This window comes from Mycobacteroides sp. PCS013 (genome assembly GCF_049532645.1).
In the GTDB taxonomy this organism is placed as follows: domain Bacteria; phylum Actinomycetota; class Actinomycetes; order Mycobacteriales; family Mycobacteriaceae; genus Mycobacterium; species Mycobacterium gwanakae.
Map to the genome: position 1 here is coordinate 3,311,645 of NZ_CP150131.1, position 114,831 is coordinate 3,426,475.

Genomic DNA, 114,831 nt, shown 5'->3' on the forward strand with positions numbered 1-114,831 from the left:
CGTAGCGGTACTCGTCGACGTTCTCCCGCTTCTTGGGGTCGATGGCCTGCACCGCCACCGAGGTGTATCCGCTGATCGTGAACATCAGATAGTCGGCCGGGCTCGCGCCGATCTTGTCGTTGATGGCCGTCAGGGCCTTGGTCAGCTCATCGGTGTTCCAGCGTTCGACGGTGTCCTTACTCGGCGCTCCGGCAGCCTGCGAGGCAACGGAATCGAGTGCGTCGGTTGCCTGCCGACGAATGTCGGAACATCCCGCCACCGTCAGACCCAATGCGACACCCAGCGCGATCACACGCATAACCACCCGACGACTCCTCCTGTTGGCCCTTCACAGCATTCGGTAAGGAAACTAGCGGAAGGTTCGCAGCCGAAGGCTGTTCAGTACCACGAAGACAGATGACATCGCCATCGCCGCGCCCGCGATCATCGGGTTGAGCAAACCCAGGGCGGCCAACGGAATGGCGGCGGTGTTGTAGGCGAAGGCCCAGAACAGATTCGCCTTGATGGTGCCGAGCGTCTTGCGCGAAAGCCGCAGTGCCGTCGGCACCGTGGTCAGGTCACCGCGCACCAGGGTCACATCGCTGGCCTCGATCGCAGCGTCGGTACCGGTGCCCATGGCCATCCCGATATCGGCCGTGGCCAGCGCGGCGGAGTCGTTGACCCCGTCGCCCACCATCGCGACCTTCTTGCCCTCGGCCTGCAGACGCTTGACGACATCGGCCTTCTCGGTGGGTTTGACTCCCGCGACGACATCGCTTGCGGCGATACCGACTTCCTCGGCGACGCGTGCGGCCACCTCCGCGTTGTCACCCGTCAGCAGCACCGGAGTAATGCCCATGGCCTTAAGTTCGTCGATGGCCTGCCGGCTCGACGGCTTCACCGTGTCCGCCACCTCGATCTCACCCCGGCGCAGGCCACCCCAGGTGATCGCCGCGGTGGTGTTCTGACCCGCGATGGCCTCGATCGACACCTCGTGACCGTCAACGATGCCGGTTACCCCGATGCCGGGCTCGTTACGGAATCCGGTCACCGGTGACAGCGACATCCCATGCGTCCGCGCCGCGTCCACGATGGCCCTGGCGACCGGATGCTCGGAGGCCGACTCCACCGAGGCGGCGATACGCAGGATCTCGTCGGCGTCGGAGACACCTGACCCGATGTTGCGGCGCACAGCCACAACGCTCATCACGCCGGTGGTCACGGTGCCTGTCTTGTCGAGTACAACGGTGTCGATGCTCTTGACGTTCTCCAGCACCTCCGGACCCTTGATCAGCACACCCAGCTGCGCCCCACGCCCGGTACCCACCAGAATCGCTGTGGGCGTGGCCAATCCGAGCGCGCACGGGCACGCGATGATCAGCACCGCGACGGCTGCGGTGAACGCCGACGACAGCGGGTAGCCCTGAGCCACCCAGCCGACGAACGTCAACGCCGCGATTACGAGTACAACGGGCACGAATACCGACGACACCCGATCAGCGAGCCGCTGCACCTGTGCCTTACCGGTTTGCGCCTCCGACACCAGCTGCGCCATGCGGGCCAGCTGTGTATCGGCGCCCACCTTGTCGGCGCGTACGACAATCCGCCCGTGAGTGTTGACGTAGCCACCGACCACCAGGTCTCCCGCGCCGACCTCTACAGGTACGGACTCACCCGTCATGGTGGCGGTATCCAAGGCCGAGTGACCGTCGACCACTACGCCGTCGGTCGCGACGCGCTCCCCCGGCCTCACGACGAATTCGTCGCCCACCGCCAATTGCTCGACGGGGATGCGCGTCTCGTGCCCGCCACGCAACACCGCGACATCCTTGGCACCCAGGGATAGCAGCGCCCGCAGCGCCGAACCTGCCGAGCGCTTGGCGCGTGACTCGGCGAACCTGCCCGCGAGCAGGAACACGGTGACCGCCGCAACGACCTCGAAGTAGACGTGGACATCCCCGTGGGTGTGCCCGGCGCTCGCGAACAACACCCACAGCGACCACACGTACGCCGCGATGGTGCCCAGTGACACCAGGGTGTCCATGGTCGAGGCGCCGTGGCGTGCGTTGACGAACGCGGCACGGTGGAACGGGTAGCCGCCCCACAGCAAGATCGGTGTGGTCAGCGCCGCGACCACAATCTCCCAGCCGGAGAAATGCCAGGGCATCACCATCGAGATGGCGACCACCGGGATGGCCAACAGCAGTGAGCCGAGCAGACGCGTCTTGAGCTGATTGTCGGGCACGTCGTGGTTCATGTGATCGTGCGGATCGGCGCCGTCGTGCTCGTGGCCGCTCTGCGCAGCGCCGCTGCGTGAGCCGCCGACCACCTGGGCCTTGTAGCCCACCGACTCGACAGCCTTGACCAAGTCCTCATCGGAGATCGAACCGTCGTGCTCGACCCGGGCGCTCTCCAGCGCCAGATTCACGCGCGCGGTCACACCCTCGAGCTTGTTGAGCCCCTTCTCCACACGGGACGCGCATGAGGCACACGTCATGCCATGCAGCCGCAGATCGGTGGTCTCCATGCCCGTGTCCGTGAACTCCATGCCTAAATCATACCCCTAGGGGGTACCAAACGATAGGGTGACCTGCGCTACAAGTCGCGCCGCGCCACCACGATCTGCAGTGGCATCGGCAGCTGAACTCTGGCGCGGAGTTCGACAGCTATCGACGGATCCGCGTGTGCAGCCAGGCTACGCAACGCCTTCGGGCCATAGGCGCGCAGCTGGCTGATCGCACCGTCGTGCAGCACCGGGCGTACCCAACCCACAGCCGCCGCGAAGAGATATGACGGCGCCAGCAGTGGAGCCGGCAGGCGCAGCAAGTCGATGATCAAGAGCGTGCGTCCCACCCGAGTGCCCTCGGCGAAGACCTTGGCGGCAAGCGACGGCGGCAGATGATGAAACGACAGCGCGAACACCACCAGATCGAACGCACCGTCCGGGGCATCGATAGCTGTCGCATCCATGGCGCGCACGGTCACCCGAGAGTCCGAACCCAGATCCGACGCCGCGATACCCGCGACCGAGGAGGGCTCGATATCCGTCACCGTGATCGAGGCGTCAGGACGTAACTTCAGCAGTTCACGAGAGAGGCCGCCATGGGCGGCGCCGAGCTCGAGCACGCGCGGACTGTCGATACCGGCCAGGAATCCGGCCGCCTGCTCCGCATTCCACCTGTGCAGCCCCTTCTTCTCACCGAGGAGATCAAGCGCCTCCACGACGGCGCGTTTCTTCGCCGGGACATCGTCGCGGTCCAGGTACTCCAGCCGGTCCGTTTGCAGCTTGCGGTCCCACAAGCGCGCACCGAATCCAGCACGCGGCATCAGGTCGATATCTGCGGTTGGTGTCATGACACCAGGCTATCCCGATATCAGGAGACCTGATATTAGAATTAGCTGTGAATCGCCCGATCCGCGTCACGACGGGCCCGCACACCCCGCGACACCGCGGAAACCAGGAAAACCCCAGCCAACGCGGTGAGCACAAGCGCCCGTGCCACGCACGCGCCGTCCAGGGCGGTGAAATACAGCGTCGGCTCGCCCTTGGCGATGGGCGCGACCTCGGTGGGTATGCGCGCGGCCACCGCCGCCCACACCGCGAGCACCATCGCCACCGCCGCGATGGCCAGATCCAGCACTACGCGCTTCCCGAACTTCACCACTGCTCACTCTCGATATCGATTTCCGGATCGTCACCCAGATCCATGCCCGCCGGTGGCGCCGGCACCAACGTGGTGAGCGCGCTGCGCAGCTCCTCATGCTTCTTGGCCCACGCCTGCGCGCGACGCCCCCCGGTCAGGCGCAATCCGACAGGTTTGCGCCCCTTCGGCACACCCGTCAGCTCGCCCAGCGGACGCGATTCCTCCCATACGTGACGGTCGGCGTCGGGATATAGCCACTTGATCTGGCTGACCGCCAGCGTCTCGCCACCCTGACGAAGTTCGGTGGGTGTCAGCTCCACCGTGGCGTGCACTCGCGCGGCGTAAATCTGCAGCGCGATAAAGAAGGCCACGATGGCCGCTGTGATCAACGGCATGACCGGACTGAAGCCCCCCTTGCCCCACACCTGCAGGCCGAACATGATCAACCCGGCGAGGGGACCGAGCAGCAGCCACCGCCACCGCCCACCGGGCTCATAGAACAGACGCGGTTCAGCGTCGGCCACGTCAGCCATGTTCACCCCCTTCGAACCAGTTCTGTGCGGTCGGCCTGATGATCAGCACATTGGCCACTATCAGCGATAGGGCGGCGATGAGCAGCAGCGGGCCCACCGAACCGGTGCTGGCCATCGCAATGGCACCGAGCACCGAGACCACCGAGAGCGTGATCAGTGCCCGCCGATAGCGCATGTCACCTTGCCTGGTCCGCCCGGCCAGAAATGCGATGCCAGCCGCCAGCAGGATGCACAACACACCCCACGCCCGGAAGTACGTGACGAGATTTCGTACGTCGGCGTCGGTGAGCTCCGGCTTCGCGACCGCCCGCACCGCGTCATAGCGCTGAGTCACTCCGGCCAGGCCGTTCAGGAACAGGGCCGCCGACGACACCACCCAGAACCAGAACGCCACATCGACGATGCGTGGGCGCGGCTGTTCGGGTGTCATTCAGGCAGCGTATCGGGGGTGTTTAGCGCTGCCTTGTCAGGTACGCGGTGGAGTCCTCACGATGCAGCAGAAACAGGCCGCCACAGATCAAGACGGACGCGGTGATGCCCGAGAGCGCCTGCACAATCGCCGGCACCCCTTCCAGGTCGATCAACCGGGTCGCGGTGAACACCACCGAGCCCACCGCACCTCCGGTGAGGAAGGTGCGGGCCAGCCGATATCCCGCGCGCATGAGGAAGATCCCGGTGACCACGAGAGACCCCACCACAACGACGATGAACCCGTTGAAGGCGTACACCGTCCAGAGCGGGGCGGCCTTACGCACCTCCGGGTCCTGCTGCCATTGACCGACGTTCGCGGCCATGTAACTCACGATCATCAACGGCAGCGCGGCCAGCCACAGCCAGCAGCCGGTGTCGATGTCGTCGGGTCGCGGCTTGGCCGGACCGCCCGGGGGTTGTCCAGCCAATCCGCCGGGTTGGTGCGGATCGGGATACGTCACGCGACCACGGTAGTGGAGATGCGGGCAGCAGTGGCCGCGGCAACCTGGTCACCTACAGATGTAGTGGCTGAAATCCCCGGGAGGGGCAGTTGCGGCCCCGCTGCCAGCTACTATTGCGCGCTATGGGGACGCCGACGACTGCCGGCGCAGGGGGCGCGCCGATGGACAAGTGGCGCGGGTGGGTCACGCCGAAACGCTTCTGGTGGGGGCTACTTGTCGTCGTACTTGCCGTCTCGAGCCTTTTCGGTGGTTTGCGAACCGCCAGCACGAAAGACAGGTACACCGAACTCGCTGCCGGTCAGACCTACAACGCCGGCCAGTTCGATGTCACAGTCCAGAACGCTCGCATCGAGCTGCTGGGATACGGAACGAAGTTGGATATCCGTTCTGCCGGAGCGGGATACGTCCTGCTCGTCGTGGAGGCGACGATCAAGAACACGTCTGCCGAGACTGCGGCGCCGCCGAAGGTGCAGGATGCGTCCGATCCCGAACTGGTGCAGGCCGGCATAAAGCCCGACAAGCTCTTCAACGCCGAGTACACCAGACGACTCGACTACACGCCGGCAAGCGCCCTGACCATTCAACCCGGAATGACCGACCGAATTGTTTTCGTCTGGAGCGCCACTCGCAGCTCACTCACCATCGGCCAACCGATTGTGGTCCAGATCAACGGCTTTGAGCGCGAGTACACGGCGGGTTTAAGTGAGCGATGGCAGTGGAATCCCGCATCGCACCACGGCGTCTACCACCTGACGTTGGAAGACAGCGCATGACGTGGCGCCGCGTCCTGAACTGGGGCGTCTTCGCGGTGCTGGTCGTCTGCGCGATCCTGGTCAGGAACCATCAGATCGACAAGGTGGAGCTGCAAGAACCCATCGACGTGCGCGGAGCCGAAGGGCAACGGCTGATCGGCCGTAACATCGCGGCGACCCTCACCGGAATCACGATCACCGATTCGGTGATCGGTGACTATGGCGATGACCACCCCGAAATCTATGCAGCACATAAAGGTTGGGTGCTGGCCATCTTCAGCATCGATGCCCAATCCACGGTTTCCGATGACAAGACAAACACCGATCTCGTCATCGCCGAGAACACCTACGGCACGCGCTACATGGGTATCGTCCCCGAACTGCAGCTGACCCCGGGCATTCCCAACCAAGGCTATGCGGGAACGTTCGAAATCCCCGCGTCGGCACTGCAGTCGCGCGCGTCATTCCGGGTGACCGGCTCAGGCAACCCCAGCCGTGACTCTCGCCTGGTATTCGACGTCACGCTGGCCAACGCACAGCGTGTTCCGTCGCTGACCGTGAAGAAGCGCATATGAATCGGATGCTCCGGCGAAACGTCCTCGCGCTGCTGGTAATAGCGCTCCTGATTCCCGCATATCTCTTCTGGGTCATCCAGGCCCGCTACGACGAGTACGCCAAGGTCTGGCATCCGGACCCAGATATCGTTGTTGCCCACCACCAATCGGCCACGTTGCACGGCGTCATCTGGTCGGTCAAAGGCATCCTCCGAGAGAACAAGTCGCGCAGCTATTCCGACCGAAACAATCCGTTACCGCAGGACACCGAAATCCTCCGGGTCGGGTTCGAACGCACGATCGTTCCCGGCCAGCAGCCACCAAGTCCCCAGGCATGCACACCGACGCTGATATCGGGTGCGACGCGATGGGGCAGACAGACCAACGGGTACAGCGTCACGATCGACGGGACCACCACAGAACTCGACAGCGTGACGGTAGGCCCCGAGGGAACCAACGGCACGTGTCGGGAAGACGGGGTCTTCCAAAGCGGATTCCTGGTTCCCAAGGGCACCCGTCCCGACGCGATCGACGTCCACATTCTCTGGGGAAAGTCGGACAGCCAGACTGTCCGGTTTCAGCTCGTAGGCTGACGCTGAGACTCACCTGTCTCGCTTCGTGTTCCCCGTACGAACAATGCATAGACCGCGGTGATGAGGCAGATCTGCAGCACCGCGGCGACAGTGTCCGGCACGATACTCAAAGCATCCTTCATGCCCAGCCACCAATCCGCTTCATGCGGACCCATCAGCACCGAAATCTCACGTGCCAACCAACCAGCTTTGCCCGGAGCTTCACTTGCGTTGCCAAAGAGCCAGCCCAGACAGTTGAAGGCCAACACATAGGTGGCGATGGGCACGGCGCCGGTCTTGAAGATCACGTACACCGCATCACGTACCGCCTCGGCCTGCACACGAAACGGCCACGCAAGTATCGCGAAACTAGACCTGCCGGAAACACGCTCGACCATATCGGCCCCGGGTCGTCCGCTCAGCAGTTCCCGACGCGCCTGTTCCCAGTTCGTTTTCGGGACAAGGGCATACACCACACCGGCGATCGTCAGCCAACCCAGCGGAACCACCATCACGCCGACTACCTGCCCGATGCCCCATCCGAGCGCATCCCAGACCGCGTTGCCGAACGGCAGGTGCGCCGCCAAGTCGTGTCCGGTTTCCTTGGCCCACTGGATGACTCGCCGCGACTCGACCCAGTGCTTCAGATTCAGATCGGTCAGCCAGTTCCCTATCAACAGGTAGATCCAGGCGGCCTCGAGATAGAACTCGATGGCGATCACCCAGCTGGGCAGCCGATCGCGGGTCCGGCGCAGGACCGAGCGGACCAGGAAGATGCCGCCTGCGATGGCCAGCGTCAGGTAGGTCTTTTCGATGATGGGGGCGGGCGTTCGGAACACGGAGTTGTCGAACGCGACCACCATGAATCCGGCCCAGTCGTTCACCAAGTATCGCCATGCAGAGTAGAAGGCGATGAACGGCAGCACTGCGCCGGTCAGCGCGCCCGCGGTGGCACGGAAGCCGCTTCCTCCGGATTGTGGAAGCTGCACGGGCGCATCGGCGATGGCGGGGCGCATGAGCAGCAACATCCCGATCAGAGCAGCCAGTTGTGACAGCATCCCGAATGGCAGGATGACGGCGGCCAGATACGGTCGCCCGGGCACCGCATGCGCGGCCCACCAGAAGATGAGGTCATGGGCGAATCGTCCGCTGAGATACACCGCGACGAGCTGAGGCAGTACTGTCCACGCGCGCGCACCTACGGTTCTCAACACCCCCAGCATGAGGCGATCCTAAGCGCTGTACGGCGCCGCAGGCTCGCGCCCGGGCAAACCCGGCACTACACCTTTAGTCGGCGAGCCAGCCTGCGACGTCCGCGGCCCAATAGGTCAGCACGATGTCAGCCCCCGCGCGCCGGATCGAGGTCAGCGTCTCCAATGCCATGGCCGGTAAGTCGATCCAATTGTTCTGAGCCGCAGCGCAGATCATCGAATACTCACCCGAGACCTGGTATGCCGCAACCGGCACCGGCGATACGTCGGCCACTTGCCGGAGCACGTCGAGATAGGCCATTGCCGGTTTCACCATGAGGATGTCGGCACCCTCCTCGACATCAAGCTCGGCCTCGCGTAGGGCTTCCCGGCCGTTCGCCACGTCCTGCTGGTAGGTGCGCCGGTCTCCCTGCAGTGACGAGCCCACCGCCTCGCGGAACGGCCCATAGAAAGCCGAAGCGTACTTGGCGGCATACGCCAAAATGATGACGTCGGTGTGCCCGGCGGCGTCCAGTCCGTCGCGAATGGCGGCCACCTGACCGTCCATCATGCCGCTCGGACCCACCACATGCGCACCCGAATTGGCCTGCGCTACCGCCATATCCGCGTACTGCTTGAGTGTCACGTCATTGTCGACCCGGCCCGCGGCATCCAGCACCCCGCAGTGGCCGTGATCGGTGAACTCGTCGAGGCAGGTATCGGCCATCAGCACCGTGGAGTTGCCGAGGTCGGCGGCCAGGGTCGACAGTGCCCGGTTGAGGATGCCCTGCGGATCCAGCCCGGCGCTACCGGTGGCGTCCTTGTCCTTCTCCTTGGGAACTCCGAACAACATGAGTCCGCCGACACCGGCCTTCACCGCGTCCTCGGCGGCCCGGCGCAAGGATTCGATGCTGTGCTGCACCACGCCCGGCATGGACGCGATGGGGCGTGACTCGGTAACGCCGTCTGCCACGAACATCGGCAGCACCAACTGCCGCGGTGCCAGCGTCGTCTCTGCCACCAGCCGACGGATCGCCGGGGTGGACCTCAGCCGACGCGGACGCTGATAAGGAAACGACACCGCAATGGCCTCCGCTATCTGTCCGCTGCTTCTCCGGCTATCTCTCCGCTACTAGCGCCGACGGCTCTTCTTGCGCGGCGGCGGCAGCGCGCCCTCGGTGCGCAACCGCGCGGCATGCTCGGCGAGGGCCTCGACCAGCGGGCCGACGGCGGCGGTCTCCGGCTGCACGTCCACACGCAGCCCGAATTCGATTGCGGTCTCCGCGGTTTTCGGTCCGATGCAGGCCACGATGGTGCGCGCATGCGGCTTCCCGGCGATACCCACCAGATTACGAACCGTCGAGCTCGAGGTGAAGCACACGGCGTCGAATCCACCGGTCTTGATCATCTCGCGGGTCTGCGCCGCGGGCGGCGCCGCACGCACGGTGCGGTACGCGGTCACGTCGTCGATTTCCCAGCCGCGCTCCCGCAGCCCCTCGGCGAGGGTTTCGGTGGCGATGTCGGCGCGAGGCAACAGCACCCGGTTCACCGGGTCGAAAACGTCGTCATAGGGCGGGAACTCGTCGAGCAGACCGAGCGAGGACTGTTCGCCCGCCGGCACCAGCTCGGGGTTGATACCGAACGCGCGCACCTTGTCGGCGGTGGCCTGACCCACGCACGCGATCTTCACACCGGAGAACGCGCGGGCGTCCAAGCCGAATTCGGCGAACTTCTCCCACACCGCACGCACCGCATTGGTGGAGGTGAACACCACCCACTGGTAGCGACCGTCGACCAAGCCCTTGACGGCCCTTTCCATCTGAGCCGGGCTGCGGGGAGGCTCGACGGCGATGGTGGGCACCTCGACCGGCAGAGCGCCGTAGCCGACCAGCTTGTCGCTCATCTCGCCGGCCTGATCCTTGGTGCGCGGAACCAGCACGGTCCAGCCGTACAGTGCGCGGCTCTCCCACCAGTTCAGCTTCGAGCGACCACCGACCACGCGGCCGATCGTCAGCACCAGGGCGCCGGTCATCGGTCCGTGCGGATCGTTGGCGTCCACCGGGACACCGTCGATCAGTGAGGCCAGCGTGGTCTCCACGGTCCGCTGTGCGCAGGTGGTGCCCTGCGCGGTGACCGCGACCAGAGTCTGGTCGGACAAACCGTGCTCGATGAGCGCCTTGGCGGCATCGGGCACATGCGTGGGGGTGGCGTGCAGGATCAGCGGACCCGGAGCAGCGGCCAGCGCCGCCCAGTCCACATCACCGCGCACATCGGCGACGGTGTGCGCAGAGCCCGGAGGCAGACCGGCGTAGGCGGGCACCGCGGTGCTCGACGACAGCCCGGGCAGAATCTCGAAGGCGACCTGGGTACGGGTGACCGCGGTGACCTCGGCCAGCACCGAATCGATCGAGAGCGGATCGCCGGCGACCAGCCGCACGACGTCCACACCGTTCTTGGCCTCAGCCACCAGGGTCTTGGCGACATCGGCCGGATCACCCAGCGCCGGACGGATGTCGATGGTCAGCGGCGGCTCGACAACGGCCTCGACGTCACTCGACGTGGGCGCCTCATCGTTGCCGGTCGCGGGCTTGGCGGGCGCGGGTTCAGGAAGCTCGACCGCAGACCCGACGAGATCGAGCACCGCTTGCGGCACATCGGGGTCGGTGAACGCGACCGTGGCGCCGGTGAGTACCGCGCGCGCCCGGACGGTCAACAGACCGGGGTCGCCCGGGCCGGAACCAACGAACAGGATGCGCCCTGGCTTCTTGCGCCCTCGGGTCACTACTGCCTCCCATATCGGCGGTTTGCGCCGCCTATTCAGCTGTCATCAGTGCTCGCGCACCGAGATCGAGCAGCTCCCTCGCGACCGCGAGCCCAAGCTCTGCGGCCCGATCGGGGGTGCCAATCCCGGAGGCCCGAATCACGTCAGATCCGTCCAGCGCCGCCGCACATCCGCGCAACGACAGTTCGTCGAAGACGCGGCCATCCTCATCAATCGACTCGACCACCTCGGCGATCGCGCCAACCGGTGCGGTACAGCCCGCCTCCAGCTCGGCAAGCAGAGCCCTTTCGGCAGTCACCGCGGCGCGCGTGTCGGCGTGATCGAGTTCCGCCAGTACAGCCACCAGATCGGTGACCTCACTGCGGCACTCCACCGCCAGCGCTCCCTGAGCCGGCGCGGGCAACACCTGCACCGGTTCCAGTGTCTCGGTGATGCGGTCCAGACGTCCGATACGGGCCAAACCCGCCCGGGCGACTACCACAGCATCAAGATCACCATTGGAGACCCTGCTCAACCTGGTATCCAGGTTGCCTCTTAGGGGGCGAATTTCCAAACCGAGACCCAGTGCTCTAAGCTGCGCGGCCCGCCGCGGGGACGAGGTACCGATCACCGAACCCGTCGGCAACTCCCCCAGCACCAGTCCGTCCCGGGCCACGAGGGCATCCCGATAGTCCTCACGAGGCGGAATGGCGGCGATGACGAAGCGTGGGTCGGCCGCCGTTGGCAAATCTTTGTAGGAATGCACGGCAACATCGACGACGTTATCGGCGATGGCCTCGCGCAGAGCGGCCGTGAAGACCCCCACACCGATTTGCTCGACGGGTGCCGACGACTGGTCCCCGGCCGTCGTCACGATTACCAGCTCTGCCTCGTGTCCTTTGGCGCGCAGCGCATCCCGGATAACCCCGGCTTGAGTCGTCGCTAACAGACTGCCGCGGGTACCAATTCGGATCATCGGCTCTCTTCGTGTAATTCCTTTGTGGCAAGCGGCAATTCGCCGGCCGTGGCCACCGCCTCGACAGTGTGCGGATCAAGCTCGAACAGCTCGCGCAACGCCTCGGCATAACTGTCGCCACCGGGTGCCGACGCCAGCTGCTTCACGCGCACCGTGGGGGCGTGCAACAGCTTGTCGACGACTCGGCGAACTGTCTTGGCGACCTCGTCGCGCTCGGCCCCCGCCAGGCTCGGCAGCCGGCCATCGAGCCGCAGCAGTTCGGCCTCCACCACCTCAGCGGCCCGTTGGCGCAACGCGGTAACCGTCGGGGTGACCTCGGCCATCCGCTCACCGGTCAGATATCGGGCCACCTCGTCGTTGACGATCTGGCGAGCAGCGCCCGCATCATCGGCTGCCGCGCGCGCGGTGGGCTCACGCTGGATGCGCTCCATGTCCACCACGACGACGCCGGGTAGCCCGGCCACCGTCGGATCGACGTCGCGCGGCATGCCCAGATCGCAGAACACGAGTTCACGGCCGCCGCCCAGGGCGCGGTGAACATCGGCCAGTGAGATCACCGGCCGGACCGCTCCGGTACAGGAAACCACCACATCGGCTTGTGCCAGCGCCTGGTCAAGATGGTCCAGGGTGATCGCCTGCGCGTTCACGCCCGCCTCGCGCGCCGTCGCGGCGAGCCGTTGCGCACGCTCGGCACTGCGGTTCACCACCCAGAGGTTGTCGATCCCGGCGCGAATCAGCTGCGCGGTCGCCAGTGAGCCCATCGAACCGGCGCCGACCACGGCGGCGGTACGTCCCGGCAGACCGTCGAGCTTGCCGTCCGCAAGATTCAGGGCCACCGACACCACCGAGGCGCCGGCCGCGTCGATACCGGTCTCCGAATGCACCCGCTTGCCCACGCGCAGCGCGCTTTGAGACAGCTCATGCAATACCCGGCCCACCGCTTGATGCGTTTCGGCGGTGGCATACGCATTGCGCACCTGACCCAACACCTGCTGCTCGCCGATCACCATGGAATCCAGGCCGCTGGCCACCGCGAACAGGTGCTCGACAGCAGCCTCGCTGTACCGGACGTAGGCGTACTTGGTGAGCTCGTTCATGCCCATGCCGGCGTGGCGGGCGATTGCCTCACCGATCACGGTCAGGCCGCCGTGGAAGGCCTCAACCACGGCATATACCTCGACCCGGTTGCAGGTCGAGAGCACCATGACCTCTGTGACCAGGGGCGATTGCAGTATGTGTTCGATGATCTTGGGCTGATCGGCCTCGCCAATCGCCAGCTTCTCCAGCACCGGCACAGGCGCGCTACGGTGCGAGGCTCCGAACAGCAGGACACTCACCGCAGGTCACTCCGCTGACATCTCACTGTCCAGCTCCCTTGCTTTTGGTGAGGCTCGAACTTCATGCACGGTAGCCCGAAAATGGCCACTGGGCAAAATCCAAACAGCCTGTTATCGGTCACGTTTCAGGTCCGCCCGGAGCCGAGGCTCGTCTACTTCCCAATAGCTGTGCTCCTGACCGTCCAGCAGCACCACCGGAAGCCGGTCACCGAACTCCGCTCGCAAAGACGAATCTGTGATCGCGGCCTCATCTACATCGGTGACGGTGAGTGGGACCCCGAACTCGTCGGCCAGGGCCGCCAATTCACGCTGCGCACGCTCGCAGGCAGAGCACCCCACGCGTGTCAGCAGCGTTAGTGACGTCATATGTCAATTCTGCCACCGGGTCCCCCGAGTTCCCGCCACCCTCAGTAGGGTTAAACGGCATTCGGAAACGGCGGACAGGAAGGGCGGTTAAGCCGGTCATGACCAGCCCCCAGATCAACGGCGACCCCCCTACCGAAGGCCCCGCGGAGGACCAGCTGCTGGCCGAAGCGTTCGCCGAAGACGTCGCACGCGCCGCCTCCTTCGCCGAGGCAGACGCCGCGGCGGCCACCGAGCAGCCCACGGGTCCGCCGCCCGCTGATCTGACCGCGGCCGCGTTCTTCGACGTCGACAACACCCTGGTGCATGGCTCCTCGCTGGTGCACTTCGGCCGTGGCCTGGCGCAGCGCGACTATTTCCAGTACTCGGACATGCTTCAGTTCGTCTGGGCGCAGGCGAAGTTCCGGCTGACCGGCCGGGAGAACTCCGACGATGTCGCGGCGGGCCGGCAGAAGGCGCTCTCTTTCATCGAGGGCCGCAGTGTCGACGAACTCGTCACACTCAGCGAGGAGATCTACGACGAGACGCTCGCCGACAAGATCTGGCCCGGCACCAGGGCGCTGACTCAAATGCACCTCGACGCCGGCCAACAGGTGTGGCTCGTCACGGCCACTCCCAAGGAGCTGGCCGAGACCATCGCCCGGCGGCTGGGCCTCACCGGGGCGCTGGGCACCGTCGCAGAATCGGCGGACGGGGTGTTCACCGGCCGGCTGGTCGGCGACATCCTGCACGGGCCGGGCAAGGCGCGGGCCGTGCGCAACCTGGCCATCCGCAACGGGTTGAATCTCAAGCGCTGCACCGCCTACAGCGACAGCATCAACGATGTGCCGATGCTCTCCTTGGTGGGAACCGCGGTGGCCATCAATCCCGATGCCGAGCTGCGGGATGTGGCACGGCGCCGGGGGTGGGAGGTCCGCGACTTCCGTACCGCGCGCAAGGCGGCCCGAATCGGCGTGCCCTCGGCGGTGCTGCTCGGCGCCGCGGGTGGAGCCCTCGCGGCCGCACTGGCCCGTCGTGAGAAGTAATGATCGGCATTACCGCTGCTGATAGGCTCAGCGCCGCTTGAACTGTCTAGATTCGTACCTGACCTGCAGCGAAATGGGTTAATGCATGGCCATCCGCCAAGACATCGTCGGAACGCACTACCGCTACCCCGATTACTTCGAGGTCGGCCGCGAGAAGATGCGTGAATTCGCCGCGGCCATCAAGGACGAGTGCGAGGTGAACTCGGGCGTCGTGGCTCCCATCACCTTCCTGGCGGTCGCGGGCCGGCGGGTGCAGCACAAGATCTTCACCGAGATGGATCTGCCCATCAACGTGGCACGCGTGTTGCACCGCGATCAGAAGCTCAAGTTCCACCGCCCCATCAAGGCAGGCGACCGGCTCTACTTCGATAGCTACCTGGACAGTGTGCTGGAGTCGCACGGCATGGTGACGGCCGAAGTACGGGCCGAGGTGACCGATGCCGACGGTGAACGCGTCGCGACGAGCATCGTGACCATGATCGGCGAGGCCGAGGGCCACGAAACCGACGCGGCTTCCATGGCCGCGAACATCGCCTCACATCGCAAGGCTTAGCGGCCTCGACGGTCCTGCCGATAGGTGCTCGGGGTTGTCCCGAACCAGCGCTTGCAGCTTCGGGTGAACACACTCTGCTCGGCGTAGCCGAGCTGCCTGCTCAGATGATCGAGACTCAGATCGGTATCGGACAGCAGTCGCTCGGCAGCTTCCCGACGGGTTTGGTCGACGAGCTCGGCAAAGGTTGTGCCCTCGGCGCCGAGTCGCCGTTGCAGCGCCTTCGGGTGCACCCCGAGGTGTAAGGCGATGTCCCCCAAACCAATCGCTCCGGTCGGGAGCAGCTGCCGAATAAGGACACGGGCCAGCTGACTGGAATCCGGTTTGCGGTTGGCCTGAGTGCCCGTCAAGTAGTCGACGGCAGTCTGGTGGGCCAGATGATCCTTGGGCAACGACTTCTGCATGTCGGTGGCCCGCAGGGTGAAACCACCGACAGGCTCGCAGAAGAACGGTGAACAGCCGAAATAGCGCTGATACCCCGCGGCCGCGGTGAGTGCCTGGTGCGGTAGATGAACGGAAACAGGCCGGTAGCCCCCACCCAGGAAGTGATGCAGCACCCGCAGTGTGACACCCAGCGACAGTTCGACTGCCTGCGCCTGCGGAGGGGCGGGGGTCAAGAGATACTCGAACTCGAACCGGCACAGCGACGGATCCCGGTGCGCTGTGACCCGAGCGCCTATCGCCGGACAGTATGCGCCCATGAACTTTTCGAGAATCGCGAAGGCGTCGGCAACTGTGGCCGCCGTGCGCGCCGCCAAACCCACCGGCCCCAGGATCTCGATGCCTTGCCGCCGGGCCAGTCGGCGACCGAAGTCCGGCGCGTTAAGGGCCGCCGCGGTTTCCTCCAGTGCGCGAGCGCCGTTGCGCAGAGAGATGAACCGCTCGTAGGATCCGGCATCTGCCGGTGAAACCCGCGCTCTGCCAAGCAGTTCACTGCCGTCCCCGCCGAGTTCGGCCACCAGCTGGTGATAGTTGGTGAGCGCCGAACCACGGATCACCGACATGTCTCAAACTGTCAAATATTTGTCTTCCAATGTCAAGACAAGCAGGTGGGATGTGCTGCACGATCAACGTTCGGCGAACAAGATCGTCACAACAGGAGAGGGTGAGCCCGTGAAGGTTTGGTGTATGCAGTGGACCAAATTATTGGTCGTGATGAGCACCGTCGCATTGGCGGCGGGACTTACCAGCTGCTCGAAAGAGTCTGGTTCCCAGAAGCTTTCCACCGACGAGGCCAAGTCCATCGCCATGGACGCGTATGTATTTGGCTATGCCCTTGTCACCATGGAGATGACCCGCCGCGTGATGACCAACGTGGAGAAGGTCGAATCTCCGCGCGCCCCAATGGGACAGCTCATGCGGATGCGCGAGTATCCCAACGCGGCCTTTCGCGATGTCACCGCGCCTAATGCCGACACCCTCTACACGAACGCGTTCCTCGACGTTGGCAAGGAACCGTGGATCGTGAGCCTGCCCGATGCCCACGATCGCTATTACCTGCTTCCCATGCTTGACGGGTACACCAATGTCTTCGAGGTGCCCGGCAAACGCACGACAGGCACCGGCCCCCAGACTTATGCGATCACCGGCCCTGGCTGGAAAGGCGAACTGCCCCAAGGAATCAAGGAATACAAGTCACCGACGTCGATCGTGTGGCTACTGGGTCGCATCTACTGCACTGGAACCCCGGAGGATTACGCCGCCGTCCATAAGATGCAGGACGAAATCTCGTTGGTGCCGTTGAGTTCGTACGGCAAGCAGTACACCCCGCCCGCTGGCACCGTAGCTCCGAGCATCGACATGAAAACGCCCGTCCGTGACCAGGTCAACAATCTGAGCACCAAGGCATACTTCGACATGCTGGCCACCCTGATGAAGGACAATCCGCCCACCGAGGCCGACAAGCCGATCGTGGAGAAGATGGCCAAGATCGGCATCGAGGCCGGAAAGCCCTTCGACATCGACAAACTCGGTGCCGACACCGTCAGCGCCCTGCAATCGGTGCCCAAGGAAGCATTCGGCAAGATCATGGCGCACTTCAAGGACGCCGGCGAGAACATCAACGGGTGGGTGTTCACCACCAAGACCGGCGTATACGGCACCGAGTACCTACAGCGCGCAACGGTCGCCGCAATCGGGCTCGGCGCAAACCGGCCCGAGGATGCCGTCTACCCCACCTCGGAGGTCGACAACACCGGGAAACCGTATGACGGGTCACGTCAGTACGTGCTGCACTTCGACAAGGATCAGCTACCACCTGCCGAGGGGTTCTGGTCACTGACGATGTACGACGCGGGAATGTTCTTCGTCGAGAACCCACTGAACCGGTACACACTGAGTCAGCGCAACAACTTCGCGACCAGCCCCGACGGATCGGTGGATCTGTATCTGCAACACGACAATCCCGGACCAGGAAAGGAGTCGAACTGGCTCCCCGCACCCGAGGGAAAGTTCAACCTCATGCTCCGCCTGTACTGGCCGAAGGAAACGCCGCCGTCGATCATTGACGGCACCTGGAAACCACCCGCCGTACAACAAGTCCCGTAAGGAGATGTCCATGAAACTCGTTGCCACAAGCCTATTTACAGCCCTGAGCGCCGCAGCACTCTTCACCGCGGCGGCCGCGAATGCCGAACCCGAGCGTCCGCCGAACTGTACGGCGGCCGACCTCGCTGGAGTCTCGGCGGGCGTCGCCGCCTCCACCTCGAGTTATCTGTACACCCACCCGGAGGTCAACGACTTCTTCACGAGCCTTGCGGGCAAGCCGCACAGCGAGATGCAGAGCGCGGTGAAGGCCTACTTCAGCACCAACCCCGAAGCCGAGAACGATCTGCGCTCCATCCGCCAGCCCGTCGTCGACTTCCGCGAGCGCTGCCAGCTGCCGCAGGAGCGGCAGCCGTGAGGCCCGGTGTAGCCGCGGCAACAGTCGCGGTGGCCTTCGCGGGGCTGCTGCCCATTGCGCTGCCCACGGCCAACGCCGATGTCTGCGTGGGCGGCGGGCGCCGAGTCTCGGTGAGCGGCTGCATGAACGTCGCCGACACCGTGCAGCGATACGCACCTCCGCCCGAGGACTACGCACCCTTGCCGGACGATCCTCCGCCCCCTCCCCCCGCACCGAACGTTCACGCGTGCGTGGGCTACAACGGCCGCTGGGTAAGCGCGAGCGGCTGCAACCCCTGACGGTGAGCGGCTAGCCGTCTTTTCCGAGGCCGGCGATGTAGTCGACAAGAGCCGGATGTAGTCGATGCCGCCGGAAATCGGCGGCTGGGTCGGGCCGCCAGAAGATCGGCAGTTCGTTATCTTCGGCTGCGCGATGACACTTCAGCAGCAAGTCGTCGTTCAGTGGTTCGGCAGCCCGTCGACGCAGCGCCGATTTGAGCTCGTCGGGAAGTGCCTCCCACACCGCTTCCGGCTTCAGATCCACGCTCACTGCGCCAGGCCGCTGTTGCCCATATCGGCCAAACTCAGCTGAGTGCCCGGGGCTGCCGGTGAGTCGCGGAGGATGATCGCCGACGGCTCGGCGCCCTCGGGAATGTCGAACGCGATGGACGCCACGATGCTGTCGCCGGGATCGATATCGGCACCGAGCACAGGCTGAGAGGCGTTCTGGTCCGCATCCACGGTTTGATCACCGGCGACAAGTTGCTGAATGGCCGGCTCGAACCGCTGGCGATCGGTGCCGTCGTTGATCACGCGCACTCCGACCAGAACGTGGCCGCCCTGCGCATTCTCGGGCAGCCCAGGATCGCCCGCGACCAGATACGCCGTGACGTCGGTCACCGCGATGGCTAACTGGCCCGAACGCCCCTGATGCCCGAGGTCGGCCGCTTCGGGCGTCACCGAAGCAACTTCACTGACTGGCATCGATCGAGGGATGCTGATGTTTCTACCGTCGTCGAGACCCAACAGTGTGGCAACCACAATGAAGGTCGCAATAACGCCGCCGAACAGCATCGGCGCTGCAGGAAAATCGCCACCCCGGGAGAAGTGGGCAATGCCACCCTGACCCTCCAGCGAAGGTTGAGTCACAATACTAATCCTCAATTCGGGGTAGCGGTACAACAGCTGAGCGCCCCCGCGATTGACCAAAGGCTAACACTAATAGAGCCTATCGGCACGTCGGTACATTCGTTACCGACGAGGGCCAGTCGTTTGCGAGGAAAGGTCGCCAACGCGGGGCTTCGCACCGATGTGGCTTTGCTGATTTGAGCGCAGCCCAGCAGGCCCCCCGGCACGACGTGCGATGACGGCAGCAAGTGAGCAGCGAGGGCGCCGCACAGACGGGCTAGTTAGCGGTTGGATCTCCGTGGGCACCCCGGACCGCAGGCGGCAATGACGCGGCCGCCCCCACTCGGCGCCGAATCCTCGTCAGCTGTATTGAGCGGCGAGCTTGCCGATCACCGCGGTGAACTCGTCCATGGTGGTGTCGAGAATGTCCCGCACAGACTCGACCGCACCGATGCGCCCGGCCACCTGCCCGCCGAGTGGCACGAAGGTGTCCATATCGCCCCCGAAGTAGAGGTCCAACGGATTCCCGGTTTCCATGAGCGATACCAGATCCCGTCGTTCCATCTCTTCGGTGCGCTCGCTGCGCAAGGCGCGCAGGCCTGGCTTGGTCAGCCTGTTCAGTAGCACGGTGTCGGTCTCGCGCGCAGCGACCACCGCTGCCTTCCAGTTGCCGTGGATGGGTGACTCGGCGGCCGACATCATCCGGGTACCCATCTGCACGCCCTCGGCGCCGAGCGCGAAAGCCGCCGCCATGGATGCACCGTCACAGATACCGCCGGCGGCGATGATCGGAACGTCCACCCGCGAGCGCACCAGTGGCAGCAACACCATGGTCGACGCACCCTTGGGATCCTTGAAACCGCCGCCTTCGACGCCTTCCACCACCAGACCGTCCACTCCCGCGTCGACAGCCTTGAGGGCGGCCGCGAGCGTCGGGACGACATGAAAGACGGTAAGGCCATTGGCCTTGAGGATCCGGGTGTACTTGTTGGGGTCGCCCGCGCTGGTGGTCACGAACGTCACGCCCTGATCGACCACAAACTGCGCGATGGACGGATCTCGCACGAAAGCCTGTGCGATGTTCACCCCGAATGGTTTGTCGGTGAGCTCACGCATGAGGCGAATCTCGCCCTTGATGGCATCGAGCTCGCCCGAGCTTGTTTCGATGATGCCGAGCCCGCCGGCTTCGCAGACGGCGCTGGCCAGCTGGGATCGCGCGATCCAGCCCATCGGAGCCTGCACGATCGGCCGCTCGATACCCAGCAGTTCGGTTACCCGGTTGGTGATCACGCATCGAACTTACGCCGCCCGCGCTGCGCCCCGCGGCGAGGATCTGCGATACGAAACCGCCGGTACACGGCGTATCGGCGTAGAGGGAAGGCCTAGCCGAAGAACATGTTGCGACGACCCGCGAGCAGCCGGTACAGCGTCTGCTGGATGGTCTCGCGGACCTGGTCGGTGACCTCGAATGTCACCATCGGATCGTCAGCCGCCGTCTCGTCGAACCCGTCCGTGGGGATGGGTGTACCGAATTCGATATGCCACTTGGACGGCAGCGGCACCAACCCGACGGGACCTGCCGCCGGGAACAGCGGGGTCACCGGGAAGTAGGGCAGACCGAACAACCGGGCGATCACCTTCAGGTCGGCGATCATCGGGTAGATCTCCTCGGACCCGACGATCGAGCACGGGATGATCGGCGCTCCGGTACGAATGGCTGCCGCGACGAATCCTCCACGGCCGAATCTCTGCAGCTTGTAGCGATCCTTGAACGGCTTACCCAGTCCCTTGTATCCCTCGGGGAACACAGCAGTCAGCTCGCCCGCGGACAGTAGCCGGTGCGCGTCGGCGGTGCACGCCAGCGTATGGCCCGCCTTTCGCGCCAACTGTCCCAGGAACGGTGCATCGAACACCATGTCGGCGGCCAGGTTGCGCAGGGTGCGGTTGCCGGGGCACCGGTCGTGCACGGCCACCGAGAGCATCAGCCCGTCGAGCGGCAGCACACCCGCATGGTTAGCCACAACCAACGCCCCACCGGTCGCGGGAATGTTCTCGACCCCGGTCACGTCCACCCTGAACCATCGGTTGAACAGTGGCCTGAGCAAAGGAAGCAGCAGCGATTCGTTGAGGTGCTCGTCGAATCCGAAATCGTCGACGCTGTAGTCGCCGCCGACTCGGCGGCGAATGAACTCAGCGACGGCGGCAATGTTGGCCGCGAGGGCAGTCAGCGACTCTTCATCGCCCAGAGGGGCGTTGCCCTGTGCCGCGCGAATCTCGTTGAGGTCGTGGATGACTGCGGCGGTATCCGCGGAATCTCCAGCCGGCGCATCGTTGGCCAACGATGACGGATGCCGCCGGCCGGCATCGGCCCGCGCCTCGGCCCGGCGAGCGCGTGCAGCATGGCGTTCCGAATTAACCTGCAGTTGAATGACTTTCGCCTTTGTGTCGCCTGCCATGCTTCTCACCTCCGCCCTATGTCTACGAACTGATCTTCTGCGCGAGAGCCACCGCGCGATCTCCCAATGAGCGTACCCACTCCGGCTCGATTACTGGAGTGATCCCGCGTCCCCGAACGTAGTCACCAAAGGCCCCAACGGTCGTCCACTTGGGCTGATACCCGAGTTCGACCTTCATACGGGTGTTGTCGATCGCGCGCCCATAGGCCAGCCAGTCACGCTGTTCGGAACTCAGCTCGGTGTACCGGGTGCCCTTGGTGAACGACGCAATTCCCGCCACCGCAAACGACGGCACCGGGATGCCGAGTTGCCCGGAACGGCGAACCGCCTGCGACATCATCATCATGCCGTCGGCCGCGATGTTGAAGGTGCCCGCCTTACCTGCCATGGTGGCGCGCTCAAGCGCACCCAGCGCATCCTGCTCATGCAGCAGCTGCAGGCGGGCGTCGCGCCCAAACACGGTGGGCACTAGCGGGCCCGCCAGATAGCGCGCCAACGCGGTGTCCATACCGGGGCCGATCAAGTTGGCCAACCGCAGGATCGTCACCGCCACATCGGGGCGCCGCCGGGCCAGACCGCGGGCATAGCTCTCGATATCAATGCTGTCCCGTGCGAACCCGTCGGACGGTGGACGGCGCGCACCCATCTCCTCGGTGAACATCACCGGATCCCGGGGACCGGCTCCATAGACCTGTGCGGTGGACTTGACGACAACGCGCTGCACTGTGGGCGCCTTCTGGCACGCCGCGAACAGCTGCATCGCACCCATCACGTTCAATTCCTTGAGCGCGGCGCGCCCACCCGAACGCGGCGAGAACGAGGCCGAGGCGGTGTGCACCACCGTGTCGACCTCGCCGTTCCGGATGACCTTCGCGATGAACGGGTTGCGGATATCGGCCCGCACGAACTCTGCCCGCCCCATCCTGCGCAGCAGGTCCTTGCTTGGGGCGACAGCATCTACCGCGATGACACGGTTGATCATCGGGTTCTGCACCAGACGCGCAGCCAGATAACCCCCGAGGAATCGGCTGGCTCCGGTGACCAGCACCACCCGCGGGTAGTGCAGATTGGTCTCACCGGCGCTCACGGACGAAGCCTATCCATCACGGCACCAATGGGCATCCCGAGCGGATGCCCACTAACGCAAGGTTTACTTACCGAGTTTTCTGCGCTGAACCCGAGTGCGGCGAAGCAGCTTGCGGTGCTTCTTCTTGGACATACGCTTACGCCGCTTCTTGATAACTGAACCCATGAACTCCTGCTAACTACTTTGAAATCGTCTTTACCGTGGACGCGTGCACAGCGGCTTTTTCCCAGCCGTACACAAGGCGCCCTAACCCAAAAAGGCTTACGCCAGGGTGCCGCATGACTCTACCTGCTGCGGCCTCAGGTCAGGAAACCGGCAGAACCGGCAGCCCCCAAGGGGGCATCTCCCGCTTCGAGGCGCCTTATCCGGCGTCGAAGTAGGAGGCCTGCAGCAGATCGTTGACCGCCTTGGCATGCACACGGAACGACCGGCCGACCCGCACCGCGGGCAGCTCGCCGTTGTGCACCAACCGGTAGACGGTCATCTTGCTCACGCGCATCAGCGCGGCGACCTCGGCGACCGTAAGGAACTGAGCCTTGCCGGATTGGCCAGCGGCCGCCGCGTCCCGGCCCGGCTTGGCGCCGGCCCCGTCGCGCGCGGATGGCCCGTTGATTGACGTCATCGCATACCCATTTCCCTAGGCACGTGTCGTGCCGCCAATCTTCCCCATCGGCGGTACGGACACGCACGTGCTAGAAGGAGAATAGCGGGACCAGTGGGGTTACTGATACCCGTGTGGGCTAATTGATCAAGATTTGGTTAAATTACTCTGATGTGATTCCGAGCTGCTCGGAGCGTGTTTTTGCGGCTTCAACGGCGGCATAGACGCTTGCCCGCAAACCTCCACGTTCCAGTTCGCGCAGCGCAGCGGCGGTAGTACCACCCGGCGAGGTAATCGTTGCGCGGAGCTCGGCGGCGGTCGTATCGACCTCCGTGCGGGTCTGCAGCCCGGGGGCCCGATTTTCGTCCGTCTCAGCCCGTTCGAGCAGCATCGCGGCGGATCCGGCCATGGTCTGGATGACCAGATCGGTGGCGACGGGCCGCGTGAGACCCGAGGCAACCCCCGCATCGACCAGCGCCTCGACGAGCAGGAAGAAGTAGGCCGGGCCCGATCCGGACAGCGCGGTAACGGTGTCCATCTGCGATTCGGCCACCTTGATGACGCTGCCCACCGACTCCAGCAGCTCGGCGACGGCACTGAGCTGCTCGTCGGTCGCGAATCGGCCCTTGGCGACAGCGCTGACCCCGGCGCCGACAAGCATCGGGGCATTGGGCATCACCCGCACCACCGGAGCCCCGGCGGCCAGCTTGGATTCGAAGAAGCTCGCGGACACTCCCGCGGCCACCGAGACCAGCACCTGCTCGGTCTCCCGGTCGCTACCTTCGGCGTCCAGTTTCGCCAGCGCCGCGGCGATCTCGCTGGTCGCGCTCTCGACATCGGACGGTTTGACCGCCACCACAATGAAATCGGCACCTTCGACGGCATCCGCCACCTCGCTGACGCGGATGGAATACGCCTCTGCCAGAGCCTTTGCGCGGGCGGGGACCTTCTCGGACACGACGATGTCCTTGGCCTGCCGTCCGGCCCTCAGCAGCCCGGAGATAAGTGCTTCGCCGATATTGCCGCCACCGATGATTGCGATTCTGGACATGGCGACCAGCATGGCAGACCCATTAGCGCACCCGGAAACGGCTTTCTAAGCTCCAGAGCAAGGTGCCGCAGCGGTATGTAGACAGCGATATGCACATTCGCGCCGATTTGTGACTATTCGCAGATCTGCGCGCAGATGGTGGCGCACAGTGGGATAACCGGACTACAAGTTACATATGTCACAACCGCAGCGTCGCGCGCAGACCTCCCCCGTTTTCGCGCCGGAATCCTGGGGCACCGGTCTACCGGACGGGGTACAGGGCTGGGCACAACCCGAGTTCGACCGGGTGGTCCGCAAGTTCGCGTCGATGTATGTCGGCCATACCGGGGGCGGCGCGCTCTGCGCCTACGTCGATGGCGAACCCGTGCTCGACATCTGGGCCGGTGAGGCGCGTCCCGGTGTGCCGTGGACCCGCGATACCGCACCGATCGTGTACTCGGCCTCCAAGGGGGTGACCGCCACCGTTATCCATCGCCTGGCCGACCGAGGGCTGCTGGCCTATGACGCCCCGGTCGCCCGCTACTGGCCGGAATTCGCCGCCAACGGCAAGGAGTCGGTCACGGTGCGCGATGTCCTGGCGCACAAGTCGGGACTGGCCGCGCTGGCTCCGATCGCCTCCACTCCCGAAGAACTTCTCGACCACGAACTGATGGAGCAGCGACTCGCCGCAGTGCCTGTCGGGCGCTACTACGGGAAATCCGCGTATCACGCGATGAGTTACGGCTGGATCCTGGCCGGACTCGGGCGTGCGATCACCGGTAAGGACATGCGCACGCTCTATCGCACCGAACTCGCGGAGATCCTCGGAGTGGACGGCATTCACCTGGGGCGCCCGCCCGCCGATTCACCGACAACTCCCGCGGGGATCTATGCGCAGCTCGACAAGGCCGTGAAGACGCCATTTCTTTCTCGCGGCCTGTCCATCGGGGCACGCGTGGTGGACGCCCTGCCGGGCGCGCGGGGGGCCACCGGAGCGATCCACGTGCCCGGAGCCGAACGGATCGTGGCCGACGACGGGCATGCGACCGCCCCGCTGTACGACACCCAGATGGGCGCGGGCAACGCCATCTGTACCGCACCGGCCCTGGCCAAGCTCTACGGCGCACTGAGTAACCGGGGAAGCGTGGACGGGCGGCAGCTGCTGTCCGCGGAGAAGACCGCCGAACTGGCTGGCGGGCGCGGGATCAGGCCCAATGTCGCTCTTACCCGCGATATCTGGGAGCTCGGCTATCACTGCATCCCCGCGCCGGGATTGGCGGGAGGTTTCGGGCATATGGGGGCCGGCGGCTCCACCGGATGGGCTGACCCGAACCGCCACATAGCTGTTGGGCTGGCACACAACCATTTGATACTTCCCAACCCGCTGCACAATGTGGCGTTCCCCCGGTTGTGGGCGGCGACAGTGCGGAGTGCGCGCTAAGCCGTGGCCGCAAGCGCCTCCCGATCCTCGGCAGCGAACGTGTCTTCCAGTTGCAGCGGCGAATAGTCGAGGTCGATCTCGCCGAGCGGACGGCCGCGCGCGCTGCTGATGGTCCCGAACCGGCGCATTCCCTTGTCGGCGGAGTACTGCATGAACTCGTCCAGCACGAGCCCGAACGGGGTGTCGGCGCCGTACAGTCCGAAGCCTTCCTCGGTGAGACGCAACGCGATCGGGACGAGTTCGTTCATGCGGGCCTCGAAGACCGACCAGTTGGCGTCATCGGCGGCCACGTGACGCCGGCAGGTGAAGGTGCCCCAGGCCATGTGCCGGCGCTCGTCGTCACCGATCCGGCGAATCAGCTCCTGCATACCGGGCAAGATGCCCCGGTCAACGCAAATCTTGTGCCATGCAAAGTATCCCGTGAGTGCCAGCATGCCCTCGACCACGTGGTTATAGGTCACCGAGGCGCGCACCTGTGCCGCCGGCGACGGGTCGCTGGCCAGCGTGCCCAAGGCATCCGGCAGCTCATCGAAGAAGATCTCGCGGTAGGCCGGAAGGTCGTCGAGGTACCCGTGCAGGTCGTCGCCGACACCGACTGCATCAAGCCAGAGCCTGAAGACTTGTGTGTGCTTTGCCTCTTCAAAGGCGAACTGCGTCAAGTACATCTCGTCACCGAGTCGCCCCTCGGCACGCATGGCCGTCATGAACGGCTGGATGTCCTGGGTCACCGACTCCTCGCCGGCGATGAACTGCGCGCAGAGCCGCGTCGCATAGTCACGTTCCCGATCGGTGAGCGCGTCCCAGTCCGCCCGGTCGCGCGAGAAGTCGATATCGGCCGGATCCCAAAATTTCGCATTGCCGCCAACGAACAGCTTGAGCGGCAAGGAATCCCAGTTGAGCCCTCCCTTGCGTAGCGATCCGTAATGTGTCCGCGCCATGGGGGCCTCCTAGTGTCGACGTTGACCTAGTGACCATCTTGAATGTGAGGCAGCTCACAATCAAGGGGCTAGCCCACTGGAGCCTGGTCAAGGATCACGCGGGTGGCCAATTCCGCACTCTGCGCTGCCCCACCGATGGTCGAGGGGAAGTCGGTCGCGGTCCAGTCACCCGCCAGTGCCAGCCCGCGCACACTGGTGCGCTGCGGCGGACGGGCGCCCGCCGTTCCCGGACGCTCACTGTAGGTGGCACGCGGCATCCGCACCACCTTGGCGTGCACTAATTCGGCGTCCCGCGCGGCCGGATAGTAGTTGCGCAGGAAGCGCATACACGTCTCGATGATCTCGCCGCTCGACGACAGCGAGTTCAGTTCGTACGCGGCGCTGACCGTGATCTCGTACGAATACAACCCACGTTCGCTACCGTCGTATCCCACCATCTTCTGCCGATCGAAGACCTGCTCGACCACGCCCTCACCACCCACGAGAGCATCGAGGATGGTCGTCAGCCCGAGCGACTTGTTGAGGTACAGGTAGACGCTCACCAGCGGAGCGGGAACGAGCTTGGCTGCCGCACTGTACAACTGCTCGTGGCCGGGGACGGCGTCAAGCAATCCCTCCACGGCCCACGGCGGGACCGCACAGATCACCGCGTCGGCCGGTATGAACTCACCATCGGTCAGCGATACACCAGAAACAGCATTGCCGTGCAACACGATTGATTTCACTCCTGCGCGGCCCCGCACCTCGCAACCGTGATTGGCGAGCACCTTCTCGGCACCGGTGACGAACAGCGAGGTGAAGTCGACTGTGGAGTACAGCAATGTTCCGTTGCGGGCCGCCCCGCGCCCCCGCCGGGCCATGGTGACCAGAAGATTCCGGAAAGCGCTGGCGGAGATCAGATCCGGCTTCTCGTTGTGCGCACCGATGATCAAGAAATCAATCCAGGTGTCACGCGCGACCTTGGGCATCCCGATGCGGTCGAGCCACTTTCGCGCGGTAATGGCGTCCAGATCACCGGGTGGGCGAACGCAATCCCTGACGATCCGCAGATAAGCGCGCCATACCCGAAGCCGATCCCCGATGCTCGCCGCGGGCAGCCACGCGAATGTGCGGAACAGTGAGGTGTCGTCCACCTCTCCCCCGGGCAGCAGCCGTCGCGCATAGGTTCCGGACTCAGCGGCCAAAAGATCTCGCGCCCCGATGGTTTCGAGGTAACGCAACAGCTCTTCCATCGAGCCGGACATGACGTGGACACCGTTATCGGCGACGTCGTCGACCTGGGGTATCTCGATGGAATGAGTGCGCCCACCGAGGGTGGCCCGCCGTTCCAGCAGGGTCACCCGGAACCCGGCCTCAGCCATCCACACCGCCGAGGCGAGCCCCGCCACCCCGGCGCCGATCACCACGCAGTGTTGGGAAGTGTCAATCACGCGCGGCACCCAGTCCATGCGTGATGTAGTCGGCGAAGTAACGGCGCACCGCTGCCGGATCGGACAGATCGATCACGATGGGTGGCAGCACCTCGATGCTCATCAGGGTTCTGATGATCCACTCGGCGGCCTCCTCCGGGACGATGCGACCGGGAATCTCCTTACGCTCCTGCGCTTCCCGTATGCGGGGTGTCCAGAACGCGACCGAGCGCGCCATCAGGTCCTCGCCGCGCTCATCCAGGATGAGGTCCAGCAGATCGGTGGTGTGCAGGGCGAGATGATCCGTCCATCGGCGGTGCTCACAGATTCCCGAGGCGGCGGCCGCGACCTGATCGACCAGCGTGGTCTCCGCACCCACCGCCGCTGCGAAGAAGTCGATGAAAGCGTCTGCGAGATAACCGAATGCGGTGTCGATGGCGGCCTGCTTACCGCCGAACCAGTTGTAGAGGGTGCTCCGCGACACCCCGGCCTGCTCCGCTGCGGCAGACAGATTGAACCGCTGCATGCCCGATCGCACCAACGTCATGGCGACTGCGGCCACGATGGGCTCGGGGATGTCCTCGCGGGGACTATCGGACGCCGCCACCTTCATGTTGGACACAATATGAAAAAGTGTCCAACCCGTCAATGATCGTTTTCGCGGGACGGCCCGCGGCGGTTAGGCAGGTACGCAGATGATGACCGGGATGTCCCGGTCGGTGTTCTTCTGATATCCCGCATAGCCGGGGTTGGCCTTGACGATCGCCGGCCACAGCGCGGCCTTTTCTTCGGGCGAGGCGGTGTGCGCCGTGAAGGGACGCGCGACATCGTCCACCGCGATCTCGACGGCCGGGTTGGCCACCAGATTCTTGTACCAGGCCGGGTTCTCGGACCCTCCACCGTAGGAGGCCACCAGCACCACCTTGCCGGGTTCGTAGATCGGCGCGGTCAGCAGCGTGCCGCGACGCTGCCCCGTCTTACTGCCGATGGTGTACAGCTCCACCGGCTGCATACCCAGCAGCCTCTTGGGGTACCGGCCGCCGGTCAGCGCCAGCACGAGGCGGTGCCCGTTCTCCAGACCCCAGGCGCCGAGCCGGATGGCCCAATCGGGTTGCTTGCTCATCGAAACTCTCCTTAGACCGGTTCGCAAATGACGACGGGGATGTCCCGGGTGGTGCTGCGCTGATATCCCGCGTACGGGTTACCGAATCCCCGGGTGATCTCCGGCCACAGCTCGGCCTTCTCCGCTGCCGACGCGGTACGCGCGATGTACGGCTTCGTCTCGCCGCGCACGGTGATCTCGACGTTCGGATTGGCAACGAGGTTCAAGTACCAGGCCGGATTGTGCGAGGCCCCGCCCAGCGAGGCGATCACGACGATCCGTTCCGGCGTGAAGATGGGCGAGCTCAACAGGGAGGAGCGGCGCTCACCGGACTTGCGCCCGATGGTGTGCAACTCCAGTGTGGGCATGAAACCGAGCTTGTGCGGCCAGCGACCGCCGGTGAGTTTCAGCAGGGCGCGGTGCCCATTCTCCAGCACCCAGGCGCCTCCCTCGGCGGCCCAGTCAGGCGTCTTCTGCTTGTCACCCATGCCTGATACTCCTTTGACGAGATCCCCTACGGAAGGTACACCGATCAGTTCGCCGGCACCATGGCGAGCTGGCGAGACTGCACCACCAGAGCGCCCTCGGAGTCGATGACCGTGTGTTCGGAATCAAACCAGTGCTGGCCGATCTGGTTGGTACTGCACAACACTCGCAGCCATCCGTCCGCGGGCAACGTACGCAGATACGTGGTCAGCTGCACGGTGGGTGCCCAGCCGAAACGCCCCAGCGGGAACGTCACCGGTACCGAGATGTCACCGCACACCAATGCGAACAACCCGTCTGGCGCCATATCGCGCGGTCGTGCCCACAGCACGATCTCGGGCTTGCCCCGCTCGCTCAGGTCGCTCATGGACCGCAACGAGGGCCGAACGTCGATCCCGCCGAACAGGTGAAAGATCTCCCCCATCGGATGACCCTCGGCGATCGGGGCCACCCCCGGCGGCGGTTCAGCGGGCAGCTGCGTGAGTGCGGGCGGCAGGGCCGTCAGCAGCGGGCCCACGTGCTGCTCGGGCGTGCCCAGGGTGACCACGGCGTGCACCGCGGTGCGGCCGTCCTGGACGAGTTCGGCATCCACGAGCGAGATCTGCCGTCCCCGCTTACGCACCGATGTGCGCACCTGCATGTCACCGGGCGAGGGCGCGAACAGATAGCTTGCGCTGACGGCGATGGGCTCGCTCTCGCCGAGCGTCTCGCGCGCCGCACCGGCAAGCAACGCAAGCATGACGCCGCCGTGCAGCTTGGGTCCGATGGTCCAGGTGTCATTCAGGTGCGCGTCAAACAGGCCGTCGCCCGCGGGCGTGAGGGCCATTGCTTGCGCGAAGGGAGCGTTAACCACGCCGCCTATCGCACCAGATGCGTTCTGGCGAACTCCAGCGACTCCCTCAGAATCGCCTCGCGCTGGTCCTCGGTACGTGCGGCCGAGGTGTGCACCTCGAGCACCACCTGCCCGGTGAAGTCACCGGCCGCCAGCTCCCGGCACACCTGCGCAACTGGCTGAGTTCCCTTGCCGGGCACCAGATGTTCGTCGACAGAGGCGCCCGTGCCATCAGTGAGATGCAGATGCGTGAGCCCAGATCCCATCCGGCGCATCATGTCCACCGCATCGGTCCCGGCGGTTGCGGTGTGTGACAGGTCAAGCGTGTAGTGCGCGTGATTGGCATCGGTCGGATCGAACGACGGCGCAAAGGCGGATACTCCGATTCCGGGCCTGCCACCGCGGCGCTTCATACGCTCCACCGATGTCTGCCCGGCACCGAACAGACGGTCGGCCCGCAACGGGAACATGTTCTCCACCGCGACGTGCACATCGCTCGAGTCCTCCAGCGATGCAACCTGTTCGGCGAAGCCTTCGGCGTACCGGCGCTGCCACCGAAATGGCGGATGTACGACGACGGTCTGCGCACCCAGTTTTTCGGCGGCCCGAACGCTGCGTTCCAGCTTGGGAATCGGGTTGGCGCCCCAGACGCGCTGCGACACCAATAGGCACGGGGCATGCACGGATAACACCGGCATGTCGTACTTGCGGGAGAGTTTGGCGACGGCGCCGACGTCCTGACTCACCGCCTCGGCCCACACCATGAGCTCGACACCGTCGTACCCGAGCCGGGCCGCGTACTCGAAAGCTGCTTCGGTTTTGAGTGGATACACCGAGGCCGTTGACAGACCAACCTTGATCGCAGGGCGCACGGTTGGATAACGCTACCTAATCAACCGCTTGCAGCATGAGCACGAGGGGGCCGAACGCGATCAGGGCTCCCACCACGATCGCGATCAGGATGCTGGCCAGGTCGACCGTCTTGCGGATCACCCACAGCGAGGCGACCAGAATTGCGATGAACAACACGCCCAGGAGTAACGCGAAGCCCTGGTTCCAGCTCCACAGTTCCCGGAACACGAAGAACAGGCCCGCACCCGCGGCGGCCGCCAGCAGGTACTGCGCGGCAATCCAGCTGCCCTGCAGGTAGGTCTTGATCTTCTCCCGGCGGTCGGCTTTCGCCTCGGCCTTGGATTTGTCGGTGTCGATCGCGGCGAGCTGACTGACCTCGGGCTCGGACGGGTCACCGTGCGCGCCGACAAGCTCCTGAAGCTCGTGCTCCAGCTGATAGTCGTCTTCCTGATCCTCGAATTCGTCGTCCTCGACGTCCTGCTCGGCATCGTGCGACGTCCACTCGACGGCCCGGCCGTACTCGTCGTACTCGCCGTCGTCCTCGTACTCCGCCTCATACTCCGCGTGGTACACGGTCTCTGGTTCGGGCGAGTGTTCCGGCTCCGGTGTGACGGGCTCCGGTTCGGGTTGGGGCTGTGCGACGGCCGCGGGCTCGGGTTCGGGCTCAGGTTCCGGCTCGGGCGTGACTGGCTCGGGTGTGACGGACTCGGGCTCCGGGCGAGACACCGGCGGGACCGGAATCGCGGGAGCCGGTGGCGCTGCGGGTACGGCGGGCGCGACTACCGCCGGCGCCGGTGCCGGTTCGGACTTGGGCGGCTCGGCGGTAACCGGGGAGATGACGCCGGTCGCGTCGTTGAAGTCGATGGACTTGCGCGGTTCTCCCGGCCGGGCGACTGGTGTGGGGGTCGGCGGGAAGATGCTCCGAAGCGGTGATTCCATCGCGGAAGGCTGAGCGGGCGCCGGGGCCGGTGCGGCCGTGGTGCCGCGACGGGCGGCCTCATCGGCCATGCTGTCGCCGCCGAACAACGCATCTTCGTTGGAACGCAGGTAGGAACGCGCTCCCGCCTCAGCTGCCTTGGGGGACTCGGGCGGCGCCGCCGTTTCCGGAGCAGGCGACGGTGCCGGGTTGGGGCGCGCGCGACCACCCTTCTTGTCACGGATGACGGGGATCTCACCGGTCAACTCGGCCACCGGGATGGCGTCGGCGTTGCCGCGCATCCGGCGGCGATGGCCGCTGATCTTGCCGTCGGCGGCACCATTGCGCGCCAGCAGCTCGGCAACCGATACCGGCCGCTGCGTGTCGTCTGAGTCGGTCATGTCCTCTCCTACCGTCCGAGGCTAAGCGGGACGGGGTCAGTCAACGAGTGCAGTGCCATCGGCTTCGCTATCCAGCTTGCGCAGAATTAGCCCTTCGCGCAGAGCCCACGGGCAGATGTCGACCGCCTCTAACGACAGAGCACGCATGCTTGCCTCCGCGACGAGTGCTCCGGCGACGATCTGAGGCGCCCTGTCGACACTGACTCCCTCCAACTCCGCACGGTCTGCGGTAGTCATTCGCGAGATGAACGCGATCAACTGACGCAGTCCGCTTGCTGTAAGTGTCCTCTTAACTCGTGGTCCTGCGCCGGAAGGTGCAGCACCGGTGAGTCGCGCAAGCGACCGGAACGTTTTCGAGGACGCTACGGCCAGATCGGGCACCCCTGCTGCCGCCACCTGTTTGGCAGCGTCCACCAGTTCCGATTCCAGCCAGTCACGCAGCATAGCGACGCGGCGACGTCCCGGCGGATCTTCGGCCAACCACTCTCGCGTCAACCGTCCGGCCCCCAGCGGCAGAGACAACGCGATGTCTGGTTCTTCGTCGACACCGCAGGACAGTTCCAGCGAGCCACCGCCGATATCGAGGTTGATGATGCGCCCGGCGCTCCAGCCGTACCAGCGCCGCACGGCCAGGAAGGTCAGCCGCGACTCGTTGACACCGGAAAGAACGGCGAGATCCACGCCGGTTTCCTTCTTGACACGTGTCAGCACCTCATCGGAGTTGGTGGCGTCCCGAACGGCCGACGTGGCGAACGCCATGATCTCCGCGCAGCCGGAGCTGCGGGCAATCTTGGAGAACTCCTGGATGGTGTGCACCAGGCTGTCGGAGCCCTTCCGGGTGAGCTTGCCAGACTCATCGATGGCCTCCGCCAGACGCAGTGCCGCCTTGGTGGAGCTCATGGGTGTGGGGTGTCCACCCCGTCGGGCATCAACCACCAACAGGTGCACCGTGTTGCTGCCGACATCCAGCACGCCTAATCGCACGCAGCACACGTTAGTGGGTCTACCGTTTACATCTGTGACGACGCTGCCAAAACAGCCCTTTGGACGTGACGCCTCCCTCGATGGCCAGGAGGTGGAGCTCGACTTCGCCCGCGAGTGGGTGGAGTTCTACGACCCGGAGAATCCCGAGCATTTGATCAAGGCCGACATGACCTGGCTGCTATCACATTGGACCTGCGTGTTCGGCACTCCCGCCTGCCAGGGCACGGTTGCCGGACGACCCGACGATGGTTGCTGCTCGCACGGGGCGTTTCTGTCCGATGCCGACGATCGGGCGAAGCTGGACGACTCGGCGAAACAGCTCACCGATGAGGACTGGCAATTCCGCGAGAAGGGGCTGGGCCGCAAGGGCTACCTGGAGAAGGACGAGCTTGACGGGGAAAAGCAATGGCGCACACGCAAGTACAAGGGTGCGTGCATTTTCCTGAACCGCCCCGGCTTCGCAGGCGGCATCGGCTGTGCCCTGCATTCCAAGGCCATCAAGCTGGGTGTCGAGCCGCTGACGATGAAGCCCGAGGTGTGCTGGCAGCTGCCGATCAGGCGGACGCAGGCCTGGGTGGACCGGCCGGACGGTTCGCAGATCCTGAAGACGACGATTACCGAGTACGACCGTCGCGGCTGGGGTGAGGGTGGCGCAGACCTGCACTGGTACTGCACCGGAGACCCGGCCGCACATGTCGGCAAGAAGCAGGTATGGCAGTCGTACGCCCCGGAGCTGACCGAGCTGTTGGGCGAGAAGGCCTACGCGGAGCTGGCCGCGATGTGCAAGCGCCGCAGGGGGCTGGGACTGATCGCGGTGCACCCCGCAACCGTTGCCGCGGCACCCCACTAGTGCCTCAGAGGCCGGCGAAGAGGTCGGTCTCGGGAGCGCTCGTCGCCACGCGGGTGTGCGCGAGCTCGAATTTCTCCGTCGGCCATAGCTGTTGCCGCCAGGTCCAGGGCACCAGGAAGAACGGTCCGCTGGGATCGACTTGCGATGCGTGCGCCCTCAGCGCCTTATCGCGTACGGGGAAGTACTCGGCGCAGGAGACTTCGGTGGTGACCCGGCGCCCTCGCAACCGCCTGGTCACCGAGCTCACGCGCCGCACCCAATCGGGGACCGCGACATCACCCGCTCGGGGACCCTTGGGTGCTGCACCGGATCCACGGCGGCTGACAATCCGCTCCACTCGTCCCACAAACTTCACCATCGCCGGTGTCACCCGGACGATCTCGTGGAAGTAGTAGAGCTTGCGCACCTCCTCACACGCCTCATATGCGGCGACGGCGAGCTGGTGACAGCGAATGTGGTCGGGGTGCGGGTAGCCGCCACACTCGTTGTAGGTGATCATCACGTCCGGCCGGAAGCGCCTGATCACCTCGACAAGGCGAGGCACCGATTCGGCCAGTGGCACCCGGGCGAATCCGTCCCCGGGTAACAGACTGGGGTCGAGTTGCAGACCCGAGTCCATGAAGCCCAGCCAGTGATGTTCAACACCAAGGGTTTTTGCTGCGAGCGCCATTTCCTGACGACGCACATCCGGCAGGTTCTCGTGGTTGCCCGGCAGGTTCATCGCCGGGTTGAGAATGTCGCCGCGCTCGCCTCCGGTGGCCGTGACAACCAGCACCTCGTGCCCCTCGGCCGCGTACTTGGCCAGAGTGGCCGCGCCTCGGCTCGATTCGTCGTCGGGGTGGGCGTGCACCGCCATCAACCGCATGTTGTCAGTGGACCACAGTGTGTCTGCGGTGCACCTGCCCGGTCGGGGCCGCGGTTCAGCCGGTGCGTTGCGGGCCACGCACCGGCAGCTCGCGGGCGAGCCCGCCCAGGCCGAACCAGAAGATGGGCTTGAGGATCGCGGCAACCGGGCGAATCGCGATATGCGATCCCGGAATGTTCGTCAGGTACCTCGGCGCACAGGCCAGTGTCCAGTCGACGGTAGCCTTGCCGGGATCGGACTCGGGAAGCACCCGGTACTCCTCGCACCACGACCCGAACACCGGCAAGGTGGCATCCAGCGCCGTGTATCGCATGACGTGGGGGGCGTCGAAGTGAATGATCTGCTCGTGCTGGGCGAACACCATCCAGGAGTGGATGTACATCTGGAAGTCCCGCACGGTGCCGGCGGTCGGTGTGATGTCCTGCGGATACCGGCAGCCCCAGACGGACGGCAGCCACGACCACATCCGGTCGCCCGACACGACCCTCCATACGTCTTCGGGTGGCGCGTCGAAAGTGCGCCGGACCCGGGTCACGAACGGCGCGGTGGCGAAGAACTCCTCGACCCCATCGACCGGGATGGGGACTGCGTCAAACCGCATGTTCGATCTCCTTCACCGGGCTGTTAATCCGCCTGAATTCGTAAGCGCCCGAAGGAAATTGGACACTGCGGCGGTAGGACTGCAGGACCGTCCACGGACGCACATAGGGGGTGTCGCCCTGCGAGTTGATGAAATAGCTGTTGGACCCCGCGCAGTTCACCGTGAAGTACCGATTCAAGTTTGCGCCACTGCGGGCGATGTTCGCCTGGAAGTCGTCCAGCGCATCCTGGGTGACCTCGACCCAGGTGGCTCGTTTGGCGCGAGCGAGTTGGAGGACGGCCCCGATGTGGCGCATCGAGTTCTCCAGGATGTAGTGGAAGCTGGTGCCGGTCCAGGAGTACGGACCCACCAGCATGAACCGGTTCGGAAGACCCGGCACCGATGTACTTTGGTACGCCTGTAGCCCGTTTTCACGGTAGAACTCGGCGAGGTCGAATCCCTGGGTGCCCAATACGGTTCCCACCCGGTAGGTTTCGGGATCGGAGAACATCTCGTATCCGGTGGCCAGCACCAGAATGTCAACGGGGCGTTCGACACCCGCCTTGTCGACGATGCCCGTCGGGGTGATCCGGTCGATACCGTTCGATACCAGTGTCACGTTCGGCCGGTTGAAGGTCGGTAGGTAGTCCGCCCCCAGCGTGCCGCGGGTACACCCCGCCCCGAACCGCGGCCGCAGCTGATCGCGCACCTCGGGATCATTCACTTTGTGCCGGAGCCAGCCGCGATACGCCCAGAGCGCCACCTTGTCGAAGATCGCTGCCCCCACCCGGAACAACGGCTTGGGCGTGTAGATCAGAACGCGTAAGCCAAGTTCTATGCCCGCCAAGGCAATCCCGTTGACTGTATTGGCGAATCTGCGCCCCGCCAACAGCCGCTGCAGTGGGCGCGGCATCCGGAAGTCTGGTTTCGGGAAGTACCATTGCGGCGTCCGCTGGTACACATCGAGGTGCTCCACCTCGCCGGCAATGGCCGGCGCTATCTGCACGGTGGAACTTCCCACGCCCACAATTCCGACCCGCTTGCCGCGCATGTCCACATCGTGTTGCCATCGGGACGGCACCTGGATCGGACCCGCGAAGGTGTCCAGCCCTGGGATGTCCGGCGCCGTTCGCGGGTTGATGTAGGCGCCTATCGCGCTGATCAGGAACCGCGACGAGATGACCTCACCGTCGGCGGTATGCACCTGCCAAAGGTGGTTCTCTTCGTCGAACACCTCTCGTTCGACACACGTACCGAACCTCGCGTGGGCGCGCAATCCGTGCTCGGCGACCAAATCCTGTGCGTACTGCTGTATTTCGGCGCCGGTGGCGAAGAATCGTTGCCAATCCCCCTTCGGCGCGAAGGTGAACTGGTAGGCGACGGTCGGGATGTCGGCACCCACCCCGGGGTAGGTGTTGCGCAGCCACGTGCCTCCGAAGTCCTCGTCCCGGTCGATGATGACGAAGTCCTGGATACCCATCTCGAGCAACTTGATGGCCGCGCAGATGCCACCCAACCCGGCACCGATGATCGCGACTTCGTAGTCGGGCTCGTCATGCAGACCCAGGGTTGGATCCACGGTTCGTTTCACGGCACGTTCCTTCCATTACTTGCGGCGTACGCACGGCTCTTCCCCACCCGTCCCCCGCTCACATATTTAATAGACTGACATGCCATTCACTAAATAACAAGTCCCGCCGGTCGCATAGTGCTGCGCAAACTCGCACATCACAGGCCTATGCGTGACCCGAAGTATCCAGTACTATCCGTTTCACTAATTTTGAATCAACCGATGTGCACTGGAGGGACCGTGGGCAACCAGCCAGATCTGACGCTCGCCGAGACGTTCGTGGATCCCACCCGGATCACACACTCCCCCACGCGCGAGCACGGCTATCTCGACGTGCTCGGCCCCGAGGACGACGAGCCGGTGTCCCTGGCCAACCGGTTCATGCAGAGCCGGCTGCTGGCGGCGATCTACGAGCGCGCCTGGCGGCCGATGTTCACCCGTGGATTCAGTTATGGCGGCAAGAGCACCCTCAAGGCCCACACCGCATTGATGGGCGAGATCGCCGGGCGCGGCGATCTGAAGATCCTCGATGTCGCATGCGGTCCTGGTCTGTACACCCGCGAACTCGCCGCGCAGCTCGGCAACGACGGCGCGTGCATCGGCCTGGACCTGTCAGGCCCCATGCTGCGGCGGGCAGTGCGCGACAACTCGGCCGAACACATCGACTACATCCGGGGGAGCGCGCACGCACTTCCGTTCGCCGACGCGACATTTGACACCGTGGTGTGCCTCGCCGCGCTCTACCTCATCCCGAATCCCGAACAGGCCGTGCGAGAACTGTGCCGAGTCGCGGGACCCGGCGGCCAGATCGTGATCTTCACATCTCTGCGCACCCCGGCGGCATCGCTACCGGGTGTCACCGGAGCCATGCGCATCGGCGGCTTCCGCGCGTTCGGCCGCGAAGAAGTCACCGGCTGGCTACGTGCTCAGGGGTGGACCGATATCGACCAAACACTCACCGGCCAGGGACAATTCATCCGCGCCCGCCGCGAGGCCGCGCTGCGCATCGCGACCTGACGGCGGAGCGCTCTCTACTTCTTGTTGGGCACCAATTTGATGAGATCGGTCATACCCGCCTTGGATGCGAAGTAGCGGGTAAGACCCGGCGCCAGCCGGTTGTTGAGATACTGCAGCCGGGCCTCGGGTGTCACGGGCACGACCTGCTTGTTCTTACGTACCGCGTTCACGATCTGGCGCGCCACCTTGTCGGGGCCGTATCGACGCATCGCATAGGCCTTGTCACCGGCCTGTTGCATCCGCGCCTCTTCCTCAGCGTCCACACCCGAAATCTTGGTGTTGGCAACAATATTGGTGTGTACCACGCCGGGGCAGATGGTGGTGACACCGATGTTGTTGGCGGCGAGGTCGGCGCGCAGGCAGTCCGAGAACATGAACACGGCGGACTTGCTCGTCGAGTATGCGGTGAAGGCCTTCTGCGGGCTGTAGGCAGCCATGCTGGAAAGGTTGACGATGTGCCCACCGAGTCCACGTTCGGCCATCTTCGCGCCAAATGCCCGGCTGCCGTTCACCACTCCGAACAGGTTGATCTCGATAACACGGCGGAACTCTTCCGAGGGTGTGTCGAGGAAGCCGCCCGCGGCACCCACTCCGGCATTGTTCACCAGGACGTCGGGTACACCGTGCCGCTTGACCACCTCCTCCGCGTGCGCGTTGACAGCGTCCTCGTCCGCGACGTTGAGCCGGTAGGCGTGCGCCACACCGCCGGCCTCTTCGATGAGCGTGACGGTCTCGTTGGCACCGTCGAGGTTCACGTCCGAGAGCACCACCTCGGCACCCTGTCGGGCGAATTCGAGGGCGGTCTCTCTGCCGATACCGCTGCCCCCTCCGGTGATGACCACCAGCTGGTCTTCGAACGGCTTGCGGCTCTTACCCATTTCTGCCCTTCGTAATGCGCGGTCGGGCTCCTTGCCCGATACCGCGTCGATGAGTTCGACAGCCGCCGTGGCGAGCACATTCGGGTGCGAGAACGGCAGCCAATGGCCACCGTCGACCACTCGCCGCCATGTCCGCTGGTTCCATTTGAGCTCGTCGTCGTAGTTCGACTGGCGCACCGCGGGATCACGGGTGCCGACAATCACCTGGACGGGCACACCGGTGTGCCGGTCCTGCGGGTGCAGCATCGCCGGGAGCGCGTTGGCCCGGTAGACACGCAATGTCCTGGTGATATCGCTCATGAACGTCGGCCCGAGGTGAATTTGCTCGACAGGTGCACCTTCGGCGACGGACAGTCCAGCACGCCAACGGTTTTCGTTCATGGTGAGCTTGAGCAGAACATTGGGAATGACGGGGGTCATGGACCCGAACATGTACAGCAACGAGCCAATCTGCCCGAGGGCAAGCGCCACATTCTTCGGAGTGGGACTGCCGAGTCGCGAGCGCACCCACCGGCTCATGTGATGCGCAGAGGGTCCGGACACGGAGGTGAACGAGGAGAACCGGTGTTCCAGGTCGGGATTGCAGATGGCTTCCCACATCGCGACACTGCCCCAGTCGTGGCCCAGGACATGCACGGGCTTGTCGGGGCTCACCGCATCCGCGACCGCGACGTAGTCGCTGGCCATCTCGGCGAGCCGGAAGTCACGGAAGCTCTTGGGGTTGGTGCTCTTTCCCGCACCGCGATTGTCAATGGCAACCACCCGGAAGCGGTCCCTGAGCAGCGGCGTGACACCGTCCCAGAGATGATGCGAATCGGGCCATCCGTGCACCAGCAGTAGGGTTTCCCCATCCGGGTTGCCCTGAATGAAGTACGCGACGTCGATATCCCCGTTGCGCACCACGTGCTCGGTGACGACGTCGTTCGTCACTCCGTCGGCGCGCTCTGTCGTGAGAGTCATCCCATGTCTCCGTTCTTAGATGTCCAGTACCAGTCGCCCGCCGTCGGCACGAGACACACATAAGAGCATCTGGCCTTCGGCGCGCTGAGTTTCGGTCAAGAGGGTGTCGCGATGATCGGGGTTCCCCGCGAGCACCTTGACTTTGCAGGTGCCGCAGAAGCCCTGCCTGCACGAGTACGGCGTGCCGGGCCGGGCCGCGAGAACCGCATCCAGTGCACTGTTCTGCGGTCCGACATCCAGCACCGGGCCGCCCCCGCCCAGCTGCACCTGGAATGGCACCCCATTCTCGATCGGCGGAGCCGAGAATCGCTCGAAATGCAGTTCTGCGCCCGGGTACTCAGCGACCGCATCGCGAATCACCTTCAGCATGGGGCCGGGCCCGCAGCAATACACCGCCAGATCGGGATGCAATGGCGGCAGCAGATCGGCTGCCGTCGGCATCCCGTCCTCGTCGTCGGTACGGACGGTGATCCGCTCGCCGTACCGGGCCAGCTCATCGCGGAACGGTATCGACTCCTTACTGCGCCCGGCGTAGGTCATCGTCCAGGGGAGCCCACGCTCTGTGGCGACCGCCAGCATGGGCAGAATCGGTGTGATGCCGATCCCGCCGGCCACGAAATGGAACTGGCGGACCCCGGCGTTCAGGTGACCTGTAGTGGCCAGCGGGAAGGCGTTTCGCGGCCCTTTGACGCCGAGCACGTCTCCGACGCGCACCGCGTCGTGCAGCTCGATGGATCCCCCCTTGCCTTCGGGTATGCGCCTGACCGCTATCCGGTACCGGTACCGGTCGCGCGGGTCACCGCACAACGAGTACTGACGCACAGCCCCCGACGGCAAGGTGACATCCAGGTGTGCGCCCGGTCGCCATCTCGGCAGTTCTCCACCACCCGCGGCAGCCAGCGTGAAAGCCACCACGTCCTGATCGGCAGCGACTACCGAACGTTCCCGGACAACCAGATTCAGTGAGCGGTCCACCCATGTGGGTTGACGCACGGGCCCCAACAACGGGCTCAGCCGCAGCACGGCGGGCAGCGTCTTACCCAATGCGGCGACGGCGGGCGGCCCCACAACGTCAAGAACTTTCATGCCCCAGCCCAGAGGGTGGCGACCCGTAGGGGCCGCCACCGGGAGTGCCCGCGTCATGCCACGGCCGCGGCTTTGGCCGCCGGAGACTTCGCAAGATACGCGACCGCCTGTGCGGTGTCCCCGATCGATTCCGGGGTGAATCCGGGCCGCAGAAAGCTCCGGAAACCCTCCCCCAGAACACTCCATTTCAGCGTGGCGCCGCGCTTCATCGCCCGGTTCGTCTCGCGTAGCCAGCGCGCCAGGCTCACCTTCGGCAGGCCCGGATCGGCACGTGCGAGCAGCCAGCTGAGCAAGACGAGCCCGACGGGGATTGTCGCGCAGGAGCCAATGAAGTACGCCAGCATCCGGGGCCGTCCGACCCCAAGGTGCCGAGCAAGATCCCAAGCCACACTGCGGTGTTCGACTTCCTCCGCACCGTGCCAGCGGAACATGTCGGTGATCACCGGGTCCGCACCGTAACTCTCGAAGTCGAAGTTGAGTAGCCAGTCTCCCGCGGTGGCGGTGAGGTGCTCGATGCCCGCGATGATGGCGATGCCTTCCACCATCACGCGATAGCGCACCTTCGCCGGAAGCCGATCCAACTGCTGTTTGAAGGTGTCGAGCACACGGTCGGTCAGATCGTGCAGCGGCTGTGCATCGATACCGTGCTGCCCGAAGTACTGCAGCAGCGCTTTGTCGTGCGTGTCGGAGTGCAGTTGCTCCTGACCGATAAAGCCGATGACCTCTTCACGCAGCTTGTCGTCCTTGATATGCGGCAGCGCCCGGCCGAACACCTCGACAAAGAACAGCTCGCCGGCAGGCAACATGAAGTTGAGCGCCGACAGTGCGTGTGAAGCCACCGGCTCATCCGGGATCCATTGCAACGGGGAGTTCGAGAAGTCGAACGTGACGTTGCGGGCATGCAGCGCCACATCGCCGATGTCTGATGTGTCGTTCATCTGTCTACCTCCTTGCTGCCGTGGGCTTTCGAGCCTCCTCGACGCCACCTTGGCGCGGAAGCAGATTCAGATCATCCAACTTGCCCAGCGCCCAGGCTCCCCATCGCTCGGCTCGTTCGATCGAGAACGCCTGGGTGGTACGACGGTTGATTCCCGGCGCCACTCGGCCCAGGACGTACCCGAGCCATGCCTCGGTGCGCACCGGCACCACCGCAAGGTCGTACTTCACCGCGCGCAGAACGGCGCGCGCCACCAGGTCGGGGCTCATCGGGGAAAACGGCAGGCTGGCCGCGAACTCCTGCACCCGGAGCATGATTTCCTTACCCCGATCGACCATGGCTTGGTCCACGCCCACAGTTATTCCGTTGATCCCGATATTGGTGTTGATGAATCCTGGGCAAATTGCGCTAACACCAACACCTTTCGGACCAAGTTCCAGGCGAAGACATTCGGTGAGCATCTTCACCCCGGCCTTGGACACCGAGTACGGAGCCATCACCGGCGTCGGCGTGAAGGCCGCTGCCGAGGCGATGTTGACGATATGGCCGCTGCCGCGTTCAACCATCTGCTCACCGAAGACCCGGCACCCATGCACCACTCCCATGAGATTCACCGAGAGCAACCGGTCCCAGTCGGCCGGACTGAGTTTCAGAAATGCCCCGCCCAAGGCGATTCCAGCGTTGTTCACCAGCACGTCGGCTACGCCATGGTCGGCGAGTACGTCCCGCGCGAAGGTCTCCCACTGAACCGGATCGGTAACGTCCAATTGCACCGCCGATGCCGTGTTGCCGTCGGCGCGGATCATGGCCGTGGTGGCTTGAGCAGAGTCAAGATCCATATCGGAAACGATCACGTGGGCACCGTGTTTGGCGAATCGAATGGCGGTGGCCCGGCCGATGCCGCTGCCTGCACCGGTCACCACCACCAGCTGGGGCTCAAGTTTGTTGAGTTTCACCTTGGTCTCCTACCGCACGCTCTCGACAAGAATCGGAGCCTGACGCTCAGTGTGTTTGGCCGCCGCACGCTCACCCAGACGCTCGAATCTGTCGATACCGAACGGAGCCATCAGTCGCCTGTTCAGGGCCGGGAACGCCCGCGACAGGAAGTACCCCAACCACGATTCGAGCTTCACCGGAACCACCACGAGATCCAGACGGACCGCACGGGTAACGGCCCGCGCGACGAGGTTGGGGCTCATCGGCGTCCACGGCAGCTTCTCCGTGACGTCGCGCATTCTCTGCATGCTGCGCTGGCTTGCGTCAACGATTTCCTGGTCGACGCCCACCATGGTGCCGTGCAGACCGATATTGGTGTTGATGAATCCGGGGCACACCGCGCTCACGCCAACACCCTTGGGCCCCAATTCAAGCCGCAGGCATTCGGTGAGCATCTTCACCCCTGCCTTGGACACCGAATATGGTGCCATCACCGCGGTCGGCGTGTACGACGCCGCCGAGGCAATGTTGACGATGTGGCCTCCCCCACGCGCGACCATCTGCTCACCGAAGACCCGGCATCCGTGCACCACCCCCATCAGATTCACGGACAACTGCTTATCCCAGTCCGCGGCGCTCAGCTTCAGGAATGGGCCGCTGACCACAATTCCGGCGTTGTTCACCAGCACGTCCGCCACGCCATGTTCGATGGACACGTAGCGGGCAACATCCTCCCAGTGGGCGGGGTCGGTGACATCGAGCTGCACAGCCGATGCGTTGCGCCCCTCCGCGTGGATCAGATCCACTGTCTCATTGGCGGTGTCCAGATCCAGATCGGTAACCACCACGTAAGCACCGCGTTTGGCGAATCGGATGGCGGTCGCTCGCCCAATACCGCTCCCCGCACCGGTCACCACCACCAACCGGGGTTCCAGCGGATTGTTTCTCATGCACTCTCGCCGACGGTCGATGCCACGATCTCGGGAACCACAGAGCCCGTTGAATAGCGATATACGTCGAGGTTGTAATGCCGGTTTTGCCAGTACATCTCGCCGTGCGTCGTCGGCCGGAATGGCGAGTCACCATTCTGATCCAGGTAGTACGTATTCGAACCGGCGCACACATCGGTGAACAGGAAATTCTTCTCCTGCCGCTTCAGGCACTTCTGGAAGTACTCGTCGTGGGCCTCCTGCCGGATCTCACAGACGGTGGCTCCGCGGCGCTTGGTCTCGGCGATGGCCCGCGCCAAGTGCGCCGATGTCGCCTCGATCATCCACAGGTAGGACCCCAGGACAAATCCATACGGCCCGGTGATGGAGAACATATTGGGGTACCCGGGCACTGAAACCCCTTGGTAGGACTGGAAACGGTGCTTGTCCCAGAAGTCGCCGAGATTCCGTCCGTGGCGCCCGAGGACGGGAAATGGTGGCACAGAACCCTTGTCCCACAGCTTGAATCCCGTCGCGCAGATCAGCACGTCGACGTCGTGCTCAACCCCGTCCACCGTACGCACTCCGGTGGGCGTCACGCATTCGATCGATTCGGTGATCAAACTGACGTCATTCCGGTTGAACGTCTTGAGGTACTCATTGGACATCGACGGGCGCTTGCAACCCAACCCGTACTGGGGGATCAACTTCTCCCTGATGACGGGATCATGGACCTGCTCGCGCATCCAGCGGCGCATCGGCGCCTCGCCGGCACGGCGAACCGCGTTGATCAGCCAGGCCGGACCGGCCACCTGACCGCTCATCGCAAGCTCGATGCCGACGGTCGCCACCGATCGGATGGCAGAACGAATCCGCCTGTTTCCCAGCACCCTCCGCCCAAGAGAGCCGATTTCGAGATCGAACTTCGGCCCCACCCAGATTGGTGTGCGCTGGAAGACCGTGAGATGGCTGGTGTGGTCGACGATGGCCGGAACCAACTGCAGGGAGGTCGCCCCGGTCCCTATCACCGCGACACGCTTACCCTCAAGCGCCACATCGTGATCCCACAGGGCGGTATGCAAGAGCGTCCCGGCGAAGTCATCGACTCCCGGGATGTCGGGCATCTTCGGGCGTTCCAGGCCACCGACCGCCATCACGCAGTATCTGGCGGTAATTTCCTTTCCGCCGTCAGTAGTCAATCGCCACAAGCTGTTTCGCTCATCAAACTCCGCGCGGATGATGCTTGTCCCTAATCGCAGCTTCTCGCGCAGTCCGTACTTGTCCACCATAAAATCGGCGTAGTGCTGTAACTCGTCCCCCGGCGCGAACAGACGCGACCAATCGCCACGTTGTTCATAGGAGAAGCTGTACACCACTGACGGGATGTCAACCGCGACCCCGGGATAGGTGTTCGCATGCCAGGTGCCACCCACCTGGTCCCATTTGTCGATGACGACGAAATCGTGGATACCTTTGCGTTGCAACGCAATGCCGGTTCCGATTCCACCGAATCCGGCCCCGATCACCGCTACCTCGTGATCGGGTTGTGTCAGTTCGGCCGTCGTTGAATGCCGTGCGGCAGTGCTCACCGTTCGCGTCTCCTTTGACGTGTCGCGGGCTACTTGAGATGGTCGACGAGAATGCCCTTGGTGCCGAAAAGCTCTTTCTGCCAACGATCCAGCAGTTCATCGGTGTTGATGTCGTCGGGATGAAAGCCCGGTCGCAGATACTTGCGGACGTCTCCCAGAATTCCCTTGAACAAGGGCCCGCCGAAAAGTCCCCGCGCTTCTTTCAGCAGTCGGAGCGGTTGACGCCGCGCGACCGGATCGGACAGCAGCGATCCCGCCAGGATGCCGAGCGTCAGCGGCGGGACGATGGTCATCGCGGCCAGCGTGAGCCCGATCCTCATCGTCTCGGTACCGCCAACCGCGCGATACACATCGAACGCCACCGACTTGTGTTCCAGTTCCTCCAAAGCGTGCCAGTTCAGCAGATGCCAGACCTCGGGATCACCCGGAATGGCCTGTACCTCATCACTGCCCAGCAGCCGCTCGGCCAGGATCGCGGTCATGTGTTCGGCCATGGCCGTGAACGCCAGATGCGCGTGGGCGGGGAGCATGTTCTCAAACCTGATCAACCGGTCAACCTGCTTCTGCGAATCCCACCACGCGATGGGATAGCCCATTTCGACCAGCTTCTCGTTGACCCGGCGATGCTCCTGCCCGTGCACCGACTCCTGCCCGATAAATCCCGCGACACGCTTCTTGAGCACTGGATCGGTGATCTGGTCAGAGAACTTGCGCACCGAACGGATGAATCCCTCTTCCCCGGGCGGGAAGCCCCCGGAAAGTCCCGCGACGAAGTGGCTGTACACGATGTCGTCTTCCACGAAGTACTTGTGGGCATTGCCGTCATCGCCGAACCGAAATCTGATCCGCCGAGTCTTGGGGTACGCCGCAGCTGGGCTCACCATGTCATCACTCCCTTGTGACGGTAAGTTACTAGTACTCAAAGTACTACCTGGAGTACACCATAAGACGGCGGCGGCATGGGACGCAATACACCGCGGCAGATGAAATAGGCGCGACACAGCGCCGGGCCGATCAGCGATAGACCCAGCGCGAGAAGACAAGAAGCGCCCTGGAACAGCGCTGAAAGCTATTCGGCAGGTACGAGGACGGGTTCGTCCGGATTCAGCTCGACGCCACGGGCCTTGGCCGACGCCGCGAGCCCACCCCACACGTAAACCACCAGCTCGTCGACGAGGGTCTCCTTGCTGATGACCGGCTCATCGAACCAGCGCAGTACGGCAATACCCGTGGAGGCCAGCATCGCGTCGATCACGTATTCGATGTGGTCGGCGTTGCCGCCGCGCGAGCTGAAGACCGACCCCACCAGCTGGGCAATGGCATCGGACAACGGGCGCCCGCTCTCGATGAGCGATGTCGCATTCGCATACTGAACGCTCAGCAGAAAGCGCACGAGGTTGGGCCGCTCATCGACGAGGTCGACATAGCCGGCCAGCCCTGAGCGGAAAAGTTCGAGCAGACTGACGGACAGGTCGATGTTCGAGACCAAACGCTCGACAACCAACTCCTGGACGCGCATCGCCACCGCGGCGAAGAGGGCTTCCTTGTCGGTGAAGAAGCGATACAGCTTGGGCCGGGATATCCCCGCAGATTTCAGGACGTCGTCGATCGAGAGGTCGGGACCGAGCTCGTCGATCGCGTTCAGGGTGGCCTCTACCAATTCCGCGCGAACCTTCGCACGGTGCTCGCGCCACCGGTCGACGCGCGCATCACCGGTCAGCTCAGGAAGGCCGCGATCGGGATACACCTGCGTTGACACGACCACATCGTAGACCGAATAGCTGGGCGTCCGAGGCGCATAGCACCACGTAGGAGGACCGATCTTCGCCGTGGCAGATCGTGACACGTGACCCTCTCCATACCGCCAGCAAATAATGCGGTTACCGCGACGAGATCGTGCACCCTAGATGGAGGTATGGACCATCTGTACCCCACCTCGGTATATTTATCCGACATACAGTTCAGCTAATGAAGCTGGTTGTGACTGCGCCCGAATGCGAGGCGGCAAGTTAGTGCATTTACCAAAATATTTGCCAGGAGTGGTTACTGTGTTCGCGTGTCCAGCACCAACGGAGACCGGCGAGGCCCGGGCCGCCCGCCGAACCCACAGCGTGCACGCGAACGCCAGCGCACCCTGACCGAGGCGGCCGCGCTGGAGTTCGCCGAGAAGGGCTACCACAAGGCCAGCATCACCGACATCACCCAGCGCGCCGGCGTCGGCCGGGGCACGTTCTATCTGTATTTCGATACCAAACGCGATGCGCTGGACGCGGTGATCGACAGCTACTTCCAGAGAACGCTCGCCGCGGTGAATGACACTAGCGACCTGTCGGGCAACGCGGGCGACTTTGAACAGCATCTGCGCACGGTGTTCACCCGCCTGTTCGACATGCTGGACAACAGCCCAGAGATCTTGCAGGTCATCCTGCGTGAGGGCTTGCTCGACTCGGCGATGACCAAACGCATGTTCGGCATCCTCGACCTCATCGAGTCCGTCAACATCACCATCATCGAGCAGGCCCGCGCCGACGGCACCATCACCTCGGCCATCGACGCCACCTTTCTGGCGCATGCCATCACCGGGATGTCGATGGCAGCCACCCTCAAGGCGGTCCGAGGCGAGCTCGCGGGAGATGCGCGCCAGGCATACATCGACTCGTTTATCGAGCTGGTGCGGTCGATCACCACCGTTCCCCCCGCACTCGCAAATTCTTGACAATTCGCGTCCCAAGATCTGGAACCTCCGCTAGCCTCTGCCCTAGCCAATAAACTGACCACTGAACCAGTGAATTGCTAGAGGACCGGGTCGGGGGACCTCCGACAGCCTCGTCATGACAGCGTTCCGACCGGGACGCATGGCATACCCACATGCGTGGGCACACGCTGCAACGTGTCAAACGCGGCAACCCCGCGCTTGACACGGACCATGACCTACACCACACTAAGCCACCGACTGTGATGTGGGGTACTAGATACCCACTGTTACACAGTTGTCCATTAAGCGGGCTGTTCGTCCAGGTCGGGCCCGAAATGAGAAGCCAGAGGAGCCACTGTTGAACTCAGCCGTGAGTCAAGTAGTGGCCGAGACGCGCGCAGAGACCGCTCCGGTGGACTGGTTCGAAGACTCCGATGGTGAATCCGACAGCAAATCGAGCGTGGACAGCGGGCCCGGTTCTCCCCCCGGCGGAGCATTCCAGCTACTCGATCGGGCGCCCGGAATCGTCCGGCGCCCCGCTGAATATGTGATCTCTCAGACCGATTCGATGCTGAAAACGCTCGGACGTTATGTCGATCTGGTGGCGCAATCTTTCGCGTTTCTTGTCAGCGACATCGTCCGGCTGCGCCATCCGTGGCAGGACACCGTGATCCAGTCCTGGTTCATCCTGACAGTCACGGTTGTTCCGGCGATCCTGGTGTCCATCCCGTTCGGTGTAATCGTCGCCGTTCAGGCGGGCAGCATCATCTCGCAGGTCGGCGCCTCGTCTATCTCTGGCGCGGCCGGCGGCCTGGGCGTGATCCAGCAGGGCGCACCCATCGTCGCCGCCCTCCTCCTGGGTGGCGCGGCGGGGTCGGCCGTCGCCACCGATCTCGGTGCCAGAAGCATCCGGGAAGAGGTTGACGCCATGCGGGTCATGGGTGTCAATCCCGTCCAGCGCCTGGTCACCCCGCGACTGGCGGCGATTCTCTTCGTGTCACCGCTGTTGTGCATCTTCATCATTTTCGTGGGCATCTTCGCTGGCTACCTGGTCAACGTGGGTTTTCAGGGCGGCACGCCCGGCAGCTACCTGTCTTCGTTCGCCGCGTTCGCCAACGTCAACGACGTCACCGTCGCGGTTCTCAAGACCTGGCTGTTCGGTGTCGTGGTCATCCTCGTGGCCTGCCAGCGCGGCCTGGAAGCCAAGGGCGGCGCACGAGGTGTCGCCGATGCCGTCAACGCCACCGTGGTGATCGGCGTGGTCACCGTCATGGTGCTCAACACCGTGATCACCCAGATCGTCGCGATGTTCATGCCATCGAAGGTGGGCTGAGAATGGCGACATCCCGTCCGGGCCGATACTTCCCCGACGAACTGCCCGCAGCCGCCAGGTCGATCTGGAACTTCACCAAGGGAGCAGGCGGCTCCGCCGAACATCTCGGCCACCAGATCACGTTCGTCGGTCTGGTGCTGGCCGCCATACCGCAGACCCTCAAACGCTACCGGCGACAAACCGGTGTCCTGCTCGTCGATATGACCTGGGGCAACGGCTCGATCATCGTCGGCGGCGGGGTCATCGGCGTCCTGGTGTTCATGGGCATCGCGGTGGGCGCATCTGTTGGGATCGTTGGCTTTTCGACCCTGGACATGGTGGGCATGGGATCTCTCACCGGATTCATCTCGGCCTACGTGAACACCCGGGAGATGGCACCGATGATCGCCGCCATCGGATTCGCCGCACAGGCAGGATGCCGGATGACCGCCGAGATCGGCGCCATGCGTATTTCCGAAGAGATCGACGCGCTGGAAGCTCAGGGCATCAGATCCATTCCGTTCGTGGTCACCACCCGAGTGATCGCCGGCGTCATCATCATCGTCCCGCTGTATGTATTGACCTTGCTGCTGGCCTACGGCTCCTGCGCCTTCATGGTGTTCTTCGTCCACAACCAGTCCCAGGGCGTGTACAAGCATTACTTCGACTCATTCGTCCATCCGATAGACGTGCTCTATTCGGTGATCAAGGCCGTGGTGTTCGTGGTCATCATCATCGCCATCCAGTGCTATCAGGGCTATTACGCCGGCGGCGGTCCCGAGGGGGTTGGGATGGCCTCGGGTCGCGCCATCCGGGCCTCCCTGGTCGCGATCGTCCTTTTCGACATGCTTCTCACGTTGCTCTTCTGGGGCAACAATCCTGGCGTTCAGATATCGGGGTGACGGATGGCCATCTACAAAGATCCGAGTGGACGCTCTGCGGGCCCGGTTGCTCTCAAGCTCCGCGGCGTTGCGGTCGCGGCGGTGGTTGCCGCCAGCGGCTACTCGCTGTATCAAGCTGGTATCGGCAGCTACGGCGAGCCCTTCGAACTCACCCTCATCACCAACACCATCGGCGAGGGCATGGGCCCGGGTGGCGAGGTCAAGTACCGCGGCTACAACATCGGGCAGGTCAAGTCGCTGCAGACCACCGGATACAACAAGCAACGGATGACCGTGATCCTCGACGGCCGACAGGCCAAGGCACTCACGTCAGATACCAAGGCGCAGTTCACTTCATCGAACATCTTCGGGACCGCCGCCGTCGAGCTGGTCAGCAGCGGTGTCGGCGAGCCGCTGAAATCCGGTGGCGTGCTGGAGATCAGCAGCCACGTCCAGGCCGCATCCATCACCGGATTCTTGCGGATGGGTCAAAAGCTCGGCGCGATCCTGGATAGTCCCGAATTCAATGCCATCATCGCGACGTTCGAGCGGCACGCCGACCTCACTGCCCCAGTGGTGAAGTCCTTCTGGGACCTGTTCGCGATGATCGCCGACGCACAAAAGGTGCCGTTCTCCAAGACACTGAACGTGATGGCGTCCTTAATGGAGGGAACCAACGAGTTCGTCCCGATTATCGCGTCCACCAACAGGCTGCTCGACAGCCTGACCTTCATGGCGGCACCGCCTGACACCGAGCGGGCCACCGCCGCGATCAATTCACTCACGACCATCGTTAAAGGGGTCGGCGATGGACTTAACAGAAACAACGACTGGATCGTTCCGTTGGTTCGATCTCTATTAGATCTTGCCATTCCAGGCTCCTTCTTCCTGGGGAGCCTCGCCCCGGCGTACGACAGGCTCAACGGTCTGTTCGATCGCACCACTGCCGCGTTCCCGGTCGACAACGGCAAGGTGCGCCTCAATGTTCAGCTGATCATGGACACTGCTCCAGGGCTGGGTGCGGCACTACCCATGACACCTGACGTCCTGGCCGCTCCCGGACCGCCCGCTGGAGGACAACGATGAAACGGATAGCGCTTCTCATGACGGGCCTCACCGCGATTCTCGCGGTGGCAGTGGTGCTGACTCTGATCATCGTGAACGCGCTACGCACCCCGGTCAACGGGCCGGTGCGGCGCTTCGATGCGCTGTTCACCGATGCCTCCGGCCTATTCGTCGGCAACGATGTCCGCATCTCCGGCGTACAGGTGGGCAAGGTCGAGAAGATTCACCTGGACGGCAGTAACGCACGCGTCACGTTCAACGTGCTGACCGATCATCCGCTATATCAGAACACAATCGTGGCGATCCGCTACCAGTCCCTGGTAGGCCAACGATACGTCGAGATCGCCCAAGCGTCGGCATCTAGTGCTCCCCTGGCGGCCGGCGCGACGATTCCGCTCGGCCAGACCATTCCCTCCTTCGATATTGCCAAGTTGTTCAACGGTTTTCGGCCCATATTCCAAACATTGGATCCCGCGCAATTCAACCAGTTGACCGAGAACATCCTGCAGCTCATCCAGGGCGATCAGCGCGGAATCGGTCCGATCTTGCGTGACATCGACGCAGTCCTCAAGCTCTCTGTCGACCGCCAGGCCGCACTGCAAACGATCATTACGAACCTGGGTAATATCTCGAAAGATTTGGGCGGCACCTCTGATCAGCTGTTCTATCTGATCAACGACCTCAACGACGTGTTGGAACCCTTCGAGAAGCAGGCTGACGAATTCAAGCGAGCCGGCAACGATGCACTGCCGATATTGCGCAGGGCGATCAGCATGCTGCGATACATCGAGAACACGGTCGACGGCGCGCAGCTGCCCTTGTACGACATAGCCAGCCGCACCACTCCGGGAACACCGACCATCATGGCCGGCCTCTCGCTGATCCCCGATCTCATACAGGGCATGCGCGATTCCTTGATCGAGGAGAAGACAGCGCCCCCCACCGCATTCGAATGCAAGAACGGCACCGTCAAAATGCCCGGTATCGGTGAAGTGTCCTTCGCCAATCAGGATCTGGTGGTGTGCAAGTGAGCTTCTTCAAGAAGATCTTCGCTCGAAACAATCCGATCCTCGACGAGCACGCGGCGGCCAAACGTAATCGCCGCAACGGCCTCATCGGTGTCCTCGTCATAGCTTCGGTGCTCGCCGCCACCGGGGTGGCATTCGTCAACACCAGCGGCATGAATTCGTATGCGCTGCTCCTGCGATCCTCCGGCGGGCTGCGCGCCGGCGACGACGTGCGCATCGCCGGCATTTCGGTGGGCAAGGTGTCGAGTGTACGTATCGATAAGTCCTTGGTAAAGGCCACTTTTACCGTGGATCACTCGATACCGGTCGGATCTGACTCGCGTGCCGACATCCGTATGCTTACCCCGCTGGGCGGGCACTACGTAGCTCTATACCCGGAAGGCTCCATCCCGCTCGGAAGCATGCCCATCCCGCCCGAACGCACCAGCGTCCCCTTTGAGATCAATGAGTTGTTCCAGAATTTCACGCCGGTGGTCAAGAAGGTGGACGCTAAGGTCATCCACGACAGCCTGATGGAAGTGGCGAACGCAGTCGACAAGTACCCCGATGGTTTACGCGACTTCTTTCAGTCATCGCAAACACTCATCAAAGCACTTGAGCCCACCACCGAGGACTTCCACGCCACGCTGAATTACGCCAACGAGTACCTCCGGGCCTTTAAGACAGGCAAGGCGCAGCTCGCCCAGATCGTCACCATGCTGTCCAAACTCGGTGCCAAGTATCGCAATAACGTCACCGACCTGATCGAGGTCTTCGTGCTACTCAAGGAACTCTTTCGGTTGGTGAACCGGTTCACCACCGCCTATGCGCGTGATTACGAGCCCATGCTCAACGGCCTCGACGATATCGTCGACACGCTCACTAAGTACCCCGAGAAGCTGGGCAAGGCCGCCGAACAGTGGGGCCAGCTTGTCGGAATCGTCCTGCCCATGCTCAGCGGCAACGGCATCACCATCAACGAGAACGACCGGGTGATCCCCGGACAAGACGTCTGCCTACCGCACTTCTTCAGGTTCTGTTGAGGCCCTTGATGACACAGCCAGCATTTGTCAGCAGCATTCGGACCCGTCTCGCGGGTATGCGTCCCCTCGCGCGCGCGGGTCTGGTGAGCGCCATCGGCGTGGTACTTGTCGCGGTAGTGGCGGTTGCCGGAATCTTCGGTGCGCGCACAGTGTTTCCCGCCGTCAAGAACATGGTGATGCCGTACCTGGGGAACGCTCATATCCCGTTCCTGGACGACACCCGGGCGCTCTGCGCGAATTTCCGCGACGGGTCCGGGTTGTACAAGGGCAACAAGGTCTTGCTTCTCGGTGTCGAGATCGGCACCGTAACAGCCGTCACCAACAAGCCCGACCACGTCGAGGTCGATTTCGAGATCCCCAGCGATATGGACCTGCCAGCCGATGTCGGCGCGGCAAGCTACTCGCAGTCAGTGATCACCAACCGCAGTATCGAGCTCACTAGGTCATGGAGTGAGGGCCCCAAATTCGACGGCAATCAGTGCATCGCAATCGAGAACACCAGGACGCCGGTGTCCGTCACCGAATCATTTTCGGCGATTGGTGAACTCGCGGACACTCTGATGCAAGCAGCTCCCGGCCAGGACCCAGTGAACTCGCCGGGCGTGCAGGCACTCAACCAGACGCTCAAGGGCGCGGCCAGATCACTCGACGGGGTGGGACCCGGGTTCAAGGAGATGCTAAGTAATCTCACCAAAATGGTGGGTGACCCGTACAAGGCAGACGCGGACTACCGCCAGCTGTTCGAGAACAGCGCCATCGTCACCTCGAACTGGCTGCAGTATTGGAACGAGTTCGCGACCATCATTGAGATGCTTCCCGACGTTGCCCGCCTGATCGCGGGCATCTCCGATAATTTCGCCAAGGGTCTCGACTACTTGCGTTCCGTCCTTCCGACGGTGAATGGCATGGTCCAGCGCGCCGCCGGCCGGCTCTACAAGAATGTATTCGACAAGCTGGTGCCCTTTGTGCGCGACATCCTCAACGCGTACACCCCGCATATCCTCACCTTCTTCAGCACCCTGCCTCCGGTGATCAATTGGCTGGCCGACGACATCTACCTGCCGAACACGAAGACCCATGGGGTCACCTATATCCCTCCGCGCGTTGCCATCTCGCCGGAACAAGCCAGTGCCATCTGCCAGAACCTGCGTGACCGCAACACCCCTGGCTCCCAGGCGGCATGTGCACCCGGAACCGCCTCGGACCCGGTGACCCTCGGTTTGACGAATCTGATCATGGGGGCGGCACTGTCATGATTCGACGTGTACTGATCGTCCTATTCGCCGCAGCATTCGCAGTGGTCCCGGCGTGCTCCACGGAGGCACTGGATCCCACCAAGATGCCGATGCCCGGCGCGTACATACCGAAGAACACGTACCGCCTCAAGATCGAATTCTCCAGCGTGCTCAATCTGCCCGGACGGGCGAAGGTCGACTCGGGCGGCGTGCAGGTGGGCCTGTTGGATCGGGTGGAGCTCAAAGGCACGACCCCCGTCGTCTACGTAGATATCGACGGCGGTGCGAAGTTCCCGGAAAACGTCAGGGCCGAGCTGCGGCAGGCCACCGTGCTCGGAGACATCTACATAGCCATGATCTCACCCACCGATCCGGCTCCCACCCATCTCAAGGATGGCGACACCATCACCCTGGCCAACACGGTGCCAGCGGCCAACGTCGAAGATCTCATGCGGTCCATGGCAAATCTGATCGGCGGCGGCAGCCTGAACACCATGCAGACCACCGTCGCAAATATGAACAGCGCCTTCCCGCCACCGGAGGAACTCGACCGCATTCATCGATCGCTCGCCGGAATCATCAATGACCTGTCCACGAATCAGGACACTCTCAACAAGATCCTCACGAACATGCAAACCGTTAGCGAGTCCTTCCGCGCCAATAAAGGCACGTACAGGAGGTTGCTCACCGAAGGGCCCACCAAACTGCCATCACTGGCCAAAGTGGTGCTGAGTCTTAGTGATCTAATCATCGAGGGTGCCGAACTTGGACGGCAGGTCGGAATGATCCTCGACTACCCCAATCTGATGGAGATCCTGTCCTATCTCACCCCATTCATTCACAGCACCTCGACGGCCGACACCACCATTCCGGTGCTAGGCGACAAGATGGTGCGAACCATTCGCGATCGGATCATCCCGTTCTTCAAGGACGGCGGTCCCAAGTACACCGTGACCGATATCCAAACTCCCGATGGCACATTGGGAGTCAGCCCCGGGGAACGCGCCGACTCGGTTATCCGGAACATGCAGACGATGGGGCTGGTGCGATGAGGCTCAATGTCCTACTCACTCTCGCGGTGCTCTCGATCATTTCGCTGGTGGGCGCCGTCTACATGGCCTTCGGTGTCTTGGACATCGCCTCCACCAACAAGACCAATCACATGACGCTCATGCTGGAAAGCTCTGGCGGGCTGATGTCCACCTCGCAGGTCACCCTGCGGGGCATCAAAGTCGGCCGGGTCACCAACATTCAGGCCACCCCGTCGGGGTTGGCGATCTCGATGGCCCTCGACAGCGGCTACCCCATTCCCGTCGACAGCAAAGTGAGCGTCCAGAACCTCTCAGCGGCTGGCGAGCAATATGTCGAGTTCAAACCCGCTCGCATCGAACCGCCCTACTACAGCGATGGAGCGGTGATCCCCGCGTCGAAGGCTGCATCTGTCTACACCGTCAGCGATCTGCTCCAAAAGGGCAATGCACTCATGCAGGCCATGAACGCCGACGATTTGAAAACAACACTCAACAATGTGGCCGCCGGCTTCGTCGATAACACCAAGACCATCGATCAGTTGGCTACCACGACAAGGCTGTTCGCGCACATGGTGCAAGACGACAAGAACTATCTGAGCCAGCTGACCGGCAACATGTCGACACTCACCAACGGCCTCGGAGAGATCCGGGCCGGGGAAATCATGAAACAGTCCGCCAAAACCGTGCCCGCCAGTATGGATGGTCTGGTGTCTTTGGTGAAAGTGCTCGAACGGCTCGAACCTCTCGTCGAAGCCGGCATGGGGGATGGGAAACCACTGACCGATCTGGTCGAAAAGCTCTTTGATTACGTCGACGCCCTGGCCGGGCCGCTCTCGGAATTCGCGACGGTCCTCGAACCCATCGTCGCGCCGCTGCGCGACGTCAAGCTGGATGCCGGACACTGGCTGGACTTCTGGGATTCCACCTTCAACAACCAGGGCGGACTGCGCATCCATCTCGGGGTACCCGAATGGCCACAGCCCGATACACCGCAGCCAGGATCAGCTCAGCCATCGCGGCCGGCTGCCACCCCACCCGCACCCAAACCCACATCGGCACCACAAACGGCAACAGCAGGAAGGCCCGGATCATGACCGACATCGATGATCGCACACTCACCCTCGATGACGCAGATCCCGATGAGCTCGCGGAATCGGAGACTAAGTCCACCACCGATTCCGCCGAGACCGAATCTGACGCGGAACCGAAAGCCAAGCGGGTAAAGCGGGCCAAGGCCGTTGAACAAGAAACGGATCCGGCCGAAAGCGATGGCGCTTCCAATATCTGGAAGTGGATCACCTTCGGTCTGCTCGCGTTGGGAATCATGGGAGCGGTCCTCGGCGGCTGGCAGTATCAGAAGTTGTCCGATGCCCTCGCCGCCACGCGCGCCGGCGATACCGAACGCACCGCGGCCACTGACGCGGCGTCGGCGTACGCGATGAAATCGCTCACCTATAGCTTCGAAGACCCGGACGGCTTCTTCAAGAACGTCAAAGAGAACGCTGCGGAACCGCTGAAGAACAAGTACAGCGATGCCGAGAAGCTGCTCAAGGCCATCATGCTGCAGGCCCAGGTGACGTCCAAGGGCGAGATCATCGCCGCGGATGCCGTTGCCCAGCAGAACGGCATCTACCAGGTGGTGGTCACCACCCGACAAACCACCCGGAATGTCCAGAACCCGGAACCGCGGGCTACCACACTGGTTCTGCAGATCACGGTCAAGAAGGATGGCGACAACTGGCAGGTGACCGATATCGGCCCCAAGAATGCCAACTCGACCGGCACCATCATGCACCCCGGCGACCAGAAGCTGCTTCCCGAAGAGGCGGCACCCGCACCGGGCAAGTCACCCGCGCCGGCCCTCCCGCCGCTGCCCACGCTCCCCGGTCAGAAGTAGGCAATGTCCCGGCACATAGGTGGTCTGGGCGCGGGTATCGCCGCTGCCGCCCTACTGGTTTCGGCGCAGACGGTCCATCCCGTGGCAGTGGCACGGGCTGCTTTGCCGCCGTGCCCGAGCAGAGCCACCACGATCGTCCCGGATAGCCCCAAGGCACATACAGACTGCCGGCTGTCTGCGGCCGACGGCACCGGGATCACCTTCGATGTGGAGTATTGGCGCCCAAACCGCGACAACAACGAGGCTCCGGACTATCCACCATTGTCAGTTCGGGTCACCATCAAGGATGCCGGCGGAAACACGTTACAAGAGGTCAACGAACTGCTGGAGCCGTCCAGCCCCTCGCCGGCCGGTCTGCAGGACATCGACGGAGACGGTCGCGACGAGATGATCATCCCGATATCGACCCGGGTCATGAATGGTGCTGTCAACACCCGATTTTCCGTATGGCGAGCCGAGAAGAACACCACCCACTTCGAGCGGGTCCAGATGTTCGGGCAGGCCGTCTATCCCAGTGGCGACGGGTACATCGTGGTCAACAGCGGCGCGTTCTCCAGCCGCGACCTGGATTTCTACCTGCCCACCGCGGCCGGCTACACCCACATCATCACGTTGACGATGACTGCCGAAGAGGTCGACCTGAATACCCGCAAGGTGCTCACCGCAAGCTGCATGGTGCATAAGCAGTCCGGCCTGGGTGCCATCGACATGGACTGGCAGGATTCGCCGGTGTTCTGTGATTCTCCTGCGGCCAAGTCGATTTGGCCGGATGCCGAGCGCGTCGAAACCAACAGAAGAGTGCAGGGCCGCTAAGCCTTACACCGCATCCCGGGATATGTCCGTGCCTTCCAGGAGCGCGATGAGCGACCGCATACCCGGCCGGAAACCCCACGCGAAGACCACCCGCAGCAGGGGCTGGAGCCAGCGCAAGGGCAACCCGGAAACAAAACGCGGGGTTATCGCCACCGTCCAATCGACGGTGCAGCCGTCGGGAGTGCTGGTCAGCACGTAGTCCTCGGCCCACAGCCGCAACAGGGGCCAGGTTCCTGCCACCGCTGAGTAGGTGAGCCGATGCGGCGCCTCGTACCGCCAGAATCTCTCGCGCTGGATCCACAGGAACCGCCACGGTGCCCATCTCTCGCTCCATGCCCACTCGCCGGCACGGTTCGTCATAGCGCACACCGCACCCGAAGGGCAGCCATGACCAGGCATGGTCACTGTCCAGCGCCGCCCACACCTGACCACGTGGCGCATCGAAGGTGTGGGAGGTGCGCAGCACGATGGCTGCCGATTCGAACGCGGAATCGTCCGCCGACATCGGGATCCGATACTTAGGGGCGAGCATCGGCCACCCCATCCTCAGACCACCACCTGTGAATCATTGAGGACCACAGTGGAATCAACACGTTGACTCTGTTGCGCATACTCGTAGTCATCCGCCGGGAACTTCTTCGCCGCCCGGCGGGCCTGCAGGGTCGTGGTCGGCCGCAACAGCGGTACATCATCGTCGGCGTTCTTCCAGTATGACCGCACACCTCGATTGAGTTCCGTGAAGTAGTACTTCAGGTTCCGCCCGTTGCGCAGCATGAGTTGGTGGAAACGGTCCAGTGCCTCCTGGCGCACTTCCATACGGCTGGCACCGCGCTCTCCCGCAAGGGAGATGGCCCGGACGATGTGCGTGACGGCGGTATCCGCCAGCCCGTGCCATCCGCCGTTGCCGGTCCAGGAGTAGGGCCCGACGATGATCCAGCGGTTGGGGAAGCCGGTGATCGAGACGCTCTCGTACGCCTGCATACCGCGAGTGTTGAAGAAGTCCCCCAGATCACGGCCACCGGCGCCGGTCACACGTCCTCGCTTGTAGGAGGCGGGTTCGGAGAACAGATCGAAACCTGTTGCGGTGATCAAGAAATCGGCCTCATGCACCGTCCCGTCCGAGGTCCTGACTCCCTCGGGAACGACCTCGTCGATGGGCGTGGTGACCAGTGAGCAGTGCGGCTTGTTGAAGACCCGCGGAAAGGCGGAGTTGAGAGTTGGCCGGTTCCCCAGCGGCCCGAAGTGCGGGAGAAGATCCCGCGCGACCTTCCTGTCCTTCACCACCGCACGCAGGTACGCCCCGTACAGTGCACGCCCGGCGGCATCGAACAACCGCATCAACGGCCGCATCACCGCGCCCGGGGTGTGAATCAGGAACCACAGACCCAGGCTCCCGCCGAGCAGGGCCCCCCACTCGATCACGGAGAACAATCCGGGGATACGAAGCGCCCATTGGGCAATCACCGGGATCCGGAAGTCGGGTTTGGGGATGCAGTAGACGGGTGTCCGCTGGAACACCACGAGCGACTCGGTCTCGTCGGCGATGGCACCGCACAATTGGACGCCGGTCGCCCCGGTGCCGATCACCGCCACGCGTTTGCCCCGCACGTCGTGCTCCGGCAGCCACTGCACGGGCGTCACCCGGGTACCGGTGAAGTTCTCGAGCCCCTTGATGCCGGGCTGCTTCGGATCGAAGAAGGGACCGATCGCCGAGATCACGAACCGTGCGGTGATCAGCGAGCCGTCAGCCAGATTCAGCCGCCACCAGTGGTTCTCCTCATCCCACTCCTCGTTACGAACCTCAACGCCGAAACGGAAGTGCGGCCGCAGATTGAACCGTTCGGCGACCTGTTGGTGGTAAGCCTGCACTTCGGAACCGGGCGCAAAAACGCGAGACCACTGAGGGTTTCGGAAAAACGGGAACTGGTAGATCACCGACGGGATGTCCACGGCGATCCCCGGATACACATTGTCGCGCCAGGTGCCGCCCAGATCCGCGGCCCGGTCGAGGATCACGAAGTCCTCGATACCCGCCTGCTGCAGGCGCACCCCGGCACACAGGCCTCCGATACCCGCACCGATCACGACGACGTGATGATCGGGAACTGATGTGGTCATGAGGGCTCCTCACTCGATGTCCGATACGGACTACTCACTGACAATTCCGGCGTTGAAAGCGACGGGCCTCCGGTCGCCCACTTGTGCATGTAAAACGTTGTGGTCCGCCACCGGCGTCCGAAGGGAATCCGCACCGGGATCCTGGCCAGGATGACGCGCCCGCCTGCCAGCGCAACCAACTCGCTGCGGGTGAGGTCCCATACGAACCACCGCACCAAGGGCAGCGCGGCGGCGGTGACGACACGATTCATCTTTCCCGGCGGAAGATGCCAGTCCAGCAGGGTAATCCAGTGCCCCGGCGTCTTCGAGTCCTCGACGGTCACGGTGCGGAAATCGAATACCTCCTCCCCACGGCACCCCGCAGGACGCGGATAGCCGGGAAACATCAGGCGCCACACCCAGCGGAACTCGCGGTGCGTGTTCGAGATTCCACACCGGCCACCGTCGAAGAACCGATGCCCCTGCCACCAGCGTCCGAGACCCCATCGCAACAGCGAATCGACCAGTCGGCCGTACGGACTGGCCAGGTACCTGGCCTGCGTCAGGCCGTCTGCGCCCTCCAGCGGGGTCCCCATCAGGAAGACCGCCTCTAATGCTGCGAGGTCCCCCGCCTTGCCCAGTTCATCGAGCCATTGCCACATCAGATCTGCCGCATGGCCCGGGTCGGACTGGTCTAATCGCGCCAGTCCGGCCCGGACCCCCTCCGACGCCGCCACGGCGTGACGTTGGTTCCCCCTCAACGGGCCGCCCTATTGGACATCGCAGCGTTACCCATCAAAAGCGGCATGGACACGGGTCTCCTTCTCGAAGGCTTGGCTAGTTCACCTGCACGGCAGTGGTTTCGGCCACAGGGGCGCGATCACCCGCCACCGGCAATCGGTCGAAGCGAAAATCATCGAGCGGAAAGCGTTTACTCGCACGCGTCGACTGGTACGCCGTGGTGGGACGCAGGAACGAGAAGTCGCCATGTCGGTCGATGTAATAGGAGTTGGCGTTGACACACGCACGCCCGTGCATGAGCGTCGATTCCGCCTTGGGCGCAATGAAATCGAAGAACCGGTTGTTCGCGTCTTCGGTTACCGCGAAGGCGGTGGCGCCACGCTTGCGTGCCTCGGTGATAACCCGCACGGCGATGCGCGTCGCGTTTTCCACCATCACGTGCCAGGAGCTGCCGCTCCACGCGAACGGCCCGAAAACCATGAAGGTGTTGGGCAGTTGGGGCATGGTGACACCCTCATACGCCCTGGCACGATTGTTCTCGTAGTAGTCGGCCAGGTCGAAGCCATTGCGCCCCTTGACGGGGCGGGCGCGATAGACCTCGGGGCTCTGCGACATCTCGAACCCGGTGGCCAGAACCAGGACGTCGATATCGCGGTGCGCACCGTCCGCCGTGACGATTCCCGTCGGGGTGATCTTGGCGATCGGATCGGTCACCAGGTCGACATGGGGCTGCGTGAACGTGCGGTAGTAGATGTTCGAGACACTCGGGCGTTTGCACCCGAATCCATACTGAGGTGTCAGCTTCTTGCGCAGCTCGCGATCGCGGACCTGACTGAACAGAAATGCCCGGCAGGCCCAGTTCGGAATGAGGGTTATCGGCGCAATCTGCTTGCCGTATACCGTGATCGCCACCAGGCCGACCTCCACCGCGGCGGCGGCGATCCCCCGGATCAGGGATTGCAGGCCCGGGACGTACTTCAAGGCCCACCGCGCGATACGCGGTATCGGGAAGTCGGGCTTGGCGAAAACCCAGATGGCCCGGCGCTGGTAGACGTCCACGTGGGAGGCCACCCGCGCCATCTGCGGAATGAGCTGAACCGAGGTTGCTCCGGTGCCGATCACCGCCACCCGCTTACCCTGCAGATCGAAGTCATGGTCCCAGTTCTGTGTCTGGATCACCTTGCCCGCAAAAGAATCCAGACCCGGGATATCCGGCACCTTCGGCTCCACAAATGCGCCGACCGCGGTGATGACGAACCTGGACGTGATGACCCGGCCGTCGGCAAGGGTGAGGTGCCACAGGTGGTTGTCCTCGTCCCATACCCGTTTCATGACCTCGTGGCCCAACCGCAGGTGGTCGTTGAGGCGGTACTGGTCGACCAGGCTTGCGATGTATTGCTGCACTTCCCGGCCTTTGGGAAAAGTGCGGGACCAGTTGGGGTTTTTTGCGAAGGAGAATTGGTACACGATTCCCGGGACATCTACTGCCACATCAGGATAGTGATTGTTGTACCAGGTGCCACCGATGCCCGCGGACCGCTCCAGGATGACGAAATCGGTCAGGCCGGCACGCTTCAATCCGATGGCAGCGCCGAGCCCGCCGATCCCAGCGCCGATGATGACGGTCTCGTGCTCGGGGGTACTCATATCGTCGCCTCGACCTGCCGGTCGATCCGGCCGTCATACTCGCTGCGGGCGCTCCGGTCTACGGGTCCGACCGTCCTGTCCGCATTCACGATCCGACGGCCCAGCAGCCACAGCCACTCGGGAATCAGATGCTGTAACCGCAGCGCGAGGACCGTACCTCGTGGGGAACCGACCACTGCCGGCCGATTGTGCACGGTTCCGACCGCGTCGCGTGCCACCCAGCTAGGAGGAATGATGCCCAGTTTCTCCCACCACTTGAACGGAATACCGTCGACGAGCTGGGTGCGGACCGCCGCCGGCATGACTGTCGAGATGGTCACGCCGGTACCGACCAGCTCCTCGCGGGCGCTGCGCGCGAACCCGGTGGCGGCATGTTTCGAGGCGACGTAACTAGCCAGGCCCGGTGAGTGAATGGCTCCCGCCGCCGATGTCACGTTGATGAAATGCCCTCTGCCCCTCGCGATCATCCGCGGGGCGAGCACCTGATAGGAGATGTAGTGGCTCCAGAAGTTGACGCGCATCGTCGCCTCGGCCACTCCCCGGGACTCTTCCAGCAGCGGCCCCACTGGCATGATGCCCGCGTTGTTCACCACAATGTCGATGGGACCGACGGTGTCCTCGACCTCGGCGACAACACGTCGATAGTCATCGGACTCGCCCACGTCCAGCGCGAAACCTCGTGCATCCGAACCAATCTCCCGCGCCGCCAGCACAGCGGCGTCACCGTCGAGGTCCGCGATGACCACCCGGGCCCCCTCACGCGCCAGCCGCTGTGCGATAGACAGCCCGATACCGCGCGCGCCGCCGGTGACCAACGCGACGGCGCCGTCGATCTGAATCTCGGTGAATTTCATGCGGCCCGCCGTCCAACATGAGCCCTGACGAATGCCGAGATCTCCCCCACGGCCGCCCTCGCATCGGGGAGCACATCCGCGGCGATCTGGAAATCGTGCACTTGATTCCTCCATATCTGCAGTTCGACAGGCACTCCGGCCTCGGCGAGCCGAGCAGCCGCGAATTCGGCGTCAGGGCGCAGGATCTCGTCACTGCCCACCTGAAGAAGTGTTGGCGGTAGGCAAGCCAGCGTGGCCGCGGCGCCCTCGACAAAACTGTCGAGGACCCTGAGCCCGGCGGTAGCCGTCTCCCCCGACATCATGAGGCGCTCCATGGCTATCAGCGCCGCCCGCGGGAACAACGGGTCGTTGGATTGCGCGGCCAGCACCAGCTTTCCTGCCGGGTCACGTTGCACCAGAGGTGAGATGCACACGAGAGCGCCGGGTGATTCCAGTCCGCGGCGCTGCGCGATCAGACTGGCGGCCAGAGCAAGGAATCCACCCGCGGAATCCCCGGCGATAACGATCTCCGAAGGCTGGTAGCCCATGTCGATGAGGTACCGGTATCCGTCGAGTGCGTCCTCGACCGCCGAGGAGACCGAGTGCCCGGGCAGCTTGCGGTAGTTGACGGCAAGCGACGTGACGCCCGCGCCCGTGACAATGCGCGACACCAGCCTGCGGTGCGTGTTCAGCCCGCCGACGACAAATGCCCCGCCATGCAGAAAGAGCATGGCACCGTGTGACGAACCGCCTCCGGCAGACATGAGCTCGGCTTCACAGTGGGTGAGTCGCACCCGGACACGACGCACTCCCCGAACGGGCCGCAGCACGATCGCCGCGAGGTCGATGACTCGGTACGGCCACGGCAAATGCGGAAAGCGCGCCCACAGTGCAATCACCGGATACGCGAAGAGGCGGATGGCCCACCGTCCTAATCGCAACAGAACCGTCAGAGAGCCTCGCTCGGAGCGAGTGAGCTCCAGACGCTCCGGATGTAGCGGCACCACGTTGGCCGTCATCGGCGCTCCTCGGTGATCTCGAACACGGGTAGGTGTTTTATAGACTGACATGCCATTCACAAAAATACAAGACGGCATTCCCACCTACCCCGAGATGGCTGTTATCGCTGCTGAGCCCAGCTTTCTATGGACTGCCCCATGGGGGTGGCGGTGTCGGCCATGCCGAGATACTCGCGCGCAATCGCCGACCAGGGCGCCTCTGCGCCGAGCCTGCCGAGGAGTGCGGCCACACACATTTCGGTGCGCCGCGCCATCGCATGCGTCTCCACTAGACGCTGGTTGCGGATGCCGTCGTAGAACCTGGACGAGGGCAATACGGCATCGGCAACCGAACGCCGCGCGATATCCGGCGTCATCCGCAAGATCCCGTCTCCGAGATGCCAGCTACTGACCGCGCGGATGTACTCGGTGGCGGCGCTTCGCTCCATGGACTCCGGGTCTGCCAGGAATCCCGCGGCCACCGCAAGCTCGAACGCCTGGTCGTCATCCCCGGAGAGCAGCGCCCGAAACACCTTGCGCTGCACCTCGGCGTCCTCGTAATCCATATCCATGCACAGTCCGAAGTCCACGAAACCGACCCGCCCATCGGGAAGCAGCATGATGTTGCCGGGATGTGGATCGGCGCAGAAGAATCCGGTTCGGTACATCTCACCGCAGTAGAAGCGATAGATCGCCTCCCCCACCAGGTTCCGCACCGGCTGATCCTGTTCGGCAAGGCCGTCGAAGGCCATACCGTCGAGGTACTCGGTCACCAGGACGTGCTCGGTGCACAATTGCGCGATCGGTTCGGGGATGCGCCATGCCGGATGCCCCTGGAACGCGTGGAAAATCCGCTGGTGGTGGGCTAGCTCGGCCCGGTAATCCACTTCCTTGATCATCTGCCGCTGTACCTCCGCGACGATGGCCTGGGTGTTGCTCGCGGGCATCTTCTTCGCCGCCAGCTTGGTGACCAGCTGCAGATTCTTCAGATCCGCGCGGACCTTGGACGCGATATCCGGGTACTGGATCTTGACCGCGACCATCCGTCCGTCGTCAAGTTGGCCGCGGTACACCTGGCCGATCGAGGCCGAGGCGATGGCACCCGCGTCGAGGCTCACGATCCGGGCACGCAGCTCACCCAGCTCACGTTCCAGCGCCCCGTGCATGGTCTCGTCGGGAATCCTTGGGGCATTGTCGAACAGGGGTGCAAGCCGGGCGGTGAACTCGTCTCTGGCCGATTTGGATGTGATACCCACGTCCACCACAGAAAGCAGCTGGCCAAGTTTTTGCGCGGCGCCCTTCATCGAGCCCGCGACGGCCACCAAGTCGTCGGCGAACCGCAGAATATCGGCGTCCCGCCGGGCCGCGACGTCCGCCGAGACCGGTTTCATCGCCGTCGTTATCGCCGAGCGGACGGCGTGACCGGCGACAACCTTGCCCAGCGCCGCCGCCCTCTTCGCACGCAGCGGCACGCCAGCTCGAGTTGCGTTGGCCTCGTTGTCAACTGGTTCGCCGATGGGATGCTCCTTCATTGCCGCACCGACCTAGGGCGCTGGATTCAGACCATAAAGCAAAAAGTGCGTGATGGCCCGCGCGTACTCATCAATACGGTCGGTCCGGCCGTCGTCATCGACGACGAGGGTGACGGCGCCGACCAGCAAGGACACAAATGCCTGGCCGAGGAACTCGGTATCGATCGACGGGTTTATCCGGTCGGCACCGATCATCGAATACACGGACTGCTCGCTGCGCACCGAGGCGAAGCGGAAGAACTGAATGATCGACTGCAATGCCTCCGGATCCACTCCTGCGGCCTCCGTGCAGACGAAGATCAGTGCGGGCAGCCTTTCGGCCACCGCCTCCAACGCGTTTGTAAATCCTTGCGCGAGAGCGTGTTCGATGTCCTGACGGGCGTCCAGACGGCCAACCGGCCGCGACAGGACGGGCTCCATGGCCGAGAACTCACGAACCATCAGCGCATCGAGCAAGTCGCGTTTGTTCTGGTAGTAGTTGTAGAACGTGCCGTGGCTGACCCCGAGTCGCTCGACGATCTCGTTCACCCCGACAGCGTGATATCCATCGGACAGGAAGCAGCCGAGCGCCGCATCCAGGAGTTCATTGCGGCGATCGGCCGCGACGGGCACCGGAACATGCACGGAATCAACGGTTTCCGCCGCGCCGCTCCCCGCGCTCGACTCCAGGACCACACCGTCGCGCAAGATGCCGCTTTCGGCGATCTGCGAAGCGGTACTCACGAAACGTTCTCGGGTACCGGGGTTGTCGTGCCGGCTTTGTGCGAGCAGAAAACCGGGCAGCACCAGGGCCGGCAAGAGCCGCGCGAGCACGGCGTGGTTCTGTGCGTCCTCGGCCAGCCATCCGGCCCGACGGCCGCCGTCCAGGCCCCGCTGCACGTAGGAGTCGAGCATCGACTGGATACCGAGGACTCGCTGCTTGAGCTCCTTGTCGGCGGCGGCCGACTGGACGGTGAGAAGTTTGAGCAGCGCAGGCTCCTGATCCACCAGCGCGTAGAGGCGGCGGCCGCCCTCCATGATGATGTCGTTTCGTTCTTCGATGCCGCCGGTTCCGCCGACTACCTCGAGAAAGTCGTCGAGCGCCAGGGTGTCGACGAGGCGTTCCACGGCATAGTCGAAGACCAGGTCGAGAACCTCGCGCTTGCTGTCAACGTATCGGTAGACAGTGCCTTGTCCCATGCCGGCACGGCCCGCTATATCGGACATGCTGGTCTGCTCGTAGCCGTTTTCGGTGAAGGCCGAGAAGGCCGCGTCGACGATCTGCTGACGGCGTTTGTCGGCAAGCCCGGACACCGGGGGGCGTCCTCGGCGAGGCGGATCCTGCGCCACTCGCTGCTCCATCGACGTGTCTGACCGAACCGAAACCGGAGCGTCCCACAATTACGAACGCCTCGATGCCGTCAAAGTCTAAACACGTACGTGATGGCCCCTGCGGTGAGCGGTCAGCCCTCCAGCTTGTAGCCCAGGCCGCGCACCGTCACCAGATGCACCGGATTGGCCGGATCCGACTCGATCTTGGAGCGCAGCCGCTTGACGTGTACGTCAAGTGTCTTGGTGTCGCCGACATAGTCGGCACCCCACACACGGTCGATCAACTGACCGCGGGTAAGCACCCGCCCGCTGTTCCGGATCAGGTATTCGAGCAGGTCGAACTCCTTGAGCGGCAGGGTGATCGCTTCCCCGTTCACCGACACTGTGTGCCGATCGACATCCATGCGCACCGGGCCGGCCTCCAAGACGCCATCGCCCGCGGTGGTCTCTTCGGAATCCGATCCGCGGCGCAACACCGCACGAATGCGGGCGATGAGCTCGCGCGCCGAGTACGGCTTGGTCACGTAGTCGTCGGCCCCGAGCTCCAGCCCGACGACCTTGTCGATCTCGCTGTCGCGTGCGGTCACCATGATCACCGGAACGCTGGACTTGGCGCGCAGCTGCTTGCACACATCGGTACCGCTCATTCCGGGCAGCATCAGGTCCAGCAGCACGATGTCGGCACCGGCACGTTCGAATTCGGCGAGCGCTGAGGGCCCGTCGTTGACGATGGTCGCCTCGAAGCCCTCCTTGCGCAGTAGGAAGGCCAGTGGATCGGCCAGCGAGTCTTCGTCCTCAACAATCAAGACACTGGTCATCGACGTACATGTTCCTCTCGTGTAGTCGCTTGACGCTCCTCGCGTAAGCGGCTGGTTGGTGCGTGCGGCGGGGCTTGGTTGGTCGCGTCTTTGCGGGGGGTGGGTTGATCTGCTTGCGGGCCGTCTGCGGATTCCTCGATCACGTCATCCTCTTCCTCATAAACAGGGAGGGACAGCGTGAAGGTCGACCCGGTGCCGGGCTGGCTCCACAGCTTGATGGCGCCGTTGTGATTGGCCGCCACATGCTTGACGATCGCCAGACCCAACCCGGTGCCGCCGGTGTCGCGGGAGCGGGCCTTGTCCACCCGGAAGAACCGTTCGAAGACACGTTCCTGATGTTCCTTGGCGATCCCGATGCCACGGTCGGTGACGGCAATCTCGATCTTGTCGCCCCGGCGCCGGCGGCTGATCGACACCGGCGATCCGTGCGGCGAGTAGGCAATGGCGTTGGCCACCAGATTGCTGATCGCGGTGATGAGCAGCGTGGGGTCACCGCGCACCTCGAAACCACTGGGCGCGTCCGTGGTGACCGCGATATCGGCGTTCTCGGCGGCCACCTTGGACCGGCTCAACGCTTCGGACACCACGAAGTCGACGTCGACGACCTCCAGATCGGGAAGCTTCTCGGCGCCCTGCAGCCGGGAGAGCGCGATGAGTTCGGTGACCATGTTGCCCAGGCGACGGGACTCCGCGAGAACCTGCTCACCGAAATGCTGCACCGTCTCGGGTTCGTCCGAAGATTCCAGTAGTGCCTCGGCGAGCACGCCCATCGCGCCGACGGGCGTCTTGAGCTCATGGCTGACATTGGCCACGAAATCGCGGCGGGTGGCCTCCATACGGACATGCTCGGAGTCGTCGTCGACATAGATGACGGCCCAGCGCGGATCGGCATCGGAGAGCCTGCGCACGTGCCCGCGCAGCGAGAACCCCGCGCGACCCGGCGCCTTCGGCTTGGTGGTCAGATCCACTTCGACGGCCTCACCGGTGGCCAGCGTCCGTTGGGCGGCGGTCCATGCCTGCTCGTCGAGCTGGCGGTCGCGTACCAGGCCCAGCTCCCGTGCACGGGCATTGACCAGGACGACGTCCTGGTGTTTGTCGACGACGACAATTCCGGTCGGTGAGATGGCGACGATGCGCTCGAGCATCTGGGAAACGGTCAAACCGCTCTGGGCTACCTGCGAACCTTTCCGGGCCGCGCGGTGGGTCGAGGAGCGGCGCGAGTACCACGCGCCCAGCACCGCACCCGCAGCAAGCGCCACGAGAGCTGCGATCGTCACGATCGCAACCAGAGAGCCCGATGAGGCGGTCACGCGAAAAGCGTACGCATTCGGTGAACGTCACCCCAGCAGCGTGCGGCTAAATGCCGAGCAAGTCACACATTCCCGCACAGGTGTTAGGCGTGAGTTCACCGAATATTCGCCGATTGGCGAAGTTTTGGTGGGTCAGGCTCACCGGGAAGGTTATTTGGCGCCCTGATTGGCTACCGCCGCGGCTCCTGCCGCAGCCGCCTCCGGGTCCAGGTAAACCCCGCCTGCCGTGATCGGTTTGAGGTTCTCGTCAAGGTCATACCGCAACGGAATACCCGTGGGGATGTTCAGTCCCACGATCTCCTCGTCGGAGATCCCGTCGAGGTACTTCACCAGGGCCCGCAGCGAATTACCGTGGGCGGCAACCAGAACGGTCTTACCCGCACGGAGTTCCGGCACAATGGCCTCCTCGTAGTACGGCACGAATCGCGCCACCACATCGGCCAGGCATTCGGTGAGCGGTCCACCGCCGATATCGGCGTAGCGAGGATCCTGATCCTGGCTGTAGTGGCTGCCCCGCTCGATGGGCGGCGGCGGGGTGTCATAGCTGCGGCGCCAGGCCATGAACTGGTCCTCGCCGTACTTGGCCTTGGTTTCGGCCTTGTCCAGACCCTGCAGCGCACCGTAGTGGCGCTCGTTGAGGCGCCAGTCCCGCACCACCGGGATCCAGAGCCGATCAGCGGTGTCGAGGGCCAAATGCGCGGTGTTGATCGCGCGGCGCAGCAGCGAGGTGAACAGAATGTCCGGCAGCAGTCCCTGCTGAGCCAGCAGCTCACCACCGCGCTGGGCCTCTGACCTGCCCTTTTCGGTGAGGTCGACGTCGACCCAGCCGGTGAACAGGTTCTTTGCATTCCACTGGCTCTCACCGTGGCGCAGCAGGATAAGGGTGGCTCCGTGTGCCTGATTGGAGGTCTCGCCGCTCATGAGCGCCAGTCTCTCATGTGGCTGCCCAGCTGCTCCCGACGTATCAACCCTGTCCCCTGTTCAGATCGGCGCAGCGCATGTCCCGAACCACCGCTGACGCATTGGTCATGAGTTCATGCACGGAGTATCGGCATGCGACCGGGTCGCGTACCACCCCCACGCGGACGCGCAGCACGTTGAGCGCATTCGCGACATGAAGTGCCACCACCGCGCCCGACCACCTGGCCGACGGCGGCTCCGGAACCCTCATTGCCGCGGACAACTTGTTCACCGTCCGTGCGGCGGGGTCATCACGATGGGTGGGCTGTGCGGCGTCGAGCTCCTGGACGACCATGTCCAGGAGGACCTCCTCGGCGATAGCCGCTTCAAAGAACTGGACGTGCTGGATGTAGACGGGGTCGCCGCCGTTCATTCCGGTATCGCAGGCGAAAAACACCGCGGTGACGGCCCGGGGCGAGAGGCCCGCGGACGCGGCGAGGCCCACCACCGCCGCCGCGACCTCGAAGAGTCCGGCGTCATCGGTGAATCCCATCTGCTCCCGGCCCCAGCCAGACGAGTCAAAGAGCGACTTCACTTGGCACCTCCTACACTCATCGAGACCACTGGCCACGGGATGCGTGTTTGACGATTCAGTCGAAAACCTTTACCGGAATCAACTTCTCGATCTCGGACTGCAGTATCTGCTCGATTCGCCGCGCAGTGTTCTTGCCGGTCACGAGCTTGGTGAAGTCGATACTCAAGCGCCCGTTGTAGCTGGTGATGAAATAGATGCGTCCCTCAACCATCGCGACGCCCCTTGTCGCGATGAATGCGCTCACGGCGTGGAGCTCGACGCCGCAACGAAAATCGTTGATATCTACCCCGTCTGGTGTTGCGAAATCCGACACGCGACCCCAGTTGGTGATCTGGATGGCGGTGAAGGTCGGGACCCAACCTCCCATCGGCACCAACAGGAAGTACCGTCTGGCCAACGCCAGCGCCCGCCGGAAATCGCCACGGAAAAATGCGGTTTGGTGAATGCGGGTGGTTCGCAAGCCCTCGCGGATATCCGCCATGACGTGGCGGGCGAGGTCAAGCGCGTCGCTACCGCGCCCGACCTCGAGGATCGTCTCGGCAATGCCCAGCACGTTGGTGCCCTCCGTCGGCGCGACCGGCGGATCAATCCGGGAGCGCAGATTCACAAATGAGGAAACCGCCACGGGTAGTTCACTTTTCCCCGAAATCTCGCGCTCGGCGAGCGCCAGCGCAGCGCTGACGAGCCCGTTGAGTGTGACCCCGTGCGTACGCCCTACCTCAATGAGCCGATCGGTCTGCTCCACCGACAGGTGAATGCGTGCTCGTTGGGCACGACGTGGCCGAAACGCGGTCCAGATCCGTTCGGGCCCGCGGTATGCGGGGCGAAGGTCCATCAACTGCCGGGACGCCGATTCGGTGTAGCCACGCGCACGCAGCAGTGTCTCCGAACTCGCCGGAATGGGATGCGCACCCATCAACCCGCTGATGCCGTTGACTGCGCGCGTTCTCCCCGTGTAGAGACTCCACAAGTCGTGCAGGTATGCCAGAGCCGCGTCGGCATCCGCGATGGCGTGATGCAAAAGAAACGTCACACGGAACTTCTCACCCGACCGGTAGACGTGCAGTGCACACACCTGCCCAACGGGTAACGCCGAGTTCCCGGACATGACGTAATCCCCGATGTCGGCGTCGCCGACATCCCAGAACACGACGGCCGGCCGTTCGCGACCTGTGAATCGAAGTTCAAAACCTTTGCGCGACACATGGATTCGACCGCCCAATAACGGGTACATGCTCACGAGGTCGTCGAGGGCCCCCTCAAACGCGACATCCTCCAGTGCGCCCGTGCCATAGCAATGTTGAGCCACCGTGGTACCCGAGACGACGAACACGGACTCCGAAGGCGCGAGAACACGCGGGGGCAGTAGCTCGGGCATGAAGCTCCTTTGACAAGCCAGATATTCGATACACAAAGTTATCGATACTGAAAGTACCCGATACTTGTCATATTGCCACGTGCCGCGGCATCGCCGCAGGTTAAGGCACCAGCCGCGTGCCCGAGGTGTCCTCTATTCGGCGATTATTCGGCGATTGCCGCCACCGCGGCCGTCCGGTCGCGCCCTACCTGACCGGCGAAGGCATAGTCATCGAGCGGGAACGCCTGCGACGAGCGGCGTGCGGACTGCGTCGTCTGAGGCCTGATGTACGCGGATTCGCCGTTGTGGTCGAAGTAGTAGCTGTTGGCAGTGGTGCAGTTACCGGTCTGGAACAGCGAGTAGGTGTAGCGCGACCGCGCATCCCTGGTCCACGCGTCGGCCGCGCCGGCACGCACCTCGACATCGGTGGCCCCGAGTCGTTGAGCCTCGCCGATGACCCGCCCGATATGGATGGCGGCGGTGTCGACCACGCTGTGATACGTGCCACCGGTCCAGCCATATTGCCCAAAGACGTTGAAGCTGTTGGGCAATCCCGGTATCGAGAAGCCGTGATAGCTCTGCGGCGGGTGGTTCTGATAGAAGTCGGCGAGATCGAAGCCGCCCCGGCCGCTCACCGGCCGGTCCCGATACACCTGCGGGTCGAAGAACAACCGGAATCCGGTGGCGAGGATCAAGGCGTCGATCTCTCGCTCCACGCCCGCGGCGGTACGAACACCGTCGGCGGTGATGGTGTCGATCGGATCGGTGACCAGCTCAACGTTCGCCCGGTTGAAGGTCGGCAGATAGGTGTTGGAGGTAGCAGGGCGCTTGCACCCGAAGTCGTAGTCGGGGGTCAGCTTGGCCCGTAACTCCTTATCGGGCACCTGCAGCCGGTACGAGACATTACCGAGCAGCCAACGCAGCGCCCCTGGGGTGTTGCCCAGGCGACCGGCATTGAGCACCCCGTAGACAAGCGCACCGCCCACGATGAATTCCAGGCCCTCCTGCAGCAAGCGCTGAGTCCTCGGTATCCGGCGGAACAGTGCCCGCACCGGTGCCGGCATGCTCGGGTCGATCTTGGGGAAAACCCAGATCGGCGTCCGCTGATAGACGTCGAGATGGCCGACTTCACGTGCGATCTCCGGAATGATCTGCACAGCACTGGCCCCGGTGCCGATGATGGCGACACGCTTGCCCTTCAGATCCACGCTGTGGTCCCAGGCCGCCGAACGCAGGACGGTGCCGCGGAAGTCGTCAAGCCCCTTCAGTTCTGCCGGTTTGGGCTCGGGAAATGGGCCCGCCGCGACGACGACGAATCTGGCCGTCACCTCCTGCCCATTGACCCGAAGCCTCCACAACTTCGCGTCCTCGTCCCAGGTACGCGCGCCCACGTCACTGCCGAATCTGACGAATCGCTGCACGTCGTTCTCGCGGTACAGCCGCTCGATGTAGCTGAGCACCTCCCCGCCCTTGGCGTAGAACCTGGTCCACTCGGGGTTCAGGGCATGGCGAAACTGGTAGGCCTGTGCCGGAATATCCACTCCGATACCGGGGTAGACGTTCTGACGCCAGGTACCACCGACGCCGTCCATGCGCTCGTAGATGACGAAGTCGTCGATACCTCGCCGGCGCAGCTCCAACCCGATACCGAATCCGGCCAGCCCGGCACCGATGACGGCTACATAGTGATCAGGTTGGTCACTCATGCACTGACCTCGTAGGTGAGTTCCTTGGACCAGCTCGGCTGTTCGGCAAGCCAGCGCTTGGGGTAATAGTCGGACAGCTTGACCATGGTGTTGGCCATCGCGTGATACGGGCCGTGCAGAGGGTTCTGTGCATTGGTGATCATCGCCGCACCAAGCCGCAGTACCTGGTACACCAGCAGTCGTGTGCCCTTGCCACGGCTGCCGACGTTGACGAACCGCTCCATCGCGTCGTACAGGCGCTGCTCACGCAGGCCCATGCCAATCAGATTGCCCTTGATCCGGTTGATGAGCGGGATCCCGGTGCCGAGCCCCAAGAGCAGACCCATCAGCAGCGACGGGTTGAGCACGGTAGCGACATTCTCGATGACGACACGGCGCAGGTTGCCCTGGCCCATCATGTCCAACACATGGAAATCGACTGCCAGATGGCGTGATTCGTCGGAATTGATATGCCGGAAGGCCTGGTGGCAGATCGGGTCGTTGACCTCCTCCAGCAGGAATTTCAGCAGCGCGCCATCCAGGGCCACTTCCAGTAACGGGATGATGGTGCCCAGCACGGTCAGCGACAGCCCGTCCGAGTAGCGGTCCAGCCATTCAATGGCCAAGCGCACGTTCACATTGGGGACGGGCACTTCATCCTGCTCGAGCATGCCCCAGCGCCGCATCAATGCCAGCTCGGCATTCGCGTGCTTTTGCTCTTCGGCATGGAAGTACCGATAGATCTCCGCGAGCGTCTCGTTGGGGGCCTTCTTGGCCAACGCCGAAAAGCCTCGCGCACCGATGTTCTCGATCCAGACCAGGTCGGCCATGAAGGCCTTCAGCTTGGGCCGCTGCTCATCGGTGATCTGCTCGGCACCGGGTGCGTCCCAGTCCACATCGGCCAGGGCCCACTGTTTGTCCTTGATGGTCTGCAGCATGTCTTCCAGAACAATGGCCATCTCTCGTCCTTCCTATGCGGTCCGGGCCGTGCGTGACGGCCGATGGGTCAGCACCCCGGTGATGAATCGGGCGGCCTCGCTCAGCGCCGGGTTGGCCTCCGGAATCAATCGGGGCAACGCCTGGAAAACATGGATCTGGCCGGGCCAGACCTGCAGATCGCACTGCCCGCCGGCCTGCTCGATCATGTGTGCCAGCTGCTGCGCGTCGGCGGCCAGGAACTCGACTCCGCCAGCCTGAATAAGAATGGGCGGCAATGCGATACCGGGCGGAAAGCTCAGGCGTAAGCGCGGCGAATCCGCGGGCTCAGCGCGGGTGTATTTGTCCACCAGATGTTTGGCGGCCGCCGCGGTGATGACCGGATCGGGCTGCACCTTTTCGCGTTCGGCGGCCAGGCCAAGCGTCAGGTCCAGCAGGGGCGAGAACAATGCCATCGCGCCCGGCTGGGGTACACCCAGCCGATGATTCTCGATGAGCAGGTCCACCGCGAGATGGCCACCCGCCGAATCACCGGCGACCACAATGTCCTGGGCAGCGTGGCCACGTTCCAGTAACCAGTCATAGGCGGCCCGAACATCGTCGGCAGCGGCCGGGAAGAGATGTTCGGGTGCCAGCCGGTAGTCGACGGTGAAGGCCGGCAGCCCCGTTGCCTCCGAAAGGCGGGCGACCATCGAACGGTGAGTTTTCGCCGAGCAGATGACGTAGCCGCTGCCGTGGACGTACAAGATGACCGGACCGGGATCATCGGCGCTGAGCGCCGCGCCCGCCCGAACCCATTCTCCCCGTAACGGATCTCTCAATCGAGCCACCTCGGTACCGCGGGGCATCGATCCGCCGATCGCCATGATGGTCGAGACGATCTGCCGCGCCAGCAGCACGCCCGGCTTACCCGTTTTGTCCAGGCGGGCCCGGGACAGCACTGGCCGCAATCCAATGGCGGTGAGCGCTGCGGTGGCTTTGGTGCGCCGTGAGGCCTCGACAACCACGGTTCCGGTCGCGTCCAGCGAGCGCAATGCCAGCGACACCCCGCCGACTACCGCGTTGATCCGTGCCTGCGTCTTGCGAGCACTGTCGCGACTCGGTTCGGTCGTCGGCGGATCGGCGATGAACAAGTTCGGGAAACCGGCCACCGTGGTCGGGATGCTGCCCGCCTGCTTCAGCTTGCGACGCCGCGCCCCCACCACCGACACCCTCTCGGTGCTCGAGCCCGCATCCGGGTTGGACGCGAAAATCACCGCATCGCACTGGTGGTCGATGCCTTCGGCGGTGCGGATGCCCCCGCTGCTAAACCGGGCAATCGGCCAGGTAACCAGCTTGCAGTTGCGCGCCTGCAAGGCGGTAAGGAACTCATCGGTCACCACGACGTTGGGGCGACCGGTGAGCCTTAACGGCGTCAGCTGACGCCGAATCCAGGGGTCCGGCACGCGCCGGCGCAGGTTGCGCTGGGCCACCACTTCGAGCAGTCCGCGCGATGTGGGCCGTCTACCCGAGAACCAGGCCTGGCGCGTCTCGTCGCGCAGCGTGCGGTCCAGAAGTTGCCCGATCCGGCCACTCGGCCGGGGCAGTATCCAATCGGGTGAGCTCTGAAAAAGTTTGACAGTGGCGGCATTTCGCACCACTACCGGCAGAATGGACGCGGCGGCGGCACTGTTGCCCACCACCGCGACGCGCAGCCCAGCGAGCCCCGCACCGTCACCGACCTCGGCGGCATCGAGGACCCTTCCGGTATATCCGTCGAGTCCCGGGATGTCCGGACTACCGCCCACCGACCCGGTGGCCAGCACCACCGTATGTGCAGTGACGCGCTGTCCCCCTTCTAAATCCACAATCCATACGTCATCGTCGAGTTCGATGCGGGTGACCTCGCTGCCGAACGTCACATGGGGGCCCAGCCCGAACAGGGCAATGGTGTCGTCACGCCAACTCCCCGGTTCCGGCCGGGCGCGGTCGAGCACGGTGAAGCCGATGATCCCTGCCTCCTGCAGTCCCACCGCGGTGCCCAAACCGGTGTATCCGGCGCCTACCACGACGACCGGCAGCACCGCGCCGGGCATCACCGCACCACCTTGACCGGGGACTCCTGTTCGTAGGCGGTATCCCATAACTCACGCGGATCGGTGTCCTCGGGAAGCAATCGGCCCAGTCGCGAGATGATTCCTGCGCCCCACAAATAGGGCACGGGCGCATGTCGTTTCATGGCCCAGATGAGTTTGGCATCGGGCTGCGGCACCACATAGAGCCGCCCCCGGTCGTGTGCGTTGAGGGTGGTCTTCGCGATCCATTCCGGCGACACCCCAACCCATTTGAATGCGGTGCTCGCGAGGTTGCTCAGTGGCCCGGGGATACGCGCGCCATCCAGGATGTTGGTTTTGACCGCCGTGGGGCACAGCACGGTCACGCGCACCCCGCTACCGGCCAGCTCGGCACGCAGCGTCTCCGACAGTGCGAGCACGGCGGCCTTGCTGACGTTATAGGGACCCATCAGTGGCGCGGCCGCGAAGCTGGCGGCCGACGATACGTTGACGATGCCGCCGAATCCCTGTTCCCGCAGCAGCGGCGTGAAGACCTGGCAGCCGTAGATCATTCCCCACATGTTGATACCGATGGTGGCGTTCCAATCGTCCATCGACACCTCACCGATGGGTTTACCGCCGGTTCCAATCCCCGCATTGTTGATCACCAGATCCGGGGCGTGCCCCAGCCAGTCGGTCGCGACATCGGCCAGCTTGACGATCTCGTCGTACGAGCTGACATCACACGCGACCGGGTGCGCGCTGACCCGTCCGAGCTGATCGACGGTCTCTCGCGCGCGGGCCAGGTTGATATCGGCGCATACCACCCGGCCACCGCGGGCCACGATGGCCTCTGCGAATGCTCGGCCGATCCCGCTGCCCGCGCCCGTCACCACTGCGCTGGCCCCGTAGCTGACCTTTGGACGTCGGCGCGGGTAGGCTCCCGCGTCGGGTGCCGTCATTGGCATCACCCTTCGCTTATCGCTTACGCATCACTCGTAAACGTAAACTAAGCGTCTGTCACGCCCGACTGCTTGTCAAGAGTCCGGCGAGATTAATGTCGGGTTAGTCGTACCGCGTGCAGGCTATCGCAGAGCAGTCAGGCCATCGATCGAGCTGCCGTTGTTCTCCAGCGCACTCTCCAGAGTCATCTTCTCCTCGGGCACCTTCTCGATGTGCTTCTCGTACACATCGCGATGCCCCACGAAGTCCATCAGCGGAACCGAATAGCCGCACGAATCGGCCACCCGGGTGACGTCAACCAAAATGATTGAGCGCGCGCCTTTTTCGAGATCCTGAGTGAAGTGGCTGCGCAGTTTCGAGTATTCGGGCTCGTTGAACTGCACCACACGCGCGGTGCCGTGGAGCCTGATGATGCGGCAGCGCTTGTCGAACGAGCAGAACATCAGCACGATGCGCCCGTTGTCCCGCACGTGCGCGATGGTCTCCGCACCGCTACCGAAGTAGTCCAGGTAGCCCACCCGGTGTGGGCCGAGCACCGCGAAGGTCCCGGCCATGCCCTTGGGGGAGACGTTGACATGCCCGGCCGGGCCGGAGGGCGCGGTGCCCACGAAGAACACCGGCTGCTCGGTCAACCATCGAGCGAGCTTGTCGTCGATCTCGCCATACACATGACCCATGTGCTCCAGGGTGCCACTCGGGTCTGAGAATCCGCCAGCGGATTTCGCGGGTCAGATACGCGCGCGCAGGTCCTTGCGCAGGATCTTGCCCGCAGCGCTCTTGGGGATCGCGTCGATGAACTCCACCTGCCGAATCCGCTTGTGCGGAGCCACTTTCTGCTCGACGAAGGCCATAACGGCCTCATCGGTGAGGTCGGAATCGGTGCGCACCACAAAGGCTTTGGGAATCTCGCCACTGGACGGGTCGGGAACGCCGATCACGGCGGCGTCGCCGATACCCGGGTGGGACAGCAGCAGCGCCTCCAATTCCGCGGGTGGCACCTGGTAGCCCTTGTACTTGATGAGCTCCTTGAGCCGGTCGACGATCGTCACCACTCCGTCGGCACGCACGACAGCGATATCTCCGGTGTGCAGGAATCCGTCGGGCTCGATCGTGGCCGCGGTGGCCTCCTCGTTGCCGAGGTAACCGGCCATCACATTGGGGCCCCGTACCAGCAGCTCGCCGGGGGCACTCTCGCCTTCGGCCGGTACATCGATCTCCGCACCGGTCTCGGTGTCGATGAGCTTGTTCTCGGTGTTCGGGACCGGAATACCCACCGAGTTCAGCGGAATATCGGGCCGGCCCGGCGGGATGAGGTGGCTGACGGGGCTCAACTCGGTCATGCCATAACCCTGACTGACGCGGCAATTGAGTCGTGCGGCAACGGCATTGCCCAGCTGTTCGTCCAACGGAGCGGCGCCGGAGAACACCGAGCGCAAGCAGGAGACGTCGTGCTTGTCGACATCCGGATGCTTGGCCAGCACCACCGCCACCGGCGGCGCCACGAAGACGTGGTCCACGCGGTAGTTGGCGATGGAGCCCAGGAAGGTGTCGAGCTCGAAGCGCGGCAGAATCACCAGCTCGGCCCCCAGCTTGAGCTGCACGTTAAGCAGTACGACCAGGCCGTAGATGTGGAAGAACGGAAGGACGGCCAGCACCCGGTCGCCCTGCTCCACTCCGTACAGGTGTTTGGCCTGCGCGATGTTGGCGACCAGGTTGTAGTGGGTGAGCATGACGCCCTTGGCCTTGCCGGTGGTTCCCGAGGAATACGGCAGCACCGCCAAATGCGTTGCCGGGTCGAAGGAAACCTCCGGCGGCGCCAGATCGGGCCGCACGATGTCGGCCAGCGAGCGCCGCCCCTCGACGGGGTCGATGGTGATCACGTTCGCGGCATCAATGCCCGCGATCTCCGCGGCCTCCAGCGCCCGCGACAGCAGCGGCGACACCGTGAAGACGAGCTGCGCTTTGGAATCGATGAGCTGCTTGGCCAGTTCCTCGGCGGTGTACAACACGTTCACGGTGCTGGCGGTACCGCCCGCACGCAAGATGCCGTGCAGCACCACCGCGAACGTCGAGCAGTTCGGCAGGAAGACCGCTGCGACATCGCCGAGGCCGAACCCGCGGGCGGCCAGGCCCGCCGCCGTGGCGTCGACTTGCGACCGCAGCTCGCCGAAGGTGGTCTGCGCACCGGAAAGCCCGTCGATCAGCGCGACACGACTGTCGTCTACGCCGGTATCTCCGAATACGTACTCGTAGACCGAGCAGTCGGGAATGGAAACGTCGGGCAGAGGGCTACGAAACGTCACGCCGGACAGTCTTGCACGCCGCGTCTAGTCCGTGCTGATGGTCCTTGCGTCTTCGGGCCTGTACTGCCCGAAGAGGGTCAATCCTCGATGAGATGCTCGAAGGCCTCAAGGTTCTTCAACGACTCGCCCCGCGAAGTGCGCCACGCCCATTCCTTCTGAATGGACGTCTTGAATCCCAGCTCCAGCAAGATGTTGAAGTCGTTGTCCACGGCTTCCAGCACCTGCCCGAGCAACCTGTCGATCTCATCCGGGGTAACCGCGGGCAGCGGCAGGCGGCCCACCAGGTAGATGTCGCCCATGTTGTCGATCGTGTACGCGACGGCGTACAAGCGGCGGTTGCGTTTGAGCAGGTAGCGGTAAACGCCCTCGGTGTTCTCGTCGGGTCGGCGACACACGAACACCTCGACGCGCACGGCATGCTCACCCGGGCTGAGCATCGTGGTGATCTTCTGCTTGCGTTCGCCCGGCAGCTCCACGATCAGCGCCGGTTTGCCGTCCGGCCCGTGGTGCTCGGTAAAGGTGACCTCCCGGTCCACCAGCGTCCGCACAATGGTGGCGTAGGCCTCTCCCGCGGTGGTCATCGCCGCAAGCCGGACAGCCGGCGCGACCGGAATCGCGCACGCGGCGCACGCGGCGTCGCGGGCCTTTGTGGTGCACGGTAATCAGCGATGGCGCGGCTGTAGCTGGCCAGCAGGGCCTCGGCGGTGCTGGACCAGGAGAAGCCCGCGGCGTGCGCAGCGGCCGCCTGGCTGAGCTCGGAACCGTTACGCGCCAACAAGTTCCCGATGGCATCCGCCCAGTCCTGGGTGCAATGCGTCGGGACCAGAAGACCGGTACGTTGATCCGCGACAGCCACCGGAAGGCCTCCCACGTCGGCCGCCACCACCGGGGTGCCACACGCTTGAGCCTCGATCGCCACGAGGCCAAATGATTCCGAATAGCTGGGCACCGCAACGATATCGGCCGCCCGATATACCTGGGCAAGCCGCTCTCGTGACTGCGGCGGTAGGAAGGTGACACGGTCCGCGATGCCGAGATCCACGGCGAGATCCTGCAATGCCGTGGGCTCGTCGAGACCGCTGCCGGATGGCCCGCCGACGATGAGAACTCGCACCCCTGGCAGCTGCTGGGCCGCACGTACCAGCAGGTCGGGAGCCTTGAGCGGCTGAATTCTTCCGACAAAGGCGACGATCTGTTCATCGGCTCGCAGGCCGAGCTCGGCACGCGCTGCCGACTTGTCTCCGGGCGTGAACACGTCCAAATCGACACCCGGATGCACGATATCGATGCGGCCAGGGTCTGCGGCATGTATCGAAACCAGCTGCTCGGCTTCATCTTTGGTGTTGACGATGAGCCGGTCGGCCTCATCCACCACCTGCTGCTCCCCCACCGCACGCAACGCGGGCTCCGGACGGTCTCCTTCGGCGAGCGTCCGATTCTTCACCGCGGCGAGCGTATGCGCGGTATGAACCAACGGAACGCCCCACCGGTCCCGCGCCAGCCACCCCGCCTGACCGGAAAGCCAGTAGTGCGAGTGAACCAGGTTGTAGTAGCCGGGCTCGTGGACCGCCTCGGCGCGCAACACCCCGGCGGTGAATGCGCACAGCTGGGTGGGCAGGTCGTACTTGTCCAGGCCCTCGAACGGCCCCGCGACGATATTGCGCACGGTCACCCCATCGGCGACGGATACCACCGGCTCATCGGAGGACGCGGTGGCACGGGTGAAGATGTCGACGGCGACACCCCGGCGGGCCAGTTGAAGGGCCGTTTGCAGCACGTAGACGTTCATCCCGCCGGCATCGCCGGTGCCCGGCTGAGCCAGTGGCGAGGTGTGTACGGATAGGACGGCGATGCGGCGCGGCTTCAGCGCCGAAACCGCCCGGCGCGCGAACTCATCGCCACTAAGCACACTGCCATCTTGTCACTAGCGCACAAGCTATCGGTGCGCAGCACTCCTACCAGCGGCTTGAGCCTCAGCGTGCGGCGATCTTCTGCCGGTATCCCTCTTCGAGGATCTTGCGCAACTTCTCATCCGAATGCGTGATGGCCAGCGAGATGAACGGCGAGATGACCTTGCCCAGCGCCCGCCCGGCGAGCCCGCCCGGCAGCCGGTAGTCGATGTTGATCTCCAGCTCGGTTTCGTCATCGGATATCGGCCGGAACCGGCATTCGATCTGGTTGTCGATCCCGGAACGCGACTCGGTGGTGAACAGGGTGTCGGGGTCCCACCCCGTCACCTCGATCGTCGACCGGAGCGTGGCGCCGAGGTTGATGGCGATGTCGTATTTCGCTCCGAGCCCCCGTGGCACGTCGTTCACAAAACGAACGTGCTCGATTCCGAACATCCAGTCCGCCAGATGGTGCGCATCACTGATGTAGTCGAAGGCATACGCCATCGGCACCTTCGCAGAGGACACGTGGTGGATATGCGTCATGCGCACATGCCTATCACTTTTTGGCCCCGAGTCGTAGATTCGCGGCCAAATCGCCAGCAATCACATCGCCTCGGTGAGGCTATGGCGGAAAACCGCGAGAATTCCCGCCATAGCCTCACTCTCGGCGCATGACGAGCCCTAGGCCAGTGCGGAGGTCTCCGAGCGCCGGGCCGATGCCCGTCGCATGGCGCCCAGCGGATCGGCGAACAATCCCCCCAAGGACACCACACCGGCACCCGCTTCCTGAACCCGGTTACCGAACGCCGTCACCCGAATATCGCGCTTGGACAACGTCGATCGATCCAGGAACGCCGTCTCGACGTCGTTCATCACCTCGGGGTACTCGGTGAAGGCCTGCCCACCGACGATCACCTCATCGGGGTTCAGGATGTCGCGCAGTAACGCCACCGACTGCCCCAGCACCCGGCCACGCTCGGAAAGCAGTTGCTGCGCAGAGTCATTGCCGCCACGCGCGGCTTTGTATACCGCGCTCACCGACACGCCGTCACCTGCCGGCACGATACGTAGCCTGCGTGCGGCCGCCAGCACTGCCTCGTCACTCACGGTGGTCTCCAACTTGCCGGTGCCACCGAGCAATTCGGAATCAACCGGCAGCGCCGCGATAGTGCCCGGACCGCTGGACGGGCTGTGCACCCGACCGTCGATGGCCAGCGCGAAACCAACTGTCTCACGGGCATATACGTACAGACTCGTCAGGGAACGGGCTGCGAAACGCCGCAGCCCCAGCAGCAGCTCTGCGCCAGCCATCGCGTCCACATGCGAGGCCACCGAGACCGGCAGACCCAGCGTGTCGGCGAAGACCCGGCCAACGGGAGCCTCGGTCCAGCCCAGACGCGGGTGATCAACCGTCCCGGCCGGTCCGTCGACCACACCACCGGTGGCCACCCCGATCCACAGCGGGCGACGTCGGTGCCAGCGGGCCAAGTACCGCTGCGCACTCCCGGCCAGCGAAGCCAGCGCGGCGCCTTGCGGGCCGTTTGGCGTGGGGGTTTCCACCACATCCAGGGTCCGGCCGAACAGGTCGGTCGCCACGATGCTGGTGGCACGGGCACCGATGTGAATGCCGAGGGTCAAGAAGGGTTCATGGTTGAGCTCCACCGGCACCCGGGGACGGCCGATGGCGCCGGAGACGGCGAGATCGGCACGTTCACGCAGCAGCCCGGCATCGAGCAGGGCCGTCACCTGCCGGTTGACGGTAGCAATGGAAAGTCCTGTGACCTGGGCAATCGCGTCGCGAGCCACGGGTCCGCGCACACGTGCGGCACGGAACACAGAGGACGCGGCGCTATCGCCGATGTACAGGGCGGGCGGGTGAATCTGGTGGCGGGAAACTGGTCGGCGAACCGGAGAAGTCATGAGAAGGGTCCTTTGGCGGGGGGCCGGGTTCAGACGAAGACTGAAACGCGGGCTACTGATGGCTAATGGTGTTGTGAACTGGGGCGATACCGCACCCGGGACGTCAAGAAAGACGTGCAGAAACTAGGCGCAGCGACAGACGCAGCGACAACACAGCTCGCGAGCCAGCGGCAGCCGAGAACCAATACCCGCGATCACGAAAGTGACCCGGGGTTCGGCGGCGCGCTTGATGGACACAGGCGCAATTTAGCATCCCTACGAGGCAATGTCCTACTAGCGGCCCATTGCCGCTCCCTGACTACAGTGGCGTCCATGACCAATCCCACGTTCGACGGCCGGGTCGCGGTCGTTACCGGCGCCAGCTCCGGAATCGGTGCAGCAACCGCGAAATCACTTGCAGCCCTTGGATTTCATGTTGTGGTTGCGGCGCGGCGCGAGGACCGCATCAGCGCACTGGCCAGGGAAATCGGGGGCACCGCGGTTGTGCTCGATGTCACCGACGCCGATTCGGTTGCCGCCCTTGCGCAGAGCCTGGATCGGGTGGATGTCCTGGTCAACAACGCCGGCGGTGCGTGGGGCCTGGAGCCGGTACTGGAAGCGGATCTGGAGCACTGGCGCTGGATGTGGGAGACCAATGTGGTGGGCACCCTCCAGGTGACTCGCGCCCTGCTGCCCAAACTGATCGCTTCCGGCGACGGACTTATCGTCACCGTCACCTCCATCGCCGCGCTGGATGTATACGACGGCGGCAGCGGATACACCTCGGCCAAGCACGCGCAGGCCGCGCTGCACCGCACACTGCGCGGTGAGCTACTGGGAAAGCCGGTGCGGCTCACCGAGGTCGCTCCGGGTGCGGTGGAAACCGAATTCTCGGTGGTGCGTTTCGACGGCGACCAGGACCGGGCCGATGCCGTCTACCGGGGCATCACTCCGCTGATTGCCGAGGACGTCGCCGAGATCATCGCGTTTGTGGCGTCGCGGCCATCGCACGTCAACCTGGACCAGATCGTCGTCAAACCGCGGGATCAGGCCTCCTCTACCCGCAGGGCGACACGCGACTGAACACGCAGAGCGCCAATCCTCTTCTTCGACAAACAGATCCGAGCGACTAGCGGGGCGTGGTCGTCGGCGTACCGGACAGCGACGGCGCTCCGGACGGGGTCAACGGGGCTGATGTGGGCGTCCCGGAGAGTGTCGGCGCGCCCGACGGCGTGAGCGGAACGGTGGTCGGGATGGACGAGGTAGACGGCGTGGTGGTGATCGTCCGTTCCTTGGGGTTCGGGGGCAGCGCCGACATCGATTGCCAGGTCGGCCAGTCCACCACCCAGTCCCACAGATCGCCGTCGGCGTACGACAGCTCGATCGAAGTACCGGTCACCTCAACGGGATCGCCATAGATGGCGGTGCGGAAGTACGACTCGGCATCCCCCAGCGACAAGTTGATACAACCGTTCGTGACATTGGTGCTGCCCTGCTGGCCAACGGTGTTGGGGTTGGCGTGGATGAACTCGCCATTGTTGGAGATCCGGACCGCGAAACGCTCGTGAACGTTGGTGTACCCGGCCGCCGGGTTGGACATCCAGAAATCCTCGTACTTCTCGGTGACCACGTGAATCCCGCTGCGGGTGACGTTGCGCGGCAGGTCCGCCTCGCCATAGCTGCACGGCAGGTCCAAGATGGTGCCCGCGTCGGTGGTCACCCGAATGCGGTGACTCGGCGCATCGGCGTAGACAATCTGGCGGCGCCCCACACTGAAGTCCAGGGACATGTCCTCATTGCCAAATGCCCCGTCCCCCAGGGGAATTCCGTAGAGATTGGCCTTAACCGCCACCTTGGTGCCGGCCTTGAAGTACTCACGTGATCGCCAATGCACCCGGGAGCCCTGCTGCTCATCGGGCAGCCAGGCCCAACCACCTTCGGTGGGCGGATCGCACGTGATGCTCAGCGACTTCTCCGCCGCGGCCTTGTCGGCGATGTGTGCGTCGAACTGGATGATCACCGGAGCCGCGATCCCCACGGTCTGCCCATCGGCGAGCTGGAACTGACCATTGACCTTCGCCGTCGGCACCAGAGTGGTGAACGAGCCGGACACGGCGACGGCCTTACCGTCCAGGCCTACCGCCGAACCCTTCCAGGAGTACGTGACGTCGAACCCCAGGGGTTCGGTGGTGCGGAACCTCGTCTGGTCGCGGCTGAGGGCTCCGGCGACGACCTTGCCGTCGGCGTTGACCAACTTCACGTCCTGGAACCACCCGTTGGCCACGGTCACGCTGACCGGCGCAGTCGGGTTGACGTCCTTGGCCTTGTCATCCGGCAAGAAGGTCAGGACCGCCCCCGGTGACGGGGCATCTTGCGGCGCATTCGGGCCGACGGTCGTGCAGGCCGCAGCAACAGCGGGCACCGTCAGACCCAACATCGTGAGCGCGCGCCGCCGCGTCAGCGCATCACGGATATCCGGCCTGGGGTACTTCACGACACCCCACGATACGGGCCGCTGCGGACAGCTTCGCCCAGCCCGACCAGGATCACATGTTGGATCGGGCGGGACATGCGGTTTTGGCCCGCGCCGCGGCTAGTAGACCGGGATATCGAAGATCGCCGCGGGCGCGCCGTACTGCGCACTCCACCCGGCCCAGGCGACATCGCTCGGGCCGACCCGCCTGTCGACGAGCGTCCAGCCCTGCTCGTCCTGATGCAGCAGCGCTACGTATTTCTTCGACAGCACGCCATTGGCGGAGGCTTCGGCAAAGGGGGTGCCGGTGTAGTCGATGGGGTTGCCGTCGGGTTCCTGCATGGCAGACCACAGAAAGGCCCAGCCGTCGGCAGCCTTGAGGCTGCGCACGTCGAGGCGTACCGGCTTGCCGAGCTGGGCCGTCACGTCCGCGAGCGCCGGCGCCAGGATCGTGGTTGCTTCCGGGGATGCCGGGTCCACCGCGGTGGCGGGGTCGGCCGCCGCCAGAGGAGCCACCAACAGGCCGGCCCACACCAACAGCACCAAGAATCCGCTTCGCATGGCCGCTCCTTCGGTCCCGGGACATTCGAACGGTAAACGACCGCCACCCGCATTCGCCGAAGGCGAGCCCTGTGGCGGATTCCGGCCGAGTCAGCACTAGACCCCGAGCACGGCCGTATCTTCCGGGGCCAGTGCCCGGCCGTCCGCCGCGCGCAGCTCGAAGCGTTGCACCGGCCGCGATGTCTCGCGATCCACCAGACGAACGCGTGGTTCTCCAGGGGCGAAACAGAACTCGTCGCTCCACTGCCGCAGTGCCACCAAGACAGGGAAGAGCCCGCGGCCCTTCTCGGTCAGTTGGTACTCGTGGCGCGCCCCGGCCGGAACAGTCTCGAGGATGCCGTTGTCCACCAATGTCGCCAGCCGAGACGCCAGGATGTTCTTCGCGAGTCCAAGACTCTTCTGAAACTCACCGAATCGGCGCAAACCGTCGAACGCGTCACGAACGATCAGCAGCGACCAGCCGTCCCCGACCTCACCCAACGGCCTGGCCAAGGTGCAGCTCGAATCCGCGTGACTGGCGCGTCCCACCATCGACGACCTCCTTTGGTTGCAATATGCAACCATCCATGCCACGCTTCAACGGTTGCGAAGTAAAACCAACTCTACCCAGGGGTGCATGTGCTGACCAGACCCGTCATCGTGTTGTTCTCGCTTGCCAGTGGCCTCGCGGTGGCCACCATCTACTTCTCACAGCCGCTGCTCGACACGATCGGCGCGCAATTCTCCATGCCCACAGCGCACGTCGGTATCGTGCTGACACTCACCCAGATCGGGTACGCCATCGGCCTGCTGCTGGTCGTCCCCCTCGGGGATATCGTCGACCAACGCCGGCTCATCATCGGGCAAACCGTCCTGCTGAGCGCATCACTGTGCGCCACCGCAATATCGCCGAACGCGTGGACATTCCTGGCCAGTGTCACCGCGCTGGGCGCACTCGCCGTGGTGACGCAGGTGATGGTCACCTATACCGCCGTGCACGCCGCCCCGGAGCGCCAGGGATGGGCGGTCGGGGTGGTAACCGGCGGGATAATCAGCGGAATTCTCTTGGCACGCACAGTATCCGGCGTGCTATCCGATCTCTTCGGCTGGCGCTCGGTTTATGCGGCGGCCGCCCTCGCTGCGGTCGCCACGGCCGCACTGTTGCAACGCACACTGCCGCAATCCGCGCGCCCACACCGCAGGCTGCCCTACCGCCGGCTGCTGCTGTCAACCATGTGGCTGCTGCGCAGTGAGCCGGTGCTGCGCTCTCGGGCCATCCTCGCGATGCTCATTTTCGCTGCCATCACCGTGCTCTTGACGCCCATGGTGTTACCACTCATCGCTGCGCCGTATCACCTGTCGCATAGCGAAGTCGGGTTGTTCGGGCTAGCCGGCGCCGCGGGCGCACTGGGTGCCTTCAAGGCCGGTGCATGGTGCGACAGGGGCTGGGCAAGCCGGGTGACCGGGGCAGGCCTGTCGTTGATGCTGGCGGCATGGGCATTGGCGGCCACCCTGCGCTGGACGCTGCTCGGACTCGCCCTCGCAGTAGTGATCATCGACTTCGGCCTGCAGTCGGTGCACGTGGCGAACCAAAGCCTCATCTATCGGCTGGAGACCGAACTTCATGGTCGTCTCACCGCCGCCTACATGACCTTCTATTCCATCGGCAGCGCTATCGGTGCCATCGCGTCGACGTGGATGTACTCCGCCCACGGATGGTCCGGAGTCTGCCTGCTCGGTGCGATCATCAACGTTGGTGCACTTGCCTATTGGATCGGAAGCAAGACCAGCTCAGGTGCAGCGCCCGCCGCGGACACCGACAGCCGTTGCCGGGACAGCGCCGGCCACGCCTGTACCGCACAGAACGGTGCGCACTGATCCTGCCCGGCGTGCGTTCCGACGTGCACACAACACTGTGTCAGCCGCTCCTCGATCATTGTCGACATGTCCATGAACGGCTTGACCGTAATCCGCACTATTCGCTGTCCGAGCATGCGGCGCAGCTTTGCCCGGCGTCCCGGTAGTGCCGATGCCGCAAGAGTCATCAATGTCGAGATTCCCAAATCGCAACTATCGCAAATGGTTTTCCACACATCACCGATTGTGGGATGCGATAAGGACGACTGCTCAGAAAGCAGACCCATCAGCGACTCCTTGACCGCCAACCGGAGCTGCTGCGGGACCTCCTGGTCTGCAATGCGATTGGATACCAACCCCAGATTCTCCTTGAGACGCTCGGACCCGATGAGGGCGGTCAGCGACCGCCACACACCCGCGTCGTCACGCAACATGTATCCCACCGAACAACAGTGCGGATGTGAACACGGCAGCGCCGTCAAATCACGCCAGGTGACGACGTCACCGGTCTGTGGACCAAGGCGTTTGAGCACACCGGTGTGGGTGAGTCGTTGCAGGGGATCGATCGCGCCGGCCCGGCCGGACCCGAACTGCGGCTGGATCGATACACCACCCACATACGGCGTATCGAGGGCGACCCGGATGACCGCACCGATATCGGTGTCATTGACACCGAGCGCGGCGGTCATGACCAATGTCGTGAAGATTTCTCTATGGGAGAGACGTTGCACCGCCTCAGCTTTGATTCTCGTCAGATCGCCACCTCGATGATGCCGCGACGCGTCCGCCGATGGGCCGTCGTACTGCAGGTAGACCTCCACGCGTTCGCGGTGGCGTGCCAGCAGGTCCAGTAGCGCGTCATCTCGGGCGATGAGAACGCCGTTGGTATTGATCAAGATCCGGGTGATGGGCCGATTCATCAACTCATCGAACAGCTGGCCGAGATCGGGGTACACGGTGGGCTCACCGCCGCTCAGCATCAGGACATCCAGCCGGCCGTTCTCGCGGGCCAAGCGCTGGTCCACGTTGGCGAGCACACGCTGCACAGGTACCACACCGTGCAGGTCTGGTGACGAATCGGCGAAGCAGGTCGGGCAACGCAAATTACACGCTTCGGTGATGTCGGCCAACAGGATGCAGGTGTGCTGGGTCTGCATCTCGGGCAGCCCACGCAGATACGCCATCGGGATGGGATCGTAATTGCCCGGTACATCCGGAACGTGGGTCTTGGTGGGGGCCGTCCACTCCTCCAGGTACTCAAGGATCTCGGCATCCTCGTCGTAGAGCGTGCGCACCAATCCGTGCACTCGGCAAGCCCGTTCGAGCCAGACCCGATCATCACGATGCGCGAGCCAACCTGAAAGCCGGTCCACCTCCGCGAGCGGACGCTCCGGGTTCACCTCATGACACAACGGGCAGAAAGCATTGACGTAGCGCAGGATCCGATCCCCGCGCAGCCCCATACCAGCCACGTCTACTCCAACCCTTCCAGCATCGAAATGCAGCCCACGATGAACCCCGTCATGATCGCCACCGTCGCCCAACCGATCATGAATCCGATTCCCAGCCCCCGAACCCAGTCACGTCCCCAAATGGTCAATCCCAGACCACCTCCCAAGCCGATGACCGACATCACGACGGCCAGCGTGATGGCCCTGGTATCAGGCGAGAATCCCCCACTCATCGCGTTCTCCAGGACCAGAAAGGTCCCGAAGGTCATCACCCAGAAGACGAAGATCCCGACGAATGTCATCCCCACGACCGCACCACCACCCGGCCTCGGCGGAGCCTGACGGTACGGGTAGTACCCCGGCGGATACTGCGGATAGCCCGGCGGCGGTGGGTATCCGGCGGGTCCGTACGAATACGGGCCGTACGGGTACTGCGGCGGGTGCTCGCCCTCCGGCGGCGGCTGTGGCGGGACGGTCATTGGTACAGCACCGGATTGAGCCCCGTACAGAATCCGACGGTGAGCATCGACACCAACGCCCAGCCGACCATCAGCCCCACCCCCCAACCGCGCTTGTCGCGATCACCCTTCCTAGTGAGCACGCCACCCACACCGAACGCCACCGCGATCCCCACCACCGCGACAAAGCCGGGCACAATCTCGAAGCCGATGCCAGACCTGTCGGCCAGCGACCCGCCGATCATCAGCGCGAGAAACCCGAACACGGCATTACCGAAAATGAACGAGAGTGCACCTGCAACCATCGTCGCCCCGTTGATGCCAGGTTTGGGCTGTTCCGGTGGGTAACTCATGCCCGCACCGCTTCGGAAAGGCGGCCGCGGAAGATGCCGTCGTAGTATCCCCCGCGATATCCGCGCCACAGCCGCCAAGCCGCGAATGTCATTCCCACCAGCAGAACCCATTGCGGTCGAGTGAGATTCAGCCACACCGTCTCGTTGGCACGGCTGAACTCAACGAAGAATCGGAACACCGCATACGCGGAGACGTAGAGGACGAAGAGCTCGCCGGGATGCGTCACGCGTGAGCGCAGCCACCACCACAGCACCGCGAAAGCCACTAACTGGAAGGCGATCTCGTAGAGAAAGGACGGATGCATGGCCGCGCCGGCCAGGCATCCCGGGCAGTTCGGCCGCGACGCCGGAGCATGCACACCCCAGGGCAGCGAGGTCGGCCGCCCCGGAGCCTCGGTGAGGTGACACCCGATCCGGCCCACGGCCATACCCAACGCCACCGCGGGTGCGAACAGGTCACCGGTCTTGGCCCGGTATCCGATGAGTCGCTTGGCCACCAGGACACCGATGTACGCCCCCAACAGCCCGCCGATGATGCTGCGTGACCCGAACATCCACGCCTCAACCAGGCTGGGATTGTGTGCCGGGTTCAGGTGTTCCAACCAACCCGACAGCCGCATCCCGATCGCACCGCCAACCAGAGCACCCGCCACCACGATCAACGACTGTTCGGCGGGGGCGCCCCGGCGGCGCGCTTCACAGGCGAAAACAACGGCGGCGACCAGCACGCCGAGCCCCACGAAGAGCCCGTGCACGCCGATTCCCAGCCCCATCGGCTCACTGTACGAGCCATCGCCGCAATGCAACGCTCGATTACCGGAAGTTACAGCGCGCAGCCCACCAGCACCGGCTCGGGAACCAGCCGCACCCCGAAGGCATCCAGGACTCCATCGCGTACGGTCCGGGCCAGCCCCAGCAAGTCAGCGGTGCTCCCACCTCCGCGATGCGTCAGTGCCAGTGCATGTTTCGTCGACACCCGCACCGCCGACTGTTCATCCGGATAACCCTTGACGAACCCGGCCCGCTCCACCAGCCAACCTGCCGAGAGCTTCACCCCGTCAGGGGCCGGATACTGCGGAAAAGCGATATCGGGCCCCAACCGTTCACGTACGCGTGCCCGAATTGCGCCCAGATCTCCCTCAGCCACAACAGGGTTGGTGAAGAATGACCCGACACTCCAGGTGTCGTGATCGGAGTCGTCGAGCACCATGCCCTTACGCCGGCGCAGGCCCAGTACCGCCTCGCGCACCGCCAACGCGTCGAAGCGCTCCCCCGGCTCCGCCCCGAGCTCCTTGGCCAGCTCCGGATACCGGATCGGCGAGCTCAGCCCATCGGTGGACAACCCGAATTCAACCTCCAGCACCACGCGCGCGTCGGTGCCCTTGAGAATGCTGGTGCGATAGCCGAACCCCAGCTCGCCGGGCTCGTACCAGCGCACCTGGCCGGTCGCCCGGTCCAGCACCCGAACCCTGCGCAGCAGCGAAGCCACCTCGACGCCATAGGCGCCCACATTCTGTACCGGCGTGGCACCGGCGGTTCCCGGGATTCCCGAGAGACATTCCAGTCCACCCAGACCGGCATGCAGCGACAGCGCCACCAGCTCGTCCCAGTTGGTGCCCGCATCCGCACGCAGTAGCGGCCCATCCACCTCAACACCGGCCGCCGCGATGTGCACCACGGTGAGGTCCGGAAGATCGTCGGCCAAAACCAGGTTCGAGCCGCCCGCCAGCAGCAGGGTGGGATGGCCATCGAGCGCGGCCAGTGTGCCCGTCAACTGTGCTGTGCTCTCGCACCGAATGAGCGTGGCGGCCACCGGCCCCAGCCGCAATGTCGTCAGCGAGGCGAGCGGGGCATCGTCAGCGACAACAGCGCCAAGATCCTCGATCTGCGCGCGCGTTGCTCGTGCCAACCTCACGGGCCGTAACGGTAGCCTTGCCACCCATGGCCCGCTCATTTGACCTGTCAGTGGAGTACTCGGCAACCGTCGAGCAAGTTCACGCGGCCTTCGCCGACAAGGCCTACTGGAACGAGCGTCTGGCCGGTTCCGGCGCAGATACCGCAACCCTGGATTCCCTGAAATCCGAGAACGGCGCCCTCGAGATCGTCACCACCCAGGTGTTGCGCAGCGACCGGCTGCCCGGCATCGTCTCGCAGTTTCACCGAGGTGACCTGCAGATCGTCCGCACCGAGAAATGGGCTGCCATCGCAGACGGCACATCCGAGGGCACCGTGGTGGGCTCGATCCCGGGCGCACCCGTCACCCTGTCGGGCACCGCGCGGTTACAGCCGGGAGCCAAGGGTTCACGACTTGATCTGAAGGTCGGCGTCGAAGTCAAGATCCCCCTGGTAGGCGGCAAAATCGAGGGCTTCGTCGGCGGAAAGCTCATGGACCTGCTCTCCGCGGAACAGCGATTCACCTCCGAATGGATCGCCACCCACGGCTAACCTGGGTCCGATGTCCAGGCGTTCCGTCTTCACGGTGAATTTTCCGGCTCCGGCCGAGAAGATCTACCAGGACTTTGCCAGCCGGGACTACTGGGAAACCTTGATGTCGGCGTACGGATGGCTCACCCCTGTCTCCGAGATTCACACCCACAGCGTGACCGATCGCGGTATCGACGTGGTGCTCAAGCAGAATCTGCCCCGCATCTATCTGCCACCGATCGCGCAGAAGGTGATGCTCACCGACATGGTGATCACCCGGGTGCAGCATTTCGAGCCGTTTGATCAAAGCAAGGGATCCTCGCTGGGCAGCTACGGCGCCTCGGTTCCCGCCGGACCGGGCTCCTTCACCGGAGTGTGCAGGCTCTCCGATACCGATCACGGTTCTCAGCTGAGACTCTCCAGCACATGCAAGGTGTACATCCCGTTCATCGGGGGCAGGCTCGAAGACTTGATCCTGTACCACGTGAACGACCTGTTCCGGGTGGAGGAAGGTTTCATCACCGACTGGATCTCCAAGCACCACTAGATCGCGATGCGGGTGTCAGTAGTCCGACTCGGCGGCCAGCAGCTCGGCGAGGAACGCGTCATCGGCCGGCCTGGCCAGTCGGGAGCGGGCGAAAGCCCGCACCCGATCGCGTAACCCACTGGGCTCACCCGCGCCACCGGCGCCCACGCTCACTCGCATCGCCGACCAGTCGGCATTCCAGGCCGGCACCTCTTCAGCGGGCCGCTCCTGTGCGTCCAAGACCGGCAGCACCGCGCCGCCATCGGCATCCAGCACGCCGGCCGCATGAAACACACCGCAGCGCAACAAGACCGGAATACCTTCGGACGATTCCGGGCCGGATATCGCCGCCCGCACCCGGGCGGTCACCGTCGCATCCTCGGTAACGACCGCCCATCCGAGATTCTGCTCGGCCGCGTCGAAAATCCCCGGCGGCACGTCCGACCAGGCGATCGTCACGCTGCCGAAAGCGATCGCGCCGGGGGGCCGGGGTTCGCCACCAGAGCCGGCGGCCAATGCATAGTCCTCGCGCCGTGCGGCCCCGCTGTCCGGTGAATCCCACTGGAGTCCAATCTCATCGGCAAGTTCGCGGCACCGTGCCACGAGCAAATCCACGCGCGGGTCACGATGAGAACCCAGTGCCGCGCCATGCGGTGCCAACAGCCCAGCGACATCCGCGTCCAAGGTGTCGTCGGTGAAATAATCCTCGGCCGCCGCAGTCAGCACCGCGAGCTCGGCGTCGAGCACCGACCGGTCCAGTACGGCAATGCCGTCACGGCGGCTGGCCGGCCACCATCTCCGAAACCAATGCCCCAACGCCAACCGCCGCAAGACATCCGTAGATCCCGGTAGCACCAACACCGACGACAGCTCGATCACCTCTGTGGGATCACGATCACGCAGCGCCTCGACGACGGCGACATGTCCGGCCTCGCCGAGGACCCTCCACATCCAGTCGGCCCGCTCCGCATCCGTGAAGCTGATCACCGGCGGATCCGCAAGGGCTTCGATCGACCACGACAACACCGCACCGCTGACCTCGAGAACGGCGACCGCCGGAACCGGCGCAGGCACAGGACCTGTTGTCCACAAACCTGATTCATTGATCAGTTTCATCCGGCGACCTGCAATTCCAGCATGGCTTTTATCCGCTGCCGGTGGTCCAGGCTCACCGAGCGTGCCACCCCTTCCAGCAGCGACCGGAGATCATCGACGTCACCGCAGGATTCCTGCCAGACATCGCGACCGTGCAACCGGGCCCACAACCTGCTCAGGTAGGGCCGTGCGAATGCGGTCAGGTCGTCGATGACCTGGCGCTGTCGGGGGTGGATGGCGTCACCGGCGGCAAGGTAGCGCCGGGCATGCATGACGTAGGCCTCTTTCGCGAGCCGAGCCTGGACGCGTCCGGACAACTCGTAGCGCGTCGCCACCGAATCACCCAGTGGCCGTAGGTCCGTGGCCACCTCGACGCCGGCCAGCAGAGCGGCCTGCTTGTCCTCGCTCAGCAGACCCCATGGGGCGCAGGCTCGGTCGACCTCCTCGGCACACAGCAAGGGAACATCGGGCAGCTCGTCGCGATCCAGCGCCCGGCGCAGCGTGGCCCGTACCCGGTCAACAACGCTGCGATCCATCGGACGGGCGCCCTCGGTTTCTCCGTCGATGACCGGAGGCCGTTGCGGCTCAGCGGAACTCAACCCGATGTCGACAATGGACCACGGCAGAGCGGAAGCGTCGCCATGCGCGCTGGCGCCCAGGTTGTATGGGGTGGCATCGGCAATCAGGGCCGCCCACACCCGTTGGCGCGCCGACATCTCGCCATGACTGTCGGCCGCGCCGAGCACCGTGGTGAGGCCCGTGAAGAACGGTCCCGTGATGCTGTCGTCCGGCCGCACATCGCGCCAGCTCCGATCCCGCAACCTGGCGAGCCGGGCCACCACATCCGGGTCCTCGACGTGACGGTTGAGTACCTCGATCGCCGTCCGGTCCCGGTCGCGATGCAGGTCGTGCAGAATCTCCATCACCGTGTGCCGATCCGCAACCTGCGGAACACCTTTGGTGACGGCCAATTCGAAACACACCGGGAAGTACAGCTCTTGAGCGTTGCCTGTGGTGATGCGCTGCCGGCGCCGCTCGGCCTTGAGCATCACGAACCAGTCTGCGGTGGCCCGCAACTGCGGGCCATGCCCCACGATCAAGGCATGCATGGCCGCGGCCACCTCCGCCCCCAGCACCGGCGCGGAAAAGGCCGCATTGCTACGCAACCGCAGGACCAGCGGGTCCAGGATTCGTTTCACGGTCCGGCGCAGCGGCCCGCCATCGTCGGTGCTGAGCACCTCGACGCCGGAGCCGATCGCACGCCAGGCCCGGTCGATGACGGCACGCCGCGGCACCGCCGACTGCACCGCGACGGCGGCCTCGGATGTTGCCGACCCGATGCTCACCGTCACAAGGGTAATCGTTGTCTGCCGACCAAAAGTTGGGTTCGGTAGCAGCCGGGCGGGCCGACGCTATCGACATGAACACAGGACTGTTTCCCACCATTGCCAGAGTCTTCGGTGGATGCGCGGCGTTGCTGTCCGGTCACCGGAACACGTCGGCGCATCCGGACGAAGAGGCCGACGAACGACTCGTCACGATCGAGGAATTCGCCGCCGAATTCGACCACTTGCTGATCCGCAAGCGGCTGTTGACCGGGGCGCAGCGCGCGGTGATCGCCCAGGGCACCCGCTCCCGCGGAGTCGTCACCGGGATGAATGCCACCAGCGCGGGCCATGAGGTGCAACTGGACCTCATGGTGACGCGGCCGGACGGTGGCCAGTTCCCGGCACGGGAGACGGCGGTGATACCTGCCGCCACGCTGCCGAAGATGGCGCCCGGCAGCATCGTCGACGCGTACTACCGGCCGGGTGACCACAGCATCATCGCGGTCCGGGTGCACGCCGGCTGATTCAACGGGCACCGTCAACGGCGAAACTGACCACAGCCGCCCAATGCAGCGGGCTCGCCGCATGGTCGCCGTCGCGCCAGCGCCGCAGCTGAACTCGCTGCCAACGATTCACCGCGCGGCCGGCATCCTCTTCGCAATGCGCACGGTCCACCTCTGCGACCGTTTCGGCCATGGGATCTGTTGTGTGCGTGGAGAACTGGCTGTAGGCAGCTGCTGTCGGCAGCGACCACAGGGTCGCGGTCACCAACTCCGCCCCACCCAGGATCATCGCGGCGGCAAGCCCCGTCGCCTCATCAAAGCGGTAATCGCCGCCAGACGAACAGGCCAACAACGCCACTCGCGGCGGGATCGAGAGCCGCGCGGCCATCATGTCGGCGGCGGTCAGCGGGTGCTCCTCGGCCAGATGCAGGGCCGCCCGCTCGGCGTGGCCGACGGTGCCCTCCGCCGCGCTGGCGTGGCCGACGTACAGCATTCTGGCCGGGCGCTGCGCACACATCTCCGCAAGCCGGTGGCGGTCGATATCGTTCCGGCGGAACAGTTCCACAGGTGCGCCGACCGCAGGCAGCACCTGGCAAGCGTCCATCAGCTCGCCGAAATGGCGGGTCAGAGGCGCCTCCGGAGACGGACGGCCCAGCACCGAACCCAACGTTGAATCCGGGCGCTGCCCGGGAACTCGCGGGTCAAGCAGCAGTACCGCAGGACCGTTGTGACGATCGCACCACCGCGCCGGCTGCCGTGGCGCATGCACGATATTGGGCGGCACCGCCATCAGCACGTCGACCAGCTCCATCAGCCGGAAACCATCTGTGCCCGGCATGGCCAACTGCCCCCAGGGCACCCGGGACAACCGTGGACTGGGTGTCACAAACAGCACCGCACGCGGAGATGACACGGACTCGGACAACAGCTTCCAGCCGTCGGCGGCCACCAACTGGGAACCCAACGCGCGGGCCAGGTCGAGTTCGGCATCAGGCCGCGCAAAGGCTCCCACGGTCAGCGCCCGTTCGATGGCCAGGAGCGCAGTCTCAGACTCGGACGGATCCGGTAGCGCGGAAAAGAGCGCGCCGCAGGCAATTTCCAGGGCTTGCTGCTCGATGACCCAGGTGACCGTCCGGGACGGATCTCCCACCACACGCAGGCTCGCGTAGGTGGCGATGCCGAGATCGGCGAATCGCAGAACCAAGGTGTCGGTCACGGCCAGGTCGACCATTCGTCATCGGCGGCGGTGACCTCACGGCCATACCGCTGCCAGGCCAGTTCCCGATAGCCGCTCATGATCTGATCACCGGCGGGATCCATCCGCATCGGTGGCAGCGGCCCGAGGCGGGTGAGCCCACCATCCGCCTGCACTGGCGGAGCCGCGGCCACCAACGCCAGATCCCCCTCGACGGGAACCGCCGCAGTGGCCATCGCGGCCCAGGCACCGGGCGCCGAACCTGCCTGCTTCTCGCTCAGCTCAGCAGTGAAAGCCCCTCGTGCACTGTGATATTCAATCAACTCGGTGAGCAGAACGGTGTTGCCCCATTCCTTCGCCACCGCGAAGGCGCCCGCCAGTAGCGGCGCCGACACACACCTGGCCCAGCGCATCCGCGCACCCGCATCGGGGATGGCGTAGCGCACCGCGTCGACAGCCAGCGCCGCAGGCACCTTCAGGTCTGCGGCCTGTTGAAGCTTCGACATCGCGCGCTGGTAACCGGGACCGTCCACATCACCGGGCACCGCTCCGGTGGCGGGGTCGAGACCAAGATCGGCCAGCGCGTCGGCACGCCAGATATTGCCCAGCTGATCGTCGAGACGGGCATACTGCAGCCAGCTGTGCCGCGGGTACGAGTCCAGCAGTTCCCGGGCCTGCGCCACCTTCTCGACCGCAACGGCGAAGTCACCGCGAAGAATGGAGATCCAGCTGCGCTGCAGCAGGATTCGGTGAATGTGCAGCGGCTTTTCGATCTCGCGCCAATGCCGCTCGGCATGCCCCCAGCATTCGTCGGCCTCGTCCAGCGCGCCCATCCGGAATCTGATCAAGCCGAAGTACAGCCAGCTACGGGACACATCGTGCGCCCGGACGTGATCGGCAATCGCCGGGTATGCCTGGTGAACCAGCGTCTGGGTTTCGGCGATATCGCCGTCCGACCACCGCGCCGCGGCACGCTCCAACTGCGCACGGGCAGCGGCCAACTGCCAGTCCCGCGCGCCGGCGCGCGCCTCGGCGCGCCGCAGCCACGGCTGCGCCTCATCAAGCCGGCCGGTCTCGACGCAGAACCGGCCATACGACAACGCTCCGTTGACAAACAGATGATCGGACTCGGGGTCACCCGCACCCGCGTATTCCTCGAGCTGATCGAGGAGGACGGCCCATATCGGCACCGAGTCCGCATACATATCGTCGTCGCACAAACCCCTGGCCATCAAAATTCTGGCGTAGCAGATCAGGCCGCGCTGTTCGATGGCCAAATCCTCGAAGTCCCCGGGCGTATCGATCAGAGTGTCCAGACTCGCCGCGGCACCGTCGTGATCACCGCTGGCCGCCGCCAATCCGGCGGCGAGGAACGCGGCACGCCGGGTGTAGCGACAGATCAGGTGGTCGATCTCTGCCTCGGACATGGTGACCCGCGCGGCCAGATCGGGGCGCCGCCCCGATCGAATTTCCGCGTAGGAGGACAGACACTCACGAATCCGCCGTATACCTTCCGTCACGCCGTCGTAGGCGGTACGCACCAGATAGACCTCGGCAAGCTGGGCCAACACCTCGCATGCCAGATCGTCGCGGTCGGCCTCCTCGGCCTGGGCCAGCAGTGACAACAAGATCTCCTTGGCGGCCTCTTCCTTGGCCGCCAGCGCCAGGTGACGGGCCCGCTCCAGGTCACCGATGATCGTCACCTCCGAATAGTAAAAAGCGGCGGGCGTGCTGTGCACGCCCGCCGCAGTCGAGATGTCAGCCGCAGCTCACCTTGATGGTGAACGGCTTGGTGATCATCCCGGCCATCGGGTTCTTGACGTCGGCACCCGACGCTTCGCCCGTGATGGTGTACGTCTTTCCGTCGACCTTGACATCGGCCGAGCCGACGCTGGCACCCATCCCGCTGCTCACCGCGAGCGCGGCACCGTCGTACACCAATCCCAGCGACTGCACCTTGGGCGGCGCCTCGTCGGTCATCACCACACCCAGACCCTGCTGGCCGTTGACGGCGCCACTGGCCACGTTGATCTTGCCGCCCTGCTTGACGCACGTCACCGACTTGAGGTCGAGGCCGGCCAGGTCCTTGCCGTCCACCTTGACCTCGGCGTTGCTGCCCGAACTGACCTGCGATCCACCCGGCTTGTCGGTCGAGCAGCCCACCACCACCGCACCGGCGGCGAGAAGTCCCATGGCACCCACGATCACTCGATTCATCATCTGTCCCTTCATCGTCCGTCGCCCCGATGGCTCCGTCATGGCTCAAGTGAAGGCGGGCCCATCCGCTACCGATCCCAAGAAATCCCGATTACCGCAGGCAGCAGCCGTCCAGGCACCATGGAGACGTGGCACCCTCCCCCACCCCCCGACCTGGGTCCTCGCCCACCCGCCCACAGGGGGCCATCACCCGTGGCACCACCGGGATCAACCGGCTGCGCCGCAGTGACCGCTGGCTGGTCCATCACCCCGAGGTGCAGGCGGTGCTGGCCGGTGCCGCCGACCCCCTGGTGGTCGATCTGGGATACGGCGCCATGCCCACCACCACCCTGGAGCTGGCCTCACGGCTGCGGACGGTTCGCAAGGATGTCCAGGTGGTGGGGCTGGAGATCGATCCGGCACGGGTGGTTCCCCCGCGTGACGGGGTCCATTTCGGTCTCGGCGGATTCGAGTTGGCAGGCCACACACCGGTTCTGGTGCGCGCTTTCAACGTGTTGCGCCAGTATCCGGAATCGGAGGTGGCGCAGGCCTGGGCCACGATGGCGGCGCGGCTGGCGCCCGGCGGGCTCATCATCGAGGGCACCTGCGACGAGCTCGGCCGCCGCTGCGCCTGGCTACTGCTCGACGCGTCCGGACCGCGAACACTCACTCTGGCCTGCGATCCCTTCGATATCGACAAGCCATCCGATCTGGCCGAGCGACTACCGAAAGCCCTTATTCACCAAAATGTTCCGGGCCAGCCCATCCACGATCTACTCGCCGCGGCCGACCGCTGTTGGGCGTCGGCAGCACCGCACGGCGTGTTCGGCCCCCGAGTCCGTTGGCGAATGATGTTGAAATCACTGCGCGACAACGGTTTTCCTGTCGAGCCACAACGCCGACAGGTTCGTGATTGCATCTTGACGACACCGTGGGCAGCCGTCGCGCCACTGGCCTAGGCTTGGGGGTATGCGGATAGTGTTGGCGCAGATCACCAGCAGCGCCGATCCCACCGAGAACCTGGCCACCGTCGCGGCCAGGGTGCGTGACGCCGCCGACCAGGGCGCCACCCTGGTCGTCTTCCCGGAAGCCACCATGTGCCGATTCGGTGTACCCCTGCGCCCCGTCGCGCAGCCGGTGAACGGCCCCTGGGCAGACGGAGTCCGCACGATCGCGCAGGAGGCGGGACTGACCGTCGTCGCCGGGATGTTCACCCCCGCCTCGGACGGACGCGTCCACAACACGCTGCTGGCCACCGGCCCCGGCGTGGACACCCACTACGACAAGATCCATCTCTACGACGCGTTCGGCTTCCGTGAGTCGGCGACCGTCGCGCCCGGGGACAACCCGGTGCTCATCACGGTCGACGGTGTCACCGTCGGACTGACCACGTGCTACGACATCCGCTTCCCCGCCCTCTACACCGACCTGGCACGACGCGGCGCGCAAGTGATCACGGTCAGCGCGTCCTGGGCCGCCGGGACCGGAAAATGGGATCAATGGACGCTGCTGGCACGGGCGCGGGCGGCCGATTCGACATGCTTCATCGCCGCATCCGACCAAGCGCTGCCCGCTCTGGAGGCACCTGCCAGCGGATCACCGACAGGGATCGGCGGCAGTCTGCTGGCCTCACCCACCGGCGAACTCATCGCACAGGCGGGTCCGGAACCGGAGCTCATCGTCGCGGATTTGAACCTGGACGCGGTTGCCGAGACCCGCAAGATCTTGCCCGTCCTTAACCCGTCCTCAGTCGAATAGGGCACAATCGCGCGGGTGACGACACCGCCTCAGCCGCCGCTCGGACCACCTGGATCGACACCTCCCGAGCCTTCGCCGTGGCAACCGCCGTCCCAGCAGGTTCCGCCTGCGCAGCAGGAGCACGCACCGACCCCGCCGCCGGAGCAGCTGCCCACCCAGCAGAGCCCGGTGGCACCGCCGCCGGTCGAACCCCCGTCCGCAGAGGCACCGCCGCAGCCCGCCGAACCCGAGAAGGGTCGCGACTACAGGTCGCTGGTACTCATCGCGGTCATCGTCGTCGCCGTGTTCGTGGCCGCTGTACTCGGTATCGAGCTCTACGCACGCCAGCGGACCAGCAGTGAGGTGAACGCCGCCACCTCGTGCCTGGTGCAGGACGGCGCGACCGCGTCGTTCGGCCCGATGCCGCTCGTTGTGCAATACCTCGGCAATCACATCGACAAACTCACGATCAAGACCGCGGGCAACCAGATCGCACAGGCCAAGAAGATGTCCGTCGCCATCACGGTGCGTGACATCTCGCTGAAGAAGACGGCGGACTCGCTCGGCACGATCGGTCGCCTCGACGTGGAAGTGTCCTGGCCGACCGCCGGCATCACCGAGAGCGCCCGTGACCTCGTGCCGGGAATGCTCGGATCGTTGGTGGGCGATGCGACCACCAATGAATCCACCGGTGAGGTGACGCTGAGCGCTGCCGGAGGGCTGGCCCAGATCACCACCAAGCCGGTCATCAAGGACGGCATGGTGACGCTGCAGTCCGAGAACGTCTCCGCGTTTATCGGGCTGCCGCGCGAGATCATCCAGCCGGCGCTCGACACCTTCTCGAAGGGACTCGTCGGCGGCCAATACCCGATGGGGCTCAAGGCCCAAGAGGTCAAGGTCACCAACGACGGCATCACGGTGAAACTGTCGAGCACCAATCAGCCGATGAAGCCGGTCGAGAACCCCTGCCTGCAGAACCTGTCTTTCTAGTGCAGAAAGCCGTCCAAGACGGCGCGGCTACTCGATAGACCGAGCCGGGTCGCGCCGGCCTGGAGCATGGCCGCGGCATCCTGCGCCGTGCGGATACCGCCACTCGCCTTGACCTCGAGCCGGCCGCCGACCGTCTCGGCCATGATCCGCACGGCCTCCACCGAGGCTCCGCCCGCCGGGTGAAATCCGGTGGAGGTCTTCACGAAATCGGCGCCGGCGGCCTCACTCACCCGGCTTGCCTGGCGGACCGCCTCGGCACCGCCATGTTCCAGCAGCGCCGCGGATTCGATGATGACCTTGAGGGTCGCCGACGGGATCGCACGCCGGACTGCCTCGATATCGGCCTGTACCGCGGCGAAATCGCCTGCGACCGCGGCGCCGACGTCGATCACCATGTCGATCTCCGTTGCACCCGCGGCCACGGCAAGGGCCGCCTCATGCGCCTTGACGGACGAAAGATGTTTTCCCGACGGAAATCCCGCGACCGCCGCAACAATCAGCCCGGGAGCCTCCACCGGCAGCATCGAAGGCGAAACGCATACGGCGAGCACTCCGAGATCGGTGGCCTCGGCGATGAGGGCTTGCACGTCCTCGGGTGTCGCTTCGGGTTTGAGCAGGGTGTGGTCGATGCGTGCGGCGACCTCCCCGCGCGTGGGCCAAACCGCCGGTGTGCCTACCGAATCCGTCATGGGCGTAGCGTCCCATACGTGACCTCCCAGCATGAGCGTGCGGTCGTGTTCGCTGCCCTTCACCAGTCCGGGATATTCGTGGTCCCCAACCCGTGGGATGCCGGATCGGCCCGGATCCTCACCGGTTACGGCTTCCCCGCGCTGGCCACCACCAGTGCCGGGTTGGCCTTCTCCCTCGGACGGCAGGACGGCGCCAACCTGGTCAGCCAGGCCGAGACGCTGGCCAACGCGTCCCACATCGCGGCGGCCACGCATCTGCCGGTTTCGGCAGACCTGGAGAACGGCGGCCCCACCATCGGGGATATCGCTATGACGATCCGCGAAGCGGCGGCCTCGGGGTTGGTCGGCGGGTCGATCGAGGATGCCACCGGGATTCCGGACGCCCCGATCTTCCCGCTGTCCGAGGCGGTGGACCGCATCACCGCGGCAGCGCACACGGTGCGCGATCTGCCCTTTCCGTTCACGCTCACCGCCCGTGCCGAGAACTTTCTGTATGGCCGGGCAGACCTGGCTGACACCATCACACGACTGCAGGCGTACGCCGATGCCGGTGCCGACGTGGTGTACGCACCGGGCCTGCCGGACGCAGACGCGGTCCGCGCGGTGTGCGCGGAGGTGGATCGCCCGGTCAATCTGCTGGCCGCCGGATTCGTGCTCAACCATTCGATTGACGAGATCGCCCACTGGGGCGTGCGCCGGATCAGTCTCGGGTCTGCGATGGCACGCGCGGCGCTCGGGGCCTTTATCGACGGAGCACGGGAAATCGCCCAGCATGGCACCTTCGGATTCGCGAACCGAGCCATCCCCTATCCGCAAGCCAACGCCCTGTTTCCGTAAGCCTTGCGGTGCACGCACTCGGCCAGATACGCGACTAGCCCGCGGGAATCAGTCCGACGACACCGCTGCACATCTGCCGGAAGTTGACGATCCCGAAGATGCTGCCGCCGGGGACCAATTGGCATCCCGCGCGCCCACCGGTCATCGGGCCGCTGCCACCACCGCCACATTCCGGCCACGCGCCAAGACCTTGCGACTGCAAAACACTCTCGGCCACGGCAATCTGCTGTTCACGGGAAGCATCGGCGGGATTACCCACACCGCCATGAGATGCCCACGTGGACGGCTTGAATTGCAGGCCACCATAGAAACCATTGCCGGTATTTGCCGACCAGTTTCCACCGGATTCACATTCGGCAATCGCGTCCCAATTCACAGAGTCGGCCGACGCGACGCTCGCGGTCATGGACAGCGACATCGCAAACAGCACATTCATGATCAGACACACCGCACGCCTATCCCGTACCCATCGTGCCCGGTCCATGACGACCTTCATGTCACTGCACCCCGATCCTCTGTGCCCGGAGAGATCACGTGATGCGTGATGTACCACCTGCCACTCCGGTCGTGATCAGATTGTGATCACTGTTGTAATCGTTACTCACGAGGTGTGCGTTACGCAAGCGGAGAATGGTAAGAAAAGTTGCCATTGGGCTGTCTGAGGCTTTAGTGAATTCTTACTTCCACCAATAACACCGAGATAAACCACCGGTCTCGGGTGAATTACACATATGTAATTCACGGGCGCCATTGATTCACGTCACACTGCAATTTGCTTACCTTTACGCGGCGCGCCTTGAAGCCCCCGCCGCAGCGGCGAATCGCGGTGCCGGGAGCCGCCGCAGAGGGACCTAGATCTCAGGTCCGCCGGGGTTGCACTGAGACACCGTCATCAATGCCTCGTCCACCTGCGGCCGCCAGGGCTCCAGGTTCCAGCTCGGCTTGTTCGGAATGAACACCCGTCCGTACCAATGGCAGTCGAATTGCATTCGCATACCGGGCGTTTGCGCGTCGGGGGCCAGTGCGAGAACCTCGGCCCAGGCGATATCGGCACCATCGGGCGCCTCGTAGGTGCGCCCCAGCGGCGTTGGATATACACGCAGTGTGCGACCCAAAGATGTTGCACCCCAAGACACGTGGTCAATGAGCACAGGCCCGGCAGCAGCCACCGGTACCACATTCGCGGCCAGTAGCACGGCCGTCGCGACCAGCGCCGCGACCGCACGCATTAGCGCGACTTGCCCTGCACCTCAAGCACACGGGGCCGAACATCCACGAAGTACACCCCGGCGGCCACCGCGGCGATCCCGGCGGTCAACAGCTCCAACCCCGGAATCAGGGTCAGCACGGCGGCTCCGGCAAGAATGACTATCCAGGTGGTTTTTGTCTGCTTTTCTGCGGCCACGAACGCATCCGCTGGCTGAATCGCGGCATGAACCAGCGCGACGATCGCCGCGACCAGAGCGACGAGGGAAATCAGCGCGAAGACATGAAAAGTGAAAGCCACCCGATCAGCCTACGTGGCTGATCGGGTGGCTGTCGGAGCTGGAATTGCCTACTTCTGGGTAATGGTGCGGGTCGCTGCCTTCTTGGCCGGAGCCTTCTTGGCGGGCGCAGCCTTCTTGGCAGCAGCCTTGGCGGGGGCGGCCTTCTTGGCGGGCGCGGCCTTCTTGGCCGGAGCCTTCTTGGCGGGCGCGGCCTTGGTGGCCGGGGCGGCCTTGCTCGACAGGTCGATGCCGACCAGCTTGGCGGCACGCTCGCCGACGGCGCGAGTCTGGCTGGCTACGGTGCCCAGCGCCTGCTCGGTCAGCTCGGCGTAGTTGCCGACCAGACCCTCAGCGCGAGTCACGTTCTCTTCGATGCCGGGGGTGCTGCGGAGACGCTCGATGGCCTCTTCACCACGCTCGGCGAGGTTGTTGTAGATATCGGTCGCCACCTGCAGGTAGGCCTCGGCGACCTTGCGCAGCTCTTCGGGGGTGAACCGGTCGCGCAGTTCGTTGACGTCGGTGGGCAGCTCGGCCGACAGCTCGCGCAGCCGGTCGCGGGTCTCGTCCACGCGGGCGCCGGCCTCAGAGGCGGCTTCCTCGGCACGCTCGCGCAGCTTGACAACCACATCGGCGACGGCCGCCAGGGCAAGGTCACCGGCGCCGACGGCTACGTAGAACGGGGTTTTCAGGTCTTCGAACGAGGTGTTCTTCTTGGTCATGCCAGATTCCTTTCGGGGATGGGGAAAGTTATTCAGTTGTCGCCAGGGGACTCGGGGTCGGATTGAGCCAGATCCGAATTTGCTTCGGCGTTTTGCTGAACGAATGAGCTGTAGACGTCCAACAACACCTGCTTCTGCCGCTCGGTGATGAAGGTATCGGCAATGATGGCGTCCCGTACCGGGCTGGCATCACTACGATCCAAAATGCCTGCACGCACGTATAACACCTCCGCCGAAACCCTTAGCGCCTTTGCGATTTGATTGAGCACCTCGGCCGACGGACGGCGCAGTCCGCGTTCGATCTGACTGAGGTACGGGTTGCTCACGCCGGCCTTTTCGGCCAGCTGACGCACGGAGACCTGTGCGGCCTCACGCTGTGCGCGGATGAAGCCTCCGATATCGGAAGCGGCGTTGCTCACAGCGGTGGCGAGGTCTGATTCCTGCGACATAAGAACCACGGTAAGCTGCAGTGCTAGCTATTGCAAGCACTTCTGTTAGCAATGTGGGCCAAGTCACTCCCGGTCGGGAATAGCCGGGTCAGGGCCTTTTTAGAAGAGCACCTGCGCGATGGTGTAGATCACCAAACCTGCCAGCGAACCCACCACTGTGCCGTTGATACGAATGAACTGCAGGTCACGGCCGACATGCAATTCGATCCGGCGACTGGCCTCCTCGGCGTCCCATCGCTCGATCGTTTCGGTGATGACGGCCGTTATCTCCGCGCCGTACTGATCCACCAGATGCCGGGCCGCACGCTCGACCCAACCGTCCACCTTGTCGCGCACGGACTCGTCGTCACGCAGCGTCTCCCCGATCCGCACCACGGTGTCAGCGATCCGGGTACGTAGCTCACTCGACGGATCATCCACCGACTCGGTGATCATCTTCTTGGCGGCGGACCAGGCGGTGGCGGCCGCATTCTGGACTTCCGCGCGGGCCATCAACCGGGCCTTGATCGCTTCGGCCTTGGCGATGGTCAGGTCGTCGTGCTGCAGGTCATCGGCGAAGTCGTACAACAGCCTGTTCACGGACTGGCGCAGGTCGTGGTCGGGATTGCGACGCACCTTATCCGTGAAGTCGACCAGCTCGCGGTAAATGCGGTCACCCACGAAGTGGTCGACGAATTTGGGGGTCCAGCTGGGCGAGTCACGCACCACCACTCGATCAATGGTGTCGCTGGCGCCCAGTGCCCATTCGAAGGCCCGATCGCACAGCAGCTGGATGACCGGTGCGTGGCGGTCCTCCTTGAGCACCGTCGAGAGCACGCGCCCCACCGGCGGCCCCCATTTGGGTTCGGCGATCCGGCGCACGATCACACTGTCGATGGTCTGCTGCACGTCCTCGTCGCGCAGCATCTGCGCGCCGACCCGAAGCACCGTGGAGGCTTCGGCCGCGACGCGCTCGGCATGCGACCGGTCGCTCATCCATTTACCCAGCCGGCCCGCGATCTGTGCATCGCGCACCTTTGCGGTGATGACCGCCGGCGACATGAAGTTTTCCCGGACGAAGTTCCCGAGCCCCTCGCCCAGCTGATCCTTCTTGCGTTTGATGATCGCGGTGTGCGGGATTTTTAGCCCGAGAGGGTGCCGGAACAATGCGGTTACAGCAAACCAGTCGGCAAGCGCGCCGACCATACCCGCCTCTGCGGCTGCTCCGACATAACCCACCCAGCCCGGCGCGCCTATCGACTGCCACCAACGGCACGCCAGAAACAGCACGGTGGCTCCGACCAGAAATCCCGTGGCCACGGCTTTCATTCGGCGAAGCTGTTTCCGGCGCTCCTCGTCGACGGCCGAATTGCCCATCGCGAAGACACCACCGGGTGCTTTCCGCGTGCGCGGCTGATCGCTGTGCTTGCCTGCCACGCCTCCATCATCCGGTATCGAGCGCGTTACGCATCCCCGCGGGGGCCGTCAAGTACTATCGGTTACAGATAACTATGGGAATGTGGCGATAACCGTGGCAAGTAAAACGCAGCCTGTGGCTATCAAGACTGATGGTCGCAAGCGCCGCTGGCATAAGCACAAGGTCGAACGACGTACCGAGCTCGTGGACGGCACTCTCGATGCCATCAGGCACCGGGGGCGCGATATCAGCATGGATGAGATCGCCTCCGACATCGGCGTCTCCAAGACGGTGCTCTACCGGTACTTCGTTGACAAGAACGATCTGACAACCGCCGTGATGACCCGGTTCGCGCAGACCACGCTCATCCCCAAGATGGCTACGGCCCTGACTGCCCGCCTCGACGGGTACGACCTGACCCGGACCGTGATCAAGGTGTACGTCGAGACCGTGGCCGCCGAGCCGGAGATCTATCCGTTCGTCATGGCCAACAGCTCCACCAGCCGCAGCAAGGCCATCGCCGACTCCGAACGCATCATCGCGCGCATGCTCGCCCTATCACTGCGTCGCCAGATGTCTGAAGCGTCGATGGACACCCACGGCGTGGAGCCGTGGGCGTACATGATCGTCGGCGGCGTCCAATTGGCCACTCACTCCTGGATGTCGCACCCGCGGATGAGCTCCGATGAGCTCATCGACTACCTGACGATGATCTCCTGGAACGCGGTGCTGGGCATCGTGGGTGTGGGGGGATCTCGCGAGACGTTCGTCGACATGCCCCATCCGTCACCGGTTCCTCCCGCGCTACAAACGCGTCAAACCCACCCGGCGTAACCGACCTCGCTAGGGTCACAGGGCATGACCCTCAAGATCGACACGTCCGCTCTGCGCTACCGGCCCGGCCTGAATTTCGCCGATGTCGACACCCGTTCCACACCGGGGTTCGACGGGGCGCGAGAGGACGGCGAGGCCCTGCAGGCGGAACTGTCCGAACGCTTGGGGCTGCTGCAGGAGATGCTGTACGCCAACGGGCGTAGCGGAGACCACCGCTCGGTGCTGCTGGTCCTGCAGGGCATGGACACCTCCGGCAAGGGAGGCATCGTCAAACATGTTGTCGGGCAAGTCGATCCGCAGGGAATTGAACATGTGAGCTTCGGGGTGCCTACCGAGGAAGAGCGTAAGCACCACTACCTGTGGCGGATTCGCAACGCACTGCCCGCCGGTGGGCAGCTTGGGGTCTTCGACCGTTCGCACTATGAGGACGTCCTGGTGGTGCGGGTCCACGACCTGGTGCCTCCGACGGTCTGGGGCGCCCGCTACGACGAGATCAACGCCTTCGAGAAGGAGCTGACGGAGGCCGGCACGACGATCCTCAAGGTGGCACTGGTCGTATCGCTCGACGAACAGAAGAAACGCCTGGCCGAGCGCCTGGACCGTCCGGACAAGTACTGGAAGTTCAATCCCAACGACATCGACGAGCGCGCATTCTGGCCCGCCTACCAGGAGGCCTATCAAGCGGTGCTGGAGCAGACCAGCACCGAGTACGCGCCCTGGCACGTCATTCCCTGCGACCGCAAGTGGTTCAGCAGGCTCGCGGTGACCGCACTTCTCGACGAAACACTCGATAGCCTCAATCTCTCGTGGCCACCCGCTGATTTCGACATTGAGGAACAGAAACGCCGCCTCGCGCAAGCGTGAGACGGCGTTGGCCTGTTAAGTCTCGCTATTTGACGAGGGTGAACTGACCGACGTTGGTGATACCGCGACGGAAGAAATCCGCGCAACCGGTCAGGTACCGCATGAAGCGGTCGTAAACCTCTTGCGACTGAATCCTGATGGCTTCCTCGCGGCGCTGTTCAAGATTCTGTGCCCAGATATCCAAGGTCTTGGCATAGTGCGGCTGCAGCAAATGCACGCGCTCCAAGTTGAACCCGGAGTCAGCAGCTAGCTTCTCGATATCCTCAACGGCCGGCAACTGCCCGCCGGGGAAGATCTCCTCGCCTATGAATTTCATGAATTTCAGGTCACTAATGGTAAGCGGAATTCCATTTTCCCGGAAGAATTTCTGGGTGTGGGCCAGAATCGTATGCAGAAGCATTCGACCATCACTGGGAAGAATGTCATATGCGCGTTCGAAGAAGATCGGGTAACGCTCTTGCTTGAATGCCTCGAATGCACCGATCGTCACAATTCGATCGACTTTATCGTTGAATTCTTCCCAACCCTGCATGCGAATTTCCGCGGTGCGGCCGGTTTCCGCGGCGACCTTCGCCAGACGCGTGCGGCTGTACTCGCTCTGGTTCTTGCTCAGCGTGATACCGACGACGTTGACGTCAAACTTACGCATGGCGCGCTCCAGGCAGGCACCCCAGCCACAGCCGATGTCCAGCAGCGTCATCCCGGGCTCAAGGTTGAGCTTGCCCAGCGCCAGGTCGAACTTGGCCAGCTGCGCCTCGGCGAGAGTCAGGTCGTCGCGCTCGAAGTACGCACAGGTATAGCCCATGGTTTCTTCGTCAAGGAAAAGGCCATAAAATTCGTCCGAAATGTCGTATATGGACTGAGATTCCTCGTAGTACGGCTTCAGATCGGACATTTACTACAGCACCTAATTCCCATCACATTTTGGCTACTCTGTACTGGACGGCACCCTAGCATGGTCAACTGTGCCTACCTCTTAGGAACGGCCACCGGCCAGTCCAACTGCGTCAACAGCGCCCGGGCCGACCCCTCTACCTGTTGAGCATCCTCTGTGACCCCCAGAACGCGCAAGGTCGCGTCCGCCAACGCCTCCGGAGAGATCGAATCACCGTCGGCGCGAAGCATGATTACCGACTCGACGAGCCGGAAAGGTAGCCGCTCCACCCCATCACGGATCATGTCCGCGCGGCCGGCCGCCGCCGCCAGATCCTGATAGTGCGTGCGGAGCTGGTCCCGCTTGCCCCGGAACACCGCGAATCGATCGGCACGCAGATCAGGTAGTAGATAGAGCGCACCCAGGTTCCATCGGCTCGCCGCCAGCTGGGCGGCATCGGCCAGCGCCAGCGCGTACAGACGCACAACCGGCGCCTCCGGGCGATCGGCGATCAGCCCCGCGTAGTGCAGGGGCTGGTCGATCGTCATCGCCAGCAGCGCGTCGAGGATGTCGTCCTTGGTCTTGAAGTGGTAATACAGCGAGGCCTGCTGCACGCCCACCGACTCGGCGATGCGCCGGGTGGTGGTTGCCGCGAACCCATCGGTGGTGAACAACTCGGCCGAAGCATCGAGAATCTCGTCGCGGGTTGTTTTTCCCTCGCGAATCGGACTGGTGCGCCGCGGTCGTCCTGACATTGTGCCGACCCTTCCATGTACCGCTCGGCAACGCCCTCATTCCATCGGGTGGTGAGCTTTTCGTCATCGCTGCGACATCTGCGAAACGACAATGTTACACCGCGCCCACGTTCCGAAACGGCACTGTCACCCATGCGTACCGGGCGCCCGTCAGACTTACTTACCTATCGCATGACAGATATTTCTTCCCACATAGAAGTGGGTTTTCCAACCAGACAGGGCGCATAAAACGGTGCCCCAGGACCGACTTGGGAGTGCCCATGAACGCCCCGATGGCCACCGAATCCGCGGCGCGGTCTGCGGCGAGCATCGCCGGATCCGACTCCGACGACCTTGCCGCGTTCGGCTACAAACCTCAGCTACACCGGAGCCTTGGCAAATTCGCATCTTTCGCAGCCGGATTCTCGTTCGTCTCGATCTTGACGACGATCTTCCAGCTGTTCGCATTCGGGTTTAGCTTCGGCGGCCCGGCCTTCTTCTGGACCTGGCCGATCGTCTTCGCCGGGCAGTACATGGTGGCGCTGAATTTCGCCGAACTCGCGGCGCGCTACCCCATCTCGGGAGCCATCTATCAATGGGCCCGGCGGCTCGGCGGTGCTGTGGTGGGCTGGTTCGCCGGCTGGTTCATGATCATCGCCCAGATCGTGACCGCATCTGCGGCGGCCATCGCACTGCAGGTAGTCCTGCCAACGATCTGGAGCGGATTCCAGCTCATCGGCACGGACTCCTCGTTGACCAGCGTCAGCGGCGCCTCGAATGCCGTGTTGTTGGGATCGCTGCTTCTGGTCGCGACCACGGCGATCAACGCCGTCGGGGTCAACTGGATGTCCCGCATCAACTCCATCGGCGTCACCTGCGAGATCGTTGGTGTGGTCGCCGTGGTGGGCATGCTCTTCGCCAGCGCCGAACGCGGTCCGAGCGTGGTGCTACTCACCGGCGAGGCGGGCAGCGGATATCCGTGGGCATTCCTGGCAGCGGGGCTCATGGCCGCTTATGTGCTTGTCGGATTCGGTTCGGCCAGTGAGCTCGCCGAGGAAACCCGGAACCCCCGCCGGGTTGCCCCGCGCACCATCTTGTCCGCGATCGTGGTGTCGGCGATCGGCGGGGCGCTGATGATTCTGGGCGCCCTGATGGCCGCCCCCAGCCTGACCGACGGCCAGCTCGCCACCGGCGGCCTTCCATATGTATTGGACAGCAAGCTGGCCTCCCCGTTCGGCACCCTGCTGCTCGTCGATGTGGCCATCGCGGTGTTTGTCTGCACCCTGGCCATCCAGACCGCGGCCTCACGCTTGATGTTCTCGATGGCCCGCGACGGCAAGCTGCCGTTCTCCTCCGTGCTGTCGCACGTGAACCCACGGACCGGCACACCCATCGCGCCAGCGGTGGTGGTCGGGGTGTGCTGTGTCTTGATCCTGGTGGTCAACTTCGGCAACGCCGCACTGTTCACGAGCCTCTGCAGCGTCTGCATCGCACTGATCTACCTGGCCTACCTGATGGTCACCACACCGCTATTGTTGCGCCGCTTGGGCATCGGCGGCAGCAAGTGGGACGCGAATGTGGGCCAGACCGATGCCGACGGACGAAAGCTCTTCTCTCTCGGACGATTCGGGCTCCCAATCAACATCCTTGCCGTCTGCTACGGCGCGTTCATGGTGCTCAACCTGTCCTGGCCGCGCGCGGCCGTCTTCGATCCGACCGGCACACACCCCTACCTGGTGTGGATAGCGCCGATCTGTATCGCCGCGGTGCTCGTCGCCGGGATCGCGGCCTATCCGCGACGTGCCGATTCCACCACCGGGGAGCTCTCCTGATGACGACCGCTACCACCAAGGGAGCGCGCGACCACGCCCGCTCACAGGCCGGGCAGATCACCGATGCGATGCCGGTGCTGCCCGCCTCCAACTGGCCCTGGACCCCCAGCGATATCACCGCGTCGGCCCTGATTTGGGCTGAGACCATCCCCGGCGGCCGGTACGCCGGCAAGGTGCTGGGCCGCGGCACCCGGCTACGGCTCACCGACGTCACCGGCTCGGCGTGCGTGAGTGTGGTGCTGCTGCGCGTCGA

General features: G+C 64.2%; 121 protein-coding genes and 1 pseudogene (2 of these 122 only partly in view). 35 read left to right on the plus strand and 87 right to left on the minus strand.

Going from position 1 to position 114,831, the window contains the following annotated elements:
- The 7 genes in view from RHO23_RS16645 to RHO23_RS16675 are tightly spaced (at most 57 nt apart) and all read right to left on the minus strand, a layout consistent with a single transcriptional unit that may run on beyond the window.
- A protein-coding gene (locus RHO23_RS16645; protein WP_057967895.1) for a hypothetical protein crosses the window boundary here: on the minus strand, window positions 1-292 show its 5' portion. 287 nt of this gene lie to the left of the window's left edge; 292 of the gene's 579 nt are visible here — the first part of the coding sequence; it begins with the start codon at window positions 290-292; its stop codon lies beyond the left edge, outside the window.
- Between the two features lie 57 nt (window positions 293-349).
- On the minus strand, window positions 350-2,527 hold the full coding sequence (locus RHO23_RS16650) for a heavy metal translocating P-type ATPase (protein ID WP_057967846.1): 2,178 nt from the start codon (window positions 2,525-2,527) through the stop codon (window positions 350-352).
- Window positions 2,528-2,574: 47 nt separating this feature from the next.
- On the minus strand, window positions 2,575-3,333 hold the full coding sequence (locus RHO23_RS16655; RefSeq protein ID WP_057967845.1) for a class I SAM-dependent methyltransferase: 759 nt from the start codon (window positions 3,331-3,333) through the stop codon (window positions 2,575-2,577).
- A gap of 41 nt (window positions 3,334-3,374) precedes the next feature.
- Window positions 3,375-3,617, minus strand: a complete 243-nt coding sequence (locus tag RHO23_RS16660; RefSeq protein WP_057967894.1) for a hypothetical protein — start codon at window positions 3,615-3,617, stop codon at window positions 3,375-3,377.
- 20 nt (window positions 3,618-3,637) lie between these two features.
- Window positions 3,638-4,156: a hypothetical protein gene (locus tag RHO23_RS16665; RefSeq protein ID WP_057964854.1), complete on the minus strand. Its 519-nt coding sequence runs from the start codon at window positions 4,154-4,156 to the stop codon at window positions 3,638-3,640.
- Window positions 4,149-4,586, minus strand: coding sequence for a hypothetical protein (locus tag RHO23_RS16670; protein WP_057967844.1), 438 nt, complete (start codon window positions 4,584-4,586; stop codon window positions 4,149-4,151). Before RHO23_RS16670 ends, RHO23_RS16665 begins: the two co-directional genes overlap by 8 nt.
- A gap of 22 nt (window positions 4,587-4,608) precedes the next feature.
- Complete coding sequence (locus RHO23_RS16675) at window positions 4,609-5,088, minus strand: hypothetical protein (protein WP_030096511.1); 480 nt, start codon at window positions 5,086-5,088, stop codon at window positions 4,609-4,611.
- A gap of 122 nt (window positions 5,089-5,210) precedes the next feature.
- On the opposite strand from RHO23_RS16675, the gene RHO23_RS16680 reads away from it, so the two are divergent.
- From RHO23_RS16680 to RHO23_RS16690, 3 genes are read left to right on the plus strand one after another with little or no spacing between them, the layout of a single operon-like run.
- Window positions 5,211-5,861 carry a hypothetical protein gene (locus RHO23_RS16680; protein WP_131821939.1) on the plus strand — a complete coding sequence of 217 codons (651 nt, stop codon included), beginning with the start codon at window positions 5,211-5,213 and terminating at the stop codon, window positions 5,859-5,861.
- Window positions 5,858-6,415, plus strand: coding sequence for a hypothetical protein (locus RHO23_RS16685; RefSeq protein ID WP_070923014.1), 558 nt, complete (start codon window positions 5,858-5,860; stop codon window positions 6,413-6,415). Before RHO23_RS16680 ends, RHO23_RS16685 begins: the two co-directional genes overlap by 4 nt.
- Entirely contained in the window at window positions 6,412-6,987 is a 576-nt protein-coding gene (locus tag RHO23_RS16690; RefSeq protein WP_131821940.1) for a hypothetical protein, read from the plus strand. Before RHO23_RS16685 ends, RHO23_RS16690 begins: the two co-directional genes overlap by 4 nt.
- Here the strand turns inward: RHO23_RS16690 and RHO23_RS16695 are convergent.
- The 6 genes from RHO23_RS16695 to RHO23_RS16720 all read right to left on the minus strand — a co-directional run bounded on the left by RHO23_RS16695 (window position 6,972) and on the right by RHO23_RS16720 (window position 13,596).
- Window positions 6,972-8,189, minus strand: coding sequence for a hypothetical protein (locus RHO23_RS16695; protein ID WP_070923016.1), 1,218 nt, complete (start codon window positions 8,187-8,189; stop codon window positions 6,972-6,974). The genes RHO23_RS16690 and RHO23_RS16695 overlap by 16 nt on opposite strands.
- A gap of 64 nt (window positions 8,190-8,253) precedes the next feature.
- Entirely contained in the window at window positions 8,254-9,237 is a 984-nt protein-coding gene (hemB, locus tag RHO23_RS16700) for a porphobilinogen synthase (RefSeq protein ID WP_070923017.1), read from the minus strand.
- A 51-nt stretch (window positions 9,238-9,288) separates the two neighbouring features.
- The gene (locus RHO23_RS16705; protein WP_057967841.1) at window positions 9,289-10,938 is read right to left on the minus strand and encodes a uroporphyrinogen-III synthase; all 1,650 of its coding nucleotides are present in this window, start codon (window positions 10,936-10,938) and stop codon (window positions 9,289-9,291) included.
- Window positions 10,939-10,969: 31 nt separating this feature from the next.
- Entirely contained in the window at window positions 10,970-11,893 is a 924-nt protein-coding gene (hemC, locus tag RHO23_RS16710) for a hydroxymethylbilane synthase (RefSeq protein ID WP_057964862.1), read from the minus strand.
- Window positions 11,890-13,230 (minus strand): glutamyl-tRNA reductase, encoded by a 1,341-nt coding sequence (locus tag RHO23_RS16715; RefSeq protein WP_057964863.1) that lies wholly within the window; start codon window positions 13,228-13,230, stop codon window positions 11,890-11,892. Before RHO23_RS16715 ends, hemC begins: the two co-directional genes overlap by 4 nt.
- Before the next feature lie 111 nt (window positions 13,231-13,341).
- Window positions 13,342-13,596: a glutaredoxin family protein gene (locus RHO23_RS16720; protein ID WP_030096502.1), complete on the minus strand. Its 255-nt coding sequence runs from the start codon at window positions 13,594-13,596 to the stop codon at window positions 13,342-13,344.
- 98 nt (window positions 13,597-13,694) lie between these two features.
- Here RHO23_RS16720 and RHO23_RS16725 point away from each other — a divergent pair, with 98 nt between their 5' ends.
- Together RHO23_RS16725 and RHO23_RS16730 are read left to right on the plus strand one after the other, a co-directional pair.
- On the plus strand, window positions 13,695-14,618 hold the full coding sequence (locus RHO23_RS16725) for an HAD family hydrolase (protein ID WP_057967840.1): 924 nt from the start codon (window positions 13,695-13,697) through the stop codon (window positions 14,616-14,618).
- 85 nt (window positions 14,619-14,703) lie between these two features.
- Window positions 14,704-15,171, plus strand: coding sequence for an FAS1-like dehydratase domain-containing protein (locus RHO23_RS16730; RefSeq protein ID WP_057967839.1), 468 nt, complete (start codon window positions 14,704-14,706; stop codon window positions 15,169-15,171).
- Here RHO23_RS16730 and RHO23_RS16735 read toward each other — a convergent pair.
- Window positions 15,168-16,172, minus strand: a complete 1,005-nt coding sequence (locus RHO23_RS16735; protein WP_057967838.1) for an AraC family transcriptional regulator — start codon at window positions 16,170-16,172, stop codon at window positions 15,168-15,170. The genes RHO23_RS16730 and RHO23_RS16735 overlap by 4 nt on opposite strands.
- A gap of 109 nt (window positions 16,173-16,281) precedes the next feature.
- On the opposite strand from RHO23_RS16735, the gene RHO23_RS16740 reads away from it, so the two are divergent.
- Genes RHO23_RS16740 through RHO23_RS16750 form a run of 3 tightly spaced genes read left to right on the plus strand, consistent with a single transcriptional unit; the run spans window position 16,282 to window position 18,348 of the window.
- On the plus strand, window positions 16,282-17,715 hold the full coding sequence (locus RHO23_RS16740; protein WP_057967893.1) for a DUF1254 domain-containing protein: 1,434 nt from the start codon (window positions 16,282-16,284) through the stop codon (window positions 17,713-17,715).
- Window positions 17,716-17,725: 10 nt separating this feature from the next.
- A complete protein-coding gene (locus RHO23_RS16745) occupies window positions 17,726-18,070 on the plus strand; it encodes a heme-binding protein (RefSeq protein WP_057967892.1) in 345 nt (114 codons plus the stop codon).
- Window positions 18,067-18,348 (plus strand): hypothetical protein, encoded by a 282-nt coding sequence (locus RHO23_RS16750; protein ID WP_057967837.1) that lies wholly within the window; start codon window positions 18,067-18,069, stop codon window positions 18,346-18,348. The genes RHO23_RS16745 and RHO23_RS16750 overlap by 4 nt, the downstream gene beginning before the upstream one ends.
- A gap of 10 nt (window positions 18,349-18,358) precedes the next feature.
- Here the strand turns inward: RHO23_RS16750 and RHO23_RS16755 are convergent, their stop codons facing one another.
- The 8 genes from RHO23_RS16755 to proC all read right to left on the minus strand — a co-directional run bounded on the left by RHO23_RS16755 (window position 18,359) and on the right by proC (window position 24,371).
- On the minus strand, window positions 18,359-18,598 hold the full coding sequence (locus tag RHO23_RS16755) for a hypothetical protein (RefSeq protein ID WP_227465435.1): 240 nt from the start codon (window positions 18,596-18,598) through the stop codon (window positions 18,359-18,361).
- Window positions 18,595-19,197: a DUF4352 domain-containing protein gene (locus tag RHO23_RS16760; RefSeq protein ID WP_070920928.1), complete on the minus strand. Its 603-nt coding sequence runs from the start codon at window positions 19,195-19,197 to the stop codon at window positions 18,595-18,597. Before RHO23_RS16760 ends, RHO23_RS16755 begins: the two co-directional genes overlap by 4 nt.
- Before the next feature lie 339 nt (window positions 19,198-19,536).
- The gene (locus RHO23_RS16765) at window positions 19,537-20,466 is read right to left on the minus strand and encodes an NAD(P)H-dependent flavin oxidoreductase (RefSeq protein ID WP_423488060.1); all 930 of its coding nucleotides are present in this window, start codon (window positions 20,464-20,466) and stop codon (window positions 19,537-19,539) included.
- Between the two features lie 92 nt (window positions 20,467-20,558).
- On the minus strand, window positions 20,559-21,632 hold the full coding sequence (locus RHO23_RS16770) for a lysophospholipid acyltransferase family protein (RefSeq protein ID WP_070923018.1): 1,074 nt from the start codon (window positions 21,630-21,632) through the stop codon (window positions 20,559-20,561).
- Window positions 21,633-21,654: 22 nt separating this feature from the next.
- On the minus strand, window positions 21,655-22,719 hold the full coding sequence (locus tag RHO23_RS16775) for an SDR family oxidoreductase (protein ID WP_057967833.1): 1,065 nt from the start codon (window positions 22,717-22,719) through the stop codon (window positions 21,655-21,657).
- 63 nt (window positions 22,720-22,782) lie between these two features.
- The gene (locus tag RHO23_RS16780; RefSeq protein WP_003402602.1) at window positions 22,783-22,884 is read right to left on the minus strand and encodes a 30S ribosomal protein bS22; all 102 of its coding nucleotides are present in this window, start codon (window positions 22,882-22,884) and stop codon (window positions 22,783-22,785) included.
- Between the two features lie 196 nt (window positions 22,885-23,080).
- Entirely contained in the window at window positions 23,081-23,341 is a 261-nt protein-coding gene (locus RHO23_RS16785; protein WP_030096487.1) for a helix-turn-helix domain-containing protein, read from the minus strand.
- 142 nt (window positions 23,342-23,483) lie between these two features.
- Window positions 23,484-24,371: a pyrroline-5-carboxylate reductase gene (proC, locus tag RHO23_RS16790; protein WP_191985241.1), complete on the minus strand. Its 888-nt coding sequence runs from the start codon at window positions 24,369-24,371 to the stop codon at window positions 23,484-23,486.
- Window positions 24,372-24,546: 175 nt separating this feature from the next.
- On the opposite strand from proC, the gene RHO23_RS16795 reads away from it, so the two are divergent.
- Complete coding sequence (locus RHO23_RS16795) at window positions 24,547-25,791, plus strand: serine hydrolase domain-containing protein (RefSeq protein WP_070923019.1); 1,245 nt, start codon at window positions 24,547-24,549, stop codon at window positions 25,789-25,791.
- Here the strand turns inward: RHO23_RS16795 and RHO23_RS16800 are convergent.
- From RHO23_RS16800 to RHO23_RS16840, 9 genes are all read right to left on the minus strand, one after another.
- Complete coding sequence (locus RHO23_RS16800; protein ID WP_070923020.1) at window positions 25,788-26,729, minus strand: R2-like ligand-binding oxidase; 942 nt, start codon at window positions 26,727-26,729, stop codon at window positions 25,788-25,790. The two genes, RHO23_RS16795 and RHO23_RS16800, sit on opposite strands and share 4 nt — an antisense overlap.
- Before the next feature lie 68 nt (window positions 26,730-26,797).
- Complete coding sequence (locus RHO23_RS16805; protein WP_234797000.1) at window positions 26,798-28,159, minus strand: hydroxysqualene dehydroxylase; 1,362 nt, start codon at window positions 28,157-28,159, stop codon at window positions 26,798-26,800.
- A complete protein-coding gene (locus tag RHO23_RS16810; RefSeq protein ID WP_057964874.1) occupies window positions 28,152-28,751 on the minus strand; it encodes a TetR/AcrR family transcriptional regulator in 600 nt (199 codons plus the stop codon). Before RHO23_RS16810 ends, RHO23_RS16805 begins: the two co-directional genes overlap by 8 nt.
- Window positions 28,752-28,817: 66 nt before the next feature.
- A complete protein-coding gene (locus RHO23_RS16815; RefSeq protein ID WP_070923022.1) occupies window positions 28,818-29,261 on the minus strand; it encodes a nitroreductase/quinone reductase family protein in 444 nt (147 codons plus the stop codon).
- Between the two features lie 11 nt (window positions 29,262-29,272).
- Window positions 29,273-29,728 (minus strand): nitroreductase/quinone reductase family protein, encoded by a 456-nt coding sequence (locus tag RHO23_RS16820; RefSeq protein ID WP_057967828.1) that lies wholly within the window; start codon window positions 29,726-29,728, stop codon window positions 29,273-29,275.
- Between the two features lie 44 nt (window positions 29,729-29,772).
- Window positions 29,773-30,579, minus strand: coding sequence for a thioesterase family protein (locus RHO23_RS16825; protein WP_078284419.1), 807 nt, complete (start codon window positions 30,577-30,579; stop codon window positions 29,773-29,775).
- Between the two features lie 5 nt (window positions 30,580-30,584).
- Window positions 30,585-31,430, minus strand: a complete 846-nt coding sequence (locus RHO23_RS16830; RefSeq protein WP_030096477.1) for a sugar phosphate isomerase/epimerase family protein — start codon at window positions 31,428-31,430, stop codon at window positions 30,585-30,587.
- Window positions 31,431-31,446: 16 nt separating this feature from the next.
- Window positions 31,447-32,727, minus strand: a complete 1,281-nt coding sequence (locus RHO23_RS16835) for a hypothetical protein (RefSeq protein WP_057967827.1) — start codon at window positions 32,725-32,727, stop codon at window positions 31,447-31,449.
- Window positions 32,728-32,763: 36 nt separating this feature from the next.
- Window positions 32,764-33,711, minus strand: a complete 948-nt coding sequence (locus RHO23_RS16840; protein ID WP_044105077.1) for a Ppx/GppA phosphatase family protein — start codon at window positions 33,709-33,711, stop codon at window positions 32,764-32,766.
- 34 nt (window positions 33,712-33,745) lie between these two features.
- Between RHO23_RS16840 and RHO23_RS16845 the strand changes: the two genes are divergently transcribed.
- Complete coding sequence (locus RHO23_RS16845; RefSeq protein ID WP_046254796.1) at window positions 33,746-34,561, plus strand: hypothetical protein; 816 nt, start codon at window positions 33,746-33,748, stop codon at window positions 34,559-34,561.
- Window positions 34,562-34,565: 4 nt separating this feature from the next.
- Here RHO23_RS16845 and mca read toward each other — a convergent pair whose 3' ends face one another.
- Genes mca through RHO23_RS16860 form a run of 3 tightly spaced genes read right to left on the minus strand, consistent with a single transcriptional unit; the run spans window position 34,566 to window position 37,573 of the window.
- Window positions 34,566-35,426 carry a mycothiol conjugate amidase Mca gene (gene mca, locus RHO23_RS16850; protein ID WP_057967891.1) on the minus strand — a complete coding sequence of 287 codons (861 nt, stop codon included), beginning with the start codon at window positions 35,424-35,426 and terminating at the stop codon, window positions 34,566-34,568.
- Between the two features lie 55 nt (window positions 35,427-35,481).
- Window positions 35,482-36,027 (minus strand): SRPBCC family protein, encoded by a 546-nt coding sequence (locus RHO23_RS16855; protein ID WP_057964876.1) that lies wholly within the window; start codon window positions 36,025-36,027, stop codon window positions 35,482-35,484.
- Window positions 36,017-37,573 (minus strand): flavin-containing monooxygenase, encoded by a 1,557-nt coding sequence (locus RHO23_RS16860; RefSeq protein ID WP_101312809.1) that lies wholly within the window; start codon window positions 37,571-37,573, stop codon window positions 36,017-36,019. Before RHO23_RS16860 ends, RHO23_RS16855 begins: the two co-directional genes overlap by 11 nt.
- Window positions 37,574-37,816: 243 nt before the next feature.
- On the opposite strand from RHO23_RS16860, the gene RHO23_RS16865 reads away from it, so the two are divergent.
- On the plus strand, window positions 37,817-38,593 hold the full coding sequence (locus RHO23_RS16865; protein WP_030096470.1) for a class I SAM-dependent methyltransferase: 777 nt from the start codon (window positions 37,817-37,819) through the stop codon (window positions 38,591-38,593).
- Between the two features lie 14 nt (window positions 38,594-38,607).
- Here the strand turns inward: RHO23_RS16865 and RHO23_RS16870 are convergent, their stop codons facing one another.
- The 8 genes from RHO23_RS16870 to RHO23_RS16905 all read right to left on the minus strand — a co-directional run bounded on the left by RHO23_RS16870 (window position 38,608) and on the right by RHO23_RS16905 (window position 47,673).
- A complete protein-coding gene (locus RHO23_RS16870) occupies window positions 38,608-40,431 on the minus strand; it encodes an SDR family oxidoreductase (protein WP_057967825.1) in 1,824 nt (607 codons plus the stop codon).
- A 15-nt stretch (window positions 40,432-40,446) separates the two neighbouring features.
- On the minus strand, window positions 40,447-41,517 hold the full coding sequence (locus RHO23_RS16875) for a PDR/VanB family oxidoreductase (RefSeq protein ID WP_057967824.1): 1,071 nt from the start codon (window positions 41,515-41,517) through the stop codon (window positions 40,447-40,449).
- Between the two features lie 53 nt (window positions 41,518-41,570).
- A complete protein-coding gene (locus RHO23_RS16880) occupies window positions 41,571-42,455 on the minus strand; it encodes a metal-dependent hydrolase (RefSeq protein ID WP_057967823.1) in 885 nt (294 codons plus the stop codon).
- 4 nt (window positions 42,456-42,459) lie between these two features.
- Entirely contained in the window at window positions 42,460-43,410 is a 951-nt protein-coding gene (locus tag RHO23_RS16885; RefSeq protein ID WP_057967822.1) for an SDR family NAD(P)-dependent oxidoreductase, read from the minus strand.
- A gap of 9 nt (window positions 43,411-43,419) precedes the next feature.
- Complete coding sequence (locus tag RHO23_RS16890; protein ID WP_030096465.1) at window positions 43,420-44,340, minus strand: SDR family NAD(P)-dependent oxidoreductase; 921 nt, start codon at window positions 44,338-44,340, stop codon at window positions 43,420-43,422.
- Window positions 44,337-45,908, minus strand: a complete 1,572-nt coding sequence (locus RHO23_RS16895) for a flavin-containing monooxygenase (RefSeq protein WP_057967821.1) — start codon at window positions 45,906-45,908, stop codon at window positions 44,337-44,339. Before RHO23_RS16895 ends, RHO23_RS16890 begins: the two co-directional genes overlap by 4 nt.
- A 29-nt stretch (window positions 45,909-45,937) precedes the next feature.
- Entirely contained in the window at window positions 45,938-46,792 is an 855-nt protein-coding gene (locus tag RHO23_RS16900) for a metal-dependent hydrolase (RefSeq protein WP_030096463.1), read from the minus strand.
- Window positions 46,793-46,977: 185 nt separating this feature from the next.
- The gene (locus RHO23_RS16905) at window positions 46,978-47,673 is read right to left on the minus strand and encodes a TetR/AcrR family transcriptional regulator (protein WP_057967820.1); all 696 of its coding nucleotides are present in this window, start codon (window positions 47,671-47,673) and stop codon (window positions 46,978-46,980) included.
- 291 nt (window positions 47,674-47,964) lie between these two features.
- On the opposite strand from RHO23_RS16905, the gene RHO23_RS16910 reads away from it, so the two are divergent.
- The 11 genes from RHO23_RS16910 (at window position 47,965) to RHO23_RS16960 (ending at window position 58,887) form a co-directional block, all read left to right on the plus strand.
- On the plus strand, window positions 47,965-48,624 hold the full coding sequence (locus tag RHO23_RS16910; protein ID WP_064409605.1) for a TetR/AcrR family transcriptional regulator: 660 nt from the start codon (window positions 47,965-47,967) through the stop codon (window positions 48,622-48,624).
- Between the two features lie 349 nt (window positions 48,625-48,973).
- Entirely contained in the window at window positions 48,974-49,936 is a 963-nt protein-coding gene (locus RHO23_RS16915; protein WP_057967819.1) for an MlaE family ABC transporter permease, read from the plus strand.
- A 2-nt stretch (window positions 49,937-49,938) separates the two neighbouring features.
- On the plus strand, window positions 49,939-50,817 hold the full coding sequence (locus RHO23_RS16920) for an ABC transporter permease (protein WP_064409606.1): 879 nt from the start codon (window positions 49,939-49,941) through the stop codon (window positions 50,815-50,817).
- A 3-nt stretch (window positions 50,818-50,820) separates the two neighbouring features.
- Entirely contained in the window at window positions 50,821-51,882 is a 1,062-nt protein-coding gene (locus tag RHO23_RS16925; RefSeq protein WP_064409607.1) for an MlaD family protein, read from the plus strand.
- Complete coding sequence (locus RHO23_RS16930; RefSeq protein ID WP_064409608.1) at window positions 51,879-52,892, plus strand: MlaD family protein; 1,014 nt, start codon at window positions 51,879-51,881, stop codon at window positions 52,890-52,892. The genes RHO23_RS16925 and RHO23_RS16930 overlap by 4 nt, the downstream gene beginning before the upstream one ends.
- Window positions 52,893-52,906: 14 nt before the next feature.
- Window positions 52,907-53,911 (plus strand): MCE family protein, encoded by a 1,005-nt coding sequence (locus RHO23_RS16935; protein WP_109501490.1) that lies wholly within the window; start codon window positions 52,907-52,909, stop codon window positions 53,909-53,911.
- A gap of 8 nt (window positions 53,912-53,919) precedes the next feature.
- A complete protein-coding gene (locus RHO23_RS16940; protein ID WP_064409610.1) occupies window positions 53,920-55,167 on the plus strand; it encodes an MlaD family protein in 1,248 nt (415 codons plus the stop codon).
- On the plus strand, window positions 55,164-56,198 hold the full coding sequence (locus RHO23_RS16945; RefSeq protein WP_064409611.1) for an MlaD family protein: 1,035 nt from the start codon (window positions 55,164-55,166) through the stop codon (window positions 56,196-56,198). The genes RHO23_RS16940 and RHO23_RS16945 overlap by 4 nt, the downstream gene beginning before the upstream one ends.
- Window positions 56,195-57,271 (plus strand): MlaD family protein, encoded by a 1,077-nt coding sequence (locus RHO23_RS16950; protein WP_064409612.1) that lies wholly within the window; start codon window positions 56,195-56,197, stop codon window positions 57,269-57,271. The genes RHO23_RS16945 and RHO23_RS16950 overlap by 4 nt, the downstream gene beginning before the upstream one ends.
- Complete coding sequence (locus RHO23_RS16955) at window positions 57,268-58,074, plus strand: hypothetical protein (protein WP_064409613.1); 807 nt, start codon at window positions 57,268-57,270, stop codon at window positions 58,072-58,074. The genes RHO23_RS16950 and RHO23_RS16955 overlap by 4 nt, the downstream gene beginning before the upstream one ends.
- Before the next feature lie 3 nt (window positions 58,075-58,077).
- On the plus strand, window positions 58,078-58,887 hold the full coding sequence (locus RHO23_RS16960) for a hypothetical protein (protein ID WP_070915566.1): 810 nt from the start codon (window positions 58,078-58,080) through the stop codon (window positions 58,885-58,887).
- Window positions 58,888-58,890: 3 nt separating this feature from the next.
- On the opposite strand, the pseudogene RHO23_RS16965 reads toward RHO23_RS16960, so the two are convergent.
- From RHO23_RS16965 to RHO23_RS17075, 23 genes and pseudogenes are all read right to left on the minus strand, one after another.
- Window positions 58,891-59,419: pseudogene (locus RHO23_RS16965) on the minus strand (SRPBCC family protein).
- 14 nt (window positions 59,420-59,433) lie between these two features.
- The gene (locus RHO23_RS16970) at window positions 59,434-61,005 is read right to left on the minus strand and encodes a flavin-containing monooxygenase (RefSeq protein ID WP_070923023.1); all 1,572 of its coding nucleotides are present in this window, start codon (window positions 61,003-61,005) and stop codon (window positions 59,434-59,436) included.
- Window positions 61,002-61,646, minus strand: coding sequence for a hypothetical protein (locus RHO23_RS16975; RefSeq protein ID WP_070923172.1), 645 nt, complete (start codon window positions 61,644-61,646; stop codon window positions 61,002-61,004). Before RHO23_RS16975 ends, RHO23_RS16970 begins: the two co-directional genes overlap by 4 nt.
- 175 nt (window positions 61,647-61,821) lie before the next feature.
- Window positions 61,822-63,372, minus strand: a complete 1,551-nt coding sequence (locus tag RHO23_RS16980) for a flavin-containing monooxygenase (protein ID WP_030096448.1) — start codon at window positions 63,370-63,372, stop codon at window positions 61,822-61,824.
- A complete protein-coding gene (locus tag RHO23_RS16985; protein WP_070923024.1) occupies window positions 63,369-64,226 on the minus strand; it encodes an SDR family NAD(P)-dependent oxidoreductase in 858 nt (285 codons plus the stop codon). The genes RHO23_RS16980 and RHO23_RS16985 overlap by 4 nt, the downstream gene beginning before the upstream one ends.
- Window positions 64,223-65,224: an alpha/beta hydrolase gene (locus tag RHO23_RS16990; protein ID WP_030096446.1), complete on the minus strand. Its 1,002-nt coding sequence runs from the start codon at window positions 65,222-65,224 to the stop codon at window positions 64,223-64,225. The genes RHO23_RS16985 and RHO23_RS16990 overlap by 4 nt, the downstream gene beginning before the upstream one ends.
- A 101-nt stretch (window positions 65,225-65,325) precedes the next feature.
- Entirely contained in the window at window positions 65,326-66,675 is a 1,350-nt protein-coding gene (locus tag RHO23_RS16995; RefSeq protein WP_070923173.1) for an ABC1 kinase family protein, read from the minus strand.
- Window positions 66,676-66,747: 72 nt separating this feature from the next.
- Entirely contained in the window at window positions 66,748-68,028 is a 1,281-nt protein-coding gene (locus tag RHO23_RS17000) for a TetR/AcrR family transcriptional regulator (protein WP_070923025.1), read from the minus strand.
- A 149-nt stretch (window positions 68,029-68,177) separates the two neighbouring features.
- Window positions 68,178-68,864, minus strand: coding sequence for a response regulator transcription factor (locus RHO23_RS17005; protein ID WP_030096443.1), 687 nt, complete (start codon window positions 68,862-68,864; stop codon window positions 68,178-68,180).
- A complete protein-coding gene (locus RHO23_RS17010) occupies window positions 68,861-70,174 on the minus strand; it encodes a sensor histidine kinase (RefSeq protein ID WP_064409618.1) in 1,314 nt (437 codons plus the stop codon). The genes RHO23_RS17005 and RHO23_RS17010 overlap by 4 nt, the downstream gene beginning before the upstream one ends.
- 150 nt (window positions 70,175-70,324) lie before the next feature.
- On the minus strand, window positions 70,325-71,095 hold the full coding sequence (locus RHO23_RS17015) for a phosphoglyceromutase (RefSeq protein ID WP_030096441.1): 771 nt from the start codon (window positions 71,093-71,095) through the stop codon (window positions 70,325-70,327).
- Window positions 71,096-71,138: 43 nt separating this feature from the next.
- Window positions 71,139-71,669, minus strand: coding sequence for a hypothetical protein (locus RHO23_RS17020; protein WP_070923026.1), 531 nt, complete (start codon window positions 71,667-71,669; stop codon window positions 71,139-71,141).
- Between the two features lie 55 nt (window positions 71,670-71,724).
- Window positions 71,725-73,047: a phthiocerol/phthiodiolone dimycocerosyl transferase family protein gene (locus RHO23_RS17025; RefSeq protein ID WP_423488061.1), complete on the minus strand. Its 1,323-nt coding sequence runs from the start codon at window positions 73,045-73,047 to the stop codon at window positions 71,725-71,727.
- 143 nt (window positions 73,048-73,190) lie between these two features.
- A complete protein-coding gene (locus RHO23_RS17030; RefSeq protein ID WP_070923028.1) occupies window positions 73,191-74,732 on the minus strand; it encodes a flavin-containing monooxygenase in 1,542 nt (513 codons plus the stop codon).
- On the minus strand, window positions 74,729-75,670 hold the full coding sequence (locus tag RHO23_RS17035; protein ID WP_423488062.1) for a ferritin-like domain-containing protein: 942 nt from the start codon (window positions 75,668-75,670) through the stop codon (window positions 74,729-74,731). Before RHO23_RS17035 ends, RHO23_RS17030 begins: the two co-directional genes overlap by 4 nt.
- Before the next feature lie 12 nt (window positions 75,671-75,682).
- Complete coding sequence (locus RHO23_RS17040; RefSeq protein ID WP_423488063.1) at window positions 75,683-77,722, minus strand: alpha/beta hydrolase fold domain-containing protein; 2,040 nt, start codon at window positions 77,720-77,722, stop codon at window positions 75,683-75,685.
- Entirely contained in the window at window positions 77,722-78,642 is a 921-nt protein-coding gene (locus tag RHO23_RS17045) for an SDR family NAD(P)-dependent oxidoreductase (RefSeq protein WP_423488064.1), read from the minus strand. Before RHO23_RS17045 ends, RHO23_RS17040 begins: the two co-directional genes overlap by 1 nt.
- A gap of 123 nt (window positions 78,643-78,765) precedes the next feature.
- Window positions 78,766-79,320 (minus strand): pyridoxamine 5'-phosphate oxidase family protein, encoded by a 555-nt coding sequence (locus RHO23_RS17050; protein WP_423488065.1) that lies wholly within the window; start codon window positions 79,318-79,320, stop codon window positions 78,766-78,768.
- A 51-nt stretch (window positions 79,321-79,371) separates the two neighbouring features.
- The gene (locus RHO23_RS17055) at window positions 79,372-80,946 is read right to left on the minus strand and encodes an AMP-binding protein (protein ID WP_030096433.1); all 1,575 of its coding nucleotides are present in this window, start codon (window positions 80,944-80,946) and stop codon (window positions 79,372-79,374) included.
- A 77-nt stretch (window positions 80,947-81,023) separates the two neighbouring features.
- Window positions 81,024-81,527: a YbjN domain-containing protein gene (locus RHO23_RS17060; RefSeq protein ID WP_057964901.1), complete on the minus strand. Its 504-nt coding sequence runs from the start codon at window positions 81,525-81,527 to the stop codon at window positions 81,024-81,026.
- Window positions 81,524-82,855, minus strand: a complete 1,332-nt coding sequence (gene mshA, locus RHO23_RS17065; RefSeq protein ID WP_030096431.1) for a D-inositol-3-phosphate glycosyltransferase — start codon at window positions 82,853-82,855, stop codon at window positions 81,524-81,526. The genes RHO23_RS17060 and mshA overlap by 4 nt, the downstream gene beginning before the upstream one ends.
- A gap of 64 nt (window positions 82,856-82,919) precedes the next feature.
- Entirely contained in the window at window positions 82,920-83,381 is a 462-nt protein-coding gene (locus tag RHO23_RS17070) for an SRPBCC family protein (RefSeq protein WP_030096430.1), read from the minus strand.
- A 138-nt stretch (window positions 83,382-83,519) separates the two neighbouring features.
- Complete coding sequence (locus RHO23_RS17075) at window positions 83,520-84,758, minus strand: ROK family transcriptional regulator (protein WP_030096429.1); 1,239 nt, start codon at window positions 84,756-84,758, stop codon at window positions 83,520-83,522.
- Window positions 84,759-85,070: 312 nt separating this feature from the next.
- On the opposite strand from RHO23_RS17075, the gene RHO23_RS17080 reads away from it, so the two are divergent.
- Window positions 85,071-85,820: an SDR family oxidoreductase gene (locus RHO23_RS17080; RefSeq protein WP_064409626.1), complete on the plus strand. Its 750-nt coding sequence runs from the start codon at window positions 85,071-85,073 to the stop codon at window positions 85,818-85,820.
- 46 nt (window positions 85,821-85,866) lie between these two features.
- Here RHO23_RS17080 and RHO23_RS17085 read toward each other — a convergent pair whose 3' ends face one another.
- From RHO23_RS17085 to RHO23_RS17095, 3 genes are all read right to left on the minus strand, one after another.
- A complete protein-coding gene (locus tag RHO23_RS17085) occupies window positions 85,867-87,231 on the minus strand; it encodes a L,D-transpeptidase (protein ID WP_057964904.1) in 1,365 nt (454 codons plus the stop codon).
- 99 nt (window positions 87,232-87,330) lie between these two features.
- A complete protein-coding gene (locus RHO23_RS17090) occupies window positions 87,331-87,771 on the minus strand; it encodes a hypothetical protein (protein WP_423488066.1) in 441 nt (146 codons plus the stop codon).
- A gap of 96 nt (window positions 87,772-87,867) precedes the next feature.
- A complete protein-coding gene (locus RHO23_RS17095; protein ID WP_423488067.1) occupies window positions 87,868-88,302 on the minus strand; it encodes a winged helix-turn-helix transcriptional regulator in 435 nt (144 codons plus the stop codon).
- An 87-nt stretch (window positions 88,303-88,389) separates the two neighbouring features.
- Here RHO23_RS17095 and RHO23_RS17100 point away from each other — a divergent pair, with 87 nt between their 5' ends.
- Window positions 88,390-89,628, plus strand: coding sequence for an MFS transporter (locus RHO23_RS17100; protein WP_423488068.1), 1,239 nt, complete (start codon window positions 88,390-88,392; stop codon window positions 89,626-89,628).
- Here RHO23_RS17100 and RHO23_RS17105 read toward each other — a convergent pair.
- The 5 genes from RHO23_RS17105 to RHO23_RS17125 are packed head-to-tail and all read right to left on the minus strand — an operon-like array spanning window position 89,517 to window position 93,784.
- Entirely contained in the window at window positions 89,517-91,070 is a 1,554-nt protein-coding gene (locus RHO23_RS17105; protein WP_423489245.1) for a radical SAM protein, read from the minus strand. The two genes, RHO23_RS17100 and RHO23_RS17105, sit on opposite strands and share 112 nt — an antisense overlap.
- Window positions 91,071-91,081: 11 nt before the next feature.
- Window positions 91,082-91,537 (minus strand): hypothetical protein, encoded by a 456-nt coding sequence (locus RHO23_RS17110; protein WP_423488069.1) that lies wholly within the window; start codon window positions 91,535-91,537, stop codon window positions 91,082-91,084.
- Window positions 91,534-91,869: a hypothetical protein gene (locus RHO23_RS17115; RefSeq protein WP_057966409.1), complete on the minus strand. Its 336-nt coding sequence runs from the start codon at window positions 91,867-91,869 to the stop codon at window positions 91,534-91,536. Before RHO23_RS17115 ends, RHO23_RS17110 begins: the two co-directional genes overlap by 4 nt.
- A complete protein-coding gene (locus RHO23_RS17120) occupies window positions 91,866-92,642 on the minus strand; it encodes a prolipoprotein diacylglyceryl transferase (protein ID WP_423488070.1) in 777 nt (258 codons plus the stop codon). Before RHO23_RS17120 ends, RHO23_RS17115 begins: the two co-directional genes overlap by 4 nt.
- A 50-nt stretch (window positions 92,643-92,692) precedes the next feature.
- The gene (locus RHO23_RS17125; RefSeq protein ID WP_064409632.1) at window positions 92,693-93,784 is read right to left on the minus strand and encodes a UDP-N-acetylmuramate dehydrogenase; all 1,092 of its coding nucleotides are present in this window, start codon (window positions 93,782-93,784) and stop codon (window positions 92,693-92,695) included.
- Window positions 93,785-93,810: 26 nt separating this feature from the next.
- Here RHO23_RS17125 and RHO23_RS17130 point away from each other — a divergent pair, with 26 nt between their 5' ends.
- Together RHO23_RS17130 and RHO23_RS17135 are read left to right on the plus strand one after the other, a co-directional pair.
- Window positions 93,811-94,314, plus strand: coding sequence for a DUF2505 domain-containing protein (locus RHO23_RS17130; RefSeq protein WP_064409633.1), 504 nt, complete (start codon window positions 93,811-93,813; stop codon window positions 94,312-94,314).
- A gap of 10 nt (window positions 94,315-94,324) precedes the next feature.
- A complete protein-coding gene (locus tag RHO23_RS17135) occupies window positions 94,325-94,840 on the plus strand; it encodes a DUF2505 domain-containing protein (protein ID WP_064409634.1) in 516 nt (171 codons plus the stop codon).
- A gap of 15 nt (window positions 94,841-94,855) precedes the next feature.
- Here the strand turns inward: RHO23_RS17135 and RHO23_RS17140 are convergent, their stop codons facing one another.
- The gene (locus tag RHO23_RS17140; RefSeq protein WP_423488071.1) at window positions 94,856-95,935 is read right to left on the minus strand and encodes a hypothetical protein; all 1,080 of its coding nucleotides are present in this window, start codon (window positions 95,933-95,935) and stop codon (window positions 94,856-94,858) included.
- Entirely contained in the window at window positions 95,932-97,260 is a 1,329-nt protein-coding gene (locus tag RHO23_RS17145) for a hypothetical protein (RefSeq protein ID WP_423488072.1), read from the minus strand. Before RHO23_RS17145 ends, RHO23_RS17140 begins: the two co-directional genes overlap by 4 nt.
- A 68-nt stretch (window positions 97,261-97,328) precedes the next feature.
- Between RHO23_RS17145 and RHO23_RS17150 the strand changes: the two genes are divergently transcribed.
- Entirely contained in the window at window positions 97,329-97,766 is a 438-nt protein-coding gene (locus RHO23_RS17150; protein ID WP_423489246.1) for a hypothetical protein, read from the plus strand.
- 1 nt (window position 97,767) lies between these two features.
- Here the strand turns inward: RHO23_RS17150 and RHO23_RS17155 are convergent, their stop codons facing one another.
- From RHO23_RS17155 to RHO23_RS17165, 3 genes are read right to left on the minus strand one after another with little or no spacing between them, the layout of a single operon-like run.
- Window positions 97,768-98,976 carry a CHAT domain-containing protein gene (locus tag RHO23_RS17155; protein ID WP_423488073.1) on the minus strand — a complete coding sequence of 403 codons (1,209 nt, stop codon included), beginning with the start codon at window positions 98,974-98,976 and terminating at the stop codon, window positions 97,768-97,770.
- A complete protein-coding gene (locus RHO23_RS17160; protein WP_423488074.1) occupies window positions 98,958-100,643 on the minus strand; it encodes a hypothetical protein in 1,686 nt (561 codons plus the stop codon). Before RHO23_RS17160 ends, RHO23_RS17155 begins: the two co-directional genes overlap by 19 nt.
- Window positions 100,644-100,698: 55 nt before the next feature.
- The gene (locus RHO23_RS17165; protein WP_030096411.1) at window positions 100,699-101,157 is read right to left on the minus strand and encodes a lipoprotein LpqH; all 459 of its coding nucleotides are present in this window, start codon (window positions 101,155-101,157) and stop codon (window positions 100,699-100,701) included.
- Between the two features lie 128 nt (window positions 101,158-101,285).
- Between RHO23_RS17165 and RHO23_RS17170 the strand changes: the two genes are divergently transcribed.
- From RHO23_RS17170 to RHO23_RS17180, 3 genes are read left to right on the plus strand one after another with little or no spacing between them, the layout of a single operon-like run.
- Window positions 101,286-102,095, plus strand: coding sequence for a class I SAM-dependent methyltransferase (locus tag RHO23_RS17170; RefSeq protein WP_423488075.1), 810 nt, complete (start codon window positions 101,286-101,288; stop codon window positions 102,093-102,095).
- A 10-nt stretch (window positions 102,096-102,105) separates the two neighbouring features.
- Entirely contained in the window at window positions 102,106-102,894 is a 789-nt protein-coding gene (locus RHO23_RS17175) for a carbon-nitrogen hydrolase family protein (RefSeq protein ID WP_064409638.1), read from the plus strand.
- Between the two features lie 15 nt (window positions 102,895-102,909).
- Window positions 102,910-103,863 carry a DUF2993 domain-containing protein gene (locus RHO23_RS17180; protein WP_046254844.1) on the plus strand — a complete coding sequence of 318 codons (954 nt, stop codon included), beginning with the start codon at window positions 102,910-102,912 and terminating at the stop codon, window positions 103,861-103,863.
- Here RHO23_RS17180 and deoC read toward each other — a convergent pair.
- Window positions 103,860-104,552 carry a deoxyribose-phosphate aldolase gene (deoC, locus tag RHO23_RS17185; RefSeq protein ID WP_070923039.1) on the minus strand — a complete coding sequence of 231 codons (693 nt, stop codon included), beginning with the start codon at window positions 104,550-104,552 and terminating at the stop codon, window positions 103,860-103,862. The two genes, RHO23_RS17180 and deoC, sit on opposite strands and share 4 nt — an antisense overlap.
- Window positions 104,553-104,570: 18 nt before the next feature.
- On the opposite strand from deoC, the gene RHO23_RS17190 reads away from it, so the two are divergent.
- Window positions 104,571-105,389, plus strand: a complete 819-nt coding sequence (locus RHO23_RS17190) for an isocitrate lyase/PEP mutase family protein (protein WP_423488076.1) — start codon at window positions 104,571-104,573, stop codon at window positions 105,387-105,389.
- Window positions 105,390-105,423: 34 nt separating this feature from the next.
- Here RHO23_RS17190 and RHO23_RS17195 read toward each other — a convergent pair whose 3' ends face one another.
- From RHO23_RS17195 to RHO23_RS17220, 6 genes are all read right to left on the minus strand, one after another.
- Window positions 105,424-105,885: a transglycosylase family protein gene (locus RHO23_RS17195; protein ID WP_030096401.1), complete on the minus strand. Its 462-nt coding sequence runs from the start codon at window positions 105,883-105,885 to the stop codon at window positions 105,424-105,426.
- 355 nt (window positions 105,886-106,240) lie between these two features.
- A complete protein-coding gene (locus tag RHO23_RS17200) occupies window positions 106,241-106,618 on the minus strand; it encodes a DUF2599 domain-containing protein (RefSeq protein WP_070920979.1) in 378 nt (125 codons plus the stop codon).
- On the minus strand, window positions 106,618-106,896 hold the full coding sequence (locus RHO23_RS17205; protein WP_064409641.1) for a DUF2516 family protein: 279 nt from the start codon (window positions 106,894-106,896) through the stop codon (window positions 106,618-106,620). The genes RHO23_RS17200 and RHO23_RS17205 overlap by 1 nt, the downstream gene beginning before the upstream one ends.
- 48 nt (window positions 106,897-106,944) lie before the next feature.
- The gene (locus RHO23_RS17210; RefSeq protein WP_030096398.1) at window positions 106,945-107,595 is read right to left on the minus strand and encodes a hypothetical protein; all 651 of its coding nucleotides are present in this window, start codon (window positions 107,593-107,595) and stop codon (window positions 106,945-106,947) included.
- A 32-nt stretch (window positions 107,596-107,627) separates the two neighbouring features.
- Window positions 107,628-108,044, minus strand: a complete 417-nt coding sequence (locus RHO23_RS17215) for a helix-turn-helix domain-containing protein (protein ID WP_030096397.1) — start codon at window positions 108,042-108,044, stop codon at window positions 107,628-107,630.
- Between the two features lie 99 nt (window positions 108,045-108,143).
- Complete coding sequence (locus tag RHO23_RS17220) at window positions 108,144-109,478, minus strand: DUF445 domain-containing protein (RefSeq protein WP_423489247.1); 1,335 nt, start codon at window positions 109,476-109,478, stop codon at window positions 108,144-108,146.
- A 76-nt stretch (window positions 109,479-109,554) separates the two neighbouring features.
- Here RHO23_RS17220 and RHO23_RS17225 point away from each other — a divergent pair, with 76 nt between their 5' ends.
- A complete protein-coding gene (locus tag RHO23_RS17225; RefSeq protein WP_423488077.1) occupies window positions 109,555-110,274 on the plus strand; it encodes a TetR/AcrR family transcriptional regulator in 720 nt (239 codons plus the stop codon).
- A 24-nt stretch (window positions 110,275-110,298) separates the two neighbouring features.
- Window positions 110,299-111,138 (plus strand): polyphosphate kinase 2 family protein, encoded by an 840-nt coding sequence (locus tag RHO23_RS17230; RefSeq protein ID WP_264920205.1) that lies wholly within the window; start codon window positions 110,299-110,301, stop codon window positions 111,136-111,138.
- Window positions 111,139-111,163: 25 nt separating this feature from the next.
- Here RHO23_RS17230 and RHO23_RS17235 read toward each other — a convergent pair whose 3' ends face one another.
- Together RHO23_RS17235 and RHO23_RS17240 are read right to left on the minus strand one after the other, a co-directional pair.
- A complete protein-coding gene (locus tag RHO23_RS17235) occupies window positions 111,164-112,033 on the minus strand; it encodes a cyclopropane mycolic acid synthase family methyltransferase (protein ID WP_264920206.1) in 870 nt (289 codons plus the stop codon).
- Window positions 112,034-112,107: 74 nt separating this feature from the next.
- Entirely contained in the window at window positions 112,108-112,767 is a 660-nt protein-coding gene (locus tag RHO23_RS17240; protein ID WP_264920208.1) for a TetR/AcrR family transcriptional regulator, read from the minus strand.
- Window positions 112,768-113,027: 260 nt separating this feature from the next.
- Between RHO23_RS17240 and RHO23_RS17245 the strand changes: the two genes are divergently transcribed.
- The gene (locus RHO23_RS17245; protein WP_423488078.1) at window positions 113,028-114,578 is read left to right on the plus strand and encodes an amino acid permease; all 1,551 of its coding nucleotides are present in this window, start codon (window positions 113,028-113,030) and stop codon (window positions 114,576-114,578) included.
- Window positions 114,578-114,831, plus strand: the 5' end (the start) of a protein-coding gene (locus RHO23_RS17250) for an urea amidolyase associated protein UAAP1 (RefSeq protein ID WP_264920212.1). 580 nt of this gene lie beyond the right edge of the window; the window shows 254 of its 834 coding nt (coding positions 1-254); the start codon lies at window positions 114,578-114,580; its stop codon lies beyond the right edge, outside the window. Before RHO23_RS17245 ends, RHO23_RS17250 begins: the two co-directional genes overlap by 1 nt.

Coding starts and splice junctions, on each gene's coding strand:
- RHO23_RS16650 (WP_057967846.1), bottom strand. CDS start 2,527: ATGGAGTTCACGGACACGGGCATGGAGACCACCGATCTGCGGCTGCAT.
- RHO23_RS16655 (WP_057967845.1), bottom strand. CDS start 3,333: ATGACACCAACCGCAGATATCGACCTGATGCCGCGTGCTGGATTCGGT.
- RHO23_RS16665 (WP_057964854.1), bottom strand. CDS start 4,156: ATGGCTGACGTGGCCGACGCTGAACCGCGTCTGTTCTATGAGCCCGGT.
- RHO23_RS16670 (WP_057967844.1), bottom strand. CDS start 4,586: ATGACACCCGAACAGCCGCGCCCACGCATCGTCGATGTGGCGTTCTGG.
- RHO23_RS16680 (WP_131821939.1), top strand. CDS start 5,211: ATGGGGACGCCGACGACTGCCGGCGCAGGGGGCGCGCCGATGGACAAG.
- RHO23_RS16685 (WP_070923014.1), top strand. CDS start 5,858: ATGACGTGGCGCCGCGTCCTGAACTGGGGCGTCTTCGCGGTGCTGGTC.
- RHO23_RS16690 (WP_131821940.1), top strand. CDS start 6,412: ATGAATCGGATGCTCCGGCGAAACGTCCTCGCGCTGCTGGTAATAGCG.
- RHO23_RS16695 (WP_070923016.1), bottom strand. CDS start 8,189: ATGCTGGGGGTGTTGAGAACCGTAGGTGCGCGCGCGTGGACAGTACTG.
- hemC (WP_057964862.1), bottom strand. CDS start 11,893: ATGATCCGAATTGGTACCCGCGGCAGTCTGTTAGCGACGACTCAAGCC.
- RHO23_RS16720 (WP_030096502.1), bottom strand. CDS start 13,596: ATGACGTCACTAACGCTGCTGACACGCGTGGGGTGCTCTGCCTGCGAG.
- RHO23_RS16725 (WP_057967840.1), top strand. CDS start 13,695: ATGACCAGCCCCCAGATCAACGGCGACCCCCCTACCGAAGGCCCCGCG.
- RHO23_RS16730 (WP_057967839.1), top strand. CDS start 14,704: ATGGCCATCCGCCAAGACATCGTCGGAACGCACTACCGCTACCCCGAT.
- RHO23_RS16735 (WP_057967838.1), bottom strand. CDS start 16,172: ATGTCGGTGATCCGTGGTTCGGCGCTCACCAACTATCACCAGCTGGTG.
- RHO23_RS16745 (WP_057967892.1), top strand. CDS start 17,726: ATGAAACTCGTTGCCACAAGCCTATTTACAGCCCTGAGCGCCGCAGCA.
- RHO23_RS16770 (WP_070923018.1), bottom strand. CDS start 21,632: ATGGCAGGCGACACAAAGGCGAAAGTCATTCAACTGCAGGTTAATTCG.
- RHO23_RS16780 (WP_003402602.1), bottom strand. CDS start 22,884: ATGGGTTCAGTTATCAAGAAGCGGCGTAAGCGTATGTCCAAGAAGAAG.
- RHO23_RS16785 (WP_030096487.1), bottom strand. CDS start 23,341: ATGACGTCAATCAACGGGCCATCCGCGCGCGACGGGGCCGGCGCCAAG.
- proC (WP_191985241.1), bottom strand. CDS start 24,371: ATGTCCAGAATCGCAATCATCGGTGGCGGCAATATCGGCGAAGCACTT.
- RHO23_RS16795 (WP_070923019.1), top strand. CDS start 24,547: ATGTCACAACCGCAGCGTCGCGCGCAGACCTCCCCCGTTTTCGCGCCG.
- RHO23_RS16800 (WP_070923020.1), bottom strand. CDS start 26,729: ATGGCGCGGACACATTACGGATCGCTACGCAAGGGAGGGCTCAACTGG.
- RHO23_RS16810 (WP_057964874.1), bottom strand. CDS start 28,751: ATGAAGGTGGCGGCGTCCGATAGTCCCCGCGAGGACATCCCCGAGCCC.
- RHO23_RS16815 (WP_070923022.1), bottom strand. CDS start 29,261: ATGAGCAAGCAACCCGATTGGGCCATCCGGCTCGGCGCCTGGGGTCTG.
- RHO23_RS16820 (WP_057967828.1), bottom strand. CDS start 29,728: ATGGGTGACAAGCAGAAGACGCCTGACTGGGCCGCCGAGGGAGGCGCC.
- RHO23_RS16835 (WP_057967827.1), bottom strand. CDS start 32,727: ATGACCGACTCAGACGACACGCAGCGGCCGGTATCGGTTGCCGAGCTG.
- mca (WP_057967891.1), bottom strand. CDS start 35,426: ATGCGGTTGATGGCGGTGCACGCCCACCCCGACGACGAATCGAGCCGA.
- RHO23_RS16855 (WP_057964876.1), bottom strand. CDS start 36,027: ATGCGGTTTGACGCAGTCCCCATCCCGGTCGATGGGGTCGAGGAGTTC.
- RHO23_RS16870 (WP_057967825.1), bottom strand. CDS start 40,431: ATGACTCTCACGACAGAGCGCGCCGACGGAGTGACGAACGACGTCGTC.
- RHO23_RS16875 (WP_057967824.1), bottom strand. CDS start 41,517: ATGAAAGTTCTTGACGTTGTGGGGCCGCCCGCCGTCGCCGCATTGGGT.
- RHO23_RS16880 (WP_057967823.1), bottom strand. CDS start 42,455: ATGAACGACACATCAGACATCGGCGATGTGGCGCTGCATGCCCGCAAC.
- RHO23_RS16890 (WP_030096465.1), bottom strand. CDS start 44,340: ATGAGAAACAATCCGCTGGAACCCCGGTTGGTGGTGGTGACCGGTGCG.
- RHO23_RS16900 (WP_030096463.1), bottom strand. CDS start 46,792: ATGGTGAGCCCAGCTGCGGCGTACCCCAAGACTCGGCGGATCAGATTT.
- RHO23_RS16920 (WP_064409606.1), top strand. CDS start 49,939: ATGGCGACATCCCGTCCGGGCCGATACTTCCCCGACGAACTGCCCGCA.
- RHO23_RS16925 (WP_064409607.1), top strand. CDS start 50,821: ATGGCCATCTACAAAGATCCGAGTGGACGCTCTGCGGGCCCGGTTGCT.
- RHO23_RS16930 (WP_064409608.1), top strand. CDS start 51,879: ATGAAACGGATAGCGCTTCTCATGACGGGCCTCACCGCGATTCTCGCG.
- RHO23_RS16940 (WP_064409610.1), top strand. CDS start 53,920: ATGACACAGCCAGCATTTGTCAGCAGCATTCGGACCCGTCTCGCGGGT.
- RHO23_RS16945 (WP_064409611.1), top strand. CDS start 55,164: ATGATTCGACGTGTACTGATCGTCCTATTCGCCGCAGCATTCGCAGTG.
- RHO23_RS16950 (WP_064409612.1), top strand. CDS start 56,195: ATGAGGCTCAATGTCCTACTCACTCTCGCGGTGCTCTCGATCATTTCG.
- RHO23_RS16955 (WP_064409613.1), top strand. CDS start 57,268: ATGACCGACATCGATGATCGCACACTCACCCTCGATGACGCAGATCCC.
- RHO23_RS16960 (WP_070915566.1), top strand. CDS start 58,078: ATGTCCCGGCACATAGGTGGTCTGGGCGCGGGTATCGCCGCTGCCGCC.
- RHO23_RS16970 (WP_070923023.1), bottom strand. CDS start 61,005: ATGACCACATCAGTTCCCGATCATCACGTCGTCGTGATCGGTGCGGGT.
- RHO23_RS16975 (WP_070923172.1), bottom strand. CDS start 61,646: ATGTGGCAATGGCTCGATGAACTGGGCAAGGCGGGGGACCTCGCAGCA.
- RHO23_RS16980 (WP_030096448.1), bottom strand. CDS start 63,372: ATGAGTACCCCCGAGCACGAGACCGTCATCATCGGCGCTGGGATCGGC.
- RHO23_RS16985 (WP_070923024.1), bottom strand. CDS start 64,226: ATGAAATTCACCGAGATTCAGATCGACGGCGCCGTCGCGTTGGTCACC.
- RHO23_RS16990 (WP_030096446.1), bottom strand. CDS start 65,224: ATGACGGCCAACGTGGTGCCGCTACATCCGGAGCGTCTGGAGCTCACT.
- RHO23_RS17005 (WP_030096443.1), bottom strand. CDS start 68,864: ATGACCAGTGTCTTGATTGTTGAGGACGAAGACTCGCTGGCCGATCCA.
- RHO23_RS17015 (WP_030096441.1), bottom strand. CDS start 71,095: ATGAGCGGCGAGACCTCCAATCAGGCACACGGAGCCACCCTTATCCTG.
- RHO23_RS17025 (WP_423488061.1), bottom strand. CDS start 73,047: ATGCCCGAGCTACTGCCCCCGCGTGTTCTCGCGCCTTCGGAGTCCGTG.
- RHO23_RS17030 (WP_070923028.1), bottom strand. CDS start 74,732: ATGAGTGACCAACCTGATCACTATGTAGCCGTCATCGGTGCCGGGCTG.
- RHO23_RS17035 (WP_423488062.1), bottom strand. CDS start 75,670: ATGGCCATTGTTCTGGAAGACATGCTGCAGACCATCAAGGACAAACAG.
- RHO23_RS17040 (WP_423488063.1), bottom strand. CDS start 77,722: ATGCCCGGCGCGGTGCTGCCGGTCGTCGTGGTAGGCGCCGGATACACC.
- RHO23_RS17045 (WP_423488064.1), bottom strand. CDS start 78,642: ATGACGGCACCCGACGCGGGAGCCTACCCGCGCCGACGTCCAAAGGTC.
- RHO23_RS17050 (WP_423488065.1), bottom strand. CDS start 79,320: ATGGGTCATGTGTATGGCGAGATCGACGACAAGCTCGCTCGATGGTTG.
- RHO23_RS17060 (WP_057964901.1), bottom strand. CDS start 81,527: ATGACCACCGCGGGAGAGGCCTACGCCACCATTGTGCGGACGCTGGTG.
- RHO23_RS17070 (WP_030096430.1), bottom strand. CDS start 83,381: ATGACGCATATCCACCACGTGTCCTCTGCGAAGGTGCCGATGGCGTAT.
- RHO23_RS17075 (WP_030096429.1), bottom strand. CDS start 84,758: ATGACTTCTCCGGTTCGCCGACCAGTTTCCCGCCACCAGATTCACCCG.
- RHO23_RS17080 (WP_064409626.1), top strand. CDS start 85,071: ATGACCAATCCCACGTTCGACGGCCGGGTCGCGGTCGTTACCGGCGCC.
- RHO23_RS17090 (WP_423488066.1), bottom strand. CDS start 87,771: ATGCGAAGCGGATTCTTGGTGCTGTTGGTGTGGGCCGGCCTGTTGGTG.
- RHO23_RS17095 (WP_423488067.1), bottom strand. CDS start 88,302: ATGGTGGGACGCGCCAGTCACGCGGATTCGAGCTGCACCTTGGCCAGG.
- RHO23_RS17105 (WP_423489245.1), bottom strand. CDS start 91,070: ATGGGGCTGCGCGGGGATCGGATCCTGCGCTACGTCAATGCTTTCTGC.
- RHO23_RS17110 (WP_423488069.1), bottom strand. CDS start 91,537: ATGACCGTCCCGCCACAGCCGCCGCCGGAGGGCGAGCACCCGCCGCAG.
- RHO23_RS17115 (WP_057966409.1), bottom strand. CDS start 91,869: ATGAGTTACCCACCGGAACAGCCCAAACCTGGCATCAACGGGGCGACG.
- RHO23_RS17120 (WP_423488070.1), bottom strand. CDS start 92,642: ATGGGGCTGGGAATCGGCGTGCACGGGCTCTTCGTGGGGCTCGGCGTG.
- RHO23_RS17130 (WP_064409633.1), top strand. CDS start 93,811: ATGGCCCGCTCATTTGACCTGTCAGTGGAGTACTCGGCAACCGTCGAG.
- RHO23_RS17135 (WP_064409634.1), top strand. CDS start 94,325: ATGTCCAGGCGTTCCGTCTTCACGGTGAATTTTCCGGCTCCGGCCGAG.
- RHO23_RS17140 (WP_423488071.1), bottom strand. CDS start 95,935: ATGAAACTGATCAATGAATCAGGTTTGTGGACAACAGGTCCTGTGCCT.
- RHO23_RS17155 (WP_423488073.1), bottom strand. CDS start 98,976: ATGGTCGACCTGGCCGTGACCGACACCTTGGTTCTGCGATTCGCCGAT.
- RHO23_RS17165 (WP_030096411.1), bottom strand. CDS start 101,157: ATGAATCGAGTGATCGTGGGTGCCATGGGACTTCTCGCCGCCGGTGCG.
- RHO23_RS17175 (WP_064409638.1), top strand. CDS start 102,106: ATGCGGATAGTGTTGGCGCAGATCACCAGCAGCGCCGATCCCACCGAG.
- deoC (WP_070923039.1), bottom strand. CDS start 104,552: ATGACGGATTCGGTAGGCACACCGGCGGTTTGGCCCACGCGCGGGGAG.
- RHO23_RS17195 (WP_030096401.1), bottom strand. CDS start 105,885: ATGAAGGTCGTCATGGACCGGGCACGATGGGTACGGGATAGGCGTGCG.
- RHO23_RS17200 (WP_070920979.1), bottom strand. CDS start 106,618: ATGCGTGCGGTCGCGGCGCTGGTCGCGACGGCCGTGCTACTGGCCGCG.
- RHO23_RS17210 (WP_030096398.1), bottom strand. CDS start 107,595: ATGACCAAGAAGAACACCTCGTTCGAAGACCTGAAAACCCCGTTCTAC.
- RHO23_RS17215 (WP_030096397.1), bottom strand. CDS start 108,044: ATGTCGCAGGAATCAGACCTCGCCACCGCTGTGAGCAACGCCGCTTCC.
- RHO23_RS17230 (WP_264920205.1), top strand. CDS start 110,299: ATGACCCTCAAGATCGACACGTCCGCTCTGCGCTACCGGCCCGGCCTG.
- RHO23_RS17235 (WP_264920206.1), bottom strand. CDS start 112,033: ATGTCCGATCTGAAGCCGTACTACGAGGAATCTCAGTCCATATACGAC.
- RHO23_RS17240 (WP_264920208.1), bottom strand. CDS start 112,767: ATGTCAGGACGACCGCGGCGCACCAGTCCGATTCGCGAGGGAAAAACA.
- RHO23_RS17245 (WP_423488078.1), top strand. CDS start 113,028: ATGAACGCCCCGATGGCCACCGAATCCGCGGCGCGGTCTGCGGCGAGC.